This is a genomic window from Dysgonomonas sp. 520 (genome assembly GCF_010501095.1).
Taxonomy (GTDB): Bacteria; Bacteroidota; Bacteroidia; order Bacteroidales; family Dysgonomonadaceae; genus QVMP01.
On record NZ_QVMP01000007.1, the window covers coordinates 35,362 to 138,491 of the forward strand.

The following is a 103,130-nucleotide window of genomic DNA, read 5'->3' on the forward strand; positions in this document are numbered from 1 at the left end:
GTCGCTTATCTGCGCTGTGTGGGTACCCCGTCAATTAGCCAAATGTCACGTTTACACCCGTTAGGCGAAATGGCATCTGCTTCGTAGGCGGGGACACGTTAAGCGAAACAAGGCGTAAAATTGAAAGCTGTTTGAGCGAAGCGAGTTTTTTCAATTTAGCCTGTGAGATTGTAACGGGTCGCCGAGAAGCTAAGCCTTGACTTTTTGGTTCGTTTTGTGTCAAGACAAAATGAACGAAGGCAAGTCTCTGCAAGAGACGCGGCAGTAAAAAATGTCGAATAAAAAAGAACGCTTTTATGTACAATAAACTCAACTACTGATTGGCATAAATAAATATTTAAATGGAATTTATACAAACACATTGGCAGGAAATAACGGGAGCAATTCTCGGGTTAATATATATTTATTACGAATATAAGGCTGACATAAAGATGTGGCCTACGGGAATACTCATGTCGATATTTTATGTCTATGTGTTTGTTGTTTCCCAATTTTACGCATTTGCCGGAATTTATATTTACTATATTGGAGCACAGATATATGGGTGGCACAAATGGAGTAGGGGAACAAAGTCGGAAGAACCTTTGGTCAGAACACCCCGGAAACTCTATTTGCCTCTGTCGATAACTGCGATAATTTTATTTCTTATATTACTTTATGTTTTGCTTCATTTCGGAGGCAGCGAAGTGGCTTGGGCAGATGCGTTCCTTACGGCTTTAGGTATTGTTGCCATTTGGATGTTGGCACAAAAATATGTTGAACAATGGCTTCCGTTAATTGTTTCTAATTTTGCATCCATTTTCATTTTTGCATGGCAAGGCTTATACCCTACATCAATCATGTACGCTGCATATTCCGTTATTTCTATATTTGGATATTTGAATTGGATGAAAATGGCTCGGGAAGCTAAAGAGAAATAAAAAATGAAACATTACAAACTGCCTAATTTACAGACTAAAGCAGAGACTATTGTCTTGGCTAACGGAGAATTTCCGACCCATCCCATTGCTATTTCTTTGTTAGAAAATGGTGAATATATTGTGTGTTGCGATGGGGCTACAAACCAACTGGTTGAAAAAACAGACAGATTGCCAGATGCTATTGTCGGCGATTTGGATTCTTTGACCGAAGAAAACCGTACACGTTTTTCCCGAATAGTTCATCATGTAGGAGAGCAGGAAACCAACGATTTGACAAAGTCGGTGAAATATTCACTTGCTCAACACCGTAAACGTATCACCATTTTGGGAGCTACGGGTAAGCGGGAAGACCATACTATCGGCAATATCAGCTTGTTGGCAGAATATCTGGACTTGGTGAATTTGGATGTGGAAATGGTGACAAATTACGGTGTTTTCACCGCTATTGATCAAGATTCTGAGTTTGAAAGTTTTCAAGGACAGCAGGTTTCGATATTCAATATAGAAAATGTAAAGTTAACCTCCCTCAATCTGGCATACCCCATCACTGACAGAATCTTCACAAATTGGTGGCAAGGCACTCTGAATGAGTCGTTAAGTAATAGTTTTAAACTCAAAACCAGCGGAAAAGTAATTGTTTTCAGAGCTTTCTAAACTTTTTCTGTTTTGATTTATTCTTCTTTCCTTTGTTGATTCTCCAACTCGGCTTATCTTTGTGAAAAAAGTAAGTTGATGAAAGAAAAAGAAATGATATTTGGCATCCGTGCCGTTATTGAGGCTGTTGAAGCCGGAAAAGAAATTGATAAAGTAATAGTTAAAAGGGAATTACAGGGAGATCTGTACAAAGAACTGGTTACAGTGTTGAAAAGTCACGATATTCCTATGCAAAGAGTTCCTGTTGAGCGTTTCGACCGCTTCACCCGAAAAAATCATCAAGGAGTCATCGCCTTTCTTTCAGCCATCACTTACGAAAAAATAGAAGATATTATACCTTTCTTATACGAACAGGGTAAAAATCCTTTTATCCTTGTGCTCGACGGATTGACAGATGTGCGCAACTTCGGCGCAATAGCCCGTACCTGTGAGGTTGCGGGGGTTGATGCTATTGTGATACCTGCCCGTGGTAGTGTTACTGTAAATGCCGATGCCGTGAAAACTTCGGCCGGGGCATTGCTTAAAATTCCTGTTTGTAAAGAACAAAACCTTACACAGGCAATCCAATTTTTGAAAGATAGTGGTGTGATGGTAGTGGCTGCAACGGAACGGGCCGCCCAACTATATACAGACATCAACTATGACGGACCCGTAGCCATAGTTATGGGATCGGAAGATGTGGGAGTATCGAACGAAAACCTACGTATATGTGACAATCTGGTTAAAATTCCTCAATTCGGAACAATAGAATCGCTAAACGTTTCGGTTGCAGCAGGAGTGTTAATTTATGAAGTAATTCGACAAAATAAGATATGAAAAAATGAAACGCCAGTCCAATATTGAATTGTTGCGTTTAGTACTCATGTTTATGATTGTATTATTGCATGTATTTGACAATCAAATTGTAGTTCAATACAACAATAAGGTTTTTGTAATGCAATCAATTGTTTCAACATTATGTATTGTCGCAGTTAATTGTTTTGTCTTTATATCTGGTTATTTTGGTATCAAGTTTAAAACTAAATCTTTTATATCTTTAGGAATTCAAGCTCTTTTTTATTCGTGGACAATATTAAGTATATTTCTTTTATTAGGGAAAAATATATCTTATGTGCAAATAATACATAATCTGTTACCTATATCTTCTGGGGTATGGTGGTTTCTTACAGTATATTTGGTGCTTGTTATTATATCTCCTTTACTTAATCTTGCGATAGAATATTTTACTAAGAGACAATTTTTTATTCTTCTTGTTGGTTTACTATTATTTGATCTTTTAAGTTTCTTTTTCTCTCTGGAAATTGTTGCCGGAAAAGGTTATTCGGTCTATCATTTTGTTGTTATCTATTGCATAGCCAGATATATGTCAAAATATCAAATCTATCTAAGAAGAGGACTTGTATGGTATTTAGCTCCGGTATTAATGATTGTTATTTTCTCTTCATTTCCATATTTTTCATTCAACAGAGTAACAGCTATTTACTCTCTTTGGGAATATAATAATCCTCTATTAATAATGTCAGCTATAGGACTTTTCTTTATTTTCAAGAAAATGAAATTCAATAATGAATTTATAAATAAAATAGCACCTCTTTCTTTTGCAGTTTATTTAATTCATAATCACGCTCTCGTTTGGTCACAAGGAGGAGAGTTGATTAAATATTTAACAGAAACGTATCAGAATAAGGTAATAATATTATTCTTTGTATTGTTATTGTTTTCTATATCAATATTTATTGTTTGCTTATGTATTGAAAAAATACGACAATATATTTTCAATCCTGTTGTAGATAGAATTGAAAAAAAATTATCAAAATACAATTTAAATATTTTTTAATGATGAAAAAAATAATTGCAACCAACAATGCTCCGGCGGCTATTGGTCCATATAGTCAGGCTATTGAAGTGAATGGAACGATTTTCGTATCCGGACAATTACCTATTAACCCATCAACAGGTGAATTTCCTGGTGGTGGAATAAAAGAACAAACAGAACAATCGTTTAAGAATATTAAAGCTATTTTGTCGGAAGCAGGATTGACTATCAACAATATTGTGAAGACAACCGTCCTATTGGCTGATATGTCCGATTTTGGGGGAATGAACGAAGTATATGCAAAACAGTTTGGAGAAACATTTCCGGCTCGTTCAGCGTTTGCCGTAAAGACATTACCCAAAAATGCACTAGTTGAAATTGAAGTTATTGCTATGAGATTCTGATAGATTGAAAATCAATATACTAAAAAAGACAGACCTCTGATCAGGTCTGTCTTTTTGTATTATTTAAGATACTGTTCTTTTAGAAAGAAAAGTCAACTCCGGCACCAAAAACTTTATTTGTACGAGAGAAAACATCTTTATTTGTTCCTCCTCCTGGAACTTTGTCATAGTCAGAGTATGTAGTCCAGAAATAAGCTACGTTTATTTTCACTTTGGGAGAAACGTTAACTGATCCTCCTAATCCGATTGAATAAGAATCACAAGCGAAACTCAAGTCTCTCTGATAATCATTGCCAACACCATATTTGGTAATCTGTCCTCCGGCACTAACTAAAAACATTTTGTCTATCCTATATTCCAAACCTGCCAGATATTCGTTTGTTGCACCGGCATCTTTTTGCTTGTTATCTGCCATTTTAGCATTAGAGTCGAAAAAATGATGATAACCAACACTTGCCGTAAGTTTTGGAGTAATTTTGTACGAAGCACCAATCGTTAACAGAGCAGGAATATCATGAGCTGTGTTCACCCCATCAGGGAACATTCCTGTTTGGTCTACTTTTGTATTATTCTCTACATCCAAGGCTGTTTTGAACTCATACTTAATACCAACATTAAGTTTGTCCTCATAATTAAAGTTAAAACCTATAATAGGAGCAACTCCCCAACCGGATTGCGTACTTTCAAGGTTTACACCTGTTTCGGAGGATGCCAAATAAGCAAAACCTGCACCCCTGTAAGCAGTTTCAAGTTGTGCCAATTGATTTATTTGCTCTGCTGTTGGATTTTCTATTGCTTTCAATGCCTGAATTTGTGGTTCCAAAGTACCCATAATACCACCATAAGTTGCATTTGTAGCAGCAGGAGAACCTAGTCGCTCAGCTACAAAGTTTTTCAAATAACCTTCATATTTATTGCTTACAATATTCAGTCTGAATCCGGCGTATGCAGAAAACATTTTATTTATTTCGTAAGTACCTCCTAGTTGACCTCCAAAAATAAAGTTAGAACCTTTCATGTGCTGATTTAAGCTATAACCTGATGGAGTTTGTTTATCTGGACTTAAAAGGACTGTTGTTGAACCCATTAGAGCATCGAACGATGGTAATCCTTTATCAAACGTAGCTTTACCTCCACCACCTGTTACGGCGATACTCCCTGACAAGGCCCATTTACCTTTGCGATATACACCTTGCAAACTAGGAATAATAGGAGCAGAAGCTTTTCCTTCAAATTCTTTTGTCTTATTTTCACCATTCAGCATAAAAATATCTGCCGTAGATGTAATTGTCCGTGTTTGAAATGCACTTTGATTGTTAAATGAAAAATGAAATCCTTCCGGCAATTTAATCAACCCCGCCGGATTTGTATATACAGCATCAATCTCTGTGGATGCATCACGTGCCGGATTTCTCAAAAAATGGACACTCTGATTAGTATTAGTAAGAAGACCTCCCGCAAATGCAGACGATGCGTTAAGAATAAGCGCAGCAAGTGCTGCCATTTTCACAATTTTCATATTTATTTAAAATTTAGAAATAGGCAGCAAAGATATTAATCTTTTTTTAGTTTCAAAAAAAACTTTCTGTTTTTAATAAATTGATAAACAATAAGATATTGTCTATGCAACTATTTTGTGGTATTCAAAATTTAACATTTTGACGATACGAAAGAATATATACAACTTGTTTTTAGATGATTATGTTAATCATTACTTAAAAGATGAATTTTATTTTCAAAAGTATTTTTCACCATCTTCAAAACATAATGATTATTTATTATGTTATTAACATTGTACGTTTTATAATAAATATTTGTAGTATTTTTGTTTAAAATCATAAGCCTAGACGGATGATGAAGCTATATAATAAGTATCTGGTCATTTTAATTTTTACGATTCTCGCCCTGCCTTCTTGTACATACGAATATGAGTGGATAAATGATTTGTCGTTCGATTACAGGATGTTACCCGTGGTTGCGAATGGTAATTTTGAGACACATGCTACTATCAGGGCAAGCAATATAACAGAAATAGATCCTACGACTCAGGAAATTGCGGATATCATTCTGAAAAAAACATGGATACAATTTTCTGGTGATTTCAAACATAACGATAAAGTAGAGCTGCACAATATTGTGGTAGATAAAGACACATTTTATATAAATTATGAATACTCGATAGACAGCAGCGAACCTAAAAGGTTTTACTATGAAGATGACGACGATTACGGAGCTTTCATGCAGAAGTCGTTCAACACTTTGCGTAAAAATGGGTTTATACGTGTCTGGATAAACGGGTACAACAATACTTCCATGTCGAAATTATATATTACATTGTGCAATGATATAGATGTACAAGTCAGAGAATAACCAAGTAAAATATTGTCAACTACTAGCAGATATTGAGAGGAATAAGGATTTGGATATTTCTCTCAGGGATAAATATATAGAATTGAGGCAAATACTCGATCGCACTTGTAAAGAAATAACCAGAGATGAAGCATTGCAGTTTTCATCGCTTTTTGCCCGGATTGTTTATATAGCCCAGAAATATCAAATTCCCCGTTCGTTAACAAAACAACTGCATAATATACGCATAACATCGTCCTTTTTACTGAAAGATGAAAATAATCTGGTTTCGAAGCGTCAATATGAAAAATCAGAGTCTAGCCTCATACAGTTCTTATCTTTGTTTAGCGGTGATGAAAAAATAGGAGAGGGGAGTACCGTTTATTTTTCGGATGAAGAAGAAGTGGTTCAACCCAATTTTCTCAATTATGTACGGGTAAGTGTTGTTGCTCTAGATAAGGTCAATGAGATTATCATCGCAGAAACGGATACGTTGGAGGATAGTATCATCAGGATAAAATATAATGTTCCGAAAATAAATCAGATTTTCAATCCAACTATCGAAAATCTTTGGATAGGGGCACAACTCAATCTGTTAAATTCTCACATAGATAAAGATGGAAATTACGTTCCTTCTTTCTTCGTTCTCGAACCGGATTATCTGATCGACGCATCGGCTCTTGCCGAATGTTTTCAAAATTACGGGAAGTCTCATCTGCATTATTTTAGGAAAAGATTTGAGCAAAGTCCAAACTCACATTATATACTGATGGGTAATCTTGCCAACTTTTTTTTAGATGAATTGATCTTTTCAGACAGTCCTGATACTTTAAAATTTGACACTGTATTTTTAAAAGCTTTCAAAGAAAAACCATTCGAATTTACAAGTTGCAACGACATAAAACGTCCGGAAGATTTTCGAAATTTTATGGTAAAAGCATCCATTCAGTTCGAAAATATAAAGCGGGTTGTAATAGAAGATTTTCCCAAAAATGGGATTGATATAAACAAATGTGTACTCGAACCATCCTTCTTCTCAGAGAAGTATGGATTTCAAGGAAGATTGGACTTATTGCAGATTTCAGATGTAAATGATAATGTAAATAAGATTATAGAATTGAAATCTGGTGGTTTACCTTATCCAAAACATGATTCTGGAAAAATATCATTAAACCATGAATGTCAGACAGTTATATATAGACTAACCGTTCAGTCTGTATTAAATATGAGTTCACAGAAGTTAATTTCAGCCATTTTATACTCTTCGGCCGAAAACAGAGGCGAAAATTTGAGATTTGCAGCTCCATTTCAAATTTTGGATAAGGAAATAATCAACGTTCGCAATCAGATTATCTCCACAGAACATAGATTGTATCAGGGAAGTAGTGACGATGTGTATCAATTATTCCAAGAGATATTTTCGTTGGAAAATTATGGAAAGGTTCCAGATTTTTTTGTTCATCAAATAGCAGAACTTGAAAAAATGATAAATAATATTTCTTCAATTGAAAGGAAATATTTTTTCAGATTTGTTACATTTCTAACTTCTGAATTATACACTCAAAAAATCGGAGGCGACTCTAATGGGTCAAATATTTCGGTTGCTAATTTATGGAATTCAGAATTTATTGAACGGAAAAATAGTTTCGATCTTATAGACAATCTGACGATAAAAGAGATTGAAACCAATGATAGAGACATGAAAATATTGTTCTCTAAAACAGAAAAAACAGACTTCGCTAACTTTAGAGAAGGTGATATTTGCATACTTTATCCTCACGAAAAAGACTCAGATTCTGTACTCACCAGTCAGATATTTAAAGGTACTATTGCCGAAATTTCTGTCGATTCTTTGTTGCTTCGTTTTAGGTATAAACAGAGAAATAAAGAAGTTTTTGATAGACATAAGTTGTGGGCTATTGAGCACGACAGGTTGGATCATACATATAATAATATGTATAAGAGCCTGTTTAAGTTCTTAAAGGCATCAGTCGATAAACGTAGCACAATATTGGGGGTTGTAGCACCTCGTATAAGCGATTATTCGAGTACGAGGGACGATAGAAACTGCGATCCGATACAGCAAAAACAAGACCGGGTTATAGAAAAGGCTATTGCTGCGAAAGATTATTTTCTTATCGTCGGACCTCCCGGAACCGGAAAAACCTCTGTTTTTGCAAAGCGATTGATAGAATACTATTACAATAATACTTCTCAGAATATTTTGATAATAGCTTATACGAACAGAGCTGTGGATGAGTTGTGCGAGTCTATAAATCAAGCATTTGGATGTCAAGAATCTGAATGTGACAACTATATAAGGATAGGCTCAGAGTTGTCGTGTGGAGAAAATTTCAGGCAACAGTTATTGCAAAATATAGCCGGTAATGTCAGTAGGAGAGAAGAGTTACGTAATATACTGAATCAGAAGCGTATTGTAATAGGAACATTGGCTGCAATAACAGGAAAACCGGAACTGTTTGATATAAAAAAGTTTGATTTGGCCATAATAGATGAAGCATCTCAAATACTTGAACCTCAAATAATTGGTATTTTGCCTGAAGTTGACAAATATATAATGATTGGGGATCATAAACAATTGTCAACCATCACTTTACAACATACAAACAAATCGAAAGTACTTGATAAAGATTTAAATAGCATTAAGCTATATAATTGCAATGAATCTTATTTTGAGCGTATATATAATCTCTGCGTTTCCAATGATTGGACTTATGCATACGATACATTAACTTATCAGGGACGGATGCATCAGTTATTAGCAGAATATCCCAATAAATATTTCTACGACAATATACTGAAACCAATTTCAAATTGGCAAACCGAACCTTTAGATTTTTTAGTAAAAGAAGATTATAAGAATGTATATCAAAAAATAATTTCAGAAAATAGACTGCATTTTTTTGATACATCTAAATCTGATTTTTGTCATGTGAATGATAAAATAAACATAGTTGAAGCCGAAATTATAACCTCTTTATGCTTAAATATTCTGGAACTATATTCAGAAAAGAATAAAATATTCGATTCTCAGAGAGTTTTGGGAATAATTGCTCCTTATCGTAATCAGATAGCATTAATAAAGCATAAGCTAGAAGAAACAAAAATACCTGAACTTCAAAATATTATGGTTGATACGGTAGAAAGATATCAAGGTAGCCAGAAGGATATTATCATTTTATCTTTTTGTATGAATAAGCCATATCAACTGGATTTCTTCAGTAATTTGAATTTAGAAGGGAATGTTGACCGAAAATTAAATGTAGCGATAACTAGAGCCAGGCAACAATTGTTTATAGTTGGCAATAGTGATATTCTAAATCTAAATCCTATATATCAATCTTTTGTAAATTACATATCTACACCACAAAAGTAAATTCATATAAATTACAGCAAATAACATTTGTACAAAACAAATGTAAATCACACAATATTAAATAGAGATTTACAATTGTGATATGCTCGAATGTTATATAATAATACAATTCTATATCGATATCTATTTGTAAAATATATGATTGGAAATCCATTATATTTACGATTTTTATTACATTAATTCATTTAAAATCACATATTTATGTTTAATATTTAAAGTTTTAAATGAAGAAAATTGCCCGTATAAGCTAATTCTACTTATTTTCTCCTTAAATAGATTAATTACAAATCAATACATGATTGATAATCAGTAGTATACAACATAAGTGTAAAGTATTACTTCTATGGTGTATTACTCTAAATACAATTGTTTATTCACAAAAGTATCAATATAGATAGATTTGTAAATAATGCCAGTTTACATTTGAGAATAACGTGTATTTGCAAATGTAAATATTATTATGTACATTTGTTATTCGATTTGATTTACATTCTTAAATTGTTACATATATGATAACTGATCGTATAAAGCAAATAATGGAAGCAGAACGGGTAACACCAGCTCAGTTTGCGGATAACTTAGGCATAGGAAGAGCCATAGTTTCTCATATTCAAAATGGACGAAATAAACCTAGTTTAGATGTTATCACGAAAATACTTACCAAAATGCCCCAGATAAATTCAGAATGGCTTTTGACAGGTAAAGGCAGTATGTATAAAACAAAGACAGGAGATGATCAGACAATCTCTACATCATCAACTTCATCTTTTCCTGATCTTTTTTCTCAACCATACAGTGATAACAGAGCAGAAAAGCCTGACGAAGTTCTTGAAAATTCTGTAAATACGGCTAAAAGTGCAGACAATGTTGAATATGAGAAGGAAACACAAGATAACATGCCACCTATTCAACAACATTTATCTGTAAATGAGAAAATTATATATAAGGAAGCTCCTGTAAAAAAAATCAGGCAGATAATTATATATTATACAGATAATACTTTCGAAACATTCGCTTCTCACTAAAAAGATTTGATTAACTTTGTGCGAATTTAAAACGTGAGTGAGACACATGAAGAAGATGTTGGATTTGATTGTCACAGAGAACAATCAGCTAAATCAAAATTATTTTTTATTAAAACTTACTACTCCAAATAACGAAAAATTGCCTGAAATGCTTCCGGGACAGTTTGTAGAGGTTAGAGTAGATAATTCTACCTCTACTTTTCTGAGGAGGCCTATATCTGTAAATTTTGTGGATACAGAAAAAAATGAACTTTGGTTATTGATACAAGTTATAGGTGATGGAACACGGCAATTATCATTATGCAAAATTGGAGAAATTGTAAACCTTTTATTACCATTAGGCAATTCTTTTTCAATGCCACAAAACAAAAACTCAGAATTGTTATTGATTGGAGGGGGAGTAGGTACTGCACCTATGTTGTATTGGGGTAAAATATTGAAAGATGCGGGTTTCAAACCTAATTTTTTATTAGGTGCACGTTCGGCGAAAGATTTACTTCAGTTAGAAGATTTTTCTAAATATGGAGAGGTATATACCACAACCGAAGATGGAACGGCGGGGGAAAAGGGTTTTGTGACCAACCATTCAATATTACAGAATAAGGATTTTACACATATCTATACTTGTGGTCCAAAACCTATGATGATGGCGGTTGCAAAATATGCCAATCAAAAAAATATTGAATGTGAAGTATCACTAGAAAATACGATGGCGTGTGGCTTTGGGGTTTGTCTATGTTGTGTAGAGGGCACAAAGAATGGAAATTTATGTGTTTGTACAGAAGGTCCGGTTTTCAATATAAATGACTTAAAATGGATAAATTGAAAGTAAATATAGGTAATCTGGAATTAAAAAATCCGGTAATGACAGCATCAGGAACCTTTGGCTATGGTGTTGAGTATTCCGATTTTATAGATTTATCAAAGCTAGGGGGAATCTTCGTAAAAGGAACAACTTTGCATGCAAGGCAGGGAAATGCTTATCCTCGTATGGCTGAGACTCCGGCAGGTATGCTAAATGCAGTAGGATTGCAAAATAAAGGTGTAGACTACTTTGTATCTCATATTTACCCGGAACTCAAAGATATCGATACAAATATTATAGTAAATGTATCAGGCTCAACAATAGAGGATTATGCTGAATGTGCTGCAAGACTAACTGATTTAGATAAAATTCCTGCTATTGAATTGAATATTTCATGCCCGAATGTGAAAGAAGGTGGTATGGCTTTCGGAACCTCTGTATGTTCGGCTGCAGAAGTTGTGAAGGCTGTGAGAAGCGTTTATAACAAGACACTTATTGTAAAACTATCACCAAATGTTACAGATATTACCGAAATAGCGAAAGCAGTGGAGGCAGAAGGAGCCGATGCTGTTTCTCTAATTAATACCTTGCTAGGTATGTCGATAGATATAAACAAGCGTAAACCTGTTTTATCTACTATAACAGGCGGATTATCTGGACCTTGTGTTAAGCCTGTTGCTATTAGGATGGTATGGCAGACTTATAATGCAATAAAGATTCCGATAATTGGCATGGGAGGAATTTCTTCTTGGCAAGATGCAATCGAATTTATTTTAGCAGGATCTTCAGCAATACAAATTGGAACATACAATTTTATTGATCCTACTATTTCCGAGAAAGTACTGATAGGTATTCAGCAATATATGGAAAAATATAAAGTAACTCATATTTCAGATTTGGTCGGACAAATATAAGAAAAGGGAGAGGATTAAACCTCTCTTTCTTTATTCTATTAAACATAACGGTAATTATGTAACAAACGAAATTTTTATTTATGTTTGTCATGTGTTATAACTAGTTCAGGTTATCAATACAGACAAATATGTTTAAAGGAGTCTATCACATATCACGTTACAACGGTAAGTTAAAGACAGAATTTCATAAGAAATATCGTGTTTTTGACGGTATTGGAAGTTTTAATTTTGATACTTTGGTTGAGGCGCGCGCATATGTTACTATAAAATCAGAACAGTTAAAAAATCTCTACAATTCTTCAAAATCAATATATAAGGAATTATCGGCTTGCTACCTTGACAAGTTGGTAAAATTCCGTATAAGAAGTTCAGAAAACAATATCATCAATGAGTGTCTTGTAAATATTATGGATGCTTATAAGCTGTTGTCTTCTGAGTTTTTCCCGCAATACGCATTACAGAAAGTCCGCTACATATACAACAATTTCATAAAGATAGCTAAAATGTTAAAATTGAAAGTATTATTAAGTACTATTCAAAAGATATATGACGCTTTTTTTGTGGAATATCCTGTATACAGGTCTACTGATTATCAGAAAGTTGCTACAAAAAAATCTCTTAATAATAACAATAATGAAGCTAAAAAATGTATTATTTAAAATTAAGCGCAGTCTTCGGGCTGTTCGTTGGTCTTGGAATCGTTATAAGTACGATTGCTTTTTTGTTATCCCCTCTCTTACTGTTACTTATTGGGTTTCACTCCTTGTTTTCTCGTTTAAGATTCTCCATAGTGAAATAACTCTCAAAATCAGTTGGTAATGAAAGAAAAACATGTAGTTGGAAAGTGGTGTGTCTGTCATAATTGTGGCGGTCATATTGATGTTACTGTGGGTGATCAGGTTGTATGCCAGGGTAAGTTTGTTTTTTGCTCTGAGCAATGCAGGTTAGATTTCCCGCGAGATCGAAATTTTAGTATTAACGATGAAAATTTATAAAAATGGAATTTGAAAATTTTGTTAGTTGGGGCACACGGTTGCAGATCGGTGATGTATTTAGGTTGCCTAAAACAAATATAGTTGTGAGGGTTAGTGAGATTATAGGTAATGAATTACATTGCCTGTTAGTCGTGGGTTCTGGATATGTTGTTCTTAATAGGAAAATAAGAGTTCATAAATTAATGAAAAACAAATAGTTATGGAAATGTTTTCTTTTATCATGTTGTCAATATTCTTGCTTGGTTGTGGTGTTGTTCTAGGTATTCAGTGTGCAAATCATACTATTAAGCGTCATAGCGATAATTTTCCAAATATGTCATTAACAGAATATTACAAAAAATTCTATGAAAAAGAATAAATATACTACACCTCCACGGTGTTCTTGTTGTGGTAAACAACTATTATCCTCTGTTGTAAAATGGTATTGGGGTTCTGGGTTTTTGTGTACTGTATGTCGAGAAATGCCAGATTGTATATAGGTTATCACCTTAAAAATTTATTGTTTATGAGAATGATATGTAATAAATGTAAGGAAGAATTTGATACCGATAAAGGTTATTATAATTATCCTAGTGGTGCTGTATGTTCTTCTTGTGGTAGTAAGTCAGTTGGTGTTAGAGAATTAATTGAGTCTTGGCTTTCTGTTCAATCTACTTTAGGTCGTTTAAAATGAGGTGTAGGGGTTAACCCCTACCCTCTTGGATTTATTATAGGTCTTACTTTTCAAACTTTTTCTAATTAATTAAAAACATGGGAATTATCTTAAAGGAGAATAATATCGTTTACACTAAAAAGCGTCACAATAAGTTACTAGGTTCATCCCGTTATCAGTTCAATGATTTTCTAAGTTGTGTCGAAGTCAAAGAGCCAAAATTAACGCCTGTGATTCCTAAATATGATGAAACTGAAGGATGCGAAAAAGGTTTTGACGATTCCGATTACCCAGAGTATGAAAGTAACAGACCTGTGGATTTACATATAGAGTCAATATTCAACGAAGCGAAATTGCGCTATGAATTGAATCGTTCAGATGAAGATACAAAAGAGGTTTCCTATTCATCGCAAATAGCTAATCAAACCCCTCGAAGTGCTATCATTAGCATTTCAAACAAGGTGTATAAGGAAAGGAAGGAACGTAGTCCAGAGATCAGGTTAAACAAAAAGCTAGTTCGTGAAAAATGTTCTGCTTTTTTCGGGCTTCGCCAATCAAGAAAGTTTCTTGCATTTTATTCGATATCATTCCCCTATGGATTTCCAGATGATTTGTGTTTTAAAGTGTTCAATACTGTGCTTACTAGGCTGAGAGAAAAAGCGGGTTTTCGCTCTTATCTGTGGGTTTGTGAGCGTCAAAAGAACGGTACTTTACACTTCCACATGCTAACAAATAGTTGGGTCAATGTAAGGCGTGTTAATTGGTATTTTGCAAAGGCAATTGAGACACAGATAAAGAAGCAAGGGTTGAAACTCGGAGGCTTAGAGTATATCAATAAAAAAGGCGAAAAATCTCTTACAAAAGAGTTTGATGTGAATAAGTATAACGGTGTGGATATAAGGCATGTAAACAATAATAAAAAGGCTCTTAACTCCTACCTCACAAAATATGTATCAAAAAATGAATCAGTTTTTTATCGATCTTGTTGGCGGTGTTCGCATGACATTTCAGAGTTATTTACGGCTGAGACGTTCAAGAATATGGACGACCCCGAATTTCAATATATATTGAAGACTATCAATCATATAAAGACATTTGTTGTTGATGGTGAATGGGCGACTGTTGAATATTTCCAACAAAAACAAGACAATGGTAAATATTTCAGTCCTCCTGACGAATGGTATTGGTTTCGTGACTATTGGAATGAGCAAATCTATAAAATGCATCATTCACCACTCAAATTTGATTGTATATCACTTAATTAGATTATGGCAAAACGGCAAAAAAAATACACTTCAATTGTATTCTGTTTGAATCACAGACCATTAAAGTATAAAATGCAGACAAAAGATTTCAAGTCTTTATACAATTGGCTACCCCGAAACGGTTATCAATGGACTGCGATAAATGTTTATGATCGGCAAACCAGAGCGTTTGTAATGCAATTAACCCCAGAGAATTATTACTATAAAATACAAAGTTTATGAATGCGTTAACTAGGTTATCCTTGAAAGATTTACAGATTATATTTAATTGTAGCAAGAATACTGCAATTAAACGTAAAAGAGAGTTACAAAACGCACTTAACATACATCATGTCAGGTTATTGGATGTTGCTGCGTATGAAAATTATGATATAGATTATTTGATCTGTATGTTATGTTAAAATTTTTACATAAAAGTCCAAATTTGCCCAAAAAGGCGCAAATAAGTCCAAAAGAGCGCAAAACGGCTCACACGTCAAATTGGTGGTTAATACTTTTGTCTCGATAACAATTTTATTAATCACTAATTTTTTTTATTTATGAAAATTACATCAATTACGGGTGTTACTTCAATTGAGAATGTGAAGTGTTTTAAACCTATCTCAAAGGTTTTTATTAAAATGATTTATGATAAGTCTAAACAGACGGTAAATCATAGTGATCCAGATATACGTATTCGTCTTGTAGATGGCGCACAGGGGTCTAGTCGTGAAATTGTTCCTGAAATGAGTTTATCTATTCTATCGGAAATTGCTTCAAAATATGAGGGTTTTCAAAGACAATCTGGTCGTAGTGGTGCAGGGTATTTACAAGCCTATTCGCTGTCTACTGTTATCATTGGTCAACAAATGGACGAAACAACTATTTCGGCTGTCGATCTATCAAATGACAAATACATCGACATTGATTTGAGAAATTTGAATCCAGATGTAACTTACGAAATCTGGGGCTTTGAATCGCATATCATTAACCCGTTCGTACGTACTTACAAGAAATTCTATTTGTCTTCTGGTGAGATTGAAAAAACATTCTCTGTTGGTGAAAATGAGGTTCTTGTATATCCGATCGATGAGATCAAAGAGATACAGTTATATCCGTTAAATGGTGCTTCCTCTCCTGTTTACCGTCGTGAAGAATTGATTATTGACGAAGACGGGCGTAATGACTTAGTTTCTGTTGAGTTGGATGGTGATAATTTCTGTACTGCTGGTGTCGGTGGTGATGGTGCTGGCGGTGAGGTTGCGACTCTACCTATCTTCTTCGGTTACTCAAAATGGGGTGTTATGTCGGTTGGTGATTTCAAGACATTCGATGTTCGTAGAGATGACGGGTTAAAAACATTGACATTCTTGATGATCGACACTGTTCCGTCTGTTACGGTTGCTCCTGCTGTCTAATTTATTAATTTAAAAATCAAAAGATTATGAGTTTTTTTAAAAAAGTTGGTAATGCTCTAGGCAAAGCAGCAAAAACAGTGACAAAGGTCACAGGTAAGGTATTGAAAACTGCTGCTCCTGTTGCTGCTATGATACCGGGTATCGGTACTGCGGTTGCTGGTGCTGCCTCTGTTGTGGGTGAGGTTCTCTCTCCTACTAAACAAGAAGCAATTATAGAGGCTGTTCAAGATCAGGGAGTTGTTAAAGTTGATAAGATCGAAAATACGATTTTGCAAAACAATCCAAATATTGATTCTGCTACGCTGCAAGTTGCTACACAACAAATGACAAAAGCTGCTGTTGCTGCTGCTCCAGACGCAAAAGTGGATGATAGTAAGGCATTAACCGATATTCCGACTACAACAAAAATAATACAGTGGGTAAAGTCGAATATTCTGCTTGTTGCGGGTGGAGCTGTCGCATTGTTCTTAGTATTAAAAGGCAAAGGCGGTCGTCGCCGTCGTTGGTAATAACAATTAAAAATTAAAATATTATGGCAAAAAGAGATTATAATAATATGGTGATGGTTCCCGCTCAGTCTGTAAGGGGGCAATCATATATGCAGACGGGATATAATGGTGGGCGTCAATTTGTAAATCAGGCATTCAAAAAACACTCTGGTGCAAAGTTTGGTAAAGATAAAGATAATAGACACTATGTTACGGGGTGGAATTATAGCCGTAAACGGGGTTTGGTGGTTTTCGGTGCATTTGAATACAAAAATTCAAAAGAGGTTGAGAGTAAGCGCGGTAAAACATGGATTAATTTATTTGTAACTGTTACGTATCGTGCTACAGGGCAGATTGTAAAAGCATCGGGCATGTATGATCTAGGAGAAAAAAGATTGTACATCAAGGATTTGGGTATGGTTGCGACTAATAGGGGTCGGGGCGGTTACTTCGGTAAAGGTGGTTATAGAATGACAATACGTTAAAATAATTTGGTATGAAAAAGATAGAATTAATTCCTAAAATCATGGAATTTGTCGATAAAATCGGAGATACGCTAAAAGTTGTACAAGCGTTTTTAAAAGGTTTTGAGACGTTCCAAAACGAGTTGAAAGGAGATAACAACAATGGCTCGGAAAAGTAAAAATAACGGTGTTTTATGGGTGATTCTGTGTATTCTGGCTGCGTTCTTGTTGGGTATAAAAATCAAATCAGACGAAGATAAATTGAAACAAAAAGCGTTGGAAACTGCTGCGGGTATAGCTGTTGATACAGTAAAGTCTGAGGCTGCCGTAACAAAGGCTTGGTTTAACCAGTTAACAAATACTTGGAAACAAATATGGTCTTAAAAGATTGTAGTTAGGTTATCACCTTAAAAAAAGAAAATCAAATGTTTAACAATTTATTTAAAAATATTATTATGGACAAAATTATTACGTTGATTAAGGACAATATATTAATAATCGGTGCTGCGGTTGCTGCTTATTTTCTTTTCATCAAAAAAAAATAGTTATGCAAACTTCGAATACTCAAGTTAGTAGCAATTTTAAATTGTCGGAGTTCGAATACTCTGCTATTGCTGCAAGCAAAAAAATAGAAAACAGAGTTACCGACCCCATTGTATTAGAGTCTATTCGCAATCTTGTTTCAAAAGTATTGCAACCTCTAAGAGGTAAGGTAAATAAACCTGTTTATATTTCATCTGGATACCGAAGTTCAGAACTAAATAAAGCGGTTGGCGGTGCTGCTTCTAGTCAACACATGAAAGGTGAGGCGTCAGATATAAAAATCACGGGAATGTCATCTTATGATATAGCAAACCTAGTCGTTAAAATGGGTTTGCCTTACGATCAATTGATATTATATCCTAGTTTCGTCCATGTGTCGACAAAGAGAGTCGGAACAAATCGAAATCAATTATTGTATAATTCATCATATAACGGTAAAAGGCTATGAAAGATGATACAAAGAAATATCTAATTATTGGTGGTGCTGCTGCTGCGCTTCTACTATTTTCAAAGAAAAGTAAAGCGACAAATATTGTAGTAGAAACCCCGACGGGTGTACCTCGGGTTGTATCTATTACTCCGAGTAAGAGTAAGCGCAATAATCCTTTAAATATCCGTTATTCTGCTGCAAATGATTGGTTAGGTAAGGTTTCACAAGTGGGTGATTCTTTCGAGACATTTAAAACTCTGGAATACGGTATACGTGCGGGTGTAAAGAACTTGCAGACTTATTATAATAAATATGGTTTAACCACTATATCGGCTATAATAGGTCGATGGGCGCCTCCTACCGAAAATCTAACAGGTAAGTATGTTGAGTTTGTTTGTGGAAAAATGAAGTTAAGTCCGTCAATGACTGTGAGATATGATGCTGATACTTTCTCTAAATTGGTTTCTGCTATGTCAGAAATGGAGCAAGGTCAAAACGGTATGGTTACGGTTTCGGAGGTCAAAGCGGTTATTAACAAATACAGTTTATTCTAGGTTATCAACAAAGGAGAGGTGTAGGCCTCTCCTTATTATCAAATTAAAAATATGCAAGCAATATTAATTTTTATACAAAAATATTGGAAACAGATCGCTTTAGGTTTTGGGGCGTTACTCTTGTGGCGTTGGGTTCGTGGTAATGGTGAAACTACTGTGAAACATGAATACAGTACACTAGGTGCAACTTTAAGCGATTCAAGGGCTAGGGCTTTGGCAGATTCTTTATTTGCTGCTATGGCAGATATGGGAACGGATGTTGATGAAGTTATGAAAGTATATAATACTATTTGTGGAAATATAGGAGATGTGCGTAAAGTTTATAACTCTTTTGGCGTAAAGGCTTATGCTTCTTTCGGTTCTCCTGCTTGGTCTTGGATTCCGTCCAACCCTTTAAGTTTAAAAGGTTGGATAAAAGCGGAATTATCAGGTAACGACCATAACAAATGGATGGCGTTATTTACTGCTGCGGGTATAGATGTTTAAATTTTTCTGTACTTGTATTTAGCAATAATATAGCCTAAATAGAAACTTATGGTAGTCATATTTATTATTATTATTATGCCTAGTAAAGTATCTGTGTTTTGTTTACCATCTGCTAGGAGTGTAAAGCCTATATTTATGGCTATTAATCCAACCCAGAATAAAATGTGTTTTATTGTTTCTTTGCTCATTGTATGTCAAATTATTTAATAAATATCTTAAGTGCGTTCTGTACTATTGAAATTTTCACTGAGATTGCGAAGATACAATTAATTAACAATATAGTTGATTTTTTAACTATGCTTTTTTTAGTTGTTGTGTCTCGTTTAATCTCCCGCCCTATCGAAAGGGCTTACAAAAAACTAATTGTCAAATTAAAGAAAAGTTAAAATTATGAGTATATTAAGTGTTACTGAAAAAGGTTTAGACCTCTTAAAAGAAGAGGCTAGGCGTATACTTCAATGCAATAATGTGCATGTTGAGTTTGTTCAGGTTTCTTTTTTGGGGACGCATTCGTTATCCGAAAAAAAACAGGTCTATTTTATTATTAATTTTACGCAAAATATTCGTTTATCTGATATAGTAGATTTATATGGATATTTAGGTGATAATGTTGTTTCTATTCTCTATTCTTCTGTTGAGGAAACTGATCATATTTTTGGCAATTCATATGAGATAGGTGCTTTTTTTGATAAAATAGTGAATTATGAAAGTCTTATGACTTTTACAGCCTTAAAATTCACCGCTATATAAGGGTGTTAAATTTAGATAGAATGTTGAAAAACAGCGTTTTAATATGTTGTTGAAAATATTTTAACATATTTGATTCGCTGTTTTCTATGTAACTTGCTGATAATATGAGATTTTGCAATTAAACATAGTTAAAAGATATCGGTAATTATATAACAAAAAAGAAATTAACGTTTATTCTTTTGTATGTATATAAAAAATAAGGAGATAAAATATTTATCTCCTTATTTTTTATTATTAATATGCTCTTCTTATTCAGCTCCACCGCTGAGGCCTTCTAATTCTGTCGAAATAACATCATATTCAGGCATATTAAGATTATAATATGCATTCCTCAAAAGAACCAATACTTGTTTCTTTTCATCAACAGAAGCATTTCTATTGTTTAATAGAGTTCTTAGTGATTCCAATAAAGGTATTGATTTCTTATACAAATCATCTGCTTTAGCATCCAACTCAGTTTGAGTTCTTCTGTTTGTTTGCAGAGCTTCTGATTTTAAGTTTTGAGCTTGAAGCATATAGTTACGAGCCAAGCCTTCTAATGCTCTTTCACATTTACTATCTGCTGTTATTGCTGCAGTATAATATTCTGTTGCTTTTTCATAATCTTGTCTAGTTGCATAAATCGAAGCTTTTACACTTTCAAAGTCACAAGTGTTGGCCGGATCATTTTTTATAGCTTCGTCAAGGTACAATAAAGCATCATCTAATCTATTTGCCTTAATATACTCATTTATCAAGTTTGGTATAAAATAAGTACTCTTAGGAAATTTTTTTGCTCCGTCCTGCAATGCCTGAGTAAATGCTATGGAATCATTATTTTTCTTGTATTCATCAGCAATCAACTCATATACTTCCCTCAATTCATATACATTGTTTTCGATGAATGGCTCTTCTGTTATACGTTTAAGCATAGCCAACGCACGATCTGTTTCTTTTGCGTTAATAGCTGATATTGCCGCATAATATTTAACTTCTTGAATAGCCGTGTCTTGTTTTGCAAAAAATTCCTTATCACTCTTATTGTTGAACATTTCAAGACTTGGAATATTCCAATAAATTTCGAAAAAGTCGGCAGCAGTTTTCGATTCTTTGTTGTTTAGATTTATTATACCACCATTTCTAAAGTATGGATACGCAAATTTCAATTTAGCTGCTATATCTTTTCTTACTTTATTTTTTATCTTACCTTTTTCGTCCGGTTGTTCAGCTAATTCGTCCGCCTTAATATATGGCGCATAAGAAGCTAAAAGTCCTGAATACATTTTCTTTTCATCAACAGTCTTTTTGGTTACCAAACTTGTCATTTCAACTTCAACTTCATTATTGAATTGATCATATTCGATATCACCAGCCAATTTCCAAGTGTCGGGAAGATTTGCTGTCTCTGGATTCTCTAATGCAGGTTTAATTATAGTTCTTGCTTCGGAATATTCTTTTGAGTTCATCGCGCTCTTGGCTTTTTTCACCACATCTTTCTGAGCAAAAGCACAACCTACAAGCATACATAATGTTGCTGAAATCATTAATCTTTTCATCTCAATTTCTTATTATTTAAAGGTTACTTTATTAAGTATTATCGTTGTTATTGTTTTCTATTTCATCATTAGTTTCTATGTCTTCTTCTTTTTCAGACATTACTTTACATATAGATGCAATTTGGTCATTTTTCTTACCAAGATTGATTAACTTAACTCCTTGAGTAGCTCTACCCATTACACGTAGATCAGCCAGATGCATTCTGATAGCGATACCGGATTTGTTGATGATCATCAAATCGTCATCATCAGTAACACTATTTATAGAGACAAGTTTACCTGTTTTGTCAGTGATATTCATTGTCTTAACACCTTTACCGCCACGACTTGTAATACGGTAGACTGGTTCGCCGTCTTCGTCATTTAGCAATGTGCGCTTTCCGTATCCAAATTCGGAAACTACCATGATCGTTTCTTCCGGATGTTCCTTCGACATTGCTATCATACCGATAACTTCGTCGGATCCGTCTTCATCAATTCTCATACCACGCACACCTGTGGCTGTACGTCCCATTTCACGAACATTACTTTCGTGGAAACGGATTGCACGACCATTACGGTTTGCCATCAATATTTCGCAATCTCCGTTGGTCATCAATACTTCGATAACTCTATCATCTTCACGGATTGTGATAGCATTAACACCGTTTTGGCGAGGACGAGAATAAGCTTCTAAACTTGTCTTTTTGATAACTCCTTGCTTGGTACAGAATACAAGATAATTATTTTTTACAAATTCGCTATCATTCAAACCTTTAACCTTGATAAATGCTGTGATTTTATCATCTGCATCAATATTCAACAGATTTTGAACCGCTCTTCCTTTCGAATTCTTTGTTCCTTCGGGAATATCAAAAACCCGCAACCAGAAACATTTTCCTTTTTGTGTGAACAGCAGCATATAATTGTGCATAGAAGCAGGATAGATGTGTTCTACGAAATCTTCATCCCGTGTTTCCGAACCTTTAGCCCCTACTCCACCTCTGTTTTGCGCACGGAACTCGCTTAAAGGCGTACGTTTGATATATCCCATGTGCGAAATGGTGATAATCATCTCGTCATCAGCATAGAAATCTTCCGGATTCATTTCCACATCCGAATAAACTATCTCGGTACGGCGTTCGTCTCCGTATTTATCACGTACTTCAATCAGCTCGTCTTTAATAACTTTTTTACAAAGTTCATCGTTCGACAAAATTTCATTTAAATATGCGATAAGTTTTTGAATTTCATCAAATTCGGCACGTAGTTTATCTTGCTCAAGACCAGTCAATTGTCTTAGGCGCATTTCAACTATTGCCCTTGATTGTATTTCCGAAAGGCTGAATTTCTCCATCAACCGATCTATGGCTTCTTGTGGAGATTGAGAGCTTCTGATGATGGCTATAACTTCGTCAATATTGTCAGACGCAATTATAAGACCTTCAAGTATATGCGCTCTTTCTTCTGCCTTTTGTAGTTCATATTTTGTCCTTCTGATAACAACATCATGACGATGTTCAACAAAGAAAGATATCATGTCTCTCAGATTCAACATTCTTGGTCTTCCTTTAACCAAAGCAATGTTGTTTACACTGAACGAACTTTGAAGGGCTGTCATCTTGTAAAGTTTATTGAGGACAACGTTTGCGTTTGCATCACGTTTCACATCAATAACAATGCGCATCCCTTGACGGTCGGATTCGTCATTGACATTACTGATGCCTTCAAGTCTTTTATCAACAACAAGGTCAGCAATATTTTTTATGAGTTCTGCTTTATTTACCAGATATGGAATTTCGGAAACGATAATTTTTTCGTGGTTACCGTCCATTTCTATTTCGGCACGGCCACGCATCATAACACGTCCCCTACCCGTTTCAAAAGCATCTTTTACTCCTTGATATCCGTAGATGAATCCACCTCCCGGAAAATCGGGTGCTTTCACATAATGCAGCAATTCGTCAGTAGTAATGTCCGGGTTATCAATATATGCTATTGTACCGTTAATTACTTCTGTCATATTGTGAGGAGGCATATTGGTAGCCATACCTACTGCAATACCCGATGCTCCATTGATTAACAAATTAGGGATTCTGGTAGGTAGAACTGTCGGTTCTTTCAGTGTATCGTCAAAATTGAACTGGAAATCAACCGTATCTTTGTCAATATCACGAAGCATTTCTTCTGCCAAACGGCTCAATCTTGCTTCTGTATAACGCATAGCCGCCGGACTGTCGCCGTCTACACTACCCATATTTCCTTGTCCGTCAACAAGCAGGTAGCGCATACTCCATTCCTGAGCCATACGCACCATGGCAAAATATACAGATGAGTCGCCATGCGGGTGATACTTACCCAGTACTTCCCCCACTATTCTGGCCGATTTTTTGTGTGGTTTGTTTGATGTGTTACCTAACTCGCTCATACCAAACAAAATGCGACGGTGTACTGGTTTGAAACCATCCCTAACGTCTGGCAAAGCGCGTGAAACAATCACCGACATCGAATAATCAATGTAGGCTGATTTCATTTCATCCTCAATGTTTATCCGAATAATTCTATCCTCTTGATCACTCATTATTTTTCAAGATAAATTTAACAAAAAGTATTTCTTTTTCTATTAGTAGAAAAAACGTGTAAATATACAAAATAAGTATCAAATGTGAAAATAGATTCATACAAATATTGTCTTTTATATGGAACAAAAAAACCTGTAATGAAGCCACATTACAGGTTTTTTAGATATCGGTTCGGAAAAGATTATTATTCGTCTTTTCCGTGGCAATTTTTGTATTTTTTACCACTTCCGCAGAAACAAGGATCGTTACGGCCTAGTTTCTTTTCAACTCTTACAGGAATTGGTTTCGGTTTCTCCTGTTGTCTTGGTTGATCGGGCGAAGATGCTTCGTCGGCAGAATCTTTCTGAGTTTTATATTTGCTGTAATCAGTTTTTTCTTCCTGCTTTGCCTCTTGCAATTGCTCCGGTTCTCTCACAGGGATCTGACCTCTCATTAGGATAGATACAGCCTTTTTGTTCATCGTATCTACCATTGTCTTGAACAAGTTGAACGATTCAAGTTTATAGATCAGGAGCGGATCTTTTTGCTCATAACTTGCATTCTGAACCGATTGGCGCAGATCGTCCATTTCTCGCAGATGCTCTTTCCATTGTTCATCAATAGTCAGCAAAAGAATCGCTTTCTCAAAAGATTTCACAATACCTTTCGATCCTGTTTCGTATGCTTCTTTCAGATTACAAGAAATATTGTAGATTCGTTTTCCGTCAGAGATTGGAATTAGAATATTTTCAAATTTATCTCCTTGCTCCTCATACACTTGCTTAATTACAGGGTTAGCTATTTCTGCCAAACGATCCATTTTAGCCTTGAAGCTTATCAGAGTGCTTTCAAACACCATGTCTATCAGTTTGATAGGTTTTTCTGATTTGAACATCGCTTCATCAAACGGAGCTTCAACAGCCATCACCCTAAGCAATTCTATTTTTAATCCTTCATAGTCAAACACATCAACGTATTGCTCTACAATAGCCTGAGTGGTATCATACAGCATATTCATGATATCCAGACCGATACGTTCTCCGATCAGGGCATGACGACGACGCTTGTAGATAACTTCACGTTGCGAGTTCATCACATCATCATATTCCAAAAGGCGTTTACGGATTCCGAAGTTGTTTTCTTCAACTTTCTTTTGGGCACGTTCAACCGATTTGCTCAACATGTTGTGTTCAAGCATTTCACCTTCTTTGAAGCCCATTTTGTCCATCCATCCGGAAATACGTTCCGATGCAAATAGACGCATAAGATTGTCTTCCAAAGAGATATAGAATACGGAAGAACCCGGATCTCCCTGACGACCGGCACGTCCGCGCAACTGGCGGTCTACACGACGAGATTCATGGCGTTCCGTACCGATGATTGCCAAACCTCCCGCAGCTTTAACCTCCGGAGTAAGTTTAATGTCAGTACCACGACCTGCCATATTGGTGGCAATTGTCACAGTTCCTGCATGTCCGGCGGTAGCAACAATTTCAGCCTCTTTCTGGTGAAGTTTTGCATTCAAAACACTATGCTTTATCTTACGCATCGTAAGCATCCTAGCCAAAAGTTCCGATATTTCTACGGAAGTAGTACCCACAAGCACAGGGCGACCAGCCTCTACCAGTCTTTCTATTTCTTCAATAACAGCAATATATTTTTCACGTTTGGTCTTGTATATGCGGTCGTTCATATCGTTACGAGCAATCGGCCTGTTTGTTGGGATAACCACAACATCTAGTTTATAAATATTCCAAAACTCGCCTGCTTCTGTTTCCGCCGTACCGGTCATACCCGCAAGCTTGTTGTACATACGGAAATAGTTTTGAAGCGTGATTGTTGCAAATGTCTGAGTAGCAGCTTCTACCTTCACGCGTTCTTTAGCTTCAATAGCTTGATGAAGACCGTCTGAATAGCGACGACCATCCATAATGCGACCGGTCTGTTCGTCCACAATCATCACTTTGTTGTCCATAACAACATACTGATCGTCTTTTTCGAACAATGTATATGCTTTCAATAGCTGATTAACAGTGTGTACACGTTCCGACTTGATGGAATAGTTTTGTAGCAATTCATCTTTTTTCTCTGCTTTTTCACTGTCAGATGAAGTAGAATTTTCCAACTCCGACAATTGTGCTGCAATATCGGGAAGTACAAAGAACTGAGGATCGTCAGTGTTACCTGTAAGTAAGTCGATACCTTTATCTGTAAGTTCTATACTATTGTTTTTCTCATCAATCACAAAGTACAACTCATCCGTAACAATGTGCATGTTACGGTTTTGTTCGGCCATGTAAAATTCTTCCGTTTTCAACATGGTTGCTTTTACGCCTTGTTCACTTAAGAACTTGATAAGTGGTTTATTTTTAGGCAAACCTTTAAACGAACGATACAATAGCAAAGCACCTTCTTCCTGAACTTTCTTGTCGTCGGAAGCCATTTTTTGTTTTGCTTCGGCAAGAAGTCTCGTACACATATCTCGCTGAGCTTTCACGATGATCTCGACACGAGGTCTGTATTCATCAAACAGTTGTATGTCGCCTTTCGGAATTGGTCCTGATATAATCAACGGAGTACGTGCGTCGTCAATCAAAACGGAGTCAACCTCGTCCACAATCGCATAATTGTGTTTACGTTGAACCAAGTCTGACGGACTGGTTGCCATATTATCACGAAGATAGTCGAAACCAAATTCATTATTCGTTCCGAATGTAATGTCGGCCATGTAAGCCTGACGACGTCCTTCCGAGTTTGGTTGATGCTTGTCGATACAGTCAACTGACAGTCCGTGGAACATATACAAAGGTCCCATCCATTCCGAGTCACGTTTTGCTAGGTAATCATTCACCGTAACCACATGCACGCCATTGCCCGGCAAAGCATTCAGGAATACAGGAAGTGTTGCCACTAGCGTTTTACCTTCCCCCGTTGCCATTTCTGCTATTTTACCTTTATGGAGCACTGTTCCACCAAACAACTGCACATCGTAATGAATCATATCCCAGGTTATCTCATTACCTCCTGCAACCCATGTGTTGTAGTATATTGCCTTGTCTCCGTCAATTTCTACAAAATCGTGATTTTCTGCCAATTGACGGTCAAAGTCAGTTGCTGTAACAATTGTTTCTTCATTCTGGGTGAAACGGCGGGCAGTATCTTTTACAATAGCAAATGCTTCCGGTAAAATTTCTTCTAAAACAACTTCTATTTTCTCAGTTATTTCCTTTTCCAGTTTATCAATTTCAGCCCAAACATCTTCACGTTGATCCAATTCAAGATTTTCGATATTGCTTTTCAGTTCTGCAATTTTTGCTCTTTCTGTAACAACCGACTCTTGAATTTTCCGTTTAAGTTCTTCTGTTTTAGCACGTAATTCGTCGTTCGATAGTTTCTCGATATCAACGTATACGGCTTTTATTTTATCTACAACCGGATTTATTTCTTTCAAATCCCGCTGCGATTTATTACCAAACAATTTGGTTAAAAAGTCACTAAATGCCATTATTTATAATAAATTAAGTAATCAATAATAATATTATGCTTTCAAGTTATAACTAACTTAGAATGCAACCGTCCTAGTTTTGAAAAAGTTCAGGAAGCACTTTTGCCCTGGCCGCATTTGGAGAGCGTATGCGCAGAAGCCTGCATATACTTGGTGCTATTTCTTCCGCTTTTATTGTGCGCTTTATTCTTTGTGGTTGAATGTTATAGCCATAAAAAATAACGGGACTGGAAACCGCTGTTTCCCTGATTCGTTTTTCAACTACGCTTACTTCCTTATCGTCCACAATGCGAAATCCGGGTTGAATTTCAACGAATATATCGCCGGACAAGTCTTTGTTGAATAAGTTTTTATACTTACTCATATTTGAGTTTGCCTTATCCGTCAGCAGTTGCGTATAAGTTGCTACATCCTGAACACCGGTAAACTGTATAACAAATTCGGCAGCCTTATTTTGTATTTCTTCAAGGTTAAGACCTTTTTTTTCTATTAGTTTCCTGTTAAGGTATATCTGATTGTTGTAAAAATATTCTACCCATTGTTCCTGGCCGTATTTGGCCATAAGAAACATGTTCAGCAATGCCTGGCAACGATCGTAGAAGAATTTACCATCGGGCATATTCACTTTATCAGGATATTCGTCGTTTGCGTCAAAATAGCCTGTTGATGTGACAAATATCAGCGTATTCTTCAAACCGACAGTCTTTTCCACATCATCCAAAAGTGTGGCTATATCTTTGTCTAAACGGGCGTAAGTATCTTGTATTTCGAGCGAATAATTTTTATCTTCTATACCCCTGAAATTTCCTGCGTAAAGAGTTAGTGCCAAAAAGTCAGGATAGGAACGTTTTCCCATTTCTGCCTTCGACACCACTTTAAGTGCAGTTTGGCATATATTTTCATTTACATAAGGCGATGTTTTTAAATCCTTATACGAATTGTCTCCCGAAAATATATGCTGAAAATCGGAAATAGTTTGTGTGTAAGGAAATGCTTTATAGCTACTTATCGCTTTAAGAGGTTTCCAAACATATTCCCTTATACGTGTTGAATATGTTCCGTTTCGGTTTTCCTGCTCAACACTCCAATGAAAGTCTTTGTAGTATGTTGTCGTAGCCCATTTGCCCGAATAATCTTCGATCCAATATGCTGCATTTCCGGCATGGCCAGCCATAATTATAGCTTGTGCCTGATTAGGAGCAAAGGCATACACTCTGGATGAACTTCCGGAAGCAACTTCCAGTTCGTCCGTAATGGTGGATACCCTCAAAGCCTTTGGTGACAATTTTTCGGAAGTATAGTTTCCCAGAAAATCATCATCGTCAAAGATTGATACTTCCCGTTTTTTGTCGGCTAGATATTTTTTGTCCAGAAAAATTCCATTGTAGAATGGATTGGCTCCTGTGTAAATGGTTGCAATAGCAGATGAACTGTTTATTTCGGGGAAATCAAATTCCATGTTCTGATAAACAAGTCCGTTATTAAGCAATCGTTTGAAGCCTTTTTCGCTGAAAGTGTGTTGGAAAAGTTCAAAATAATCACCTCTCAATTGGTCAATAGTGATGCCTATGACCAATTTGGGTGCTTCACTCACTGTTGTCTGCGCCTGAACGGAAGCAACGGTGAGTACAGCTACAAGAGATGTTATTATTCTTATCATTAAAATCTTAATCTAAAATTACTTTCCGGCAATTTTCATATACAACCATATATTGGCGCCGGAACAAGCCAACAACGACAATATATATGGTATAAATGCCACATTCAGTTGTTGCGGAATCAAAAACCACGCCAAAAGGAACAAACTTAGGGCTGCAAAGTTAATAAAATGATAGTAATAAATAACTTTTGAACTGAATTTAAAGAAAAAGAATAGCGAGAATATTAATTGTAAAGGATTCAGCCAAATTATATTCCAATTTGGATTGGTTGCGGGATGTTCCGAAAAAAACATCAGAAAAAATATGACACAACCTGCAATTCCTGCCACAAAAAACAGCAAAAAAGTATATATTTTGTAGAATATTGTCAGTTTCGACCTGATGCAAGCATATAAAACACAGATAGTGAATAGTAATAACACGCAACCTGCAATAAGTGGATATTGGATGATATGGCTGGAACTTGAATTGTGTTCATTTATTATGATAGATTCGGACGAAACTAATTTGCGGGTTTCATTTCCATTTTCTATTGTTGCCCCACTGTATGCACGCATTAAATAGATCGGCAGAAACATTTTTTCCCTGTCCGTAGCAGTCCTGTCCAATCCACTACCCAATATCAAATCTATACCAAAGGCAGACCAAGGTAGCAGGCTGTTGTGTTCGTGAAGTAAATCCCTGAACAATTGCTCTTTGCCTGTGGGTGTATAGGTAATATTTCCTTCCACGTATTTTTCTATAATATCTCGTATACGTGTTGCACAATTGTCAAACAGGTAGTTATATCTGTATTCCCTGTTTTCGGGCATGCAATTGATGACTAGAGCTTGCCAAATTTTTTCCTTTTCCGATTGGGTTAAGTTTATAACCTGTTCAACCACAGGTTTTCCCCGTTTTTCATATTCTTCCAGATAATATTCGAAAGGGATGGCTCCAACCATATAATCTGTTTCTCCCTTAGCAAACCGATATGCAAAATTAGGTGCGTTAAAATCGAAAAGCCCGTAATTGAAAACAATATCACGGTCATTTTTCATGTCATTGACTCGAAGTGCTGTATGCCCATAAACGGTATACATCTCAGCATCGTAAGGATAGCTTGTAAGTATGCTTATTTGTGTAGAATCACTGATAGCTATATTAATATTCCTCGCATTAGTTATGACAATTACCGTGAATAGAAGAAAGAGTGTTATATATATTTTTTTTATCATTCTGAATAATAGCTAAATATATCTTAATTTATTGCTTAACAAATGCTTGTTGTTAATTTTTAACAAATAAGATTCAAATATAAATATTATTTTTGGAGGAGAAGATTTAATAATACTTCTAAATGAACGGAGACACCTAAAAATTCATAAAAAGAGAAGATATAAATGGACAACAGAAGACAAATACCTACATCATAAAGTATACTTATATTGTTATGAAAGTTTAAAAAACGGAAAATATACAAAAACAAAAGGTTGCTACTCAATGAATAGCAACCTTTTTTCGTTTTATCTAAGCAACTTAGCTTTATTTAGCTTGTTCCAATTTCAAGGTAACAGTTGGTTGGTCACAAACTTCTGTCGGACCAAAATATTGAATTGGACCCGGATATACATACTCAGTGTTTTCAGCCCATCTTGCACGATTCTCTGCAAAAAATTTGAACGGAGCACCATCCAGTTTTACCAATGCTTTTTGAATAACCGGCTTCAACTCGCCATGACGACGTTCCATGTTCATCATCATTGTTACAGGAACTCCACCCGCAATCCATTGATCGGCAGGAGCAGTAGTGTTACGAACTGATGACATATAGCCTGTTTTTCCTGCACTGATAAGTGCCGATGCTGTGTAGCCAAGAGCATAACAATAATCGGCATCATAATTAGAAGGAGCAGCACAACGACCTTCGTATCCGAAGAAATGTACTTGAGAAGCAAATTTACCTGTGTATTTTCCTTCTTTTTTCCATTCTGCCAATTTATTTCCAACCATTTCGGCAAGAAGTTTTTCTGTTTCGATCAAAGATACCTGAACATTTCCGTGAGGGTCACGATCAAGTGTCAACTGACGGGCAACACCTTCAGGAAGGCTTGCGTATACTTTTGCGTTATCGGCAGAAAGGTTATCAATAATGTATTGACGTTGTTTGTCTTTAGCCACTGCATTAAATTCGTCTTGGTGATGTGCCAAGAAATCGTTCAGTTCGGCGATAAGAGCTTTGATGGCCGGAATAAATTCGATCAATCCCTCCGGAATAAGTACAGTTCCGAAATTGTCGCCTTTCGCTGCACGTTTTGCTACAACAGAAGCTATGTCTGCTACTATTTCATCTAAAGATTGTTTTTTAGCTTCAACTTCTTCCGAAATAAGGCAATAGTTAGGTTGTGTTTGCAAAGCGCACTCTAAAGCGATGTGAGAAGCAGAGCGTCCCATCAGTTTGATAAAGTGCCAGTATTTGCGAGCCGAGTTACAGTCGCGCTGAATGTTTCCGATAACCTCGGAATATACTTTACATGCAGTGTCGAAACCAAAAGAAGTTTCAATCATTTCGTTTTTCAGGTCACCGTCAATAGTTTTAGGACAACCGATTACCTGAACACCTGCGTTTATTTCTTTGTAATATTCTGCTAATACACAAGCATTTGTATTTGAATCATCTCCACCAATAATGACAACGGCTTTGATATCAAGTTTTTTCAATATTTCAAGACCTTTGTCAAACTGCTCTTTGGTTTCCAACTTAGTACGACCAGAACCAATGATATCGAAACCACCCGTGTTACGGTATTCGTCTATAATGTCGGATGTAAGCTCCATATATTTATGGTCAATAAGACCGCCCGGTCCCATAAGGAAACCGTATACCTTACTGTCTTTGTTCAGTTTTTTGATACCATCAAAAATTCCGGCAATAACGTTATGTCCGCCCGGAGCTTGTCCACCGGAAAGAATAACTCCAATATTCATTGCAGGAAGATCAACTTTTTCAGTAGCCTCCACAAATTTAAGTATAGGCATACCATAAGTATTAGGGAAAAGTTTTTTCACTTCTTCCTGATCTGCTACCGATTGAGTTGCAGCTCCTTCTTCAACTTTAACAGTCCCATACAATGCTTTAGGCATTTTGGGTTGATAAGAAGCTCTAGCTACTTGTAATGCGCTTTTTTTCATCTTGAATTTAGATACGTTTTTTATTTCGATTAATTAGTTAGTCTTTCAAGGCTGGCAAATTTCGTTATTTTTTTTCAATTATGAAAGAGATGATATCAAGATGTATAGAATAAATTACTTTTCTAAAGAGGTTGTAGGCTCAGTAGGATAATTTTCTTTCATATTGTTATCTTTCACTTCTTCTTCTACCAATAACAGTTCTAGTTTAGAATAATTTTGGATAACAATAATAGTCAATATCGTTAACAAGATAAAGAGTATTGTGTTTATGGCAAGAGCAATATATTCATTGGTGACGATAGTTAAAAAAGATTTTTTTGTACCGGATGAAGTAATACTAAATTTTACGGTATATAAAATAACAAGAGTCCACCATGTATATACATCACCTGTGCCCAATCTTTCTGCTTTGTATGTTTCATTTCCTCTGGAAACAAGATATTTATCAGTCTCTTCATACATCTCTCTCATTAACTTAAATGGCAAATATAAATTGACAAAAGGTATAAACCAACTACCGGCAACCCACCCATCAGAACGACTTAAAGTATTTCCTATCCTTGCATTCAGATTGTAATAAGCACGCCTGAACCATTGGATAAATGTAACAACAGAAGCCACATATACAGAAAGGTAAATCAGATCAAAACTTAGTAACCATGTTTTATCTATTATTTTTCTTATATCAAAAGATTCGCCATATATCAGTTGAATTATGGAGAAAAGTATTATTAACATGTTTAAAGCAAAAACAATCCAAATAAATGTTATCGCGTTCTTTGCCCTTTGTCTGTTAGGTTTTAATTGTAGTAGCATCTTTTTTCTAGTAAGTTTTCAAAGTTATTGCCAATCTTCCTGAATAGTAAAATCAATATCTTTATCTTCTTCCATTTTCTTTTAGAAATGCGAATATACTAAATCTTTATGTATTCATTAAAATCTGTATTTGGATTTACTATAACAAAAACGTTTGTAGGGGCAGGCCTCTGGTCTGCCCGAAAGATTTGTCATGCCGATTCGCATACTTAATGTTTCTTTATTCTCACCACATCTCCGGCATTGGGTGACAGCTTTGTATAGCCATACAGAGAAATGAAACCAAGTAAAGCAACCATAAGAAAAGACAGGCGAAAATCAGCGACGGAATACCCTTCCCCTCCCCCGTTGATAGCGCTCGAAAATCGGAGCAGTACGGCTCCCATAGCAATACCAAGACCTGTTGACATTTGCTGAACCGTACTGTATAATGTGTTGCCTGCCGTCATACGCTCTTGTGGAACATCGGCAAACGCAAGGGTGGTAATAGCACTGAATTGCATGGAGCGGAACATTCCCGACAGGAACATAACCACAACAATCAGAACCGTTGGAGTTGTTGGTAGCAAAAACGCTGTTAAAACAGTAAACAGTACGATCATCAATCCGTTAGCAATGAGCACATACCTGAATGAGTAACGGTGCATCACCCAGACTGTTATAGGCTTCATCATCAGATTTCCTGCCATTGTAGACAAAAATAGTAAACCAGACTCAAAAGGACTTAGTCCAAACCCTTCCTGAAACATAAGAGGAACAAGAAAAGGCGCCACGCCAATAACCATTCGGGAAAGAGATCCGGTGAAAATTGTTACTTTGTAAGTTGGTATTCTTATTATGGAATAGTCGATTAACGGACTGGAAGTATGCTTTGAATATTTCACGTTCAGGTAGAGCAAACCAATGCTTGTAGCGATTATCAGAATGGAATACAGATAAGATTTTCCATCCTGGCTAAGAAGTTCTACTCCGTACATAAATCCAGCCAGAGCAAGTCCGCTAAGAACGAACCCGACAAAATCGAAATGACGCTTGAAGTTGTTTTCTTCCTCTTCTTTCGGAAAGAAATGCCATGCCAGCAGCACACATATTATACCTATCGGTATATTCAAATAAAATATCCAATGCCACGATACATAAGTGGTGAGGTAACCACCGACTAAAGGTCCAACTATCGGAGCCACCAACGCCGGCCATGTTATGTAGGCCATTGCGGTTACCAAATCTTCTTTGGGGGTAGCCTTCAATACGGCTAAACGACCGACAGGGGTCATCATTGCCCCCGCCATTCCTTGCATTATACGATAAATGATGAATTGATTTAGTGTTTGAGAACTTCCGCAGAGAATAGAAGAGAGTACAAACAATACGATTGCCGTACAAAATACCTTTCTTGTGCCAAATCTGTCTGCAATCCATCCGCTGACAGGTATAAATATAGCCAACGAAATCAAGTACGAAGTTACTCCGGCACTTAAGTGAACTATATCTGTGCCAAAAGACCGTGCCATTGCCGGAATGGCAGTATTAACGGCAGTAGTATCGAGCCCTTGCATAAAAAAAGCAATGGCAACAATGAGTGATACTGTTATAGCTCTGTTGATTTTCATATTATGGGATGCAAATTTACAACAATCAATTAACATCCGGCACAATATTTATGTTTAACAAAAGTTTTGATTAATCTTTTCTACCTTTGCATTTCCTTAATCAAAGACAGAAAAAAATTGATAATAGCCAGAAAAATAGAACTGCTAGCTCCTGCAAAAAATCTGGAGTGTGGAGTAGAAGCCATTAATCATGGTGCTGACGCTGTATATATAGGTGCGCCTCGGTTTAGCGCCCGTTCGGCAGCAGGCAATAGCCTGGAAGATATTGAACAGCTTGTAAATCATGCCCATCTTTTCGGTGCGAGGGTTTATGTCGCCCTTAATACAATATTAAAAGACGAAGAACTGGCAGATACGGAAAAACTTATCTGGCAGTTGTATGAAATAAAAGTTGATGCAGTAATTGTTCAGGATATGGGAATATTGATGCTCAATCTTCCTCCGATTCCTTTACATGCTAGTACACAGGTTGATAACAGAACTGTTGAAAAAGCCCGGTTTCTTGAACAGACCGGATTTTCACAAATAGTCTTGGCTCGTGAACTTTCAGTAGATCAGATTAGAAAAATCGCATCTCAAATATCAACGCCTCTCGAAGTTTTTGTTCATGGTGCATTATGCGTCTCATATAGTGGACAGTGCTATTTAAGTGAAGCCTTGTCAAAACGCAGTGCCAACAGGGGAGCTTGTGCTCAGTATTGCCGATTGCCTTACACATTGGTAGATTCAAATGGTGTGAGAATATTACAAGATAAGCATTTACTATCGATGAAAGACTTGAATCTTTCCGATCATTTGGAAGAATTGCTCGATGCCGGTGCAAGTTCTTTAAAAATTGAAGGTCGGTTGAAAGATATTTCGTATGTAAAAAATGTAGTGGCATATTACAGGCAAAAATTAGATAAAATACTCAGCAGGCATCCTGAATACATCAGAGCATCATCGGGTAAATCGACTTATACATTTACTCCCGATTTGAAAAAAAGTTTTAACAGAGGTTTCACCAAGTATTTTTTTGATGGCAGACCGTCAGAAAAAATTTGGTCGATAGACACCCCGAAGTCCATTGGAGAACCCATTGGAAAGGTAAAAGATATTTTTGATAAATTCTTTGTCCTTTCCGGAACTAAGATATTGAATAACGGCGACGGATTGTGTTTTTTGAACGATAAGAAAGAACTTCAAGGAATACGTGTCAACAGGGTTGATGGGGAAAAGATTTTTCCGTACGAAAACAACATTCACATAAGAAAAGGGACAGAAGTTTATCGTAATTTCGATCACGAATTTGAGAAAGAGTTAAGTAAAAAAACAGCAGAGCGAAAAATAGATATAAATGTATCTTTAACTGAGACTGCAAAAGGCTTCTGTCTATCAGCTGAAGATGAAGACGGAAATATAACCGAATTACAATTTGAGCATAACCTTGAACTAGCCAAAAAAGATCAAACCGAAAATATACAGGCAAACCTGAGTAAGACGGGAAATACTATTTTCAAAGTTAGAAATGTGATTATAGAGCTTTCGGAGAGTTGGTTTATCCCCTCCTCCACCCTATCCGACTGGCGCAGGCAACTTATTGATAAACTGACAGATGAAAGATTGCGTTCTCATATTGTTGAAAAGATGGAACATCTGCCCACAGCACATCCATTTCCTACGCATGATATAACATATCTGGGAAATGTGATGAACGAAAAAAGCAGACAATTCTATCTTCAACATCAATCTACTGTTAAAGAATTAGCTTTTGAAAAAGAGAAGCAAAACAATGTGCCACTGATGTTTACTCGTCATTGTATCAAGCAGTCGCTAGGTTGGTGCCCGAAAGAAAAAAACTCTGAACACGTATACAAAGAACCTTTCTATCTTGTGTACAACAATACCCGCTTGCGTCTTGAATTTGACTGCAAAAATTGTGAAATGAAGGTTTTGTACTAAGTTACTCTAATGATTTATACATATTGCATAATCTCGAAACAATTTGTCCTAAATTAAGCATTCTTCTATTTTGTTTATGCAAAAAAAATAATACCTTTGTACACTGATAATGAGACACTGAAAAGGCTCTGTCACTTGTAGAGTGACGGAGTTTCTTTTTTTATAGATATTGTTTAGTTCTGTTTTTTCTTCTGATTTCGGATGGAGAACACCCCAGATTTTTGTGGCAAAATTCATTGAAATGAGATAAGGTGGCAAAATTATAATTTGTGCTTATCTCTTTCAGGCTTTTGTTTGTTTGGCAAATGTCCTGATACACCTGTTTTGCCTTGTGATTTCTCACCCAATTGTATGCCGACGTATTGAATACCCGCCTGAAACGCTTGTTGAACCCTGAATAGCTATAACTCATCTTCTCAGCCAGTTGGCGCACAGAACGAATCTCCGGCAGATAAGTATGCACCTGCTCCGAAAAAAGAAAATCGTCCCATGCCAACATCTTGAAAAAGCCGTGCAGATGCTTCTCCGAATAGAAGTTTTTGAGTATGTACCAAAACTCTTTCAGCTTCAAATCCAACAAGTTACAATCGTCAATACCTTTGCTGATATATTCTTGCAGAACTTGAATATAAGTGACAACTACAGGCTTAATGGGAAGCAGAGCGATGCCTTCTTCTTGTTCTTGCGAACGATGAAGTGATGAAAGAATACAACAAAGCTCCGAACGGTTGGAGAAGCCGATTAAGACTATCTCTGACTTCTTCATTGCTTCGAGCGATACTTTATCCTGAAAGGGATAAAAAATCATATTGAAGGCTGGAATTTTTATTCTGTTGGAGGTTGAAGAAGAGGAATATATTTCACCATCCATAACGATAATTATTTTATTATCCCCCGCTTTCGGGTTCCATATTTCACCTTTCTCCAGACGTATAAAATCTATTTGTTTGTCATTTTTGGGTTTCATTCAGTTTGTTGTTTAAGTATTTATATATCATCGTGTTAAACGAATGTATTGCAAAAAAATGTTTGAAAAGCAATCACTTTTTCGCATAAACATCAAGTTATCAACTTCTTATTATTGAGACTTATTCTCATTTTATCAGCATGTTTTACGTGTGTTAAACTAAAAGCTAATTCGTCTATTTCATATTTCGCTTAATAATTTAAAAATTAGGCAGATACCAACTACAAAAGCATTCCTCTGTCACTCTACAAGTGACAGAGAGGCAGTATCTTAAAATTCAACACATTAACCGTAAAACAAATCACAAAAACAACAAAAAATTATGAAAAGAAATCTTACTGTTTTGTTACTGATTTTATCAGTAACAATAGCAAAATCGCAGGTTGGGATTAATACCGAAAATCCTCAAGGTATATTTCACATTGACGGGCAAAGAAACACGAGTGGAAACACGAACTTTTCGGACGATGTGGTGGTGGATACCCTAGGCAGGGTTGGTGTAGGCACAAACAGTCCCCAGACTAAAGTTGACATCAGGGCAGCAACGGCAGGAGCAGGCTTCCGCTTGCAGGACGGTACACAATCTGTAGATAGAGTACTCACCTGTGATGCTAACGGTAACGGTCGGTGGGCAGCCAGTGGAATACAAACTGTCTTGCCGGTATGGAATAGAAAAACAGATTGGACAGTTTCTATCAGTAAAACAAATATCAGTACCGGCACAACAATAACCTTACCTCCCGGTAAGTGGTGGATTCACGCATCTTATTTGATGAAACTTGATAAATCGAACAAGAATTCTTACTGGGTTAGAGCGAGTTTTACAGACGGAGATGTTCCTATCGAAACAGAAAATTGCCTTGTAACTTCAGATGTAGTACAAAGATTTTTAATTTCAGGATCAATAGGTGTAAGTGCAAATTTTTCGTCAATAACAGGAGGTATTATTCTTGATAATCAAACCAATTCCCCCAAAACATATACTGCTATAATCGTTTATATAGATGGAAGTGCTATTTTAGAAGATGTTAACTTAGTACACTTTGCTCAAGGTAGTTGGGGAGAAGACAACATGATTGCCATAAAAATACAAGACTAGAAACAGAAAAAAGAATCTCTCAGTATGTGGCAACAACACTGAGAGATTTTTACTTTCATTTTAAATCTTAGGTTTACGGGGTAAAGTAAATAAATATCTCGAAACATTTGACTACTTTTGCTCCTCGTTTCAAATTTCATATACTAAAAATCGAAATGTTAATTGTAGAAGGACTAAAAGTAGAGTTATCCGGACGGATATTATTTAACAATATAAACTTCATTATCAACGATAAAGATCGTATCGCCCTTGTCGGAAAGAATGGTGCGGGAAAAAGTACCATGCTCAAAATCCTTGCAAAGGTAAATAATAATTATAAAGGAACGCTATCTATGCCTGATGGAACCACAATAGGTTATTTGCCTCAGGTGATGGCTGTTTCGGATGAAAGAACAGTCCGAGAGGAAGCGTCTTTGGCATTTGCTCATATCTATGACCTCCAAAACATGATTGAGGATATGAACAAACAGCTTGAAACCCGTACCGATTATGAATCAGACGATTATGCCAAACTTATAGATGACTTTACACATGCTCACGAACGTTTGGCGAGAATAGAAGACACAAATTTTGACGGGGAAGTTGAGAAAACTTTATTAGGTCTAGGTTTTCTTCGTTCCGATCTGGACAGACCTACAAGCGAATTTAGTGGAGGATGGCGCATGCGTATCGAATTGGCAAAACTATTGCTTCGCAATCCTGATATAATGTTATTGGACGAACCGACAAATCATCTTGATATTGAGTCTATTGGATGGCTCGAAGAGTTTATTCAAACACGCGCGAATGCAGTTGTGCTTATTTCGCACGACCGTGCGTTTATTGATGCAGTAACCACTCGTACCATAGAGTTGACTATGGGACGAATTTACGATTACAAAGTAAATTATTCTAAATATCTCGAATTACGCCAAGAGCGTCGCCAACAACAGATTCACGCTTGGGAAGCCCAGCAAAAACAGATACAGGAAATTGAAGAATTTATAGAGCGTTTCCGTGCTCAGGCGGCTAAAGCAGTTCTGGTTCAGAGCCGTATACGCCAGCTTGAAAAGATGGAGCGTGTAGAAATTGACGAAGAGGACAAGTCTTCGGTTCGGATTCGCTTTCAGCCTGCAACCCGCTCTGGAACATATCCTTTAACGGTGGATATGGTGACTAAAAAATACGATGATTACCTGGTCTTTGAAAATGCCAACCTGATGATAGAACGAGGCGAAAAAATCGCTTTGGCAGGAAAAAACGGTGAGGGTAAATCTACATTCGTAAAATGCGTGATGGGCGAAACTCCTTACGATGGGAATATAATGCTAGGACACAACGTGACGATCGGCTATTTCGCTCAAAATCAGGCTCAATTGTTAGACGAAGACCTTACTGTATTCGAAACAATCGACCGTGTGGCAGAGGGCGATATACGCACGCAGATACGTAGCATATTAGGTGCGTTTATGTTCAATAAAGAAGATTCGGAGAAGAAGGTCAAAGTGCTATCCGGAGGAGAGAGAACCCGTCTGGCTATGATTAAATTATTGCTTGAACCCGTAAACCTCCTTATTCTGGATGAGCCTACCAACCACCTTGACCTGAAAACAAAGGAAGTTTTGAAAAATGCGCTTCTTGATTATGACGGAACTGTTATTCTGGTATCTCACGACCGTGATTTTCTGGATGGATTGGTTACTAAAGTTTACGAATTTTCGGATAAAAAAGTACGTGAACATATTGGAGGAATTAAAGACTTCTTAGCGAAAAAAAGAGCCTTATCTTCTTAATAATTAAATCGAAAAGAAATGAAGAATGTGAAAGTCATAGCCTTTGATGCGGACGATACTTTGTGGGAGAATCAGACATATTTCGATGAAACAGAGTATAAATTTCGAGAATTGATACAAGAATATATGCCTTTCGAAGATATTTCTCCCGCATTATTGAATGTTGAGATCGGAAATATGCCAATATATGGATTTGGTGTGAAAGCTTTCACTTTATCCATGATTGAAACTGCGCTGAAAATATCGAAAAATAAAGTAGATCAGCATGTTATTGAAAAAATTATCGGACTGGGAAAAGACATTTTAAACAAGCCCATAGAATTGTTGGACGGTGTAACGGACGTTCTGGATGCGTTGCACGGCAAATACAAATTGGTTGTGGCAACTAAGGGTGATTTGCTGGATCAGGAAAGAAAACTGAAAAAATCGGGACTGGAGAAATATTTTCATCATATAGAAGTAATGAGCGATAAGCAAGTGCCAAATTATCAAAAGTTTATAGATCATCTGGATTGCTCTCCCGATGAGTTTCTGATGGTAGGCAATTCTTTGAAATCGGATATAATTCCCGTTCTCGAAATAGGAGGTTATGCCGCCTACATCCCTTTCCATCGTACATGGGCACACGAAAAAATGGAGGATAAAGTCAACACTCCCAATCTGATACGAATAGAAAAGATAACGGAGATATTACCGTATCTAAAATGAGAAAAGCCAGTTGAGAGACTGGCTTTTTTGTTATCTTTTTTCTAAAGGTACATATTCCCTTGGATCGCAGGCATTTTTGTATGCCGGACGAATAATTCGTTTTTGCTTGAAATTCAGTTCCTCGTTGCGATGGGCGCACCACCCTACTATACGAGCCATAGCAAAAAGCGGCGTATATATTTCCTGTGGCAATCCGATCATGTCATACACAAATCCCGAATAGAAGTCCACATTGGCGCAGACCTGTTTTTTCACATTCGTACCTTTAAACTCCATGAAATTTTTGATCGCCCTTTCTTCAAGCAGATTGTAAAAATTGAACTCCGCCTCACGCCCTTTTTCTACGGCCAAATCTCTCGCCATCTCTTTAAGAAGCATCGCACGAGGGTCGGATATAGTATAAATTGCATGACCTATACCATATATGAGTCCTGTTCCGTTGTACGCTTCCCTATTCAATATTTTTTTCAGCAGCGTGTCGATTTCGTCCACATTTGTCCAATCCTTTATATTTTTCTTGATATAGTTCAGCATATCCACCACCCGCAGGTTTGCTCCACCATGAAGAGGCCCTTTCAAAGAGTTGATGCCCGAAGCTATGGATGCGTAAGTATCAGTTCCGGCCGAACTGGTTACACGCACTGTAAACGTGGAATTGTTACCTCCCCCGTGATCGGCATGAACCATAAGAGCCAGATCGAGGATTTTTACATCAAGGGCAGTATATTTATTGTGTCCCTTCATCATATAGAGGAAATTTTCGGCCAGAGACAGTCCCGGCTTCGGGTGTCGTATGTGCAACGATTTTCCCTGATTGTGCCTCAATGCGTTGTAGGCATAAGCTATGATAGTGGGAAATGTAGCTATCAGATTGAGAGACTGCTCTATAAGGTTCTCCTCCGATGTGTCGTCAGGGTTTTCGTCAAAGGTATACAGTTCAAGAACACAACGGGCAAGAATATTCATAATATCCTGACCCTCAAGATCAAGGATGTGCATCGTAATCTTCTGGTTCAAATCCATAGTTCTGCTCAGAAGGGCAGTGAATTCGTCCAGCTCTTCTTTCTTGGGAAGATAACCCGCCAAAATAAGAAACACAGCTTCTTCAAAGCCTGTCCGGTTTTCTTTTTGGGCGGCCCGAACTATATCTTCAATATTGATCCCCCTGTATAAAAGTTGACCGGGAATAGCAGATGTTGTTCCATCATCATTTCTTTCGTAACCTACTACATCCCCTACTCTAGTCAACCCAACAACCACTCCTGTATGATCTTCGTTCCTAAGACCTCTTTTCACATTATGAACTTTAAATAACTCAGGGTCTATCTGTGTTGTTGCTTTTATGGTTTCGGATATTCTTTTTACCAGATTTTTCATAATGTTTTCTTTATAATGTTATAGAGTTTCTTTCAAAGCAGCACAAAACCGACTAGTCGGCAATGAGTTTCCATTATCCATAAAACGAGCCAAATCGACAGTAGCCTCACCGTTACTGAACATCGACTCTAATCCGTTGATAATTAAATCAGAAGCCTCATTCCATCCGATATATTCCAACATCATCACAGCAGATAAAATCAGCGATGATGGGTTCACGATGTCTTTTCCCGCAATATCGGGAGCCGTTCCGTGTGTTGCCTCAAATATGGCGTGCCCGGTTTCGTAGTTTATGTTTGCGCCGGGTGCTATTCCTATTCCGCCAACCATTGCAGCCAACTGATCGGAAGCGTAATCACCATTCAGGTTTAATGTTGCAATGACAGAATAATCCGTAGGTTTCAACAATGAATTTTGAAGGAAGGCATCCGTAATAATATCTTTGACGATAAGTTTTTTCGAGGCTTTCGCTTCTTCCAATATTTTGTTGGCTTCAGTCTCTCCTTTTTCTTTCTTTATTTTTTCCCATTGCTGCATTGTGAAGACTCGATCTCCATATTCACGTTCGGCCACGGCATATCCCCACGTTTTGAAACCGCCTTCCGTAAATTTCATTATATTGCCTTTATGAACCAAAGTAACAGAAGGCAAATTATTAACCAATGCGTAATCAATGGCTGCACATACAAGGCGTTCTGTTCCTTCTACGGAAACAGGTTTTACTCCGAATGAAGAAGTTTCGGGAAAGCGAACTTTTGTCACGCCCATTTCATCGTGCAGAAATTTGTAGAATTTCTTAGCTTCGTCCGTTCCTTGCATCCATTCAATTCCTGCATAAATATCTTCCGTATTTTCCCTGAAAACAGTTATATTCACCTTTTCAGGTTCTTTAAGCGGAGTAACTACCCCTTTGAACCAACGCACAGGACGCAGGCAAGTATACAAATCCAAATCTTGACGCAGAGCCACGTTTAAAGAGCGAATACCTCCTCCTATGGGGGTTGTGAGAGGGCCTTTTATGCCTATCAGATATTCACGAAAAGCGTTCATTGTTTCATCTGGCAGCCAAGAACCGGTTTGATTAAAGGCTTTTTCACCGGCAAGAACCTCTTTCCACTCAATTTTTCTTTTTCCCTGATATGCTTTTTCAACAGCACGATCAATTACAGGTTGAGCATTTTTCCATATTTCTTTACCCACTCCATCTCCTTCAATAAAAGGAATGATGGGATTATCAGGTACATTTAGTTTTCCGTTTTCTATTGTTACTTTTTGAGGCATATCATTTGTTTTATTTTACAGATCATGTTATAATATTAAATCACAATTTCGTTCAACGTGATTAATTGTTGCTCCGAGATTTTCATAAAATTTTATAGCAGTTGCATTCCAGTTTGAGACTTGCCATCTCATTTTTGTACAATTTTCCGATCTTGCATATTCTATAACTTTATTTATCAGCCTCGTACCTAAGCCTTTACTTCTATGTGATTCACACACATAAAGGTCGTCCATATATAGGGTTTTTCCGGTCCATGTATAATATGCAAAGAAAAAGACGGTATATCCAACAATATCATCATTTTTGTCTACTGCAACAAAACCCTTGAACAGGTCTTTTTCAGCTTTCATTTTATCCACCGAATTTATCATTAATTCAGGCAGCTTTTCAAAGATTGCAAACTCTTTGAATAGAGATATAAGTTTCTCGAAATGAGATTCATTAATTTCTACAATATCCATCTCTATCATTTTTTCTTCATATAATTCAATGCACTACCTGCTTTGAACCACTCTATCTGAAGCTGATTGTAAGTATGTGCTACATCGAATGTTTCTGTTGTTCCGTCAGAATGTTTCAACTCAACTTGCAAGTTCTTTTTCGGTTGAAAATCAGCCAAACCGATGATGCTTATTTTATCATCTTCCCTTATTTTGTCATAATCATCTTTATTCACAAAAGTAAGGGCAAGCATTCCTTGCTTTTTCAAATTGGTTTCGTGAATCCGTGCAAACGATTTTACGATAATAGCTTTCACATTCAGAAAACGAGGCTCCATTGCAGCATGTTCGCGCGAAGAACCCTCCCCGTAATTTTCTTCTGCAACAACTATCGAACCAATTCCTTTAGCTTTAAATTCTCTTGCCAATTGCGGAACAGCCTCATATTCGCCGGTCTCGCTATTCAATACGGAATTAGTTTTATCGTTGAAAGCATTAACAGCCCCAATCAGCATATTATCAGAGATATTATCCAAATGTCCACGGAATCGCAGCCAAGGTCCTGCCATCGAAATATGGTCGGTCGTACATTTTCCCTTCGCTTTTATCAATAGTGGTTGATCTGTAATATCTTTTCCATCCCAAGCCTTGAAAGGCTGCAATACTTGCAGGCGTTGCGATTGCGGATCAATGGTTATTTCAATATTACTGCCATCCGCAATAGGCTCTGCATATCCCAAGTCTTCCACACCAAAGCCTTTTTTCGGTAATTCGTCACCAACAGGCTCTTTCAGCATCACTTTTTCACCTTTATCATTGATCAAAGTATCTTTCATCGGGTTGAAACACAGATCTCCGGCAATTGTCAATGCCGCCACAATTTCGGGCGAAGACACAAATGCGTGAGTATTCGGGTTTCCGTCGTTACGTTTCGCAAAATTCCTGTTGAATGAGGTGACAATAGAATTGGGTCTATCAGGATTGTCCGTTTCACGCTTCCACTGACCGATGCAAGGCCCGCAAGCATTAGCCATGATGGTGGCTCCGGCATTTTCAAACTCTTTCAAAATTCCGTCACGTTCGGCAGTGTACCTTACCTGTTCCGACCCCGGATTTATTATAAATTGAGCTTTTACGGAAACGCCTTTTTCTTTTGCATCTTTCACTATCGACGCTGCTCGTGACATGTCTTCGTAAGAAGAATTGGTGCAAGAACCTATCAATCCTACTTCCATCGCCTGAGGATAACCCTTTTCTTTCACCACTTTTGCAAACTCAGACAAAGAATGTGCGGCATCGGGTGTAAAAGGTCCATTTACCTGAGGCTCCAGTTCGTTCAGGTTTATTTCAATGATGCGGTCGTAATACTTTTCGGGGTTCGCTTCAATTTCTGCATCAGCCTTCAAATAATCTTTTACCGGACTGATAACATCCACAATATCTTTGCGCCCTGTGGCAATCAAATATTCTTCCGACTTTTCGTCGTAAGGAAATATCGAAGTTGTAGCACCCACTTCCGCACCCATATTACAGATAGTCCCTTTGCCTGTGGCCGAAAGCGAGCGTGTTCCTTCTCCAAAATATTCAATAATTGCATTTGTGCCTCCTTTTACGGTCAAGATACCGGCCAGCTTCAGTATAACATCTTTTGCCGATGCCCATCCCGACAATTTTCCGGTCAGTTTCACGCCGATAATCTTAGGCATTTTCAGTTCCCAAGGCATCCCGGCCATAACGTCTACGGCATCAGCTCCACCAACTCCGATGGCTATCATACCCAGACCTCCCGCATTGGGTGTATGCGAATCTGTCCCGATCATCATACCTCCCGGAAAAGCATAATTTTCAAGAATTACCTGATGAATAATACCTGCGCCGGGTTTCCAGAAACCGATTCCGAATTTGTTGGAAACATTGCTAAGGAAATCAAAAACTTCTTTATTGGTTATCTCGGCGGTTTCCAAGTCAGGTTTTGCCGATTTATATGCCTGTATCAAGTGATCGCAATGGACGGTTGTTGGCACGGCAACGCGTTGACGCCCCGAATTCATCAATTGCAAGAGAGCCATTTGAGCCGTAGCATCCTGCATAGCCACACGATCGGGTGAAAAATTCACATAATCTTCGCCACGTTTATAGTCTTTCAAGGCTTCGTCTTTCGACAGATGTGCATATAGTATTTTTTCGGTGAGAGTCAAAGGTCTGTTTAATACATCTTTTGCTGTCTTTATTCTTTGTGGTAACGATTCGTACACACTTTTAATCATTTTAATATCAAAAGCCATTATTCTATATCTTTTAGTTGTTTTCCTGTGAAAATGAGTAGCAAATTCAAAGATACATAAATTTACTTATTTTACAATATGGTTTGGTTTACAACGTATAATTATTACATATAAAAATACGTTTCCGCCTGTCAATACAATCAAAGAAGTCATCTAGACTTTTTAAATTATACTTAATTTTTGAGTTTTTGTCATGTTGAACGTAGTGAAACATCTAAAAAACAGATCCTTCGATACTCTCAGGATGACAAAATTGAATAAAACGAAAAAGTCTAGACTGTTTCAAAGTTAAAATACTGACAAACAGAAACATAAAGAATAACTATATGAATCAAAATTCAATATCCTGCCGTAAATTGCTGTCGTGAGAATTTATGGTTTTCAACTTCGTCGGCAATAGCAACAGCCAAATCTTCAACAGAAAGTGTACTTTCTCCATCCTTTCCGAAAACAGGCGAAGTTGTACCTAAACGGTATTTTCCCGTGCGTCCGGTCTTTATCCCTGCATGCATATTGATTGCCGGAGAAAAGAATTCCCAGTCAATTTCTTTTTCATCTTTCAACTTGTTCAGATAATCTTTTACCGACAATGCACCGGGTTTTATTTCTTCGGGAAAATCGTCTCCGTCAACTATTTGTTTTCCATCAATATACAAACTGCCGGCACCTCCTATCACAATCATGCGTTTCACGCCGGCATCTTTAACTGCTTTATCGATTGTAGCAAATCCTTTCATATTATCTTCATAAAGATTGGGATTTGCCCAACCTGCATTGAATGCACTGACAACTACATCACTGCCCTTCAAGGCTTCTGCCAACTTTTTTTCATCGTTTGCCACATCAATATTCACCAACTTAGCTTTTTCCGTAATTTTTGAGGTGTCACGGGCAATTGCCGTTACCTGATAGTTGCGCAATGCAAATTCTTTTAACAATGCTGATCCAACAAACCCTGTTGCACCGATTAATGCTATTTTCATATCTTTATCATTTTTACATTTGTAGTAATGAAACAAATTATCTCCCGACATTGTTTTTCCTGTATCATACAACACAATGGATTATCAAAAACTTTAAAGAAAAATTATATCATAAGAATAAAGTGTTATATCTTTGATTATTATTTTCGGAGTTGATGACAGACCTTATACACAAATTGAAAATTACAGACTGGGCTGTGGAAGACCGTCCACGGGAGAAAATGTTATTGAAAGGAATAACATCGCTTTCCGATGCGGAACTCTTGGCCATACTCATTGGTTCGGGAAATAAGGACGAAACGGCTGTCGAATTGTCGAAACGCATACTTCATTCTGTAAGCAACGATTTGAACTTGCTCGGAAAACAGACAATAAAAGACTTGACAGGAAAATTCAAAGGTATTGGAGAAGCTAAAGCCATAACTATTGCTGCTGCAATGGAATTGGGGAAAAGGCGCAAATCGGCAGAGGCAGATATCAATCCGCAGATAAGAACCAGCAGAGACATCTTTGATATATTTCAGCCAATGCTTGGCGACTTACAGCATGAAGAAAGCTGGATTCTGCTTTTCAACAGAGCAAATAAAATCATAAAGAAAGTCCTGATAAGTAAGGGTAATATAAGAGGTGTTGTTATAGATAACCGTCTGATTATAAAGGAGGCAATAGAGAACAATGCAACCAGCATAATTCTTATTCACAATCATCCTTCGGGAAATGCATATCCTAGCGGAAATGATAACCAAATAACAAATAAATTGAAAGGGGCATGTGCTCTATTCGAAATATCTCTTCTTGATCACATAATAGTTTGTGATACCGATTATTATAGCTATAAAGATAAAGGAACAATTTAAATATTTAAAACTAGAAAATGGTAGCATTAGTATTTATTTACAACCATCGGTTCGACAAAAATATACCAATATTGGAAGACATATACAAAGACAGGTTTAGCAACATATTTCATCTGATGCCTTTTTATGATGGTGATAAAGAAAATGTTATACCCATATATGAACATTCCTTTTATTTTCAGGGTTATATAGCTCAGGCGAGTAAGATATTGAAAGAGAAAGGAAATTTTGAACATTTCATGTTCGTTGGTGACGACTTATTGTTGCATCCATCTGTCAATGAGAACAATTATAAAGAATTCTTTACTATATCATCCGACGAGTCATTCACAACTTTCATTCACGATTTGATGAAAACCGGTGAATACTGGGATTTATTTTTGATGCATAAGGCTCAATTCTTTGAAATTCCATCCAGTCCCGGAACAGGCTTGGAGATATCGAAAGAATTGCCTTCGTATGAAGAAGCATTGAAGAGGTTTAAAGAAAAAGGATTTGACGAGCCTTATATTCTTCCGGAACATGTATATAAATTGCCCAAGAGAACCGATTTCAAGAAGAATATATTTGGAGAATATTATTACAGAAAAAGAAAAAAAGAAGTAGAGAACCTATTGAAACAGGATAAAGTGAAAGTTTCATATCCCATAGTTAGTGGGTTCTCCGACTTGCTCATCATTCCGAAAGGTGATTTCAGCCTATTTGCCAGATATTGCGGACTATTTGCTGCAGCAAGGTTGTTTGTAGAACTGGCTGCCCCAACATCAATGATTTTGACATGCAAAAAAATAAAAACACAAGACGACCTGAATAGAAAAGGTGTTCTCTTGTGGGATAACGACAGAGAAAAATTTGAAAAAAAATATGATAATTCTTTCGATAAATTATTTTCAAATTTTCCGGATGATGCTCTATACATACATCCGGTAAAGTTATCAAAATGGACTAAAAACTAAATTAATGAAAATAGCAATTATAGGTACAGGAATTTCCGGTTTGTCTATGGCTAACCTACTGAAAGACAATCATAAGGTTGTGTTATTTGAGAAACAAGACAGATATGGAGGATTGGTGAAGTGTGATATTGTAGATTCTGTTCTTTTCCACAAAGTGGGCGGTCATGTGTTCAATTCTCGCAATCAGGACGTTTTGGAGTGGTTTTGGTCACATTTCAATCGGGATGAAGAATTTATCAAGGTGAAAAGAAATTCCAAGATATTTTTTCAAAACAAAATAATCGGTTATCCAATAGAGAATTACATCTACAACTTTGATAAAGAAACAGTAACCTCGATTGTAAAGGAACTGACAGAGCACGAAGAAAACGATAAAATATCTCCTTTCGAATATCCCAATTTTGAAGAATTTTTGAAAAGTAATTTTGGAGAAACCCTTTACAATCTGTACTTTAAACCCTACAATAATAAAATCTGGAGAACAGACCTATCCACTGTTCCAATGCAATGGCTTGAAGGAAAATTGCCTATGCCAAATTTTCAGGAGATAATGGTTAGCAATATTGTCAGGGAAGAAGAAGATACAATGGTACATTCATCTTTCTTTTATCCAAAAAAAGGCGGATCTCAGTTCATTGTCGACAGACTGGCTCAAGGTCTTGACATCCGAACAAGCAAAGAGATAGATCGTATTGTGAAAGAAAACGGCAAATATACCGTTGATGGAGAATCGGGGTTCGATAAAATAGTTTTCTGCGGAGATGTGAGAAAAATGCCTGATTATATGGAAAATATCGTATCTCAAAAGATTGACATATCACGCTTGAAGACTTTACGATCGAACGGAACCTCAAATCTTCTTTGCGAAACCGACGAGAATGATTATTCATGGCTCTATATCCCGGAAGAATCGACACGGGCGCACAGAATTATATATACAGGAAATTTCGCCCCATCAAATAACGAAAATCGAAAAAGGAAAACTTGCGTTGTGGAGTTTTCAGGAAAAACAGACTACGAAGATATGGTACAGGAAATAAAAAAACTCCCCGGAAATCTGTCCCCTATTCATTACAACTACGAGCCAAATTCGTATGTCATCCAAAGTTTCGACACAAAAGAATTGATACTGGAAACAAAAGATATCCTTGAAGAAGAAAACATATACCTGTTGGGGCGTTTTGCCGAATGGGAATACTATAATATGGATAAATGTATCGAATCGGCGATGTATTTATCCGAAAAAATGTAACTTTATCAACAAAAACGATTATGAGTACAGATCTGTTAAGCATGGAAGAAAACATCGTAAAGATGCTGAAAACCGTATATGATCCTGAAATACCGGTCGATATATATAATTTAGGTTTGGTGTATGGCGTAGACATAGACGACGACAAAAATGTGACTATCACAATGACGTTGACAGCACCAAATTGCCCTGCGGCCGATTTCATTTTGGAAGATGTTCGCCTCAAAATAGAATCGATTCCGGAGGTTAATAATGTTATTGTCAACCTCACATTCGAACCTGAGTGGAACAAAGATATGCTCAGTGACGAAGCCAAACTGGAATTAGGATTCTTATAACCGGAGAAAATTTAAGTGGATAAAAAAGTTTATTTCATATCAGATGTTCATCTAGGTTCGGCTTCACATCGGAAGAACTATTTGAAAGTACGTGACAATAAAGATGTGGGCGAGTTTGAAGCGGAACATGAAGTGGAGAGAAAACTCTGCCGATGGTTTGACATGGTGAAGGCCGATGCGAGAGCAATCTACCTGATGGGTGATATATTCGATTTTTGGTTCGAATACAAAAAGGTTGTTCCCAGAGGTTTTGTCCGTGTATTAGGAAAAATTGCGGAGCTATGCGATTGCGGCATCGAAATCCATTTTTTTGTGGGAAACCATGATATCTGGCTAACGGATTATTTGTCGAACGAATGTGGTGTAATTGTTCATTCACAACCAATGGTGATGGAAATCCTTGACAAGAAATTCTTTTTGGCTCATGGCGACGGATTAGGAGATAAGTCGAAGTCATTTAAAATGATACGCTACATTTTTCATAACAAGTTTTGCCGTTTTCTGTTTGCGGGCATACATCCCCGTTGGGCTTTGGGATTGGCACATGTGTGGTCGAACCATAGTCGGGAAACGGGAGATATGTACGGATATCTGGGCGAAGAGAAAGAGTATCTGGTAAAATTTGCGAAGGAACAGTTGAAATTGGCACCGAACATCAATTTCTTTGTATTCGGTCACAGGCATATTATCCTCGATCTGATGTTGTCTCAATCCAGCAGGGTTATTATTCTGGGCGATTGGATTACACATTTTTCGTACGGGGTATTCGATGGAAAAACATTCTCTATGGAATTGTTCGAAAATGAATAGTATAAAATTATAAAGCGAAAAGGCTATGAATAATTACGGTTTTGTGAAGGTTGCAGCTGCGTCACCTAAAGTAAAAGTAGCAGATTGTGTGTTCAATACAACAGAAATACTGAAAATCGTATCAGAAGCTGAAGATCTGGGTGTTCAGGCAATTCTGTTTCCTGAAATGAGCTTAAGTTCATATACTGCCGCAGACTTGTTTTTTCAACGGTTGCTGCTTTCGGAATGTGAAAATTCATTGTCGAAAATATGCCGGTATACAGAAGATTACAATATAATAATCATTGTAGGCATGCCATTGGAAATATCGAATCGCTTATATAATATTGGTGTTGTTTTACATCAAGGTAAGATACAGGGCATTGTTCCCAAAACTTTCCTACCCAATTATAATGAATTTTATGATAAACGTTGGTTTGCTTCATCGAGAGAACTGAAACAAACGGAGATTAGCCTTTGCGGGCAAAGGGTTCCTATCGGGATAGATTTGATTTTTGAAACACCCGATTTCAATTTTGCCATCGAAATGTGCGAAGACCTTTGGACTCCGATACCTCCATCATCTTTACATTCGATTCACGGGGCTGACATTATTTTCAACCTGTCTGCCAGTCCTGACAATGTTGGGAAAAACGATTACAGGAAAAGCCTGATAATCCAACAATCGGCAAGATGTATTTCAGGATACATTTATGCGTCGGCGGGCAATGGTGAATCTACTACCGATCTTGTTTTTTCGGGTAGTTGCATGATTGTTGAAAACGGAGAAATTATATCCGAATCGGAACGCTTTTCTTTCGATAATCAGCTTATTTCTTCTGAAATAGATGTTGAGAAGTTAAGAAACGACCGTGTAAAAAATAAATCTTATACTATTTCCGAATACAAACACCTTGATGATGTATCGTATCGGTATATTTCTATCAATCAAGAATTTAAAAAGATAAAACTGAGCAGGTCAATCAACCCGACACCGTTTGTTCCTTCACCTGCAAGCATGAACGACAGATGCTCAGAGGTTTTTTCGATCCAGATTGGAGCTTTAGCAAAAAGATTGCTCCACACAGGCATCACAAAAATGGTTGTGGGGGTATCCGGTGGGTTGGACTCAACTTTGGCGCTTCTAGTCATGGCAAAGGCTTGCGACAAACTGAATATTTCCCGTAAAAATATTTACGGAATCACAATGCCGGGATTTGGGACAACAGACCGCACCTACAAAAATGCCGTCTCCCTGATGGAATCACTGGGAGTGTCTACCGTCGAAATATCTATAAAAGACGCAGTTATGCAACACTTCAAGGATATAGGTCAGGACGAAAATCTGCATGACATTACGTACGAAAATTCACAGGCTAGAGAACGCACCCAAATTTTGATGGATTATGCTAATAAGATTAATGCCTTGGTCATAGGCACTGGCGATATGTCGGAGTTGGCACTTGGCTGGTGTACCTACAATGGCGACCACATGTCTATGTATGCTGTAAACACAGGGATTCCTAAAACATTGGTTAAGAAGCTCGTACAATGGATTTCAGACACACAGGTAGATACTCAATCGGAGGATATATTGCACGACATTATTGATACACCTGTCAGTCCCGAACTTCTGCCTGCGAAAGATGGAAAAACATCTCAGATAACCGAAGATACCGTTGGTCCGTATATTTTACACGATTTCTTCCTTTACTATATGCTACGCTTTGGCTTTGAACCAAAAAAAATATTTTATCTTGCCCAGGTTGCATTTAAAGATAAATACGACAAGAGTGAAATATTGAAGTGGCTGAAAACTTTTTATTGGAGATTCTTTAGCCAACAGTTCAAAAGGTCATGTATTCCCGACGGGCCTAAGGTTGGATCAATAAACCTCTCACCTCGTGGAGATTGGCGTATGCCTAGCGATGCGTCATCGGCTTTGTGGCTTAAGCAGATTGAAGGATTAGACTAATAATTATTGTGAAAGGATTGTTTCTCATGAGTATAATACGAAAGATATTTTTTATTCAAAAAAATAAAATGTAAGAAAACTATGAAACATAAAATCATATTAATCATTATAATCAATCTTCTTTGCTTAAATATTATTGCTCAAGTATATAAAACGCAACCAACTAATTCTGAAATACATACCATACAGGTGAAAGCCAATGACAATTGGCTCAAATATCCTGTTATCGAGTTGAACTCTTCCGACTATATAACTATAAATTTCGACAGGCTTGGTGACAATGCTTCCGACAGGTTGCGCTACAAACTCATACATTGCAATGCAGATTGGCGTCCTTCTTCTTTGTCTGACATCGAATACCTGAATGGGTTTAACGATAATCTGATAGAAGATTACGCCCTGTCTATGCGAACAACTGTTGAATATACTAATTTTCAGTTTCAACTGCCAAACGATGATGTGAGGCTCTTGCAATCAGGCAATTATGCCGTTCAGGTATATGAAGAGGACGATTACAGCAATGTCTTGCTCACGGCTTGTTTCTCCGTTGTAGACACACAGGTAAAAATCAATGCCACAGTATCTTCCATAACCGATATAGATGCAAATAAAGAGCATCAACAGGTTTCTTTCGATATTTCGAAGCAAAGCATCAGGTTGAATGACCCCTTCAGCGAATTGAAGATTTATGTCAGGCAAAATGACAGGCTTGACAACGAACGAAAGCTACTGAAACCGACCTACATACAAGCTGATAAGTTGATATATGAACATAACAGGGAGTTGGTTTTTGAAGCCGGAAACGAATACCGTCGTTTCGAATCGCTCAGTTATCGTTACAACGGACTGAATATCGAAAAAACTACTTTCATCAATCCATTTTACTATACTTTCCTCTATCCCGATAAAGTGAGATCCGGTAAGACATATAGCTACGATGAAGATAAAAATGGGCGTTTTCTCATAAGGAATGGTGAATCGGGCGAGCCTGATACAGAAGCTGACTATTTTGTCACAACATTCACTTTACCAATGGAGTACCCCTTGATTGAGCCTGTATATCTGAACGGAAATTTTTCTTACAATACATTCTCCGACAAATATTTGATGAAATACGATGACATGGAGAAACAATACAAAACCTCTTTGCTGTTGAAGCAAGGCGCATACAACTACCAGTATCTTACAAAATTGGGGAATAAATTTAGTACCCAAAAAGTAGAAGGAAATAACTACGAAACGGAAAACGAGTATTCAATAATGATTTATTTCCGTCCACAAGGGCAACGACATGACAGTTTAGTAGGCTTTTTGACTGTTAAAAAATAATAATTGCCAATTTTCAAAGATATTTTTCACTTTTTAAAGCTATTTTGAGTCTTTTTTATTTATTTTTATCAAAAGTTAAAGTTAAACCTAAAACTAACTAAACAATAAAAGACATGAAAAACATGAAAAAACTATTGGCGTTAGCCCTCCCCTTTTTTCCGGCTATCGCTATGGCTAGCGAGGCCGACCTGAAAGTGCCCGATCTGGGAAGTGGTTATTACTTATTGCTATGGGGAATGATAATCCTCTTGTTTGGTGTTGCATTCGGAGCAGTGCAATTTATCAATATAAAAAATCTACCCGCCCATAAATCAATGCTCAACGTTTCGAAAACCATTTACGAAACTTGCAAAACCTATCTTATCCAACAAGGAAAATTCCTTATCTATCTACTTGGCATTATAGCTGTTGTACTTGTCCTTTACTTCGGATTTCTGTCAGAACCTGATATAGTGAACGATGGCAAAGTAAGCCGAGGAATGTTTCTTGTATATGTACTGATCTGGACAGTATTGGGTATAGCCGGTTCGTATGGCGTTGCCTGGTATGGTATCAGAATCAATACTTTAGCCAATTCACGTACGGCGTTCGCTTCATTGCGCAAACGTCCTTGGGATGTAGTAAATATTCCGCTTAAAGCAGGTATGAGCGTGGGCGTAATACTTATTACCGTAGAACTTATAATGATGTTGGCTATTCTTCTGTTTGTTCCGGGAGACATTGCTGGTGCATGTCTTATTGGTTTTGCCATTGGAGAATCGTTGGGTGCTTCGGCTCTTCGTATTGCGGGAGGTATTTTCACTAAAATTGCCGATATTGGCGCCGATTTGATGAAAATAGTTTTCAACATAAAAGAAGACGACCCTCGCAATCCGGGAGTAATTGCCGACTGCACGGGTGATAACGCAGGCGACAGTGTTGGTCCTACTGCCGACGGATTTGAGACTTATGGAGTTACAGGGGTTGCCCTTATTTCGTTCATTATCTTGGCAATAACAGGAGGTGAAGTTCAAGCGCAATTTATTGTATGGATATTCGTTATGCGTCTGATGATGCTATTTACTTCAATATTCTCTTATTATATAAATAATATTATTGCTAAAGCAAAATATAGCGCAAAATCAGCATTTAACTTTGAAAATCCTCTGACTGCTTTGGTCTGGATAACTTCTATCGTTTCCATCATTGCTACATACATTGCAAGCTATTTTCTTATCGGAGGAATGGAAGCCGGATTGTGGTGGAAATTGGCAAGTATCATTAGTTGCGGAACTTTAGCCGCTGCCGTTATTCCCGAACTGACAAAAGCGTTTACAAGTTCCGGCTCACGCCACGTACAAGAAGTTGTAACTGCTTCGCGCGAAGGAGGTGCTTCATTGAATATCTTATCCGGAATAATCGCAGGAAATTTCAGTGCGTTCTGGAAAGGTTTAACTATTGCCGCCTTGATGTTAGTTGCCTATCTCATTTCTATGCAAGGGCTTGATGCTGTGATGGATTATCCTTCTATTTTTGCGTTTGGTTTGGTTGCTTTCGGTCTTTTAGGTATGGGGCCTGTTACGATTGCAGTTGATAGTTATGGACCGGTTACTGATAATGCGCAGTCTGTTTTCGAATTGTCACGTATCGAACATTTACCCAATATTACGGAAGAGATAAAGAAAGACTTCGGATTTGATCCCGACTTTGAAAAAGGAAAAGAATATTTGGAAGAAAACGATTCGGCAGGGAATACATTCAAGGCTACGGCAAAGCCTGTGCTTATTGGTACTGCTGTGATTGGTGCTACAACGATGATATTCTCCATCATTCTGGTATTGAAAGAATTCGGATTGTTAAATATCAGTCTGACCGATGCTCCCGTTCTGCTAGGTTTTATTTGCGGAGGTGCTGTTATTTATTGGTTTTCAGGTGCATCCATGCAAGCTGTGGCTACAGGAGCATACCGTGCGGTTGAATATATCAAGAAAAATATCAATCTTGACAAAGATGAAGCTGACATAAAAGATTCGAAAGAAGTTGTGAAAATCTGTACAAAATATGCGCAAGTGGGTATGTGGAATATTTTCCTTGCACTGCTATTCATAACTCTGGCATTTGCATTTATGGATCCGAACTTTTTTGTTGCATACCTGATTTCGATTGCTGTGTTTGGTCTGTTCCAGGCAATATTTATGGCTAATGCCGGAGGAGCTTGGGATAATGCGAAAAAAATAGTGGAAGTGGAACTGAAAGAAAAGAATACTCCTTTACACGAAGCTACGGTTGTGGGTGATACTGTGGGCGACCCATACAAAGACACATCGTCTGTGGCATTGAATCCAATTATCAAGTTCTCCACCCTATTTGGTTTATTAGCTGTGGAAATTGCTATCACAGAGCAACTTTGCCAATATAGTGTTTGGATCGGACTTGGTTTTCTGATAATAGCCCTCGTGTTTATCTATCGTTCGTTCTACTCTATGAGAATAAAATCTTGAATCAGATTCTAAATTAAATAGAAAACGGTGTCCGTCATATTTTTTGAAGGACACCGTTTTTATTTTGTTACCGGTCTATTCTATGTAACCTTATAAACCCTAGTGTATAATTGCGTCTTTATTTCTTCGTAATTTTTGTCTAAATCAATCTCCCTGTACGACATCAATTTCATTGGAACAGGCTCAAGATCTTTTCCGTAAGGAGGTTGCACATAATCAAAATTCCAAAGTTTAAATCCCAATCGTTCATAAAAACCTATTCTTCTTTTGGCTGTTTCTGAGGTTGGTGCTTCTACCTCCAAAATTACGGGAACCGTGAAATGGTTGAGAAATGAAATCATTATTTTGGCTCCGTTCCCTCCATTTCTGAATTCGGGACTAATGGCAAAATGCTCTGCATATACGAAACCGTCAAGATTCCAATATGTTAGGAAACCAATCCTCTCACTATCTTCGTTAAGAACAACAAAAGCGGTGAAAACATCTTCATTTTCAATCAAATCATAAAGTTCCGGTACAGGACGCCGTTCATTTGCAGGAAACGATTCAATGTATAATTTTTCAATAAAATCCAAATCAGGCTTATGCTCAACAGAAGCAGGTACTAGTCTCATAATCTTTTATTTAGAAATCTTCACCTCATTCATCAAACCATCTTCGCATTTGATAATACGACCCGGATATTTCTGCACAATCGCATAATTGTGAGTCGACATGATCACTGTGGTTCCGTCTATTGTAGATATTTGGTGAAGCAGTTCCACAATCTGATTTCCTGTTTCCGGATCGAGGTTACCGGTGGGTTCATCCGCTAAAATTATTTTAGGAGAATTGAGCAACGCCCGTGCAATAACTATCCGTTGTTGCTCTCCACCCGAAAGCTCGTGCGGCATTTTGTAGCCTTTATTTTGCATGCCAACCTGCGTCAGCACTTCATCTATACGTATCTTTATCAACTCTTTGTTCTTCCAGCCAGTTGCACGAAGCACAAACTCCAGATTCTTTTCAGCCGTGCGGTCGATAAGCAATTGAAAATCCTGAAACACAATTCCTACCTTTCTTCTCAAATACGGTATCTGTTTGTTTTTCAGGCTATCTAGTTGGTATTCTAAGATCGAAGCCTCACCACTTTCAATTGGAATTTCGTGATAAAGGCTTTTCAGGAACGTACTTTTTCCCGAACCCACTTTACCTATCAGATACACAAAATCACCTTCTGCAATTTTTACATTGATATCCTGAAGGATGATATTTCTATCCCGGCTAAGTGAAACACCACTATATTCAACAATCACATTATCCATGACTATTATTTTTTATGTCTTTTCTGCAATTCCCTCGACAAATCTTCTATGCTCAAACCCTTTGAGGTCAATAAAACAATTAAGTGATAAATCATATCGGCAGACTCATACACAAGTCTTTCATCCGAACCGTTACAGGCTTCAATAACCGATTCTATGGCTTCTTCTCCCACTTTCTGAGCCATGCGGTTTACTCCCGACTGGAAAAGAGATGTGGTATAAGAACCCTCCGGCATTTCTTTGTAACGCTTTTCTATGAATTGCTGTAAATACTTGAAAAACAAGATATCTTCTTTATTTTCCTCCCCAAAACAAGTATCCTCACCTGTGTGGCAGACGGGACCAACAGGATTAACCTTTATCAACAAAGTATCATGATCGCAGTCGTCCTTTATGCTAATCACATTCAGGAAGTTACCGCTTTCTTCTCCTTTTGTCCACAAGCGGTTCTTGGTACGGCTGAAGAACGTAACTTTCCCGGTTTCATGTGTTTTGGCCAACGATTCTTCGTTCATATAGCCCAACATCAATACTTTATTCGTTTCATTGTCTTGAATAATTGCGGGAATCAACCCTCCTGTTTTTTCAAAATCCAGATTCACTTTGTTTAATTATAAATTATGAGTTATAAATTATTATCTCTTTGATGATTGCTATCGCATATTTATCTTTTCCTGACGAAGATAGCTTTTTAAATCGGCAATCGCAATTTCTCCAAAATGGAAAACACTGGCAGCCAATGCCGCATCAGCTTTCCCTTGTTCAAAAACATCTCTGAAATGCTCCATACTCCCGGCTCCTCCTGATGCTATAATTGGAATATTCAACAACTCGGAAAGCTGTGCCAACGCCTCATTAGCATAACCTTCTTTCACTCCGTCATGATCCATGCTTGTGAAAAGAATTTCGCCTGCACCTCTGTCTTGCGCTTCTTTTGCCCAAGTGAATAATTCTTTGTCTGTTAAATTTCTTCCTCCACTGGTATAGCACATCCATTTGTCTCCATCAAATTTAGCATCTATCGCACACACACATACTTGCGAACCAAAATTTTGTGCTATCTGATCAATAATCAGCGGATTACGTATTGCAGTAGAATTTACTGAAACCTTGTCTGCACCGGCATTCAACAATCTGTCAACGTCTTGCAACTCGTTGATTCCCCCTCCCACAGTGAAAGGAATATTAATATTCAGGGCAATACGTTTCACCAAATCAGTAAACGTTTTTCTCCCCTCAAAAGTTGCCGTAATATCAAGAAAAACAAGCTCGTCGGCTCCCTCTTTGCTGTACTTCATCCCCAATTCAACAGGGTCGCCCGCATTACGGAGGTTTTCGAAATTGATTCCTTTCACTGTTGTTCCGTCTTTTATGTCAAGACAGGGTATAATTCTTTTCGCCAACATAGCAATTTAAGTTATGAGTTATGAGTTATAAGTTATAAGTCATTTGAAAAAATCACACTTAAAACTTACTACTTACAACTTTGATAATTCTTCTAACGTTATTCTATTTTCATAAATAGCTTTACCCAGTATAACAGCAGGAATATTAGCTTCTTCCAAATCAAGAATATCTTGCATACAGCTAACACCACCACTGGCAATCAAATATAAAGACGGGTAATGAGACAAAATCTCTTTATACAGATCGACGGAAGTTCCGGCCAACATACCGTCTTTCGATATGTCGGTGCATACCACCTTGCTGATCCCTTTATTCTTATATTCTCCTATAAACGGAATTATATCTACGGATGTTGATTCTTGCCAACCCGATACCGCTATTTTATGATCTTTACAGTCTGCACCCAATATTATTTTATCACCTCCGTATTTTTCCACCCAACTGAGAAACAAATCCTTATCCTTGATAGCTATGCTTCCTCCGGTAACCATTGAAGCTCCCGACGAAAAGGCGGCTTCAATATCTTCATCCGATTGTATGCCTCCACCAAAATCTATAATTAATGATGTTTGTGAAGCTATCTGTTCCAGCACTTTACGATTTACTATGTGCTTTGCCTTTGCTCCATCCAGATCGACAAGATGCAACCGTCTGATTCCCGCTCCCTCAAACATTTTAGCGACTTCGACAGGGTTTTCGTTGTATACCTTTTTTTCGTTATAATCACCTTGCGACAAGCGTACGCACTTGGCATCAATAATATCAATGGCGGGTATTATTTCAATCATAGCTTTAAGAAATTTGTGAGGATTCTCTCACCAACAGAGCCACTTTTTTCCGGGTGAAACTGGGTAGCATAAAAATTGTCTTTATGCAAAGATGCGCTAAAAGGCAATATGTAATCGGTTGTTGCAACCGTATATTCATTCAGAGGAACATAAAACCCATGAACAAAATAAACGTATTCATTCTCAAGAGACGGATCAAATAATGGCTGTTTTACATCAGTTATATTATTCCAACCCATGTGGGGAATTTTATCTTCATGCTTTTGAGAAACAAATCGTTTCACATCCACATCAAAGATGTTCAAGCAATTGGCATTTCCCTCTTCCGAGTGTCGGCACATCAGTTGCATTCCCAAACAAATGCCCAAAACGGGTTGTTCCAGATTTTTAATCACATCACTCAAACCCGATTCGTTCAGGTATTTCATTGTAGTGCTAGCCTCTCCTACTCCGGGAAATATCACTTTATCAGCCTGTTGTATCAGATTCTTGTCATCCGTTACGGTTGCTTCTATTCCCAATCGTTTCAAAGCAGAATCGACGGAAAAAATATTCCCTGCATTGTATTTTATAATTGCTATTTTTTCCATTTTTGTAAGTTAATCTGCGAGCAAATTGTCGATAACTTTAACCATCTCCTGAAATTCCGTCGGATTATATAATCGTGTCAACATCACTATTTTTCCGTCTTTATCTATAATGACATTTCTGGTAATACCTGCTTCACGCTCTGCATATAATTCAAATATACCTGCTTTAGGATCGAGTCCGATAGGATAAGTAACTCCCGTTTTCTTTGCGAAAGCCAAAATTGTTTCAACCGGCTCGTCCCTGTCGATACCATACAAGGCAAATCCCTCATTATCTTTATGTTTTTGCCATATATCAGACTCTATAAAAGGCATCTCTTTACGGCAAACTCCGCACCAACTAGCTGTAAACTGCAACATAACCACCTTTCCTTTCAATTCGGATAGCTTTATCTTGCTGCCATCAGGCAATGCCATTTCAAAATCAGGAGCAAAATCTCCAACTTTTACTTTAAATTGTGTTTCATTTTCTTCTTCCTGAGCTAACACACAAGCTGAAAATAAAACTGTTACTATGATTAAAAGAATTTTTTTCATACTGCATACTTTTTTAGTAAATACTTCCTGAAATAAAAGGCAATTGGCAGAGCTGCTATCGAGCCTAAGGTATCGGCCATAAAATCGTACCAATCACCTGCACGGGGAGGAAAATAATAATGTTGCACCAACTCTATCAAACCTCCGTAAATAACCGGTAATAAGAAAGCCCCGATAATCAGTTTATACACATTGGCTTGCCCTTTTTTGTTCCATATATAATTCACTGCCGCTGCTCCTGATAGTCCGAAATACATACAAAAATGCACAAGTTTGTCCATTGGTATGAAAAATTCGACCCCGATATCCGGCACATCGTCCGGTGGAATAAGGCAACACAGGTAGAAAATCACCAATGCGATTATTACCGGAACATAGCTGTGTTTAAAAAATCGTAATATCATAAGCAATAAAAAGCTACCCTTTTTCATTTAGAGTAGCTTTTCTTTATTATAAGAACTATCTCAATTGTGCCCCAAGCTCTTTTTCGAGAGACGATTGTATTTTTTTCATTATCGAATCTATCTGATTGTCTGTCAAAGTCTTTTCGTTATCCTGCAAAACAAAATTCACAGCATAAGACTTTTTACCTTCAGGCAGATTCTTGCCTTCATAAACATCGAACAACGAAACTTCCTTCAACAGTTTCTTTTCCGATTTATAAGCAATTTGTTCTATCTGTTCAAAAAGAACGTTTTTATCTAAAAGCAGTGCCAAATCACGTTTCACAGCCGGATATTTAGATATCTCCTTGTACGTAACCTGATGTTTTCTAGTTTCTTTCATCAAGGCATTCCAATTCAATTCGGCAAAATAAACATCCGTGTTAATGTCTGTTTGCTTCAAGTGTTTTTTGGCTACAATACCAATCGAACCAAGAACACGGTTACGTGTTTTTATTGTCAACGCAGCACTGTATATGTCATTCGAAAGGTGCTCATACTCAAACTGTTTAGATGACAATCCCAAACGAAGCATAAGGTTTTCGACATAAGCTTTCAATTGATATATCGACATCTTCTCGTTGGTTGCAGCCCAACTGTTATGCACCTTATCGCCACACAGCCACAAGGCTAGATGATACTCTTCCGAATATTCTTTTAATGTCTCACCTTCAACACGTTTACTGGCATCGTAATAGTAACAGTTACCAAACTCGTAGAACATCAGGTCGCTGTTTTTCCTGTTCCTGTTATAGGCAATGCTTTCAAGACCTCCGAAAAGAAGAGTCTGACGCATCACATTCAGGTCGGTACTCAACGGATTCAGCAAACGTACACAATGAACTTCCGGATATGACTTCAAATCGGTATAATATGCCTCTTTTGTCAACGAATTGTTCATTATTTCATAGAATCCGGCACCGGTCAGTTGCTCGGATATCAAATCTTGCATATCATTGCTCCTGTCTGTAAGTGTTTGATACGACAGGTTCGATTTCACAGAATCGATCGTTTCCACATTATTGTATCCGTAAATGCGCAGAATGTCTTCAATTACATCCACATCACGGGTAACGTCAACCCTGTATTTAGGAATACAGATCGTCAATGTATCTTCTTTTTCGCTAAGGATTTCAATTTCCAGACTAGCCAATATTGACTTAACTGTTTCTTTATCAATATTCTTTCCGATCAAAGAGTTTATCTTGTTATATGACAAGTCAACTACGGGACTTTCTATTTTTTGAGGATAAACATCCTGAATTTCTCCAACTACTTCTCCTCCTGCAACTTGCTGAATCAGGAGAGCCGCATGTTTCATCACATATATTGTGTCGTTAGGATCGCAACCTCGCTCGAAACGAAAAGATGAATCGGTATTCAGACCATGCCTGCGAGCTGTTTTGCGTATCCATGTCGGATTAAAATAGGCACACTCAAGAAATACATTTTTAGTTTCCTCTGTCACACCCGACTTTAAGCCGCCAAATACACCGCCAATGCACATACCCTCTTTGTCGTTGCATATCATCAGGTCTTTGTCGCTCAATGTACGCTCAACTTCGTCCAATGTTGTGAATTTAGTTCCTTCGGGAAGTGTTTTTACAATTACCACTCCGCCCGAAATATAGTCCATATCGAAGGCATGAAGAGGATGCCCCATTTCGTGAAGCACAAAGTTGGTCACATCCACCACATTATTGATAGGGCGTAAACCAATAAGTGTTAATCTATCTTTCAACCAGTCGGGACTTTCCTTAACGGTCACATTTTTAATTGTAACACCTGCATATCGTGGACATGCTTCCGCATTCTCTACCTTTACGGTTATTCCTTTTTGAGAAGCATCGGTCTTAAAATTATCCACCTCAGGCTTTTTCAATTCCGATGGTTTGCCATTTTGCTTTAAATAAGCTGCCAAATCACGCGCAACGCCATAGTGAGACGAAGCGTCTACACGGTTCGGAGTTATATCAACTTCAAGAATATAATCGCTTTTTATATTGTAATAATCCTTGGCTAAAGTTCCCACTTTTGTGTCAGCCGGTAACACAATAATACCCGCATGGCTTGTACCAAGACCTATTTCATCTTCGGCACATATCATTCCGAACGATTCTTCGCCACGGATCTTCGATTTTTTTATTTTGAACGGCTCATCACCCGAGTAAAGCGTTGTGCCCACCAATGCAACAATCACCTTCTGACCTGCCGCTACGTTAGGAGCTCCACACACTATTTTCAGAGGTTCGCCTTGCCCCACATCAACCGTAGTGAGGTGAAGATGATCGGAATCGGGATGATCTACACATGTCAAAACCTCTCCCACTACAAGGCCTTCCAGTCCACCTTTTATAGTTTGTATTTCTTCAAAACCACCTGTTTCCAATCCAATTGAAGTTAGTGCATCAGACAGTTTTTCGGGCGACAAATCGAAATCAATGTAATCTTTTAACCAGTTGTATGAAATATTCATAATACGAAAATTCTAAACCTCTTGATCAAGAGGTATTTATATTATAATTCTTTATTTGTTTCTAAATTCCGCCAAAAATACGAAATTTTATTCGTTCTCTGAAAAAAAAGTAGAGATTAAGTCTATTTTTAAATTTTAATTAAAATGTTAAAAACGAGGTGTTAGATAAAATCTATATCTAGGCTTGTTTCGCTTTCCAGCAAAGGATTTCAAATTTTCACATTTGATAAATTTAAGCACTCGTAAAACTTTTTAGTTTTGTCGTTGTTTGATTCTTATGTAAATTTGCTGCGTTTTAATAGAAAACGTACTTTGATTCTAAGCGTAGAGTCGAGTTTTTCCGAGAATCGGAAAAGTCTTAACTGACGATTGCGAAACGTGATTTAAGGCTTTAGTACAAACCTAAAAATTATTTTATGAAGTATTTGAAGTATTTCTTGCTTGGAGGGATATTCCTGCTAGGATCGTCCTACACAACAAGAACTTCGGAGATTTCGGAAGGTATTAGTCCCGGAAATCTTATCCCCAATTTGAAAATAGAAAACAATTTGGGGCAAAAAATTGACCTCCACCAATTGAAAGGAGTTAAGGTATTAGTGAATTTTTGGGCTGCTTATGATGCAGAGTCCCGTATGAGAAACATTCAATTGTGGAACACTTTGAAAGGAGAGAATGAGCAAATTGTGCTAATATCTGTCTCTTTCGACGAAAGTAAATCTGTGTTTGAAAAAACACTCCTTGTTGATGGAATTGATAGCGAATATCAATTTTTAGACACAAAAGGCTCAGAGTCTGAAATTTACAAAAGACATCGACTCGAAAAAGGTTTTAGAAACTACTTGATTGACGAAAATGGGGTTATCATCGCAAAGGATGTAACTGTAGAAAATTTAAAGACATTGTTGTAAAAAAAACAAGTCTTGAAAAGATAATGAAAAGATGGATTTTTAGAAGTCCATCTTTTTTTGTTTGGTCAAATACGAAAGACACCGATTATATATATGAAACCGTCTAGACTTTTTCGTTTTATTCAATTTTGTCATCCTGAGAGTATCGAAGGATCTGTTTTTTAGATGTTTCACTACGTTCAACATGACAAAAACTCAAAAATTAAGTATAATTTAAAAAGTCTAGACGGTTTCTATGTCTAAAAGAGAAAATAACATCGGGCGAAAAAAAATTCGTCCCCACAAACTGTTTTTGTTTGAGGCTTTTTTATACTTTTGTGTCCTGAAATAAAGAAATCTGTAAGATAATTATCATAAGTCGAAGTTTATGGGAAGAGCATTTGAATATAGAAAAGCAACCAAAATGAAACGTTGGGGCAATATGGCCCGTGTTTTTACAAAATTAGGTAAACAGATTACAATCGCTACAAAAGACGGAGGACCCGACCCCGATACAAATCCTCGCCTACGTGTATTGATGCAGCAGGCCAAAAAGGAGAACATGCCTAAGGAAAATGTGGAGAGGGCTATAAAAAAAGCAACATCTAAAGAAGAAGCCGACTTCAAAGAGGTTGTATATGAAGGATATGGACCTTTCGGGATAGCTATTGTTGTGGAAACTGCAACTGACAACCCTACCCGCACTGTGGCTAATGTGAGAAGCTATTTCAACAAACATGGAGGTTCGTTAGGTACTTCGGGAAGTTTGGAATTTATGTTCGATCATAAGTGTGTATTCAAAATTTCGGAAAAAGAAGGAATATCCCTCGACGATCTTGAATTGGAACTTATCGACTATGGTGTTGATGAAATAGAGCAAGACGAAGACGGAATCTTGTTGTACGGAGAATTTAAGTCGTATTCGGAGATTCAAAAATATCTGGAAGACAATGGCTTCGAAATACATAGTGCCGAATTTGAACGTATTCCGCACGAACTGAAAGATGTGACAGAAGAACAACGTACTCAGTTAAACAAACTTCTTGACAAATTTGATGATGACGAAGACGTGCAAAATGTCTTCCACAACATGAAACCGGAAGAAGAATAAATTTAATCATTTTGTAGACAAGTTACGAGTTACATGTTGTACAAAATATGTAACCCGTAACTGTTCCAAAAGACAAAGTAACTCGTAAAAAAGCAAAGATCGTCTTTCTTCATATAAGAAAATTTTTACCGACACCGAAAACAAATTTGATAATTATTTGTTTTAGAATATAAAAGTTATAATTTTGTAGAGCGGATAAAAGAATTTGCAAATTAATGTAAATTATCATACTCGGTTTCTTAAAATAACTTTACACAACGGCTTTATTTATAAATAATAGTTACAATGTCTAAAATTTATAACATTCAGAATCAAGAAAAAGCGGCAAACGATTGCTCTTTCGACATCAGCAAGATTGAGAACAAGGAAGTACACGAAAAAGGTACATACCAAGAGATTCTTAAAATCTTCAAAGAAGCTTTTGATTTGATTGATATAACAAAAATCATCAAAGGCTTGAAATAAATTTACACTCTTCTTATTGGTACTAGGTTGAGAAGTAATTCCTTTGCTCATTATGAATAATAAATGAGTTCGGGTGTTTACTGACAACAAAATGCAAAATTGAGGTTAATTCGTAAGAATTGGCTTTTTTTGTTTTGTAAGGTTCGCTATTTACAAACAAATTTCTCTAAAAATATTTTCTTACAATAGATATTGCTTACTTTTGCCCCGAATTAATTTTAAAATTTTTTAAACAATGAAAAAAAATCAATTTGGGAAGCACTCTGTTTTCCGTTTCAAACGGTTTGAACACAGGGCTTACAGTGCATTTAACAGCATGCACAGAGTAGTAAACATTGGTGTTGTAGTCGGTTGTATGCTGACATTCGCAAACACAACAGAATCGTTAGCTCAATCAGTATCTAACGATGAAACACCATCACGCATCACAGGCGAAAGTTTGGAAGAAGTTGTTGTCACAGCATCTCGGATCGAATTGTCTATGGATCAGGTTGCAAAACTGGTGACAGTCATCACTCGTGACGAAATTCAGCAGGCACCCGTCCAGAGCATTCAAGACCTCCTTAATTATGCAGCCGGGGTAGATGTGCTGCAACGTGGCGGACACGGAGTTCAAGCCGACATTTCGATCCGGGGCGGATCATTCGATCAAACAGCAATTCTTCTCAACGGAGTAAACCTCTCCAACCCTCAAACGGGACACTACAGTTTCGACATTCCCATCAACCTTAATGACATTGAACGCATAGAGATCATACACGGACCTTCGTCTCTCGTATATGGAGCCAGTGCCTTTTCGGGTGGGATAAACATTATCACGAAAAAGAATCCCGATCATAAAGTATACGGAAAACTTCAGGCCGGAATGCACGGCCTATTTGGAGTAGAAGCCGGTGGTTCATTACAAACAAACTCTTCCAGTAATCAGCTATCTGTCGGGTATAATCGCTCTGACGGTTACATAAACAACAGCGATTACGATATTTTTAACGCATTGTGGCAAACCCGTCTCAATGTTGATCGGTCGAAAATAGATATACAACTGGGATATAACGACAAGCAATATGGAGCCAACACTTTCTATTCGGCAGCATATCCTAATCAATACGATGAAACGAACACTATTATGGCTTCCATAAAAGGTGAGACAGGTGATAAATTGAAATTTATCCCTCTAGTTTATTGGAACAGGCATAATGATAAATTTCAGCTTACGAAGAATAGCGGTTCGGCAAATCATCACAGGACTGATGTTTATGGGTCGAACCTGAACCTTCAATACTCTTCTTCTCTGGGAATTACCAGTCTAGGAGCTGAATTTCGCAACGAAGGCATAATCAGCAGCGTATTGGGTAAGCCGATGAACGAGCCTGACGGTAAATATACCCATTCCGACAACCGTACCAATATTAGTTATGCTTTGGAGCACTCGCTAATATTGAACAAATTTACTCTAACTGCGGGAATATTAGCCAATTATAACACTTCTCTGAAAGGTAGTTATAAATTTTATCCGTCAATTAATGCGGGTTATCGCATAATCGACAATCTTAAAGTTTATGGTTCGTGGAGTAAAGCCACCCGTATGCCAACTTTTACCGATTTGTATTACAATACAAAAACACACTCTGGAAATGCCAATCTGAAACCTGAGTATTCTGAATCTTACGAACTGGGATTTAAATATTCCAACTCGTTTCTTTCGGCATATATAACCGGATACCTGATGAATGGAGATAATTTGATTGACTGGGTAAAAGAAAATCCGGACGACAAATGGCAATCCATAAATCTGGCTTCAATAGACAAAAAAGGATTGGAGATTGGTGCAAAAATATATCCGCATACTTTTATTCAATTCTTAAATCCGTCAACATCTTTGCAATTAAGTTATGCTAGATTAAATCAGGATGGTAAAAATAATTCGGGAGAAGTGAACTCAAATTATGTACTGAACTATCTTCGGGATAAATTTACGGCACAACTGAATCTCCCTCTGTATAAAGACAAAATAACAACTTCCTTTAACTTCAGATGGCAAAAACGCATGGGTAATTATATAAATTATGAAACAAAGGAGTCTGTCCCCTACCCTGCTTTTTCAACTTTAGATTTTGGCATAAAATATAAAGTAACTAAAGGGTTTATAGTTAATTTAGCTATTAATAATCTGTACGATACACATTATTTTGATCTGGGAAATATACCTCAATCCGGATTTTGGTTGATGGGAGGAATAAGTTACACGCTTAAATAGAATCAGATAAGTATTGGGTAATCAAGTAATTACCCAATACTTAAATATACATATAAATATTTTTTATATTTCAATAAATAAAATATGTGTTTTTTAGCATATTTTTATTTGGAAGATATAATTTTTCGCCTTACCTTTGTGGTATCAATGATGAAGTAAGGTATTAGTCATTAGGTAAGAAGATTGAAAAAAAGGTTATTTAGGTTTAGTTTTAGATTGTTTTTAGTGTGTTCAAAAGGTTGCCCTTTTGGGCATTTTTTTTATATACATGCCAAAATGGTTGGTAAAACGGGGATCAATGAAATGGAGATAATGGACAGATATTCATATAATCAAATGGTTGGTCTGTATGGCCCCCTGCACTCAGTTGTACGCCATCCCGTTTTATGTTAAGTAAATTTTTTTCGTCGAATGTCCCAAAAGTAAAATTATGCTATTTCGACTTTCAAAAGGGATTGAAAAATACTTTTGGGACATTTAGTTCTTTTATTCTTGTTCGCTGGGCTGCTCTTCTTTTCTCAGCAATTTGGAAATTTCATCATCATTGAGCTGTTTTAGGTTAGTAACTAGAAATTTTTCGTCAACAAAATCGCCTAGTTCGTTACACTCTTTTATAGCGTTTTCAATGCTCAAGTTGACCTGATGATTCAGATCACACAGAAGCAATAACCTTATATAGTCGGGTTTTATTTCCAGACTTTCAATCTCAATCTTATCCCTGTCGAATGCAAATTGTAGTTCCCGAATCAAAATTTCTTTCTGAAAAACAGTGAACTCGTTTCTGCTGGCAGAGGCTATAACAGCAAAAAAACGTAACTTATTGTCTTTTCCGCCCAATCCGGTGGACACATAAAATTGTTTCTCTCCAGACAGTTCCGTATCCAATAAAATACGGCTTTCTATCAGTGCCATTGCAGACCAGTTTTGCAATTCCTTCTCCAGCGGATTCCTGTGATAGGCTTCTATTGCCCTATAAGCAGCCACATCTGTCAGGCTAGCCAAAACAGTCAGGTAATACCTTTTGTCTTCTACATTTACTTCGGGCGTAAAAAGCCTTGCAATCAGATAGTTTCTGTCAAATTTATCCTTATCATTATTATTTTGAATGTATTTCGAAAATTTAAAATATCTCACTTGTTCTTCAACAGGAACAATTTCATTCAATATATGTAGATTAGGTTTCATTTCACCCGACGAATCTCTAAGTTTGCTAAGCATGTCATCAAAATTTTCCATATCATTTTCTTTTTTGGTGAATACTTAGAAAGTGTGTCGAATTTGGAACACGGAGTACACTGAAACAACTTTTAGAAGAATCAACTTTTTACTTAAAAACCGAATTATTATAAATATGTGCGAATTACTGTTTTAATAAAAAAACTGTCTTATCAGTGCCTTCTGCGTTCTTTAATTTTTGAGACACTCTCCTTTATTATTATAACAAACCAATGGCAAAAACTATTCCAATGTTAACAAATAATTAGATATGCTTATTTAAAATAATTATAAATAATGCACTTTTTTCGTCAAAAATGAGCATCTTTGTATGCCAAAAGCAAACCGATATAATATAACAACATATTAGATGAATCTTTCAGATTTAAAAACCGGCGAAATTGGGATTATAACGAAGGTAAACGGAAGCGGTGCTTTTCGAAAAAGGATTCTCGAAATGGGATTCATAAAAGGAAAAGCGGTTAAAGTTATCCTCAATGCCCCGCTCAAAGACCCTATCAAATATAAAATAATGGATTACGAGGTTTCGCTCCGCCGTAGCGAGTCTCAACTCATAGAAGTTACATATCCCGACTATAATAAAAAAAATACGCCCCTTGCTGAAGCATACGATTTCGATAATATTGACGATTCGGACAATCAAGATCTCGAAAAAACCGTAAAAGACGGCAAAACTATAACCGTGGCTTTGGTAGGAAACCCCAATGCGGGAAAAACCACCCTGTTCAACCTTGCCTCGGGAGGTCACGAACGGGTAGGAAATTACGGAGGTGTTACGGTCGATTCGAAAGAAGGCAAACTGAAACACGCCGGATACAAGTTTAACATAATTGACCTGCCCGGAACTTACTCTATTTCGGCTTATACGCCTGAAGAACTGTACGTTCGTAAATACCTGATAGAAGACAAGCCGGACATTGTGATAAATGTTGTCGCTGCATCCAATCTGGAGCGGAATTTATACCTGACAACAGAGTTGATAGACCTGGGTGTTCCTGTTGTTATCGCCTTGAATATGTACGACGAACTTGTGTCTTCGGGTAGTGAATTCGACCACGACAAGTTGGCTAAACTGATAGGCATACCTATTATTCCAACGGTAGGCCGGTCTGGAAAAGGGTTGCCCGAACTTTTCGACACCATCATCCGTATATATGAAAATAAGGAGCCATACGTAAAAAAAATAAAGATATATTACGGTAATGCAATGGAAAACGCCATTAGCAAGCTGAATATATTGATAGAAAAGAACAGAACTGGAGAAACTGACTATCCTCCTCGCTATTTGTCAATCAAATTGCTTGAAAAAGACAAGGTTATAACGGAGTACATCAAGCAAAACTTTAGTAACCCGAACGAAATACTGGCACTTTGCACTAAAGAAATAAAAATTCTGGAAGCCTCCTTGCAGGAAGACACCGAATCTGCCGTAACCAATGCCCGATATGGTTTCATCACGGGAGCATTGAAAGAAACATACAAGGAAAAGCAACACGAGTCCGATTCAACACGGATTATCGACGCCATCGTGACCAACAAATATCTGGGATTCCCTTTGTTTTTCTTGTTTATGTGGATAATGTTCGAATGTACCTTCCGTCTGGGGCAATACCCTATGGATTGGATTGAAACCGGTGTAGGCGCGTTAAGTGATTTCATTCGCAACTCCATGCCCGAGGGCATGCTCAAAGACTTGCTGGTAGACGGCATCATCGGAGGAGTTGGCGGTGTTATTGTATTTTTGCCCAACATTGTCATACTTTATGCCTTTATCTCATTTATGGAAGATTCGGGTTATATGGCACGAGCCGCCTTCATTATGGATAAGGTTATGCACAGGATGGGATTGCACGGAAAATCGTTCATTCCTCTGGTTATGGGATTCGGGTGCAACGTCCCTGCAATCATGTCGACCCGCACGATAGAAAGCCGTAACAACAGGATGATTACTATGCTCATCACGCCTTTTATGTCGTGTAGCGCACGTCTACCCGTTTACCTGTTGTTCACCGCAATATTTTTTAAGGAACATGCCGGCTTGGTCTTGTTTGGCTTATATGTTACAGGAATCGTACTTGCCGTTATCTCTGCACGCTTGCTCAAGCGGTTCTTTTTCAGTCGGGACGACACTCCGTTCGTGATGGAGCTTCCGCCTTATCGTATGCCAACCGCAAAATCGGTAGGGGTTCACATGTGGGATAAATCCCGCCAATACCTCAGAAAAATGGGGGGCGTTATTCTTATTGCTTCCATTATCATTTGGTTTTTGGGATATTTCCCCAACGATCGGAAATTTGATGACAAAATAGAAGAACAAATCTCTCTTATCGAGAAAAAATTTGATAATAAGGAAATAACCAAAGAAGAAAAAGAGGCACAAATAACCAATCTGGAAAGACAGAGAAATCTTGAACACGCCGAAAATTCTTATATCGGTCAAATAGGTAAATTCATTGAGCCTGCCGTAAAACCATTAGGTTTCGACTGGAAAATCGGTGTCAGCCTGGCATCGGGCATGGCAGCAAAAGAGGTAGTTGTAAGCACATTAGGAGTATTATACACCGGACAACAAGATCAGGACGAAGAATCGGATTCGCTGCGAGACAGGCTGGCAAACGCAACAAATCCCGACGGAAGTCCCACGTTCACACCATTGGTAGTGATTAGCCTGTTGTTGTTCGTACTGATCTACTTTCCTTGCATAGCCGTCATAGCAGCCATAAAAGGAGAATCGGGTTCGTGGAAGTGGGGGTTATTCACGATAGTGTATACAACGAGTCTGGCTTGGATATTGTCATTCCTTGTCTATCAGATCGGTAGCTTATTTATATAAATATAATTGAACGAATTTCTTTATAAATTGTTACATATATATACAGACATAAAGAAAGGGTGGAAATATGATTCAAGAAATAATTGTAGCAATAATCGGATTTATAGTTTTGGGAATAATCATTCGCAAGATGTATTTTTTCTTTTTTCGAAAAGAAGAAAGCGAAAATGTGTGCGGATGTACAGATTGCTACTATAACAGTGTAAAAAAAGTAAAATAATTGCTTCGTTATTTGCATTTTTCGAATCTTAAGAGTATATTTGAAATACAAAAGATAACAAAACAAGTTCTTTAAAGATATTAGTCGTGCTGATCGATTGGGAAACTCATCAGATCTAACAAATTACCGAGACAAGCTCATCGATTCTAATGGCGGGTCACATCCTTCGGGAATGCTTTATGCGCAGTGAATTACAAAGGGGTCGAGGCACTCAAATCCTGTTTATAGGAGTTTCGGCTTATTCCATCAGTACGGCTATGTTATACAAAAAGCAGACTTTTTATGAAGTCTGCTTTTTTTGTTTTTTGCTGCCATTCAACAGCCGATGTTCAAGGCTAAATTATTATCTGAAGATCTATAATTGAAGAATGTGAATCACCTAATTACACATCAATATTTTTGAGACTTCCTATTATCTCTAGCTGTTTCCTGAAAAATTCTATCCGCTCTTTTTCACCACTATGCGTAATCAGATTTGATTGACGTTTCAGCGATTGAATCCATACCTTTCTTCTTTGATATGTCTTTTCATCTAACGAAGCAATTCCATTCAACGTGAAGGCTTTTACCACTGTCAGATGATAGTTAGGCACATCTATATAGCAATAACCTGTATCGAAACTAACGTTTGAGATGTATAAATTCACCTCGTTTCCGGTTTCTTTAAATCGGCCTGTTAAACTGAGGTTTTCTATCTCACTCAGAATGTCCAGCAAATCTTGCCTGATCAATTGAACCTCGTCAAAAGTAACCAAACCAATGTTGTAATAATATTTGATTTCATGCACCAAATAAGAGAATATTTGATAATCGAATATGAAGTCCGTCTTTTTCAGATACCGGGCTGCTATTTTATTCTCCAATTGTATCTTTTTCAATTTCGGACAAATAACAATCTCTTTATATGCCAACGGAACCGATGTATTGAACTGATATCGCCACTTGAAAAGGAAAAACCTTGAAATATTTTCGTGTGCAACATACAATGGTTGCGGCAATATATTAGTGGCTTCACCTCCTTCTGTGTCCGGATTATCTTTCAACTGCAATATAAGGTAGTTAATTTCTTCCATCAAGGCATAGTCTGAGTCGGTCGGACTCATATATTCAATCATGTTAAACTGAAATGGCCTTTTCTTGGCAGAATCTATACGAACCAGATTGTCTATAGACACACCCAATTCTTTCGAAATAATTGCAACTTCGACCAACGTAAAAGGGACTTCACCTCTCAATCGTCGATAAACAGCTTCTTTTCCTATATGCAACATGTCCATCAGGACATTTGCAATATCTATTTTCTGTGGTATTTTTTCTTCCAATACCTCCAATAGATTCTCATAAAGTTTTTCGTATCTCATAACACACTAACAACACAATTATACAAAGAAGCAAAATTTCCTGTCTTCTACAAAGCAAAAAAGAAACTATAATTAACTATTGTCTCATTTTTAATTAAACTTAACTAAAAAACTTTCGGGCAGACCAGAGGCCTGCCTCTACAAATGCACCCGAAATAAGGATGAAAGGTTTGCTCCCTCTCTGTTGGAAAAGGTTAGGGAGAGGTGTAATAGAAGCTCAGAATGGCAGAAAACAGGTTTTATAATTGTGAATAATTGATAGAGAAGGTATCACCATCGGATATATTTCCTGTTTGAAGTCCTTTTTTCAGCCAACGCATACGTTGTGCCGATGTTCCATGATTGAAAGAATCGGGCACAGTATAGCCTTGCGCCTGCATTTGCAAACGGTCGTCTCCAATCTGAGAGGCTGCGTTAATGCCTTCCTCGATGTCGCCATCTTCAATAGAACTGAAATTTTTATTATCATGATAAGCCCAAACTCCCGCATAAAAGTCGGCTTGTAATTCAAGTCTGACACTTAGCTTATTACTTTCGGTTTGACTTAATCTTTGTTGTTGTTGATGCACCTTATCCAACGTGCCTAAAAGATACTGTACATGATGACCAACTTCATGGGCAATGACATACGCATAAGCAAAATCGCCGCCTGCATTCAGTTGTGTACTCATTTCATCGAAAAAAGAAAGATCGATATATAAAGACTGATCGGCCGAACAATAGAATGGCCCTGTGGCCGAGGTGGCATTTCCACAGCCAGAACTAACTGAACCTGAATATAATACCAAGCGAGGCTTCACATACTCCATGCCATTTTGTCTGAATATTTCTGTCCAGACGTCTTCTGTTCCGGCCAGAATAGTTTTTGCAAAAGTTGCATATTCCTCTTCTTGTGCGGTGGGTACATAATTTTCATCGGTGGTTACATTATCTGTTGCCTGCTGAGTAAAGAATTCTACAGGATTACCACCTAATAACCAAATAATTAATCCTGCAACAATAGTGCCTCCAAGTCCTAAAGATACCTTGCCGGCCGACCTTCTACCGCGTCGGTCATCAACATTGTCACTTTCTCTTCTTCCGTCAAGCCTCATATTACTGTCTTTTTTATTTTTTACGTAACTATGTGTGTAATAAAAAACAAATAAAAATATCAATTGTTTTTATCGCTCACACATTCTGTACTTCTTTCATCACTCTTAATAAATTTCCTCCCCAAATTTTGGAAATCTCATCTTCCGTGTAGCCTCTTTCTATAAGTTTTACGGTTATATTTATCAGGTCGTTAGCACTTTCACATCCAATTACGCCACCACCTCCGTCAAAATCGGAACCGATGCCAACATGGTCTATACCAGCAATTTTCACTATATGGTCTATGTGATTGATTACATCGTCAAGATTTGCTTTTTTGCGGTCTTTATTTGTAAACATATTCACCAAACAAACCTGAACCACTCCACCGTTTTTTGCTATACCTTTCAACTGGCGATCTGTCAGATTACGGTCGTGGTCGCACAATGCCCTCGCCGAAGAATGTGAAGCAATAATCGGTTTGGACGATAATTCAATCACATCCCAAAACGTGCTTTCTCCGGCATGAGAAACATCTATCATCATACCTATTCGGTTCATTTCCTTTATCACTTCCTTACCAAAAGGACTCAATCCGCCCCACTCTTTTTTTGTTCGGCTCGATGTGTCGCATATATCATTGTCCGTCGTATGGCACAGCGTCATATAAGTAACACCTTTGTCTCTGAAGCGTTTCAGGTTATTTATATCTTTGCCTATACCATAACCGTTTTCTATTCCTACGAATATTGCCTTTTTACCTTCATCTTTCAGTCTGATAATATCCTGAGGAGTGGCAGCAATACCGCATATATTTTCGTTCATCTTAACTTGCTTCAAGATGCCATTAATCAACCCGTCAACCTTTCTCACAGCCGCTTCCGAAGATACTTTATCCCTGTTTCCTTGCCTGATGTAAGCAGCCATATAAACACCATCCAACATCCCTTCCTGCATTTTCGGGAGGTTTACCTGATTGCTGTCACGCCGGGCTATATTAAAATTCTTCCAATTGAAACACAAAGGCGTATCGGTGTGTGAATCAACAGATAAGATTCGTGTGTGCATTTCCTTTGCCTGACGATAAACATCAGCTTCTGTCACAAAAAAATTGAAAATCCGAAGCATATCTTTATTGCCCTCCACAGCCATTGCTTCGGGATGCCATTGTATCGCTAAAATAGATCTATTGGGATAAGACTCTATGGCTTCTATCACTCCATCGGAAGACACAGCGGTAACCTTGAACCCCGGAGCAATATCTTTCACCGCTTGATGATGGAACGTATTAACCTGAAACTCTCCCGATCTGCCTAAAACTTCCGCTAATTTAGAACTGTCTGCAACTATCACCGAATGTGTTGCTTCCGAGCGTGCTTCAGTTTGCTTATGAACTATCTCGGTTTTCATTTGCGAAGGTATATCCTGATACAGTGTTCCTCCGAAAGCCACATTTATCAACTGTTCGCCACGACAAATGCCAAGTATCGGAACATTTCGGTTAGAGGCAAGGCGAAGCAATTTCAATTCATAATCGTCTCGCAATGAATCCAAATCAAGGACATTTGCCATTGGTTTTTCCTTGTAAAAAGAGGGATGCACATCTCCTCCACCGGTGAGTATCAGTCCGTCCAGCATTTTCACAACCTCCAGCATACTTTCCGTATCAGTCGTAACCGGCACGATGATTGGTATTCCGCCAGCTTTTATTACAGCTTCGGTATATGCGCCCGAAAGACGGCTTGCGCCTCTGCTATTGCTTGCTGACAAACCGATCAGGGGTTTTATTTTTGTTACAGATTGAGAAGCAGAAATAGCATCAACCTGTTTGTATACATCTTTCAGATTGTATTTACCTTGAGCATTAAGACTATATATTCCGATTAGACTTAATATGCAGGTAAAAAATATTTTCTTCATCTTCATTTCATTTAGTAACTAACATCCCCAGCCATACGGCAACAACACCTATGAGGCAGCTCGCCGCAACATACAACAAAGCTAAAAAGATATGATCGGTTTGCATTAAATCCATTGTTTCACGGGCAAAAGTGGAAAAAGTTGTAAATCCTCCACAAAAACCAACAACTAACAAATACCTCATATTATGATTGTCTATCTGTATCAGGTTCACCAACATTCCGATACAAAAACATCCGACAATATTTATCAGAAATGTGGCTAAAGGAAAAGACCAGAAATAATATTTATGCGTCAATTCTGTTGCCAGAAAACGTAAAATACTTCCTACTCCACCTCCCAGTCCGACTAGTAAAATATTTTTAAGCATTTGATTCGTATTGATTGTAAGCACTTCGGGTGGAGTAAACCCCACCCGAAAATATTTATTGCTGATTATTTATCATCAGGTGCAATCGGTTAAGTATATTCACATCGCTCACACCACTATCGAAATCAAGGGAAAGAAGATTCATTTGCGGATAAAGCTCCTTAATTTTCTTCTCCACACCTTTCGATATTATATGGTTTGCAATGCAACCGAATGGCTGCAACGAAATCACATTATTCACTCCCTGATGAGAATACGAAACAACTTCGGCAGGCAACAGCCACCCCTCACCAAACTGAGCAGAAAGAGAAACTATTCCGTCAGCATTCTTCGCTTCGTGGAAGACATCAGGCAATGGAGTGAAATATTTAAACGCTGATGCAGCGGCGTTCATTGCATTCACTTTCTTGTAAACTAACTTATAAAGCCACTTCATGACGAAATCGGGCATAACCGATTTTTCAATATTGTTGTTCTTCTTCACCTGTGTATTCACAAAGGTTTGCAAGAAAAAGTTGCTGATCATCGGAGGATACACCTCTACCCTATTCTTAATTAACCAGTTAACAACATCTCTATTGGCAAATGAATGGAATTTCAAGAATATCTCCCCAACAATGCCAACCTTCAGAAAGTTGTTCGCATCGTTCATTATCTTGTTAAAATCTTGCGCAGCTTTCGATATCAAAGACAAAAATCCCTTCGCATTGTTTTTTTCTATCAGTTGGATTCCCGCTTCCAGATAATATTCCTGCAATTTCAGGGCATCATCTTTATTTTTTTCCCGTACCACAGCCGCATGATAGAATTGTGAAAGGCAATCGCCAAACAATATGGCATTCAGCGTAACGTGGATTATCTTCAACCAATCTATCTTAAAGCCTTCCTGCTCATTACTCAACCCTCCTACCGCCAAAACCACAACAGGAACATTCTCAAATCCGGCTTCAATCAATCCGCTCTTAATCAGTGACACATAGTTCGTTGCACGACATTGACCTCCGGTCTGAGTGATAGCAACCGCCGTATTCTCCGGATCGTACTTGCCCGATTGCAATGCCTTGATAACGTCACCCACAATGAGCGTGGCAGGATAACAAACCTCATTATTTGCATATTTTAGTCCATTATCGGCAGAAACAGAGTCACTTTTCGGCAGATTATCGAGGTCATATCCACTCAATTTCATGATTGCGGGGATAAACGGAGACAAATAGTCGGTAAAAAACGGAGCGATAATTTTACGTTTCGCCTTGTCTTCCTTGCGGTACATCTTCGTGGTAACGAATGGTTTAATGTCTCCCGACATCGAGCTATTGTATTTCAAACTCTCGATAAGCGAACGCACACGCAATTTAATTGATCCGATGTTACTTACATCGTCCAGTTTCAATATCGTATGCGATTTGTTATGCCTTTTCAGTATGGCTCCCACTTCTTCCAGCAGAAACGTATCGGGACCACAACCAAATGAGGTCATGTGCATCATGTGCACATTCGGACCTTGTTCGGCAACCCATTTGGCAGCCTTGGTAATGCGGTTGACATAAGCCCACTGCGATACCATGTGGGTTTCGTTATGTACGGTTATGGCGTCTTCATTTCGGACAATGTCTTCCGTTATCACATTCACACCTAAATCGGCAATCATATCGGCTAATTTGTGCTGAACTAGCGGATCGGTATGGTATGGACGGCCTGCCAACAATATGGTCAGTTTTTTGTCATCCATGCTTTTTCTGTAAAGCGATTGATTCATTTCTTTCACTTCACTTTCATAGTTATCAAGAGCTTTCAATCCGGCAATAACAGCCTTTTCCGCTTCTTTGGCAGATATTCCTAAAGTTCTCAGATAATCGACGCAATTTTTCTTTAAAAGTTTTTCGTCTTTGAATGTGATGGATGGCGAATCAACGGGTATGCGGTTGTTCGTCATTGGGTCGATGGCACTTTTCACCACATCCGAATAACCCGAAACAATGGGGCAATTGTAGCTGTTCACAGCTTGCTTGTTTTCTTGCCTTTCGAATATTACGTAAGGGAAAAATATTCTGTCAACTTTTTTCTCTATCAGGTCGTAGATATGGCTATGCACCAACTTGGCAGGAAAACAGATATTATCTGCCATAACCGAATGTACTCCCTGTTCGTATTTCTTGAAAGTAGACGATTCGGACAAATACGTTTGCATACCACATTCGTTGAACATAGCGTTCCAAAACGGATATTCTTCGTACATATCCAACACACGGGGAATTCCGATCACAGGCTTACCGGTGTCTCCCTCAAGCTGTGGACGGTTGAATATCTTATCGTATTTCTGATTATAGATATTCACACCTTTTTCCTGTGCAGCACCACCATTCGAAAATATTTTCTCACACTTATTTCCGGAGAAATAAACGTTCTTGTTTTCAAACGTATATTTATTTACCAGACAAACATTCTCACATCCCCTGCAATGTAATGGTTTGGTGGAATATTGTGCCGATTGCAACATACTATCGAGCGAAGCCGGTTCTGTTTCTGTCACCGCATTTTTAGCAAACAGAGCACAACCGTATGCACCCATCAGTTCGGGCAAATTGCTGCGGTGAACCTTGTGTCCGATCAGGTTTTCAAATGCACGGACAACCGAATCGTTGCGCATTGTTCCGCCCTGAACAACAACGTGTTTGCCCAGTTCATTTGTATTTTTCAGTTTAAGCACCTTATACAAGCAGTTCTTAACCACCGAATAAGACAATCCCGCCGATATATCGGCAACCGTAGCACCTTCCCTGAGAAACTGTTTTACTTTGGAGTTCATGAAGACTGTGCAGCGTGTTCCCAAATCGCACGGATATTGTGCTGAACAAGCTATTGTCGCAAAATCCTGAACCGAATATTGCAGCGATTTGGCAAATGTTTCGATGAACGACCCGCACCCTGACGAGCATGCTTCGTTTATCTCCATACGGTATAATGCACCGTTTTCGATAAACATCGCTTTCATATCCTGACCTCCAATGTCCAGAATGAAAGACACTTCGGGATCTAGTTGTTTGGCCGACAAGTAGTGGGCAATAGTCTCAATAATACCATAATCGAGACTGAATGCTGCTTTTATCAGGTCTTCACCGTATCCGGTGGAACAGCTTCCTTTTATTTTTATATCAACTCCCTCTTTTTCACACTCTTCCCTGAACTTATTTAATCCGGTTTTTACAGCCTGAATAGAGTTCCCTTCGTTGGGAGCGTAATGGGTAAACAGCAATCTTTCCTGATCGTCAATGATTGTGATTTTGGTGGTTGTGGAACCCGAATCAATACCCAGATAGGCATATCCCTTATGATCTTTGAGTGATGATGTTTTTATTTGCGACCGTTGCTTTTCTTCCCGCCATTGGCTCAAGTCGTTTTCATCTTCAAAAATACGGGGCAAACGGTCTGACATCTTAAAATCATCTATTGATGATTTATTTGTCGATAATTTGTCGATAAAATCCGACAACAAAACCTCGTCGGCATCTGCCCTGTTGGCTAATGCGCTACCCCATGCGGGCAATAAGTTTGAATTTTCGAGAATTATATAATCATCCTTTTTCAGATGCAGGTAATTGACAAAAGCATTTCTCAGAGATTTGACGAAGGTTAGTGGCCCGCCGCAAAATAAAATTTTAGGGTTAATGCTGCAACCATGCGAGAGTGTTACAACAGTCTGAACGGCTATCGCATGAAAAATGGATGCCGATATATCAGCCTTCGATACATTCTTGCTTATCAGGTTCTGAACATCCGTCTTAGAGAACACTCCACAACGTGAAGCAATAGGATAAACATGTTTTGCCTGTTGAGCCAAAGCGTCCATTTCTTCGATACTGCACGCCAACAAGATAGACATCTGGTCGATGAAAGCACCCGTTCCTCCGGCACAGTTGCCATTCATTCGCATATCGGGTACGCCTTCCGCCGAAAAATAGATAATTTTGGCATCTTCACCACCTATGTCGATAACGGTAGAAATATCAGAGAATTTCTTTTTTATCAATCCTGCCACCGCAACCACTTCCTGTTCGAAAGGAATGGACAACCTCTCGGTAATTCCCATACCGGCAGATCCTGTGATTGTTAGCTGCATCCGACAATCGCCTGTCTTTTCTTTCAATTGTGTGAATAAGGTTTGAACAGCATCTAAAATATTAGCGTTGTGCCGCTCATACTTTGAAAAAACAATGTTATCCGATTCGTCAAGAACAATAATTTTGGCTGTGGTTGACCCTACATCTAATCCTACTCTGATACTCTTCATAATTAAAAACCACCACTTAAAATGGCGTTACGAAATTTTTTAGCCTACAAAAATACTACAATTTAATTTAACATTATTCATCGCAGGTGTTAAATCAAAAAGGCAAAATCACCACAATACAGTTTCACCCTATTGTGGTATTACAACAAATGTAAAGTAAACAAAATATTAAAATTATTGTTTAAAATGTTTATTAAATAATATTAGTCTATTTTCACAATATGGATATACTATTAATATAGCACTTTATTTCAATACGATATCTATTCTCTTATTTCGCTATGCTTTTGGCAATAGCACCCCCTACACAAGGGTTGATATTCCTGTAATTCGCCCAGCATCACTTGTTTATTGTTTTCTACCAACCGATCCGAATAATTGGCTAACCTGCCACAATTGACACATATAGCATGTACTTTTAGCACATCGTCGGCTATTGCACACAAACCGGGCATCGGCCCGAAAGGATTACGTTTGAAGTCCATATCCAACCCCGCAACAATAACACGTATGCCCAAATCAGCCAACTGTTGGCAAACGTCAACCAATCCCATATCAAAAAACTGAGCCTCATCAATTCCCACAACTTCTATGTTCGACGATAGTAGCAGAATGTTGCTCGAATGTTCTACGACTGTCGATGCTATGGAGTTTTTGTCATGAGAAACGACTTCATTTTCCGAATAACGGACATCAATTCCGGGCTTGAAGATTTCAACCTCCTGTTTGGCTATTTTAGCACGTTTCAATCTGCGAAGCAATTCTTCCGTTTTTCCGGAAAACATTGAACCGCAAACAACTTCAATGCTACCTCTCTTTTGTGTTTCGTTTATTTTATTTTCAGAATATATCATCGTTAATATTTCTATAATTTATGTCGGTCACAAATTTAGAAAAAGAAATTTTAGTCAGCAGTCAACAGTCAACAATTAACAGTTAGCATTTTTGTTCTTTGAGGTTTGTAACTTCGGAGTTATTATTTTCCGGATTTTAAATCCGGACAGCAGCTAAACATGGGATTTGCAAATCCCATGTGACGACAGCCTCAGGTCTGATCGAAAGTAGGGACGTGAAATTTTACGCCCGAATATTGAGTTTCTCTCCATATCAGCCCTCCTCACGTTTTTTTTACCAGTTAATTTTATACCCGTTATTATACTATACATAAAAGGTAATTTTTTGATGTATAAGTTATTAAAACATTTGCTTTTCGTACAATAATACAATAAGTTATTTTTTTCTTATAGAACTGGTTTTCTGACACTTGTTAAATACATCTTATTTTCATACTTTTGCATGGAAAGAACAGAATATTTTTAAATTTATGAATGATATAAAGTTATTAAACAGAGCCGCAGACAATATCAGGATATTGGCAGCATCAATGGTTGAAAAAGCAAAATCGGGACACCCCGGTGGAGCTATGGGTGGAGCAGACTTCATCAACGTGTTATTTTCCGAATTTTTAGTTTTCGACCCCAATAATCCTCATTGGGAAGTGCGTGACAGGTTTTTCCTCGATCCGGGACACATGTCGCCGATGCTATATTCGCAATTGGCACTGATTGGCAAATACTCGCTCGAAGACCTACAACAATTCCGTCAATGGGGAAGCGTTACTCCCGGTCACCCCGAGTTGGATGTGGATAGAGGTATAGAAAACACTTCCGGACCGCTCGGACAAGGGCATGCCTTTGCTGCCGGTGCAGCCATCGCCGCAAAATTTATGAAAGCACGTTTGGGCGACCAAATGGATCAAACCATTTACGCTTTCATCTCCGATGGAGGTGTACAGGAAGAAATATCGCAAGGCGTAGGACGTATTGCCGGAGCTTTAGGTCTGGATAATTTTGTAATGTTCTACGATTCGAACGGTATACAATTATCAACCGAAACAAAAGATGTTACGATAGAAGATACCGCCGAAAAATATAAAGCATGGGGATGGAGGGTTATCACTATTAATGGTAACGACCCTGTCGAAATACGTGCTGCTTTGACAGAAGCTAAACAAGAAAAAGATAAACCGACGCTCATCATCGGTCACACAATAATGGGTAAAGGTGCCCGCACTGCCGATAATGTTTCTTACGAAAACAAAACGGCTACACACGGCATGCCGCTAGGAGAATCAGGAGCCAGCCTCGAAAAAACAATCGAGAATCTGGGTGGTGACGCTCAAAACCCGTTCCAGATATTCCCCGAAGTTGCCGAATTGTACGCTAAACGTACGGAAGAACTCAAGAAAATTGTATCAGAGAAAAATGCGGCGATTGATGCTTGGGCAAAAGCTAACCCAGAACTAGCCGCCAAGAAAAAGCAATGGTTTGCCGGACAGTTGCCAAGAATTGACTGGGCCGGTATTGCTCAGAAAAACGACATCGCAACCCGTGCCGCTTCCGCTACGGTATTAGGCGTATTAGCTCAACAGGTTGAAAACATGGTTGTATCGTCGGCCGACTTATCAAACTCCGATAAAACTGACGGTTTCTTGAAATACACTAAAGCGTTCAAAAAAGGAGATTTCTCAGGAGCTTTCCTTCAAGCCGGTGTTTGCGAACTGACGATGTCTTGCCTTTCGATAGGTATGAGCCTTCATGGCGGAATCATTCCGGCATGTGCCACGTTCTTCGTATTCTCCGACTATATGAAACCTGCCATCCGTTTGGCTGCATTGATGCAACAGCCGGTTAAATTTATCTGGACTCACGATGCTTTCCGTGTTGGGGAAGACGGGCCTACACACGAACCTGTGGAACAAGAAGCTCAAATAAGATTGATGGAAAAACTTAAAAACCATCACGGGCAAAATTCTATGTTGGTTCTTCGTCCGGCGGATGCTGTGGAAACAACTATCGCTTGGAAACTGGCAATGGAAAACACAGCTACACCTACCGGGTTGATTTTTTCTCGTCAAAATATAAAAGACCTACCATCGGTAGGCGCAAGATACGAAGAGGCTTCCCTTGCATCAAAAGGTGCATACATAGTGAGCGATGCCAAAGATTACGATGTTATTCTGTTAGCTTCGGGATCGGAAGTTTCAACACTTGTTGAAGGGTCTAAACTATTGGAAGAAGAGGGTATCAAAACCCGTATCGTTTCTGTTCCATCCGAAGGTTTGTTCCGCTCACAACCAAAAACATATCAGGAAGAAATCTTACCGGCCGACGCAAAAAAATTCGGACTTACAGCCGGATTGCCAGTAAATCTGGAAGGACTTGTGGGCGACCACGGCAAGGTGTGGGGATTGCAAACATTCGGTTTCTCTGCTCCATACAAGGTTCTGGACGAAAAACTTGGCTTTACGGCAGAAAACGTATACAAACAAGTTAAAGAGTATTTAAAGAAATAATTCTTACTGTTACTTAATTATGACAAATTCATTATTTTCTCAATCCGAAAAACCGATAGGAATATGCAGCGATCATGCCGGTTTTGAGATGAAATCGTACATTATATCATTATTTGAAGAAAAGGGTATCGCATACAAGGACTTTGGAACACATTCGCCCGAAAGTACCGATTACACCGACTATGCCCATCCTCTGGCCATAGCTGTTGAAAATAATGAGTGTTATCCGGGAATAGCTCTTTGCGGAACCGGAAATGGTATGAATATGGCCTTGAACAAACATCAGGGCATACGTTCGGCTTTGTGTTGGAATGATGAGATAGCCAAGCTTGTGAGGGCACATAACAATGCTAATGTTTTGGTTTTGCCTGCACGTTTCATCACAAATGATGAAATGTACAACATTCTTGTAGCTTTCCTCAACACTCCTTTCGAGGGTGGAAGGCATCAAAGACGTATAGAAAAGATTCCTTGCAGATAATTTTTAAAGGTGTATATATACCCAACAACAAGAGGCATCCGATTTCGGATGCCTCTTGTTGTATCTGGCAGAATGATAGACTATTCTTCGGTTTCTTTAGGAAAATACATATCGTATGTATACGATGGGTATGATATTTCCACTTTCTTAGTGGTTTTGTTATATACGTATGTTCTAAACTTAACATGCACTGTAGTAACCGAGCTCGATTCACTTTCTTTGAAATACTCGGAAGAAGGAAGAAATCTACGCAAGCTGGACAGGTTTATAATTTCGCTCTGAGTTACTTCTTTCACCTCCTCGTTTCCTGCGGCAGGCTCTCCTTTATTTATCCTGATATCGAGCACAACCGTGTTTTTATCAAGAGCACTTTCGCCATCTTTTTGGTTGTCTTTGTCAAAAATAACCTCCATGTTGATGTATTGACCTCCTTTTTGAGCAGCTCCGTACGAAATCAGCCATTTATCGTCAAAGACAGGATATCCAAAGAACGATTTCACGCTAAAACCGTTGAAGATGGTATAAGCCGAATCGGTAACTGCTTCCGCATTTTTGAAATATAATTGCCGTTGTGATGCAGCCGGATATACTTCACTTGGAGGTAGAATAACGTTTTGCGCTTTAAGTATGTTTGTTCCGCCAACAGTGTTATCCATATTGACTTTGTATGACGACAGTTTTATGATATCACCTGCACCATAAGATTCAATGCCATCGAAAGTTATGAATCCTCCTTGGCTGTATATAGATGGAGCAACGGCATACTTCATGAATGTATGTTCCGTGTCATATTTTATCAACATATATTCTTCCGAAGCACTGATTGAAGATTCGTTGTCGCCTAAGCACGACGACATGATAGCTGCAAAGGATAATGTTGCGGCTAACAAACTAAAAAAACTTTTTTTCATTTACACACGATTTTTTTTAAGATTCAATTATATTTTATTCAAAAGTACAACAATAAAATCTGAGTCACCTACACTCTGATTGTTAAATAACAAAAAGATTGCGACTTTAGAACTCAAATTTAAGACCGACGTTCAAGTCTAAATGAAACTCTTTATCTGTATAAATAGTCTTATACGGATTGTTAATATCAAAATAATATGCTCCGCCTAACGAGCTGTAAATAAATATATTGTCATATACAGGATAAGAAAATCCTAATGATGTGGATACCGAAAACTGAGGGTTGTCCTGATGAATAGATTTTGATATATATGTGTCGGTATTGGACAGGTCATTGACATTCCGTTTCACCTTGAATTTTCCGTGTATATCTTTTTGTATCATTCCGCCTGCCGAAATGTATAATCGTCCTTTGTTCCATTGCTTGAGGTCGTAGTTAAGAAATAGCGGAACTCCCAGATAATGGAATTTTTGAGTTGCAGTTGCTTCCAAATCAGAGCCGATAGGCGTATTGCCTTTAGAATAAAGGTATGTGTAGACCAATCCTGTCTGCAGCGATAGTTTAGGTGTAAACCTTTTCCCGATACCCAATCCGAAAGAAACAGGTTGATTGTGTTTCATCTTCAAATTGGATATGCCGTCAACTATGTTGTTTTCTCCGGTCATCGAGTGAATGTATTTCGCCATCGGGAATTGCTCCGTTTCTTTGTTGAAAGGTATAAAGCCTAACACATTCACATCGAAATTGTATTTCGATAGTCCTTTTTCTTTCTTTTCTTTTTTGGGTGAATGTTCCTCGAACTGGTAGTATGGGGATATTCTGTAAAAACTTTCTTTACGTTTCATTCCATTGGCCGGAACGTCGGCTTTGGCGATGTTGCCTATCTTATCTGCCCTTTTGTAGAAACTTTTCTTAGCAGGTTTTACTTCGGGCTCTTCTATCTTCGGAATTATTTTTTCAACTTCTTCCTTTGCTGCCAGCTGAATGGGCATCACCTTTTTTCTTCTGGCTATATATCTTTGTTGGGCAACTACCGGTTCTTCTTCAACCGTTTCGGGTGCAACTACCGGAACTTTCGAGTGGATGGTGGTGGCATCGTCTTGCTTGTAATTGAATAGGTCGAAATTGATGACAGCTACGGTCATGGCAACCGCAGCTACTATTCCTGCCGCAATGGAAGCAACTTTAGCCAAAGTCCGCTTAGGCAAGAATATTTTTTTCTTGGGCAAGTCATTTTCTATTCGCAACCACAGGTCGCCGGGCACATCGGCCTCGAAGCTCTGCAGCTTTGAAGAAAAAATATCTTTTATGTCATCCCTACTTTCTTTCATACAATCAATCTGCTCTGTGCAGAAATTCTTTTATTTTGTGTTGTAAAATTTGTCTGGCTCTGTTATACTGCGAACGAGATGTTACCTCGTTAATACCTAGCATTTGTGCTATTTCCTTGTGCGATAATTCCTCTATGGCATAAAGGTTGAATACTGTTCTGTAACCTTTAGGCAATTGCTGAATCATTTTCAGCAACTCTTGTTCTGAAATAAGGCTTGTTCCTTCCTCTGTCGATTCGTCAACCAATTCGGGTATATTCTGTATATCTTCCGAGTTGTGAAAAAACGATTTGTTTTTTCGGATATTTTCAAGAGCCATATTGATAAATATCCTTTTAAGCCAACCTTCGAATGAACCCTTTCCCGAATAGGAACTTATATTGTCAAAAACTTTAATAAAACCGTCGTGCAAAAGATCTTGAGCCGATTCCGGATCACTACAATAACGCAAGCATATCCCATAAATCTTACGAGAATACATCTCGTAAAGTGCTTTTTGGGATTCCCTTTTATGCGCTTTACATCCTGCTATCAGTTGCAGTTCGTCCATTAATCTTCTCCGGCTCTAAATACTAGACACAAAATTAAAAAAAACGTTGCATCTAAAATGAAAAAAAAATTATAAAAATTCGTCGGGCAAATTCACTAAATACAATTTGCTTGTCGAACGAGTTATGGCTGTGTACAACCACCTATAAAAATTTATGCCCAAGTGTTCTTGGGAGATGTACCCTAGATCTAAAAATACATTCATCCATTCGCCGCCCTGTGCTTTGTGACAAGTGACTGCGTATCCGTATTTTACATGCACAGAATTATAGTAGGGGTCTACTTTCATCTTTTGCATTTTTCCGGCTTTTGTATGTATGTCGGAATAATCTTCAAGAATATTGTAAAACAAATTATCCGATTCTTCTCTGGATAGTCCAGCGTTATCATTGTTTAATGTATTTAATAATATTTTGATTTCCAATTCGATAGCGTAATCGGGATGTCTGACTAGTACATCGCAGAAACGAAAGCCATATAGTTCTTGGGTTTTTCGTACCCTCAAAACTTCAACCAGTTCACCATTGGCCAGAAAATCTATATTATCAACATTTTCGGTCCAAAAATAGTTATTTTTTGTTACCAATAAAAGATCTCCACCCGAAAGTTCTTCTTCCCTGTACAATATTCTGTTTCTGACTCCTTGATTGTAAATATTCGATCTTTTGTTCGATCGCGAGATTATCATTGTTTGCTCAATGCCATCCCTGTTGTAGCAAGTGTCTATGGCTTCGATCAAATCTTCGCCCGATATTTTTTTTATGTCGGAAAATCCGTCCAGCTTTAGTTTCGGGTAGTCTCCCGTTTCGCCCGAACTCAGGGCATTACGTATCAGGGTGGCGTTGTATAATATGCCGGAACTTTCGGCCTGTCGCACAATCCGGGTGAGTGTGCTCTCTGTTACTTCCAAGCCGTATCCTTGCAGCACATCGGGTTGAAGTGCCGGACTAAACTCCTGCATCACAGGAGGTAACTGTGCTGAGTCGCCAATCAGTAGCAAGCGGCAATTTTCGCCTGCGTATACATAATGAATGAGGTCGTCCAACAATCTGCCCGATCCAAACATAAAAGAATCCAACCCTTCATTACTTATCATAGAGGCTTCATCAACAATAAATAATGTGTCTTTGTGTAGGTTATCCGTCGGAACAAAACCGGAGGGTTCGTTCGAAAATCGTTTTTGCCTGTATATTTTTTTATGGATGGTGAATGCGGGATGATTGGCATAAGTGGCAAACACTTTGGCGGCTCGTCCTGTCGGGGCTAATAGCACTGTTTTTTGTTCGAACTGGGTCATGGTTTTAACCAATGTTCCTATTAACGAGGATTTTCCTGTTCCCGCATAGCCTTGAAGTAAGAATATAGAGTCAGAGTTTCTACTGAAAAGAAACTTTCCGATTTTTTGTAAAGCAATAGCCTGTTCATCTGTTGGTGTGAACGAAAAGTTATCTTTTACCCTTTCTATGAAAAATTGCTCCACTAATTCTTTTTATCTTGATTATGAATGACGAAGATAACGAAAAAGAATTGATGGATGCTAGCTTTCTGGCATAAAAATGCCAATGATGAGAGAAATTTAGAGATGTAGGGGCGAGGTTTTACTCCGCCCGAAGAACAGAATTTCGGACAGGGCAAAGCCCAGTCCCTACATGTATATATTATTTATGTGAATCAGTAGTTGAAAAACGTTGGTTTTATTTATATAATACACTGCGCGCAATCATATAGATTGCTTGCATTCCTTTTGCCTTAAGCCGCAAAAGGAATCAAAAAGGCTTTCTGTGACTCAGGCTTCTTGCCGACCCACTATACAGCTTATAAGCTGAACAAAAAATAACTCGCACCAAAAGACTGTTAAAACTAGAATGGTTCGGCTATGCTCAAACAGCTTTTTGTTCTGGTCGCTTATTTGCGCTGTGTGGGTGCCCCGTCAATTAGCCAAATGTCACATTTTTAAAATTGGGCGTAAGCGTGACGTGCATTAGTGACGCAGCCGGGTGACCTGACCGATAAAGTTGGCGCAAAACTAAATATCTGTCTGAGCGTAGCGAGTTTATTTAGTTTAGTCAACGAATCGCTTTGTCAGGTCGGCGAGTCACGAAGCACTGTTTTTTGCAACTTTTTGACACCAAAAAGTTGAGAAGACAAGTCTCTGCAAGAGGCGCGGCAGCAAAAAAATGTCGAATAAAAAGAACGTTTTTATTATAGAAGATCCAAATACTGATTGATATTATTTACTCAACATAAAACGGGATGGCATACAGTTGGGTATAAGGACCATACAGACCAGCCTCTTGATTATACGAAATTATCTGCCTATTATTTCCATTCCAGTTTCCAGAACTCACATAAACCCAAAGATAAAGAGTTGTGGTAGTAGTTATTCTTACAGGTATTGCCCCTGATCCGTAGTAATCGGGAGTAGGAGCTCCTTCACTATACAATTTTGGTATAATAATTGATCTTATGGGAGATAAATAGGTTGGAGGAGTATTCGTTGTGTCAGAAGTTGAGAAAAAAATTGACGCAAAACGATTTATTGCGATAGAACCCTGTACTGCATCCCCACCTGCTCCAACCCAGGCTGTAAAGTTCAATTGATAATCGCCGGGAGTTAAAGTGATATTCATGCCGGAATAGGCAATATGCAGATTATCTGATGTTATATCCTGAACAGGGCTTATAATGGTAGTAGGAGGAATATTACCTAATTTCGCATAAGCTACACCCGGCACTTTCCATGTTCCATAACCATTGCCATCTGTGGTTAAAATTTTTCCGTTTCCTTGCGATCCGTCTTGTAACCTAAATCCTCCGCCTTGCGTAGCTGTACGAATATCAACCTTAGCCTGAGGATTGTTTGTTCCTACACCAACCCTACCTAGAGTATCCACCACCACATCGTCCGAAATGTTTGTATTTCCGTTTGTGTCTCTTTGTCCGTCGATGTGGAAGATTCCCTGAGGGTTTTCTGTGTTTATTCCTACCTGTGCTTTTAGTGCCGTAATAGCTAAAAACATAAATAAAATAGAGATGCTTTTTTTCATAATTTTTAATGTTGTTTGTTGTGTTAAATATCTGATTGTTTGATAAATACATCTCTGTCACTCGGTAAGTGACGGATGATTCAATTTAATATATCTACTTTACTGATTATGAGCGCAGTATAAATTCGGGCATTTCCAAAAGTGAAACACTGGTTAAACAATCAGGAATTTTGATGATTTATCCGACCATATGTATTGCTCTAAACATTTAAACAACAACAACTTCTGAGTTCTTATTGAAAAATGTTATAAAAAAAAATTAGTGAGACATTAGTTAAACATGCACAAAAACAAACACTTAAACAAACGAGCGTAAATGAGGCATTATGATGAAAAAGAAAGTTCTTTGATACAATTTCTGACTTTTGAGCAAGATTCTCAATGGCAAACGAGAGAAGATGAAAGCAGGATTGTTATGCTTACCCAAGGTCAATTGAACATCACTTTTAGTGGTATGCAAAACTCTTTAATGATATCCGAATCGAAGATGTTTTTCCTGCCTGCAGGAGATAGTTTGTCGGCAAAAGCTCTGGAAAAAAGCTCTGTTATTGTAATAAAAACAGGAAAGGATTATTGTTTAGATGAACTGAATATCAGTAGTATACACGAATCAAAACCGAATACACATTACCTGCAAATGAACAGTACGCTGCATACCTATGTCCAATCTCTACGGATATATAAGGAAAGCGGTATAAATCAGGATGATTTATATGTGCTGAAAATCAGGGAATTAGTTTGTGTTATGAGAATATTATATTCAGATGAAGAATTGATCGGTTTCTTTCGGTTGCATCTGACGAATGATTTCTATTTTGCGGAACAGGTGCGAAAATTATCTCGCAACACACTAAATGTAAAACTGTTAGCCGAACAGATGAATTACAGTTATTCGGGATTCAACAAACGATTCCGTAAAGCCTTCGGTATGTCGGCTTACAACTGGCTCAGAAAGAGGCGGGCGGATATGGTATATTACGAATTATTCTATACCGACAAGAGCCTGAAACAAATCTCAACTGACAACAAGTTCGCCACGCTTTCTCATTTTAATGAGTTTTGCCACAAGATACTGGGTGATTCGCCCAGACAACTCCGAAAAAACAAACCTCTGTCACTTACCGAGTGACAGAGGCTATATCTCATTGCTAATTAGTGTACAAAGATAGTGAAATTTCAAACAAAAGAAATTAAATTTCAGAAAATAATGGAAAAAATTTCCTTGAAAAAATAAAAAGCAAGTATTACAGACACGGCAAGTTTCATCACAGTTCCGGCCAAAAAACCGATGAAAGCACCAAACCCCGCTTTCAAGGCAACGTCTGGTTTTTTATCGTCGATCAACTCTCCAACAACCGCACCTATAAACGGACATACGATAATACCTATGGGCGAAAAAAATATACCTACAACAACACCTATGGCGCTACCCCACGCACCTTTCGAACCTCCGCCAAATTTTTTGGTACCCCAAACAGGAATGTAGTAGTCGAGAATCTGAACAAGTATAACTATTAATCCCCAGATCAGTAAAAAACAGGGCGAAAACTGTGCCGTAGATGTGAAATGCAGCATGATGATGCCCAAATAGCTGAGAGGTACTCCGGGTATTAAAGGCACTATACAGCCCACAATTCCCGCAATGATGAGTATTATCCCCAATACGATAAGTGCGATATCCAAGACCATCTTAAAACATTTTGAGGCAAAGGTAAAGAATGTTTTGCTTTGTTTTACATATATAATGATGCGTGACGAAAATTTGAATACATCTATACAATCTTTATTCGTTCTTTTTTGTTTCTAAATATAAATTTGATAGATTTGTAGGTGCTTAAATCTTATAAAAAGTAATAATCCTATGTTTACTGAACAAGACTTAATTCTACTGAATAAAAAAGGAATTCTTCCCGAAGATATTGAAAATCAAATAGCTTACTTTAAGCAAGGATTTCCATACCTTAAGTTGCATGGAGCTGCTTCTATCGAAAAGGGCATCAAGCTGATGACCGAAAAAGAACAGGATATTTATATGCAAACGTGGGATTATTATCGGAGCAAAGGCAAAAAGATAATAAAATTTGTTCCTGCATCGGGTGCAGCGAGCAGAATGTTTAAAAATTTGTTCGAATTTTTAGACGCTTCATACAATGTGCCTACAACAGATTTCGAGAAAAGATTTTTCGATAACATCCTGAAATTTGCGTTTTACGACGATCTGGATGAAATGTGCAAAAAGAACGAAGAAAAAAATATCACCCAACTTATTGAAGATGGAAACTACAAGGCGGTAGTTAATAATCTGTTGTTTATAAGGGGATTGAACTACGGAAATCTACCTAAAGGACTATTGAAATTTCATAGCTATCCGGATGGTTCACGCACTCCGGTTGAAGAACATTTGACGGAAGGAGCCATATATGCGAAAGACAACGACGATGAAGTTAATATTCATTTCACAGTTTCGCCCGATCATCATCAATTGTTCATTGATCTTGTTTTCAGTAAAAAAGCGTCGTACGAGGCAAAATTACATACAAAGTTCAATGTGAGTTTTAGCGAACAGAAATCGAAAACGGACACCATTGCCGTGGACATGAATAATGAACTTTTTCGTGACAACGGCTCTCTTCTCTTCCGTCCGGGAGGACATGGCGCTCTGATCGAAAATCTGAACGATTTGGATGGCGATGTCATATTCATTAAAAATATTGACAACGTTGTTCCTGACAGGCTGAAAGACTATGAAGCAAAGTATAAGAAACTACTTGCAGGTGTTTTGGTTGAATCGCAATCGAAAGCGTTTCAGTATCTTGAATTGTTGGATTCGGGAAGATACACACATGATGAACTGATGGAAATTTTGTATTTCCTGCAAAATGATTTGAATATAAAAAATCCGGATACAAAACTGCTCGAAGACGCAGAGCTGGTATTGTACCTGAAACGCAAACTAGACAGGCCTTTCCGTGTATGCGGCATGGTTCGCAACGTTGGCGAACCGGGAGGAGGACCTTTCCTAGCCGAAAATTCGGATGGAACAATTTCGCTTCAGATATTGGAAAGTTCGCAGATCGACATGAACAACAACGACTCGAAGCTGATGTTTGAACAAGGAACCCACTTCAATCCTGTCGATTTGGTTTGCGGAGTGAAAGATTACAGGGGAAATAAATTTAACCTGCTGGACTATGTGGATAAAAATACAGGCTTCATATCGTTGAAATCGAAAAGTGGGAAAGAACTGAAAGCCTTGGAGCTTCCCGGTTTGTGGAACGGGGCAATGTCGGATTGGAACACTATTTTTGTTGAAGTTCCTATCGAAACATTCAATCCTGTGAAGACCGTGAACGACCTGTTGCGAAAAGAACATCAGGCATAATCCACTAAATTATCTGAAATAAAATTATGCCACACATATTATATATAGACACAGCTACGGAGGTCTGTTCTGTTGCTATATCCAATAATGAAGAAATTATTTTCGACAGGCTTGAGACAAAAGGGCCTTCACACGCAAGCCTGCTTGGTGTTTTTGTTGACGATGCCGTGAAATTTCTCAGGAAAGAAAACAAAAAACCGGATGCAGTTGCCGTTAGTTGTGGTCCCGGCTCATACACGGGTTTAAGAATCGGTGTATCGGAGGCGAAAGGACTTTGCTATGGCATGGATATACCTCTCATAGCATTAAACACGCCTCATATTATGGCTGCCGGTGTTGCAAAATCGGGCATGTTAGACGAAAACACATTGCTGTGCCCTATGATTGACGCCCGGCGCATGGAAGTGTATGCCGCCATCTACAATCAGAAATTGGAAATTGTAAGAGACATACAGGCTGATATTGTGGATAGTGATACATACCGGGAATATCTGAAAGATAATAAGATAGCTTTCTTTGGCAACGGTTCGGCCAAATGTAAGGAAGAAATAGATAATGACAATGCCATTTTTCTGGATAACATTTATCCAAAAGCAACAGATATGATTTCTTTGGCAATGGATGCATATACCAACCAACGCTTCGAAGATGTTGCCTATTTCGAGCCATTCTACCTGAAAGAGTTTGTAACCACCACTCCCAAGAAAAAAGTCATATAAAAATCAATATAGCTTCGCAACACAAAACAATTCTCCGAAATGGTTTGTTATAGAAATTGATCAACTAAAACAAACAATTATGGAAAACAAAGAATCATTGATTAAAATCAAAGTGCTTCCTAATGCACCTTTATTTGTGCAGGGAAAAGTAGAATTGACCCTTGCCGACGGCACCACCGTTGTGAAAGAAAATCCACATTTTTGTCGTTGTGGTGCTTCAAAAAATAAGCCTTTTTGCGATGGCTCACATGCCAAAATCGGGTTTAAAGATTAAGGGATTCAGGCACTTCAATTTATTCAGGCATACAGAATATAGATACTCTACGGTGATTTATATTCTGTATGTTTTTTATTATTAATGCGAATCGGTAGTTGAAAACATTGTTTTTTATTCTTCCTTTTTTACTGCCGCGTCTCCTGCAGAGACTTGTCTTCTCAACTTTTTGGTGTCAAAAAGTTGCAAAAAACAGTGCTTCGTGACTCGCCGACCTGACAAAGCGATTCGTTGACTAAACTAAATAAACTCGCTACGCTCAGACAGATATTTAGTTTTGCGCCAACTTTATCGGTCAGGTCACCCGGCTGCGTCACTAATGCACGTCACGCTTACGCCCAATTTTAAAAATGTGACATTTGGCTAATTGACGGGGCACCCACACAGCGCAAATAAGCGACCAGAACAAAAAGCTGTTTGAGCATAGCCGAACCATTCTGATTTTGACAGACTTTTGGTGTGAGTTATTTTTTGTTCCGCTTATAAGCTGTATAGTGGGTCGGCAAGAAGCCTGAGTCACAGAAAGCCTTTTTGATTCCTTTTGCGGCTTGGGGCAAAAGGAATGCAAGTAATCTTTGATTACGCGCAGCATGTTGTTGAATTTAAACCAACGTTTTTATTATAAAAAACTTAACTACTGATTGGCATTATTAAATATAAAGGACGCTTAGAGCCTGTTTCAATTTTTAAACAGACTCTAACATTCAGTCTATTCCTTGGAAAGAAAAATTACAGTATCTTTGAAGGTTAAAAAAAATAATACTTCTATAACAACTATAAAATCCTCCTTCGATGAAAAAATCTTTCATATTGATAGCAGCATCCCTATGTATCTGTTTGTCAGGTATAATATTAATATCAAACCACAATGCCGAAGACGTGGCAAATGACGAAAAAAACAGTCCGTTGGTTGCATCCATGACCGCCTCGGTTGAAGTTCCTTCGGAAGTAACATTTGCCGGCGAAAAACTTAAACTAGACCGATACGACTTGTACGAAAGATATGACCGGGAAATAAACAGTTTCACGTACCTTCATTCGTCCACACTGCTCATTATAAAAAAAGCCAACAGGTATTTTCCCATCATAGAACCTATACTGAAAGCTAACGGCATACCCGACGATTTCAAATACCTTGCCGTTATAGAAAGCATGCTCAACCCTCGTGCCATATCCACCGCAAAAGCAGCCGGATTATGGCAATTTATGCCATCCACCGCCACCCAATATGGTTTGGAGGTAAGTTCTCAGGTAGATGAGCGTTACTCGGTAGAAAAATCGACGGTTGCCGCCTGCAAATACTTGAAAAACGCATACAACAGATATGGCAACTGGGCTAGCGTGGCCATGTCGTACAATGCAGGCATGGGCAGGATCAGCAGCGAACTGGAACAACAACAAGTGGAAGACAGCACCGACTTATGGTTGGTGGAAGAAACTTCAAGGTATTATTTCAGAATGTTGGCTGTGAAAAGTATTTTTGAAAACCCTAAAAGATATGGCTACATTATCAAGGCTGAACAATTGTATAAACCTATCGACTTCAAGGAAGTGAGAGTGAGAGAAAGCGTCTCCGACCTGGCAACATTTGCTCAAAACAATGGTATCACTTACGCTCAACTCAAAGACTTCAACTCGTGGCTCAGAGACAGAAGCCTGACTATCAACCCGAAGAAACCAAAAGAATATACGATACTTATACCTACACAAGAATCACTTTACTACGACGGAAAAGTAAAAGTGCATGACAAAAACTGGGTAAGAAATTAAAAACAGTTCTGTGCTTTGTTGTCCTGAACAAAGTGAAGAATCTGTTGCAGATGCTTCGTTGCGCTCAGCATGACACACGTTAATTTTTTTGAATATAAACTTCGAGATTATTGCATCTTAACATAAATGAACCAGAAAGTAGACGAAACAGAAAAAATTGAAGTATACGGTGCACGTGTACACAATCTAAAAAACATAGATGTAGAAATACCCCGCAACTCGCTTGTGGTTATTACAGGACTGAGCGGAAGTGGAAAATCATCGTTAGCCTTCGACACTATTTTTGCAGAAGGACAAAGGCGTTATATAGAAACTTTTTCGGCTTATGCCCGTCACTTTCTGGGAAATATGGAGCGCCCCGATGTGGATAAAATTACCGGATTGAGCCCCGTTATTTCCATCGAGCAAAAGACTACGAACAGAAATCCTCGTTCGACGGTGGGCACAACAACAGAGATATACGACTTTCTGCGGTTGTTGTATGCCCGTGCGGGAGAAGCATATTCGTACCTGTCGGGTGAGAAGATGGTGAAATATACCGAAGAACAAATCCTCAGCCTGATAATGTCTCGCTACATGGGGAAAAAGATATATATACTTGCCCCCGTAGTAAAAAACAGGAAAGGACACTATAAGGAACTGTTTGAACAGATACGCAAAAAAGGATACCTGAATGTGAGAGTTGACGGTGAAATTCGGGAAATAATTCCCGGTATGCGTGTCGACAGGTACAAAAATCACAGCATAGAGATACTGATAGATAAATTGGTAGTATCCAATAAATTTGAAGACAAGCTGAAAGCCAGCGTACGCACCGGGATGAAGCAAGGCGACGGACTGATAATGATTCAGGATGTGGAGTTGAACGATGTGCGTCACTACAGCAGCCAGCTGATGGACCCGGCTTCGGGTTTATCGTACGGAGAACCTGCGCCTCACAATTTTTCGTTCAATTCGCCGCAGGGAGCATGTCCGAAGTGTAAAGGTTTAGGGTATATCAACCAGATTGATATGCAAAAAATAGTGCCCAATCCCAAATTGAGCATTTATGCAGGAGGAATAGCTCCACTGGGAAAGTATAAAAACTCATTGTTTTTCTGGCAAATAGAAGCTATCTGTGAAAAATACGAGGTTACGATAAAAACACCTCTTGCCGATGTTCCCGAAGATGCTCTGGACGAAATAATGTTCGGTACGAATGAGCCTTTGCAAATAAAGAACGAATCGCTTGGCAATTCGAACTACATGGTTGCATTCGACGGCGTTGCCAAATACATATCCATGCAACAAGAAGCAGAAGCATCGGCTACTGCTCAGAAATGGGCAAACCAATTCATCAAAACCACAGTATGTCCCGATTGTAATGGTCAACGCTTGAATATAGAAGCCTTACATTATAAAATAGCAGGGAAAAATATTGCCGAAGTTTCGGAATTGGATATTCAGGAGTTTTATGATTGGATGAACGATTTGGATAAGCATATTTCCGAGAAACAAAAAACAATAGCTACCGAAATAAAAAAAGAAATCCTTTCACGCACATCTTTTCTTCTGGATGTCGGTCTTAACTACCTTTCCTTGAACAGGGCGTCTAACACGCTTTCGGGAGGTGAGAGCCAACGCATACGTCTGGCTACCCAGATCGGTTCTCAGTTGGTAAATGTGCTTTACATATTGGATGAGCCCAGTATCGGTTTGCACCAAAGAGATAACGAACGCCTCATCAATTCGTTGAAAAAACTGAGAGACACAGGAAACTCTGTAATTGTGGTGGAGCACGACAAAGACATGATGATGGAGGCCGACTACATTATCGATATGGGACCATTGGCCGGACGAAACGGTGGTAAAGTTGTTTTTGCCGGCACACCCAAACAAATGTTGGAGGCACGCACCGTTACGGCAGACTACATTACAGGAGCAAGGGAAATTGAAATTCCCAAGAAAAGGAGGAAAGGCAATGGCAAAAAAATTGTGCTTAAGGGTGCATCAGGAAACAATCTTAAAGATGTAACGGTACACATACCCCTCGGCACACTTATCGGAGTCTCGGGAGTTTCGGGAAGTGGCAAATCAAGCCTGATAAACTCTACCCTGCAACCTATACTTAGTCAACATTTCTATCGTTCGCTGAAAGACCCTTTGCCATATAAAAAAATTGAGGGAATAGAAAATGTAGACAAAGTGATCAGTGTAGACCAATCGCCTATCGGCAGAACACCCCGTTCCAATCCTGCCACATACACAGGGATTTTTTCCGATATCCGCAACCTTTTTGTCAATCTTCCCGAAGCCAAGATAAGAGGCTATAAACCAGGGAGATTCTCGTTCAACGTAAAAGGTGGACGCTGCGAAACTTGCAGTGGAAACGGATATAAGACAATTGAGATGAACTTTTTGCCCGATGTTTTTGTTATATGTGAAGACTGCCACGGGAAGCGATACAACAGGGAAACCCTTGAAGTAAGATTTAAAGGAAAATCTATTGCGGATGTTCTGGATATGACCATCAACATGGCTGTTGAGTTCTTTGAAAACGTACCTGTTCTTTTGAACAAACTGAAAGTTTTGCAGGAAGTTGGGTTAGGATATCTCAAACTGGGACAATCGTCAACCACATTGTCAGGAGGAGAAAGCCAACGAATAAAACTTGCCGCCGAACTTTCGCGAACCGATACAGGAAACACATTATATATTCTGGACGAACCTACAACAGGTTTACATTTCGAAGATATACGTGTGTTGTTGGAAGTTCTGAATAAACTTGTGAACAGAGGAAATACGGTAATAGTTATCGAACACAATCTGGACATCATAAAATGTGTGGATTATCTGATAGATCTTGGCCCGGACGGCGGTTCGAGCGGAGGAAACATAATATACGAGGGATCTCCGGATGGAAATTTCGGAAATCGCAACAGCGTTACTTACAGATTTCTCAAAAAAGAACTCAAAAAAGAATAAGTTACTTATTTAGGTTTGAAAAAATTAAAAAATTGATTGTTTAATTAAATATTATATCCTAACTTTGTCTCAGCAAGAGAGCTAGTCGATATAATTAAAAAGACATAAAAAAGAATATGGCAAAAATTAAATTCGGCGGAAGCGAGGTTAATACAAGTGGTAGTTTACCCAGTGTTGGATCAGCCGCACCTTCATTTACTCTTGTTAAAAGTGATCTTTCAGATATATCGTTAAAAGACCTAAAAGGGAAATATGTAATCTTAAATATATTCCCAAGTCTTGATACCAGTGTTTGTGCTGCGTCTGTCAGAAAATTTAATAAAGATGTAACAACATTGCCCAATACGGTGGTATTGGCAATATCGGCAGATTTGCCGTTTGCAGCAGGACGTTTTTGTACGGCTGAAGGCATAGAGAATGTTATTCCGGCATCAGTTTTCAGAAACCCTGAGTTTGCTAAAGATTATGGAGTTTTACAGATGGATGGACCATTGAAAGGATTGCTCGCAAGAGCAGTGATTGTGGTAGATCCTGAAGGAAAAATAAAATATACGGAGTTGGTTCCTGAGATTAAGCAAGAGCCTAATTATCAGGCCACAATCAACTCTATTGTGTAGTTTTGTAAAGTTTGTGTTAAGAAAAAAAGTCTGCGAAGTGATTTCGCGGACTTTTTTGTTTTTTATTGCTGATATGATTTATAAAATATTCCTATCTTTATCATTAAAATATAGTATTTGTATTAAGGAAGTCATCTAGACTTTTTAAATTATACTTAATTTTTGAGTTTTTGTCATGTTGA

At 37.9% G+C, this 103,130-nt stretch carries 85 protein-coding genes; 48 read left to right on the forward strand and 37 right to left on the reverse strand.

The window, feature by feature from the left end; translation table 11 throughout:
• The first annotated feature begins 341 nt into the window (after nt 1-341).
• From pnuC to D0T56_RS05185, 5 genes are all read left to right on the forward strand, one after another.
• Nucleotides 342-920, forward strand: coding sequence for a nicotinamide riboside transporter PnuC (pnuC, locus tag D0T56_RS05165; RefSeq protein ID WP_163319073.1), 579 nt, complete (start codon nt 342-344; stop codon nt 918-920).
• Between the two features lie 3 nt (nt 921-923).
• The gene (locus tag D0T56_RS05170) at nt 924-1,574 is read left to right on the forward strand and encodes a thiamine diphosphokinase (RefSeq protein WP_163319074.1); all 651 of its coding nucleotides are present in this window, start codon (nt 924-926) and stop codon (nt 1,572-1,574) included.
• A gap of 78 nt (nt 1,575-1,652) precedes the next feature.
• Entirely contained in the window at nt 1,653-2,390 is a 738-nt protein-coding gene (gene rlmB / locus D0T56_RS05175; protein ID WP_163319075.1) for a 23S rRNA (guanosine(2251)-2'-O)-methyltransferase RlmB, read from the forward strand.
• A gap of 4 nt (nt 2,391-2,394) precedes the next feature.
• On the forward strand, nt 2,395-3,411 hold the full coding sequence (locus tag D0T56_RS05180) for an acyltransferase (protein ID WP_163319076.1): 1,017 nt from the start codon (nt 2,395-2,397) through the stop codon (nt 3,409-3,411).
• A gap of 2 nt (nt 3,412-3,413) precedes the next feature.
• Nucleotides 3,414-3,794 carry a RidA family protein gene (locus D0T56_RS05185; protein WP_163319201.1) on the forward strand — a complete coding sequence of 127 codons (381 nt, stop codon included), beginning with the start codon at nt 3,414-3,416 and terminating at the stop codon, nt 3,792-3,794.
• 79 nt (nt 3,795-3,873) lie between these two features.
• On the opposite strand, the gene D0T56_RS05190 is transcribed toward D0T56_RS05185, so the two are convergent.
• Nucleotides 3,874-5,313: an OmpP1/FadL family transporter gene (locus D0T56_RS05190; RefSeq protein ID WP_185153836.1), complete on the reverse strand. Its 1,440-nt coding sequence runs from the start codon at nt 5,311-5,313 to the stop codon at nt 3,874-3,876.
• Nucleotides 5,314-5,645: 332 nt separating this feature from the next.
• On the opposite strand from D0T56_RS05190, the gene D0T56_RS05195 reads away from it, so the two are divergent.
• The 17 genes from D0T56_RS05195 to D0T56_RS05275 all read left to right on the forward strand — a co-directional run bounded on the left by D0T56_RS05195 (nt 5,646) and on the right by D0T56_RS05275 (nt 20,308).
• Nucleotides 5,646-6,164, forward strand: coding sequence for a hypothetical protein (locus D0T56_RS05195; protein WP_163319077.1), 519 nt, complete (start codon nt 5,646-5,648; stop codon nt 6,162-6,164).
• Nucleotides 6,145-9,540, forward strand: a complete 3,396-nt coding sequence (locus D0T56_RS05200; RefSeq protein WP_163319078.1) for an AAA domain-containing protein — start codon at nt 6,145-6,147, stop codon at nt 9,538-9,540. The genes D0T56_RS05195 and D0T56_RS05200 overlap by 20 nt, the downstream gene beginning before the upstream one ends.
• A gap of 509 nt (nt 9,541-10,049) precedes the next feature.
• Nucleotides 10,050-10,565 (forward strand): helix-turn-helix domain-containing protein, encoded by a 516-nt coding sequence (locus D0T56_RS05205; protein ID WP_185153837.1) that lies wholly within the window; start codon nt 10,050-10,052, stop codon nt 10,563-10,565.
• Between the two features lie 46 nt (nt 10,566-10,611).
• The gene (locus tag D0T56_RS05210) at nt 10,612-11,391 is read left to right on the forward strand and encodes a dihydroorotate dehydrogenase electron transfer subunit (protein ID WP_163319079.1); all 780 of its coding nucleotides are present in this window, start codon (nt 10,612-10,614) and stop codon (nt 11,389-11,391) included.
• Entirely contained in the window at nt 11,379-12,284 is a 906-nt protein-coding gene (locus D0T56_RS05215) for a dihydroorotate dehydrogenase (protein ID WP_163319080.1), read from the forward strand. Before D0T56_RS05210 ends, D0T56_RS05215 begins: the two co-directional genes overlap by 13 nt.
• A gap of 128 nt (nt 12,285-12,412) precedes the next feature.
• Entirely contained in the window at nt 12,413-12,943 is a 531-nt protein-coding gene (locus tag D0T56_RS05220; RefSeq protein WP_163319081.1) for a hypothetical protein, read from the forward strand.
• 841 nt (nt 12,944-13,784) lie between these two features.
• Entirely contained in the window at nt 13,785-13,952 is a 168-nt protein-coding gene (locus D0T56_RS05225; protein WP_163319082.1) for a hypothetical protein, read from the forward strand.
• A gap of 77 nt (nt 13,953-14,029) precedes the next feature.
• Nucleotides 14,030-15,196, forward strand: a complete 1,167-nt coding sequence (locus tag D0T56_RS05230; protein WP_163319083.1) for a hypothetical protein — start codon at nt 14,030-14,032, stop codon at nt 15,194-15,196.
• 725 nt (nt 15,197-15,921) lie between these two features.
• Nucleotides 15,922-16,593 carry a hypothetical protein gene (locus D0T56_RS05235; protein ID WP_163319084.1) on the forward strand — a complete coding sequence of 224 codons (672 nt, stop codon included), beginning with the start codon at nt 15,922-15,924 and terminating at the stop codon, nt 16,591-16,593.
• 26 nt (nt 16,594-16,619) lie between these two features.
• Nucleotides 16,620-17,102 (forward strand): hypothetical protein, encoded by a 483-nt coding sequence (locus D0T56_RS05240; protein ID WP_221412335.1) that lies wholly within the window; start codon nt 16,620-16,622, stop codon nt 17,100-17,102.
• A gap of 23 nt (nt 17,103-17,125) precedes the next feature.
• A complete protein-coding gene (locus tag D0T56_RS05245; protein WP_163319086.1) occupies nt 17,126-17,566 on the forward strand; it encodes a hypothetical protein in 441 nt (146 codons plus the stop codon).
• 11 nt (nt 17,567-17,577) lie between these two features.
• The gene (locus D0T56_RS05250; RefSeq protein ID WP_163319087.1) at nt 17,578-17,724 is read left to right on the forward strand and encodes a hypothetical protein; all 147 of its coding nucleotides are present in this window, start codon (nt 17,578-17,580) and stop codon (nt 17,722-17,724) included.
• On the forward strand, nt 17,708-17,929 hold the full coding sequence (locus tag D0T56_RS05255; protein ID WP_163319088.1) for a hypothetical protein: 222 nt from the start codon (nt 17,708-17,710) through the stop codon (nt 17,927-17,929). Before D0T56_RS05250 ends, D0T56_RS05255 begins: the two co-directional genes overlap by 17 nt.
• 163 nt (nt 17,930-18,092) lie before the next feature.
• A complete protein-coding gene (locus tag D0T56_RS05260) occupies nt 18,093-18,536 on the forward strand; it encodes a D-Ala-D-Ala carboxypeptidase family metallohydrolase (RefSeq protein ID WP_163319089.1) in 444 nt (147 codons plus the stop codon).
• Complete coding sequence (locus tag D0T56_RS05265) at nt 18,533-19,072, forward strand: hypothetical protein (protein WP_163319090.1); 540 nt, start codon at nt 18,533-18,535, stop codon at nt 19,070-19,072. Before D0T56_RS05260 ends, D0T56_RS05265 begins: the two co-directional genes overlap by 4 nt.
• 51 nt (nt 19,073-19,123) lie before the next feature.
• On the forward strand, nt 19,124-19,558 hold the full coding sequence (locus tag D0T56_RS05270) for a hypothetical protein (protein WP_163319091.1): 435 nt from the start codon (nt 19,124-19,126) through the stop codon (nt 19,556-19,558).
• A 390-nt stretch (nt 19,559-19,948) separates the two neighbouring features.
• On the forward strand, nt 19,949-20,308 hold the full coding sequence (locus D0T56_RS05275; protein ID WP_163319092.1) for a hypothetical protein: 360 nt from the start codon (nt 19,949-19,951) through the stop codon (nt 20,306-20,308).
• Between the two features lie 248 nt (nt 20,309-20,556).
• Here the strand turns inward: D0T56_RS05275 and D0T56_RS05280 are convergent, their stop codons facing one another.
• The 8 genes from D0T56_RS05280 to D0T56_RS05315 form a co-directional block, all read right to left on the reverse strand.
• Nucleotides 20,557-21,753 (reverse strand): lipopolysaccharide assembly protein LapB, encoded by a 1,197-nt coding sequence (locus D0T56_RS05280; RefSeq protein ID WP_163319093.1) that lies wholly within the window; start codon nt 21,751-21,753, stop codon nt 20,557-20,559.
• Nucleotides 21,754-21,874: 121 nt separating this feature from the next.
• On the reverse strand, nt 21,875-24,403 hold the full coding sequence (gene gyrA / locus D0T56_RS05285) for a DNA gyrase subunit A (RefSeq protein ID WP_163319094.1): 2,529 nt from the start codon (nt 24,401-24,403) through the stop codon (nt 21,875-21,877).
• Between the two features lie 185 nt (nt 24,404-24,588).
• The gene (secA, locus tag D0T56_RS05290; RefSeq protein ID WP_163319095.1) at nt 24,589-27,888 is read right to left on the reverse strand and encodes a preprotein translocase subunit SecA; all 3,300 of its coding nucleotides are present in this window, start codon (nt 27,886-27,888) and stop codon (nt 24,589-24,591) included.
• A 73-nt stretch (nt 27,889-27,961) separates the two neighbouring features.
• A complete protein-coding gene (locus tag D0T56_RS05295) occupies nt 27,962-29,548 on the reverse strand; it encodes an alkaline phosphatase family protein (RefSeq protein WP_163319096.1) in 1,587 nt (528 codons plus the stop codon).
• An 18-nt stretch (nt 29,549-29,566) separates the two neighbouring features.
• Nucleotides 29,567-30,766, reverse strand: coding sequence for a DUF4105 domain-containing protein (locus D0T56_RS05300; RefSeq protein ID WP_163319097.1), 1,200 nt, complete (start codon nt 30,764-30,766; stop codon nt 29,567-29,569).
• Nucleotides 30,767-31,073: 307 nt separating this feature from the next.
• Nucleotides 31,074-32,720: a diphosphate--fructose-6-phosphate 1-phosphotransferase gene (locus D0T56_RS05305; RefSeq protein WP_163319098.1), complete on the reverse strand. Its 1,647-nt coding sequence runs from the start codon at nt 32,718-32,720 to the stop codon at nt 31,074-31,076.
• A gap of 114 nt (nt 32,721-32,834) precedes the next feature.
• Complete coding sequence (locus D0T56_RS05310; RefSeq protein ID WP_221412336.1) at nt 32,835-33,536, reverse strand: DUF4328 domain-containing protein; 702 nt, start codon at nt 33,534-33,536, stop codon at nt 32,835-32,837.
• 209 nt (nt 33,537-33,745) lie between these two features.
• A complete protein-coding gene (locus tag D0T56_RS05315) occupies nt 33,746-35,146 on the reverse strand; it encodes a DHA2 family efflux MFS transporter permease subunit (protein WP_163319100.1) in 1,401 nt (466 codons plus the stop codon).
• 117 nt (nt 35,147-35,263) lie between these two features.
• Here D0T56_RS05315 and D0T56_RS05320 point away from each other — a divergent pair, with 117 nt between their 5' ends.
• Nucleotides 35,264-37,087 (forward strand): U32 family peptidase, encoded by a 1,824-nt coding sequence (locus D0T56_RS05320; RefSeq protein ID WP_163319101.1) that lies wholly within the window; start codon nt 35,264-35,266, stop codon nt 37,085-37,087.
• Nucleotides 37,088-37,247: 160 nt separating this feature from the next.
• Here the strand turns inward: D0T56_RS05320 and D0T56_RS05325 are convergent, their stop codons facing one another.
• Nucleotides 37,248-38,054: an AraC family transcriptional regulator gene (locus D0T56_RS05325; protein ID WP_163319102.1), complete on the reverse strand. Its 807-nt coding sequence runs from the start codon at nt 38,052-38,054 to the stop codon at nt 37,248-37,250.
• A 322-nt stretch (nt 38,055-38,376) separates the two neighbouring features.
• Here D0T56_RS05325 and D0T56_RS05330 point away from each other — a divergent pair, with 322 nt between their 5' ends.
• The 3 genes from D0T56_RS05330 to D0T56_RS05340 all read left to right on the forward strand — a co-directional run bounded on the left by D0T56_RS05330 (nt 38,377) and on the right by D0T56_RS05340 (nt 41,633).
• The gene (locus tag D0T56_RS05330; RefSeq protein ID WP_163319103.1) at nt 38,377-39,153 is read left to right on the forward strand and encodes a hypothetical protein; all 777 of its coding nucleotides are present in this window, start codon (nt 38,377-38,379) and stop codon (nt 39,151-39,153) included.
• A 155-nt stretch (nt 39,154-39,308) separates the two neighbouring features.
• Complete coding sequence (locus D0T56_RS05335) at nt 39,309-40,925, forward strand: ABC-F family ATP-binding cassette domain-containing protein (RefSeq protein ID WP_163319104.1); 1,617 nt, start codon at nt 39,309-39,311, stop codon at nt 40,923-40,925.
• Between the two features lie 18 nt (nt 40,926-40,943).
• Nucleotides 40,944-41,633: an HAD family hydrolase gene (locus D0T56_RS05340; RefSeq protein ID WP_163319105.1), complete on the forward strand. Its 690-nt coding sequence runs from the start codon at nt 40,944-40,946 to the stop codon at nt 41,631-41,633.
• 30 nt (nt 41,634-41,663) lie between these two features.
• Here the strand turns inward: D0T56_RS05340 and D0T56_RS05345 are convergent, their stop codons facing one another.
• From D0T56_RS05345 to D0T56_RS05365, 5 genes are all read right to left on the reverse strand, one after another.
• Nucleotides 41,664-43,010 carry a citrate synthase gene (locus D0T56_RS05345; protein ID WP_163319106.1) on the reverse strand — a complete coding sequence of 449 codons (1,347 nt, stop codon included), beginning with the start codon at nt 43,008-43,010 and terminating at the stop codon, nt 41,664-41,666.
• A gap of 18 nt (nt 43,011-43,028) precedes the next feature.
• Complete coding sequence (gene icd / locus D0T56_RS05350) at nt 43,029-44,291, reverse strand: NADP-dependent isocitrate dehydrogenase (RefSeq protein ID WP_163319107.1); 1,263 nt, start codon at nt 44,289-44,291, stop codon at nt 43,029-43,031.
• 27 nt (nt 44,292-44,318) lie between these two features.
• Complete coding sequence (locus D0T56_RS05355; RefSeq protein ID WP_163319204.1) at nt 44,319-44,753, reverse strand: GNAT family N-acetyltransferase; 435 nt, start codon at nt 44,751-44,753, stop codon at nt 44,319-44,321.
• Between the two features lie 5 nt (nt 44,754-44,758).
• Nucleotides 44,759-47,017 (reverse strand): aconitate hydratase, encoded by a 2,259-nt coding sequence (locus tag D0T56_RS05360; protein ID WP_163319108.1) that lies wholly within the window; start codon nt 47,015-47,017, stop codon nt 44,759-44,761.
• A 338-nt stretch (nt 47,018-47,355) separates the two neighbouring features.
• A complete protein-coding gene (locus D0T56_RS05365; protein WP_163319109.1) occupies nt 47,356-48,000 on the reverse strand; it encodes an NAD(P)-dependent oxidoreductase in 645 nt (214 codons plus the stop codon).
• Between the two features lie 155 nt (nt 48,001-48,155).
• On the opposite strand from D0T56_RS05365, the gene radC reads away from it, so the two are divergent.
• From radC to D0T56_RS05405, 8 genes are all read left to right on the forward strand, one after another.
• On the forward strand, nt 48,156-48,857 hold the full coding sequence (gene radC, locus D0T56_RS05370; protein WP_163319110.1) for a DNA repair protein RadC: 702 nt from the start codon (nt 48,156-48,158) through the stop codon (nt 48,855-48,857).
• A gap of 17 nt (nt 48,858-48,874) precedes the next feature.
• Nucleotides 48,875-49,813: a hypothetical protein gene (locus D0T56_RS05375; protein WP_163319111.1), complete on the forward strand. Its 939-nt coding sequence runs from the start codon at nt 48,875-48,877 to the stop codon at nt 49,811-49,813.
• A 4-nt stretch (nt 49,814-49,817) separates the two neighbouring features.
• On the forward strand, nt 49,818-51,065 hold the full coding sequence (locus D0T56_RS05380; RefSeq protein WP_163319112.1) for an NAD(P)/FAD-dependent oxidoreductase: 1,248 nt from the start codon (nt 49,818-49,820) through the stop codon (nt 51,063-51,065).
• A 20-nt stretch (nt 51,066-51,085) separates the two neighbouring features.
• Nucleotides 51,086-51,403 carry a metal-sulfur cluster assembly factor gene (locus tag D0T56_RS05385; protein ID WP_163319113.1) on the forward strand — a complete coding sequence of 106 codons (318 nt, stop codon included), beginning with the start codon at nt 51,086-51,088 and terminating at the stop codon, nt 51,401-51,403.
• 15 nt (nt 51,404-51,418) lie between these two features.
• Nucleotides 51,419-52,213, forward strand: a complete 795-nt coding sequence (locus D0T56_RS05390) for a UDP-2,3-diacylglucosamine diphosphatase (RefSeq protein WP_163319114.1) — start codon at nt 51,419-51,421, stop codon at nt 52,211-52,213.
• 25 nt (nt 52,214-52,238) lie between these two features.
• Entirely contained in the window at nt 52,239-54,167 is a 1,929-nt protein-coding gene (locus tag D0T56_RS05395; protein ID WP_163319115.1) for an NAD(+) synthase, read from the forward strand.
• 81 nt (nt 54,168-54,248) lie between these two features.
• Nucleotides 54,249-55,496 (forward strand): DUF5103 domain-containing protein, encoded by a 1,248-nt coding sequence (locus tag D0T56_RS05400; RefSeq protein ID WP_163319116.1) that lies wholly within the window; start codon nt 54,249-54,251, stop codon nt 55,494-55,496.
• 113 nt (nt 55,497-55,609) lie between these two features.
• Nucleotides 55,610-57,976 carry a sodium-translocating pyrophosphatase gene (locus tag D0T56_RS05405; RefSeq protein ID WP_255491058.1) on the forward strand — a complete coding sequence of 789 codons (2,367 nt, stop codon included), beginning with the start codon at nt 55,610-55,612 and terminating at the stop codon, nt 57,974-57,976.
• An 80-nt stretch (nt 57,977-58,056) separates the two neighbouring features.
• On the opposite strand, the gene D0T56_RS05410 is transcribed toward D0T56_RS05405, so the two are convergent.
• The 9 genes from D0T56_RS05410 to pheT form a co-directional block, all read right to left on the reverse strand.
• The gene (locus D0T56_RS05410; RefSeq protein WP_163319117.1) at nt 58,057-58,590 is read right to left on the reverse strand and encodes a GNAT family N-acetyltransferase; all 534 of its coding nucleotides are present in this window, start codon (nt 58,588-58,590) and stop codon (nt 58,057-58,059) included.
• A 6-nt stretch (nt 58,591-58,596) separates the two neighbouring features.
• On the reverse strand, nt 58,597-59,280 hold the full coding sequence (locus D0T56_RS05415) for a cell division ATP-binding protein FtsE (RefSeq protein WP_163319118.1): 684 nt from the start codon (nt 59,278-59,280) through the stop codon (nt 58,597-58,599).
• Between the two features lie 5 nt (nt 59,281-59,285).
• Nucleotides 59,286-59,882, reverse strand: a complete 597-nt coding sequence (gene hisIE, locus D0T56_RS05420; RefSeq protein ID WP_163319119.1) for a bifunctional phosphoribosyl-AMP cyclohydrolase/phosphoribosyl-ATP diphosphatase HisIE — start codon at nt 59,880-59,882, stop codon at nt 59,286-59,288.
• Between the two features lie 51 nt (nt 59,883-59,933).
• Nucleotides 59,934-60,686, reverse strand: coding sequence for an imidazole glycerol phosphate synthase subunit HisF (gene hisF / locus D0T56_RS05425; RefSeq protein ID WP_163319120.1), 753 nt, complete (start codon nt 60,684-60,686; stop codon nt 59,934-59,936).
• Nucleotides 60,687-60,758: 72 nt separating this feature from the next.
• A complete protein-coding gene (gene hisA, locus D0T56_RS05430; RefSeq protein WP_163319121.1) occupies nt 60,759-61,475 on the reverse strand; it encodes a 1-(5-phosphoribosyl)-5-[(5-phosphoribosylamino)methylideneamino]imidazole-4-carboxamide isomerase in 717 nt (238 codons plus the stop codon).
• The gene (gene hisH / locus D0T56_RS05435) at nt 61,472-62,065 is read right to left on the reverse strand and encodes an imidazole glycerol phosphate synthase subunit HisH (RefSeq protein WP_163319122.1); all 594 of its coding nucleotides are present in this window, start codon (nt 62,063-62,065) and stop codon (nt 61,472-61,474) included. Before hisH ends, hisA begins: the two co-directional genes overlap by 4 nt.
• 9 nt (nt 62,066-62,074) lie before the next feature.
• Nucleotides 62,075-62,602 (reverse strand): TlpA disulfide reductase family protein, encoded by a 528-nt coding sequence (locus D0T56_RS05440; protein ID WP_163319123.1) that lies wholly within the window; start codon nt 62,600-62,602, stop codon nt 62,075-62,077.
• A complete protein-coding gene (locus D0T56_RS05445) occupies nt 62,599-63,006 on the reverse strand; it encodes a VanZ family protein (protein WP_163319124.1) in 408 nt (135 codons plus the stop codon). The genes D0T56_RS05440 and D0T56_RS05445 overlap by 4 nt, the downstream gene beginning before the upstream one ends.
• A gap of 55 nt (nt 63,007-63,061) precedes the next feature.
• The gene (pheT, locus tag D0T56_RS05450) at nt 63,062-65,521 is read right to left on the reverse strand and encodes a phenylalanine--tRNA ligase subunit beta (RefSeq protein ID WP_163319125.1); all 2,460 of its coding nucleotides are present in this window, start codon (nt 65,519-65,521) and stop codon (nt 63,062-63,064) included.
• Nucleotides 65,522-65,937: 416 nt separating this feature from the next.
• On the opposite strand from pheT, the gene D0T56_RS05455 reads away from it, so the two are divergent.
• The 4 genes from D0T56_RS05455 to D0T56_RS05470 all read left to right on the forward strand — a co-directional run bounded on the left by D0T56_RS05455 (nt 65,938) and on the right by D0T56_RS05470 (nt 70,241).
• Entirely contained in the window at nt 65,938-66,429 is a 492-nt protein-coding gene (locus D0T56_RS05455; RefSeq protein ID WP_163319126.1) for a thioredoxin-like domain-containing protein, read from the forward strand.
• Between the two features lie 367 nt (nt 66,430-66,796).
• Nucleotides 66,797-67,519: a YebC/PmpR family DNA-binding transcriptional regulator gene (locus D0T56_RS05460; protein WP_163319127.1), complete on the forward strand. Its 723-nt coding sequence runs from the start codon at nt 66,797-66,799 to the stop codon at nt 67,517-67,519.
• 285 nt (nt 67,520-67,804) lie between these two features.
• The gene (locus D0T56_RS05465; RefSeq protein ID WP_163319128.1) at nt 67,805-67,984 is read left to right on the forward strand and encodes a hypothetical protein; all 180 of its coding nucleotides are present in this window, start codon (nt 67,805-67,807) and stop codon (nt 67,982-67,984) included.
• A 235-nt stretch (nt 67,985-68,219) separates the two neighbouring features.
• Complete coding sequence (locus tag D0T56_RS05470) at nt 68,220-70,241, forward strand: TonB-dependent siderophore receptor (protein ID WP_163319129.1); 2,022 nt, start codon at nt 68,220-68,222, stop codon at nt 70,239-70,241.
• A 486-nt stretch (nt 70,242-70,727) separates the two neighbouring features.
• On the opposite strand, the gene D0T56_RS05475 is transcribed toward D0T56_RS05470, so the two are convergent.
• The gene (locus tag D0T56_RS05475) at nt 70,728-71,477 is read right to left on the reverse strand and encodes a hypothetical protein (RefSeq protein ID WP_163319130.1); all 750 of its coding nucleotides are present in this window, start codon (nt 71,475-71,477) and stop codon (nt 70,728-70,730) included.
• A gap of 349 nt (nt 71,478-71,826) precedes the next feature.
• Here D0T56_RS05475 and feoB point away from each other — a divergent pair, with 349 nt between their 5' ends.
• Entirely contained in the window at nt 71,827-74,310 is a 2,484-nt protein-coding gene (feoB, locus tag D0T56_RS05480) for a ferrous iron transport protein B (RefSeq protein WP_163319131.1), read from the forward strand.
• A 603-nt stretch (nt 74,311-74,913) separates the two neighbouring features.
• Here feoB and D0T56_RS05485 read toward each other — a convergent pair.
• The 6 genes from D0T56_RS05485 to D0T56_RS05510 form a co-directional block, all read right to left on the reverse strand.
• Nucleotides 74,914-75,891 carry a hypothetical protein gene (locus D0T56_RS05485; protein WP_163319132.1) on the reverse strand — a complete coding sequence of 326 codons (978 nt, stop codon included), beginning with the start codon at nt 75,889-75,891 and terminating at the stop codon, nt 74,914-74,916.
• Nucleotides 75,892-76,130: 239 nt separating this feature from the next.
• Nucleotides 76,131-76,985: a neutral zinc metallopeptidase gene (locus tag D0T56_RS05490; protein WP_163319133.1), complete on the reverse strand. Its 855-nt coding sequence runs from the start codon at nt 76,983-76,985 to the stop codon at nt 76,131-76,133.
• A 76-nt stretch (nt 76,986-77,061) separates the two neighbouring features.
• Complete coding sequence (locus tag D0T56_RS05495; protein ID WP_163319134.1) at nt 77,062-78,885, reverse strand: membrane dipeptidase; 1,824 nt, start codon at nt 78,883-78,885, stop codon at nt 77,062-77,064.
• Between the two features lie 7 nt (nt 78,886-78,892).
• Entirely contained in the window at nt 78,893-79,255 is a 363-nt protein-coding gene (gene crcB, locus D0T56_RS05500; protein ID WP_163319135.1) for a fluoride efflux transporter CrcB, read from the reverse strand.
• Nucleotides 79,256-79,310: 55 nt separating this feature from the next.
• Complete coding sequence (locus D0T56_RS05505; RefSeq protein ID WP_163319136.1) at nt 79,311-83,546, reverse strand: acyl-CoA dehydratase activase-related protein; 4,236 nt, start codon at nt 83,544-83,546, stop codon at nt 79,311-79,313.
• Between the two features lie 263 nt (nt 83,547-83,809).
• Nucleotides 83,810-84,400 carry a thymidine kinase gene (locus tag D0T56_RS05510; protein WP_163319137.1) on the reverse strand — a complete coding sequence of 197 codons (591 nt, stop codon included), beginning with the start codon at nt 84,398-84,400 and terminating at the stop codon, nt 83,810-83,812.
• A 470-nt stretch (nt 84,401-84,870) separates the two neighbouring features.
• On the opposite strand from D0T56_RS05510, the gene D0T56_RS05515 reads away from it, so the two are divergent.
• Nucleotides 84,871-86,901, forward strand: coding sequence for a transketolase (locus D0T56_RS05515; protein WP_163319138.1), 2,031 nt, complete (start codon nt 84,871-84,873; stop codon nt 86,899-86,901).
• Between the two features lie 19 nt (nt 86,902-86,920).
• Nucleotides 86,921-87,382 carry a ribose 5-phosphate isomerase B gene (gene rpiB, locus D0T56_RS05520; RefSeq protein ID WP_163319139.1) on the forward strand — a complete coding sequence of 154 codons (462 nt, stop codon included), beginning with the start codon at nt 86,921-86,923 and terminating at the stop codon, nt 87,380-87,382.
• Between the two features lie 80 nt (nt 87,383-87,462).
• Here rpiB and D0T56_RS05525 read toward each other — a convergent pair whose 3' ends face one another.
• The 5 genes from D0T56_RS05525 to D0T56_RS05545 form a co-directional block, all read right to left on the reverse strand.
• Nucleotides 87,463-88,293, reverse strand: coding sequence for a hypothetical protein (locus D0T56_RS05525; RefSeq protein WP_163319140.1), 831 nt, complete (start codon nt 88,291-88,293; stop codon nt 87,463-87,465).
• Nucleotides 88,294-88,399: 106 nt separating this feature from the next.
• Complete coding sequence (locus tag D0T56_RS05530; protein ID WP_163319141.1) at nt 88,400-89,626, reverse strand: porin family protein; 1,227 nt, start codon at nt 89,624-89,626, stop codon at nt 88,400-88,402.
• 4 nt (nt 89,627-89,630) lie between these two features.
• Complete coding sequence (locus D0T56_RS05535) at nt 89,631-90,176, reverse strand: RNA polymerase sigma factor (protein ID WP_163319142.1); 546 nt, start codon at nt 90,174-90,176, stop codon at nt 89,631-89,633.
• A 69-nt stretch (nt 90,177-90,245) separates the two neighbouring features.
• Nucleotides 90,246-91,655, reverse strand: a complete 1,410-nt coding sequence (locus tag D0T56_RS05540) for an AAA family ATPase (RefSeq protein WP_163319143.1) — start codon at nt 91,653-91,655, stop codon at nt 90,246-90,248.
• Nucleotides 91,656-92,409: 754 nt separating this feature from the next.
• The gene (locus D0T56_RS05545) at nt 92,410-93,222 is read right to left on the reverse strand and encodes a hypothetical protein (RefSeq protein WP_163319144.1); all 813 of its coding nucleotides are present in this window, start codon (nt 93,220-93,222) and stop codon (nt 92,410-92,412) included.
• A 316-nt stretch (nt 93,223-93,538) separates the two neighbouring features.
• On the opposite strand from D0T56_RS05545, the gene D0T56_RS05550 reads away from it, so the two are divergent.
• A complete protein-coding gene (locus D0T56_RS05550; protein WP_163319145.1) occupies nt 93,539-94,351 on the forward strand; it encodes a helix-turn-helix domain-containing protein in 813 nt (270 codons plus the stop codon).
• Nucleotides 94,352-94,419: 68 nt separating this feature from the next.
• Here D0T56_RS05550 and D0T56_RS05555 read toward each other — a convergent pair whose 3' ends face one another.
• Nucleotides 94,420-94,905: a DUF456 domain-containing protein gene (locus D0T56_RS05555; RefSeq protein WP_185153841.1), complete on the reverse strand. Its 486-nt coding sequence runs from the start codon at nt 94,903-94,905 to the stop codon at nt 94,420-94,422.
• Nucleotides 94,906-95,083: 178 nt separating this feature from the next.
• Between D0T56_RS05555 and D0T56_RS05560 the strand changes: the two genes are divergently transcribed.
• The 6 genes from D0T56_RS05560 (at nt 95,084) to tpx (ending at nt 102,948) form a co-directional block, all read left to right on the forward strand.
• Nucleotides 95,084-96,604: a DUF4301 family protein gene (locus tag D0T56_RS05560; RefSeq protein ID WP_163319147.1), complete on the forward strand. Its 1,521-nt coding sequence runs from the start codon at nt 95,084-95,086 to the stop codon at nt 96,602-96,604.
• Between the two features lie 26 nt (nt 96,605-96,630).
• Entirely contained in the window at nt 96,631-97,323 is a 693-nt protein-coding gene (gene tsaB, locus D0T56_RS05565) for a tRNA (adenosine(37)-N6)-threonylcarbamoyltransferase complex dimerization subunit type 1 TsaB (protein WP_163319148.1), read from the forward strand.
• Nucleotides 97,324-97,402: 79 nt separating this feature from the next.
• On the forward strand, nt 97,403-97,597 hold the full coding sequence (locus tag D0T56_RS05570) for a CDGSH iron-sulfur domain-containing protein (protein ID WP_163319149.1): 195 nt from the start codon (nt 97,403-97,405) through the stop codon (nt 97,595-97,597).
• A gap of 792 nt (nt 97,598-98,389) precedes the next feature.
• Entirely contained in the window at nt 98,390-99,367 is a 978-nt protein-coding gene (locus D0T56_RS05575; protein ID WP_163319150.1) for a lytic transglycosylase domain-containing protein, read from the forward strand.
• Between the two features lie 126 nt (nt 99,368-99,493).
• Nucleotides 99,494-102,331, forward strand: coding sequence for an excinuclease ABC subunit UvrA (gene uvrA, locus D0T56_RS05580; RefSeq protein ID WP_163319151.1), 2,838 nt, complete (start codon nt 99,494-99,496; stop codon nt 102,329-102,331).
• Nucleotides 102,332-102,447: 116 nt separating this feature from the next.
• A complete protein-coding gene (tpx, locus tag D0T56_RS05585) occupies nt 102,448-102,948 on the forward strand; it encodes a thiol peroxidase (protein ID WP_163319152.1) in 501 nt (166 codons plus the stop codon).
• Nucleotides 102,949-103,130: the final 182 nt, after the last annotated feature.

Coding starts and splice junctions, on each gene's coding strand:
- D0T56_RS05235 (WP_163319084.1), top strand. CDS start 15,922: ATGAGTTTATCTATTCTATCGGAAATTGCTTCAAAATATGAGGGTTTT.
- D0T56_RS05560 (WP_163319147.1), top strand. CDS start 95,084: ATGTTTACTGAACAAGACTTAATTCTACTGAATAAAAAAGGAATTCTT.
- D0T56_RS05365 (WP_163319109.1), bottom strand. CDS start 48,000: ATGAAAATAGCATTAATCGGTGCAACAGGGTTTGTTGGATCAGCATTG.
- D0T56_RS05245 (WP_163319086.1), top strand. CDS start 17,126: ATGGCAAAAAGAGATTATAATAATATGGTGATGGTTCCCGCTCAGTCT.
- D0T56_RS05310 (WP_221412336.1), bottom strand. CDS start 33,536: ATGCTACTACAATTAAAACCTAACAGACAAAGGGCAAAGAACGCGATA.
- D0T56_RS05265 (WP_163319090.1), top strand. CDS start 18,533: ATGAAAGATGATACAAAGAAATATCTAATTATTGGTGGTGCTGCTGCT.
- D0T56_RS05330 (WP_163319103.1), top strand. CDS start 38,377: ATGAAAAGAAATCTTACTGTTTTGTTACTGATTTTATCAGTAACAATA.
- D0T56_RS05510 (WP_163319137.1), bottom strand. CDS start 84,400: ATGATATATTCTGAAAATAAAATAAACGAAACACAAAAGAGAGGTAGC.
- D0T56_RS05335 (WP_163319104.1), top strand. CDS start 39,309: ATGTTAATTGTAGAAGGACTAAAAGTAGAGTTATCCGGACGGATATTA.
- D0T56_RS05455 (WP_163319126.1), top strand. CDS start 65,938: ATGAAGTATTTGAAGTATTTCTTGCTTGGAGGGATATTCCTGCTAGGA.
- D0T56_RS05385 (WP_163319113.1), top strand. CDS start 51,086: ATGAGTACAGATCTGTTAAGCATGGAAGAAAACATCGTAAAGATGCTG.
- D0T56_RS05345 (WP_163319106.1), bottom strand. CDS start 43,010: ATGAAAAATCTGGTAAAAAGAATATCCGAAACCATAAAAGCAACAACA.
- hisH (WP_163319122.1), bottom strand. CDS start 62,065: ATGGAAAAAATAGCAATTATAAAATACAATGCAGGGAATATTTTTTCC.
- icd (WP_163319107.1), bottom strand. CDS start 44,291: ATGCCTCAAAAAGTAACAATAGAAAACGGAAAACTAAATGTACCTGAT.
- D0T56_RS05355 (WP_163319204.1), bottom strand. CDS start 44,753: ATGGATATTGTAGAAATTAATGAATCTCATTTCGAGAAACTTATATCT.
- hisA (WP_163319121.1), bottom strand. CDS start 61,475: ATGATTGAAATAATACCCGCCATTGATATTATTGATGCCAAGTGCGTA.
- D0T56_RS05215 (WP_163319080.1), top strand. CDS start 11,379: ATGGATAAATTGAAAGTAAATATAGGTAATCTGGAATTAAAAAATCCG.
- D0T56_RS05195 (WP_163319077.1), top strand. CDS start 5,646: ATGATGAAGCTATATAATAAGTATCTGGTCATTTTAATTTTTACGATT.
- D0T56_RS05415 (WP_163319118.1), bottom strand. CDS start 59,280: ATGGATAATGTGATTGTTGAATATAGTGGTGTTTCACTTAGCCGGGAT.
- D0T56_RS05205 (WP_185153837.1), top strand. CDS start 10,050: ATGATAACTGATCGTATAAAGCAAATAATGGAAGCAGAACGGGTAACA.
- D0T56_RS05295 (WP_163319096.1), bottom strand. CDS start 29,548: ATGATAAGAATAATAACATCTCTTGTAGCTGTACTCACCGTTGCTTCC.
- rlmB (WP_163319075.1), top strand. CDS start 1,653: ATGAAAGAAAAAGAAATGATATTTGGCATCCGTGCCGTTATTGAGGCT.
- D0T56_RS05300 (WP_163319097.1), bottom strand. CDS start 30,766: ATGATAAAAAAAATATATATAACACTCTTTCTTCTATTCACGGTAATT.
- D0T56_RS05495 (WP_163319134.1), bottom strand. CDS start 78,885: ATGAAGAAAATATTTTTTACCTGCATATTAAGTCTAATCGGAATATAT.
- gyrA (WP_163319094.1), bottom strand. CDS start 24,403: ATGAGTGATCAAGAGGATAGAATTATTCGGATAAACATTGAGGATGAA.
- D0T56_RS05375 (WP_163319111.1), top strand. CDS start 48,875: ATGGTAGCATTAGTATTTATTTACAACCATCGGTTCGACAAAAATATA.
- hisF (WP_163319120.1), bottom strand. CDS start 60,686: ATGTTGGCGAAAAGAATTATACCCTGTCTTGACATAAAAGACGGAACA.
- D0T56_RS05275 (WP_163319092.1), top strand. CDS start 19,949: ATGAGTATATTAAGTGTTACTGAAAAAGGTTTAGACCTCTTAAAAGAA.
- D0T56_RS05380 (WP_163319112.1), top strand. CDS start 49,818: ATGAAAATAGCAATTATAGGTACAGGAATTTCCGGTTTGTCTATGGCT.
- D0T56_RS05250 (WP_163319087.1), top strand. CDS start 17,578: ATGAAAAAGATAGAATTAATTCCTAAAATCATGGAATTTGTCGATAAA.
- D0T56_RS05515 (WP_163319138.1), top strand. CDS start 84,871: ATGAATGATATAAAGTTATTAAACAGAGCCGCAGACAATATCAGGATA.
- D0T56_RS05400 (WP_163319116.1), top strand. CDS start 54,249: ATGAAACATAAAATCATATTAATCATTATAATCAATCTTCTTTGCTTA.
- D0T56_RS05470 (WP_163319129.1), top strand. CDS start 68,220: ATGAAAAAAAATCAATTTGGGAAGCACTCTGTTTTCCGTTTCAAACGG.
- D0T56_RS05225 (WP_163319082.1), top strand. CDS start 13,785: ATGAGAATGATATGTAATAAATGTAAGGAAGAATTTGATACCGATAAA.
- D0T56_RS05545 (WP_163319144.1), bottom strand. CDS start 93,222: ATGAAAAAAAGCATCTCTATTTTATTTATGTTTTTAGCTATTACGGCA.
- D0T56_RS05570 (WP_163319149.1), top strand. CDS start 97,403: ATGGAAAACAAAGAATCATTGATTAAAATCAAAGTGCTTCCTAATGCA.
- D0T56_RS05475 (WP_163319130.1), bottom strand. CDS start 71,477: ATGGAAAATTTTGATGACATGCTTAGCAAACTTAGAGATTCGTCGGGT.
- D0T56_RS05230 (WP_163319083.1), top strand. CDS start 14,030: ATGGGAATTATCTTAAAGGAGAATAATATCGTTTACACTAAAAAGCGT.
- D0T56_RS05410 (WP_163319117.1), bottom strand. CDS start 58,590: ATGAGACTAGTACCTGCTTCTGTTGAGCATAAGCCTGATTTGGATTTT.
- rpiB (WP_163319139.1), top strand. CDS start 86,921: ATGACAAATTCATTATTTTCTCAATCCGAAAAACCGATAGGAATATGC.
- D0T56_RS05170 (WP_163319074.1), top strand. CDS start 924: ATGAAACATTACAAACTGCCTAATTTACAGACTAAAGCAGAGACTATT.
- D0T56_RS05395 (WP_163319115.1), top strand. CDS start 52,239: ATGAATAATTACGGTTTTGTGAAGGTTGCAGCTGCGTCACCTAAAGTA.
- pheT (WP_163319125.1), bottom strand. CDS start 65,521: ATGAATATTTCATACAACTGGTTAAAAGATTACATTGATTTCGATTTG.
- D0T56_RS05530 (WP_163319141.1), bottom strand. CDS start 89,626: ATGAAAGAAAGTAGGGATGACATAAAAGATATTTTTTCTTCAAAGCTG.
- D0T56_RS05315 (WP_163319100.1), bottom strand. CDS start 35,146: ATGAAAATCAACAGAGCTATAACAGTATCACTCATTGTTGCCATTGCT.
- D0T56_RS05340 (WP_163319105.1), top strand. CDS start 40,944: ATGAAGAATGTGAAAGTCATAGCCTTTGATGCGGACGATACTTTGTGG.
- D0T56_RS05525 (WP_163319140.1), bottom strand. CDS start 88,293: ATGAAAAAAAGTTTTTTTAGTTTGTTAGCCGCAACATTATCCTTTGCA.
- D0T56_RS05490 (WP_163319133.1), bottom strand. CDS start 76,985: ATGAGGCTTGACGGAAGAAGAGAAAGTGACAATGTTGATGACCGACGC.
- D0T56_RS05220 (WP_163319081.1), top strand. CDS start 12,413: ATGTTTAAAGGAGTCTATCACATATCACGTTACAACGGTAAGTTAAAG.
- pnuC (WP_163319073.1), top strand. CDS start 342: ATGGAATTTATACAAACACATTGGCAGGAAATAACGGGAGCAATTCTC.
- D0T56_RS05200 (WP_163319078.1), top strand. CDS start 6,145: ATGTACAAGTCAGAGAATAACCAAGTAAAATATTGTCAACTACTAGCA.
- tsaB (WP_163319148.1), top strand. CDS start 96,631: ATGCCACACATATTATATATAGACACAGCTACGGAGGTCTGTTCTGTT.
- D0T56_RS05405 (WP_255491058.1), top strand. CDS start 55,610: ATGAAAAACATGAAAAAACTATTGGCGTTAGCCCTCCCCTTTTTTCCG.
- radC (WP_163319110.1), top strand. CDS start 48,156: ATGACAGACCTTATACACAAATTGAAAATTACAGACTGGGCTGTGGAA.
- D0T56_RS05445 (WP_163319124.1), bottom strand. CDS start 63,006: ATGATATTACGATTTTTTAAACACAGCTATGTTCCGGTAATAATCGCA.
- uvrA (WP_163319151.1), top strand. CDS start 99,494: ATGAACCAGAAAGTAGACGAAACAGAAAAAATTGAAGTATACGGTGCA.
- D0T56_RS05190 (WP_185153836.1), bottom strand. CDS start 5,313: ATGAAAATTGTGAAAATGGCAGCACTTGCTGCGCTTATTCTTAACGCA.
- D0T56_RS05440 (WP_163319123.1), bottom strand. CDS start 62,602: ATGAAAAAAATTCTTTTAATCATAGTAACAGTTTTATTTTCAGCTTGT.
- crcB (WP_163319135.1), bottom strand. CDS start 79,255: ATGCTTAAAAATATTTTACTAGTCGGACTGGGAGGTGGAGTAGGAAGT.
- tpx (WP_163319152.1), top strand. CDS start 102,448: ATGGCAAAAATTAAATTCGGCGGAAGCGAGGTTAATACAAGTGGTAGT.
- D0T56_RS05305 (WP_163319098.1), bottom strand. CDS start 32,720: ATGAAAAAAAGCGCATTACAAGTAGCTAGAGCTTCTTATCAACCCAAA.
- D0T56_RS05550 (WP_163319145.1), top strand. CDS start 93,539: ATGAGGCATTATGATGAAAAAGAAAGTTCTTTGATACAATTTCTGACT.
- D0T56_RS05575 (WP_163319150.1), top strand. CDS start 98,390: ATGAAAAAATCTTTCATATTGATAGCAGCATCCCTATGTATCTGTTTG.
- D0T56_RS05240 (WP_221412335.1), top strand. CDS start 16,620: ATGAGTTTTTTTAAAAAAGTTGGTAATGCTCTAGGCAAAGCAGCAAAA.
- D0T56_RS05485 (WP_163319132.1), bottom strand. CDS start 75,891: ATGAGATACGAAAAACTTTATGAGAATCTATTGGAGGTATTGGAAGAA.
- D0T56_RS05280 (WP_163319093.1), bottom strand. CDS start 21,753: ATGAACTCAAAAGAATATTCCGAAGCAAGAACTATAATTAAACCTGCA.
- D0T56_RS05325 (WP_163319102.1), bottom strand. CDS start 38,054: ATGAAACCCAAAAATGACAAACAAATAGATTTTATACGTCTGGAGAAA.
- D0T56_RS05270 (WP_163319091.1), top strand. CDS start 19,124: ATGCAAGCAATATTAATTTTTATACAAAAATATTGGAAACAGATCGCT.
- D0T56_RS05185 (WP_163319201.1), top strand. CDS start 3,414: ATGAAAAAAATAATTGCAACCAACAATGCTCCGGCGGCTATTGGTCCA.
- D0T56_RS05360 (WP_163319108.1), bottom strand. CDS start 47,017: ATGGCTTTTGATATTAAAATGATTAAAAGTGTGTACGAATCGTTACCA.
- D0T56_RS05255 (WP_163319088.1), top strand. CDS start 17,708: ATGGCTCGGAAAAGTAAAAATAACGGTGTTTTATGGGTGATTCTGTGT.
- D0T56_RS05180 (WP_163319076.1), top strand. CDS start 2,395: ATGAAACGCCAGTCCAATATTGAATTGTTGCGTTTAGTACTCATGTTT.
- D0T56_RS05460 (WP_163319127.1), top strand. CDS start 66,797: ATGGGAAGAGCATTTGAATATAGAAAAGCAACCAAAATGAAACGTTGG.
- feoB (WP_163319131.1), top strand. CDS start 71,827: ATGAATCTTTCAGATTTAAAAACCGGCGAAATTGGGATTATAACGAAG.
- D0T56_RS05535 (WP_163319142.1), bottom strand. CDS start 90,176: ATGGACGAACTGCAACTGATAGCAGGATGTAAAGCGCATAAAAGGGAA.
- D0T56_RS05260 (WP_163319089.1), top strand. CDS start 18,093: ATGCAAACTTCGAATACTCAAGTTAGTAGCAATTTTAAATTGTCGGAG.
- D0T56_RS05465 (WP_163319128.1), top strand. CDS start 67,805: ATGTCTAAAATTTATAACATTCAGAATCAAGAAAAAGCGGCAAACGAT.
- D0T56_RS05210 (WP_163319079.1), top strand. CDS start 10,612: ATGAAGAAGATGTTGGATTTGATTGTCACAGAGAACAATCAGCTAAAT.
- secA (WP_163319095.1), bottom strand. CDS start 27,888: ATGGCATTTAGTGACTTTTTAACCAAATTGTTTGGTAATAAATCGCAG.
- D0T56_RS05505 (WP_163319136.1), bottom strand. CDS start 83,546: ATGAAGAGTATCAGAGTAGGATTAGATGTAGGGTCAACCACAGCCAAA.